General features: G+C 70.8%; 76 protein-coding genes, 6 pseudogenes and 1 riboswitch. Of the genes and pseudogenes, 33 read left to right on the top strand and 49 right to left on the bottom strand.

The features are described 5' to 3' along the window. Positions 1–48 precede the first annotated feature (48 nt). A complete protein-coding gene (locus tag ACFU95_RS19690; RefSeq protein WP_383828907.1) occupies positions 49–4,503 on the bottom strand; it encodes a trypsin-like peptidase domain-containing protein in 4,455 nt (1,484 codons plus the stop codon). 202 nt (positions 4,504–4,705) lie between these two features. Then, positions 4,706–4,849: riboswitch (cobalamin riboswitch) on the top strand. Between the two features lie 98 nt (positions 4,850–4,947). Here ACFU95_RS19690 and ACFU95_RS19685 point away from each other — a divergent pair. The 8 genes and pseudogenes from ACFU95_RS19685 to cobC all read left to right on the top strand — a co-directional run bounded on the left by ACFU95_RS19685 (position 4,948) and on the right by cobC (position 13,960). Continuing rightward, positions 4,948–5,889 carry a cobalamin biosynthesis protein gene (locus ACFU95_RS19685; protein WP_383828905.1) on the top strand — a complete coding sequence of 314 codons (942 nt, stop codon included), beginning with the start codon at positions 4,948–4,950 and terminating at the stop codon, positions 5,887–5,889. Beyond that, complete coding sequence (locus tag ACFU95_RS19680) at positions 5,886–7,421, top strand: cobyric acid synthase (RefSeq protein WP_383828903.1); 1,536 nt, start codon at positions 5,886–5,888, stop codon at positions 7,419–7,421. The genes ACFU95_RS19685 and ACFU95_RS19680 overlap by 4 nt, the downstream gene beginning before the upstream one ends. After that, positions 7,418–9,469, top strand: a complete 2,052-nt coding sequence (locus tag ACFU95_RS19675) for a putative cobaltochelatase (RefSeq protein WP_383828901.1) — start codon at positions 7,418–7,420, stop codon at positions 9,467–9,469. The genes ACFU95_RS19680 and ACFU95_RS19675 overlap by 4 nt, the downstream gene beginning before the upstream one ends. Further along, a complete protein-coding gene (gene cobO / locus ACFU95_RS19670) occupies positions 9,469–10,077 on the top strand; it encodes a cob(I)yrinic acid a,c-diamide adenosyltransferase (RefSeq protein ID WP_383828899.1) in 609 nt (202 codons plus the stop codon). Before ACFU95_RS19675 ends, cobO begins: the two co-directional genes overlap by 1 nt. Beyond that, complete coding sequence (locus tag ACFU95_RS19665) at positions 10,071–11,561, top strand: cobyrinate a,c-diamide synthase (RefSeq protein WP_383828897.1); 1,491 nt, start codon at positions 10,071–10,073, stop codon at positions 11,559–11,561. Before cobO ends, ACFU95_RS19665 begins: the two co-directional genes overlap by 7 nt. A gap of 11 nt (positions 11,562–11,572) precedes the next feature. Beyond that, positions 11,573–11,965, top strand: a pseudogene (locus ACFU95_RS19660) (cobalamin biosynthesis protein); the annotation flags it as partial. Between the two features lie 68 nt (positions 11,966–12,033). After that, complete coding sequence (locus ACFU95_RS19655; RefSeq protein ID WP_383828895.1) at positions 12,034–12,909, top strand: sirohydrochlorin chelatase; 876 nt, start codon at positions 12,034–12,036, stop codon at positions 12,907–12,909. Continuing rightward, positions 12,899–13,960, top strand: coding sequence for an Rv2231c family pyridoxal phosphate-dependent protein CobC (cobC, locus tag ACFU95_RS19650; protein WP_383828893.1), 1,062 nt, complete (start codon positions 12,899–12,901; stop codon positions 13,958–13,960). Before ACFU95_RS19655 ends, cobC begins: the two co-directional genes overlap by 11 nt. Here cobC and ACFU95_RS19645 read toward each other — a convergent pair. From ACFU95_RS19645 to ACFU95_RS19600, 10 genes are all read right to left on the bottom strand, one after another. After that, the gene (locus ACFU95_RS19645) at positions 13,908–15,818 is read right to left on the bottom strand and encodes a DUF2264 domain-containing protein (RefSeq protein ID WP_383828891.1); all 1,911 of its coding nucleotides are present in this window, start codon (positions 15,816–15,818) and stop codon (positions 13,908–13,910) included. The genes cobC and ACFU95_RS19645 overlap by 53 nt on opposite strands. Positions 15,819–15,939: 121 nt before the next feature. Beyond that, entirely contained in the window at positions 15,940–17,007 is a 1,068-nt protein-coding gene (locus tag ACFU95_RS19640; RefSeq protein ID WP_383828889.1) for a LacI family DNA-binding transcriptional regulator, read from the bottom strand. Positions 17,008–17,039: 32 nt separating this feature from the next. Further along, positions 17,040–18,689: an extracellular solute-binding protein gene (locus tag ACFU95_RS19635; protein WP_383828887.1), complete on the bottom strand. Its 1,650-nt coding sequence runs from the start codon at positions 18,687–18,689 to the stop codon at positions 17,040–17,042. A 39-nt stretch (positions 18,690–18,728) separates the two neighbouring features. Further along, complete coding sequence (locus tag ACFU95_RS19630) at positions 18,729–19,589, bottom strand: carbohydrate ABC transporter permease (protein ID WP_383829043.1); 861 nt, start codon at positions 19,587–19,589, stop codon at positions 18,729–18,731. Positions 19,590–19,624: 35 nt separating this feature from the next. Then, positions 19,625–20,479 (bottom strand): ABC transporter permease, encoded by an 855-nt coding sequence (locus ACFU95_RS19625; protein ID WP_383829041.1) that lies wholly within the window; start codon positions 20,477–20,479, stop codon positions 19,625–19,627. 194 nt (positions 20,480–20,673) lie between these two features. After that, positions 20,674–21,606: an SCO1860 family LAETG-anchored protein gene (locus tag ACFU95_RS19620; protein ID WP_383828885.1), complete on the bottom strand. Its 933-nt coding sequence runs from the start codon at positions 21,604–21,606 to the stop codon at positions 20,674–20,676. Between the two features lie 259 nt (positions 21,607–21,865). Then, entirely contained in the window at positions 21,866–22,957 is a 1,092-nt protein-coding gene (locus ACFU95_RS19615; protein WP_383828883.1) for an amidohydrolase family protein, read from the bottom strand. Positions 22,958–22,991: 34 nt separating this feature from the next. Then, complete coding sequence (locus ACFU95_RS19610; RefSeq protein ID WP_383828881.1) at positions 22,992–23,801, bottom strand: amino acid ABC transporter ATP-binding protein; 810 nt, start codon at positions 23,799–23,801, stop codon at positions 22,992–22,994. Next, entirely contained in the window at positions 23,798–24,631 is an 834-nt protein-coding gene (locus ACFU95_RS19605; RefSeq protein WP_383828879.1) for an amino acid ABC transporter permease, read from the bottom strand. The genes ACFU95_RS19610 and ACFU95_RS19605 overlap by 4 nt, the downstream gene beginning before the upstream one ends. Then, positions 24,628–25,479 carry a transporter substrate-binding domain-containing protein gene (locus ACFU95_RS19600; protein ID WP_383828877.1) on the bottom strand — a complete coding sequence of 284 codons (852 nt, stop codon included), beginning with the start codon at positions 25,477–25,479 and terminating at the stop codon, positions 24,628–24,630. The genes ACFU95_RS19605 and ACFU95_RS19600 overlap by 4 nt, the downstream gene beginning before the upstream one ends. Positions 25,480–25,662: 183 nt before the next feature. On the opposite strand from ACFU95_RS19600, the gene ACFU95_RS19595 reads away from it, so the two are divergent. Continuing rightward, complete coding sequence (locus tag ACFU95_RS19595; RefSeq protein WP_383828875.1) at positions 25,663–26,772, top strand: pyridoxal-phosphate-dependent aminotransferase family protein; 1,110 nt, start codon at positions 25,663–25,665, stop codon at positions 26,770–26,772. Between the two features lie 3 nt (positions 26,773–26,775). Here ACFU95_RS19595 and ACFU95_RS19590 read toward each other — a convergent pair whose 3' ends face one another. Both ACFU95_RS19590 and ACFU95_RS19585 read right to left on the bottom strand, forming a co-directional pair. Continuing rightward, a complete protein-coding gene (locus ACFU95_RS19590; protein WP_383828873.1) occupies positions 26,776–29,799 on the bottom strand; it encodes a hypothetical protein in 3,024 nt (1,007 codons plus the stop codon). 47 nt (positions 29,800–29,846) lie between these two features. Beyond that, positions 29,847–30,323 (bottom strand): hypothetical protein, encoded by a 477-nt coding sequence (locus ACFU95_RS19585; RefSeq protein ID WP_383828871.1) that lies wholly within the window; start codon positions 30,321–30,323, stop codon positions 29,847–29,849. Between the two features lie 107 nt (positions 30,324–30,430). On the opposite strand from ACFU95_RS19585, the gene ACFU95_RS19580 reads away from it, so the two are divergent. From ACFU95_RS19580 to thpD, 5 genes are all read left to right on the top strand, one after another. Further along, positions 30,431–30,964: a DinB family protein gene (locus ACFU95_RS19580; RefSeq protein ID WP_383828869.1), complete on the top strand. Its 534-nt coding sequence runs from the start codon at positions 30,431–30,433 to the stop codon at positions 30,962–30,964. Between the two features lie 307 nt (positions 30,965–31,271). Beyond that, positions 31,272–31,778 (top strand): diaminobutyrate acetyltransferase, encoded by a 507-nt coding sequence (ectA, locus tag ACFU95_RS19575; protein WP_383828867.1) that lies wholly within the window; start codon positions 31,272–31,274, stop codon positions 31,776–31,778. Between the two features lie 31 nt (positions 31,779–31,809). Next, positions 31,810–33,081 carry a diaminobutyrate--2-oxoglutarate transaminase gene (gene ectB / locus ACFU95_RS19570; RefSeq protein ID WP_383828865.1) on the top strand — a complete coding sequence of 424 codons (1,272 nt, stop codon included), beginning with the start codon at positions 31,810–31,812 and terminating at the stop codon, positions 33,079–33,081. 28 nt (positions 33,082–33,109) lie between these two features. Next, positions 33,110–33,514, top strand: coding sequence for an ectoine synthase (locus ACFU95_RS19565; protein ID WP_383828863.1), 405 nt, complete (start codon positions 33,110–33,112; stop codon positions 33,512–33,514). Between the two features lie 7 nt (positions 33,515–33,521). Further along, positions 33,522–34,424, top strand: a complete 903-nt coding sequence (thpD, locus tag ACFU95_RS19560; protein ID WP_383828861.1) for an ectoine hydroxylase — start codon at positions 33,522–33,524, stop codon at positions 34,422–34,424. A gap of 184 nt (positions 34,425–34,608) precedes the next feature. On the opposite strand, the gene ACFU95_RS19555 is transcribed toward thpD, so the two are convergent. From ACFU95_RS19555 to ACFU95_RS19540, 4 genes are all read right to left on the bottom strand, one after another. Beyond that, positions 34,609–35,661, bottom strand: a complete 1,053-nt coding sequence (locus ACFU95_RS19555) for an aminotransferase class V-fold PLP-dependent enzyme (RefSeq protein WP_383828859.1) — start codon at positions 35,659–35,661, stop codon at positions 34,609–34,611. A 99-nt stretch (positions 35,662–35,760) separates the two neighbouring features. Continuing rightward, a complete protein-coding gene (locus ACFU95_RS19550) occupies positions 35,761–36,477 on the bottom strand; it encodes a DsbA family oxidoreductase (protein WP_383828857.1) in 717 nt (238 codons plus the stop codon). A 64-nt stretch (positions 36,478–36,541) separates the two neighbouring features. Further along, on the bottom strand, positions 36,542–37,054 hold the full coding sequence (locus tag ACFU95_RS19545; protein WP_383828855.1) for a GNAT family N-acetyltransferase: 513 nt from the start codon (positions 37,052–37,054) through the stop codon (positions 36,542–36,544). Continuing rightward, positions 37,051–38,046 carry a GlxA family transcriptional regulator gene (locus tag ACFU95_RS19540; RefSeq protein ID WP_383828853.1) on the bottom strand — a complete coding sequence of 332 codons (996 nt, stop codon included), beginning with the start codon at positions 38,044–38,046 and terminating at the stop codon, positions 37,051–37,053. The genes ACFU95_RS19545 and ACFU95_RS19540 overlap by 4 nt, the downstream gene beginning before the upstream one ends. A gap of 71 nt (positions 38,047–38,117) precedes the next feature. On the opposite strand from ACFU95_RS19540, the gene ACFU95_RS19535 reads away from it, so the two are divergent. Further along, on the top strand, positions 38,118–39,506 hold the full coding sequence (locus ACFU95_RS19535) for an MFS transporter (protein ID WP_383828851.1): 1,389 nt from the start codon (positions 38,118–38,120) through the stop codon (positions 39,504–39,506). On the opposite strand, the gene ACFU95_RS19530 is transcribed toward ACFU95_RS19535, so the two are convergent. Continuing rightward, on the bottom strand, positions 39,466–40,074 hold the full coding sequence (locus ACFU95_RS19530; RefSeq protein ID WP_383828849.1) for a DUF1349 domain-containing protein: 609 nt from the start codon (positions 40,072–40,074) through the stop codon (positions 39,466–39,468). The two genes, ACFU95_RS19535 and ACFU95_RS19530, sit on opposite strands and share 41 nt — an antisense overlap. A gap of 143 nt (positions 40,075–40,217) precedes the next feature. Further along, positions 40,218–41,747 (bottom strand): aldehyde dehydrogenase (NADP(+)), encoded by a 1,530-nt coding sequence (locus tag ACFU95_RS19525; protein WP_383828847.1) that lies wholly within the window; start codon positions 41,745–41,747, stop codon positions 40,218–40,220. A 131-nt stretch (positions 41,748–41,878) separates the two neighbouring features. Between ACFU95_RS19525 and ACFU95_RS19520 the strand changes: the two genes are divergently transcribed. The 6 genes from ACFU95_RS19520 (at position 41,879) to ACFU95_RS19495 (ending at position 47,670) form a co-directional block, all read left to right on the top strand. Further along, entirely contained in the window at positions 41,879–42,652 is a 774-nt protein-coding gene (locus ACFU95_RS19520; protein ID WP_383828845.1) for an IclR family transcriptional regulator, read from the top strand. Positions 42,653–42,692: 40 nt separating this feature from the next. Then, complete coding sequence (locus ACFU95_RS19515; protein ID WP_383828843.1) at positions 42,693–43,163, top strand: GNAT family N-acetyltransferase; 471 nt, start codon at positions 42,693–42,695, stop codon at positions 43,161–43,163. Positions 43,164–43,243: 80 nt separating this feature from the next. Continuing rightward, positions 43,244–44,245 (top strand): hypothetical protein, encoded by a 1,002-nt coding sequence (locus ACFU95_RS19510; RefSeq protein ID WP_383828841.1) that lies wholly within the window; start codon positions 43,244–43,246, stop codon positions 44,243–44,245. Beyond that, the gene (locus ACFU95_RS19505; protein WP_383828839.1) at positions 44,242–45,510 is read left to right on the top strand and encodes a sensor histidine kinase; all 1,269 of its coding nucleotides are present in this window, start codon (positions 44,242–44,244) and stop codon (positions 45,508–45,510) included. The genes ACFU95_RS19510 and ACFU95_RS19505 overlap by 4 nt, the downstream gene beginning before the upstream one ends. Further along, on the top strand, positions 45,507–46,169 hold the full coding sequence (locus ACFU95_RS19500) for a response regulator (RefSeq protein WP_383828837.1): 663 nt from the start codon (positions 45,507–45,509) through the stop codon (positions 46,167–46,169). Before ACFU95_RS19505 ends, ACFU95_RS19500 begins: the two co-directional genes overlap by 4 nt. 55 nt (positions 46,170–46,224) lie before the next feature. After that, a complete protein-coding gene (locus ACFU95_RS19495; protein ID WP_383828835.1) occupies positions 46,225–47,670 on the top strand; it encodes a peptidoglycan D,D-transpeptidase FtsI family protein in 1,446 nt (481 codons plus the stop codon). A 12-nt stretch (positions 47,671–47,682) separates the two neighbouring features. Here the strand turns inward: ACFU95_RS19495 and ACFU95_RS19490 are convergent, their stop codons facing one another. Beyond that, positions 47,683–49,134 carry an NCS2 family permease gene (locus ACFU95_RS19490; RefSeq protein WP_383828833.1) on the bottom strand — a complete coding sequence of 484 codons (1,452 nt, stop codon included), beginning with the start codon at positions 49,132–49,134 and terminating at the stop codon, positions 47,683–47,685. A 259-nt stretch (positions 49,135–49,393) separates the two neighbouring features. On the opposite strand from ACFU95_RS19490, the gene ACFU95_RS19485 reads away from it, so the two are divergent. The 3 genes and pseudogenes from ACFU95_RS19485 (at position 49,394) to ACFU95_RS19475 (ending at position 51,738) form a co-directional block, all read left to right on the top strand. Further along, entirely contained in the window at positions 49,394–49,963 is a 570-nt protein-coding gene (locus ACFU95_RS19485) for a SigE family RNA polymerase sigma factor (RefSeq protein ID WP_383828831.1), read from the top strand. Next, positions 49,960–50,817, top strand: coding sequence for an anti-sigma factor (locus ACFU95_RS19480; protein WP_383828829.1), 858 nt, complete (start codon positions 49,960–49,962; stop codon positions 50,815–50,817). The genes ACFU95_RS19485 and ACFU95_RS19480 overlap by 4 nt, the downstream gene beginning before the upstream one ends. Positions 50,818–50,903: 86 nt before the next feature. Then, positions 50,904–51,738, top strand: a pseudogene (locus ACFU95_RS19475) (pectate lyase). A 100-nt stretch (positions 51,739–51,838) separates the two neighbouring features. Here ACFU95_RS19475 and ACFU95_RS19470 read toward each other — a convergent pair. Beyond that, the gene (locus ACFU95_RS19470) at positions 51,839–52,993 is read right to left on the bottom strand and encodes a right-handed parallel beta-helix repeat-containing protein (RefSeq protein WP_383828827.1); all 1,155 of its coding nucleotides are present in this window, start codon (positions 52,991–52,993) and stop codon (positions 51,839–51,841) included. 242 nt (positions 52,994–53,235) lie between these two features. Between ACFU95_RS19470 and ACFU95_RS19465 the strand changes: the two genes are divergently transcribed. Beyond that, positions 53,236–55,443, top strand: a complete 2,208-nt coding sequence (locus ACFU95_RS19465; RefSeq protein WP_383828825.1) for a family 43 glycosylhydrolase — start codon at positions 53,236–53,238, stop codon at positions 55,441–55,443. Between the two features lie 3 nt (positions 55,444–55,446). On the opposite strand, the gene ACFU95_RS19460 is transcribed toward ACFU95_RS19465, so the two are convergent. The 22 genes and pseudogenes from ACFU95_RS19460 to ACFU95_RS19355 form a co-directional block, all read right to left on the bottom strand. Further along, a complete protein-coding gene (locus ACFU95_RS19460; RefSeq protein ID WP_383828823.1) occupies positions 55,447–56,244 on the bottom strand; it encodes an HAD family acid phosphatase in 798 nt (265 codons plus the stop codon). Between the two features lie 99 nt (positions 56,245–56,343). Further along, positions 56,344–57,456, bottom strand: coding sequence for a pectate lyase (locus ACFU95_RS19455; RefSeq protein ID WP_383828821.1), 1,113 nt, complete (start codon positions 57,454–57,456; stop codon positions 56,344–56,346). A gap of 49 nt (positions 57,457–57,505) precedes the next feature. Further along, entirely contained in the window at positions 57,506–58,663 is a 1,158-nt protein-coding gene (locus tag ACFU95_RS19450; protein ID WP_383828819.1) for a dienelactone hydrolase family protein, read from the bottom strand. After that, positions 58,650–59,903, bottom strand: coding sequence for a polysaccharide lyase family 1 protein (locus ACFU95_RS19445; RefSeq protein ID WP_383828817.1), 1,254 nt, complete (start codon positions 59,901–59,903; stop codon positions 58,650–58,652). Before ACFU95_RS19445 ends, ACFU95_RS19450 begins: the two co-directional genes overlap by 14 nt. Beyond that, positions 59,896–60,921 (bottom strand): pectinesterase family protein, encoded by a 1,026-nt coding sequence (locus tag ACFU95_RS19440; RefSeq protein ID WP_383828815.1) that lies wholly within the window; start codon positions 60,919–60,921, stop codon positions 59,896–59,898. Before ACFU95_RS19440 ends, ACFU95_RS19445 begins: the two co-directional genes overlap by 8 nt. 1 nt (position 60,922) lies before the next feature. Beyond that, the gene (locus tag ACFU95_RS19435) at positions 60,923–62,053 is read right to left on the bottom strand and encodes a pectinesterase family protein (protein WP_383828813.1); all 1,131 of its coding nucleotides are present in this window, start codon (positions 62,051–62,053) and stop codon (positions 60,923–60,925) included. Between the two features lie 102 nt (positions 62,054–62,155). Then, on the bottom strand, positions 62,156–63,469 hold the full coding sequence (locus ACFU95_RS19430; RefSeq protein ID WP_383828811.1) for a polysaccharide lyase family 1 protein: 1,314 nt from the start codon (positions 63,467–63,469) through the stop codon (positions 62,156–62,158). 33 nt (positions 63,470–63,502) lie between these two features. Then, positions 63,503–64,297 carry a rhamnogalacturonan acetylesterase gene (locus tag ACFU95_RS19425; protein ID WP_383828809.1) on the bottom strand — a complete coding sequence of 265 codons (795 nt, stop codon included), beginning with the start codon at positions 64,295–64,297 and terminating at the stop codon, positions 63,503–63,505. 133 nt (positions 64,298–64,430) lie between these two features. Then, positions 64,431–65,783: an ABC transporter substrate-binding protein gene (locus ACFU95_RS19420; RefSeq protein ID WP_383828807.1), complete on the bottom strand. Its 1,353-nt coding sequence runs from the start codon at positions 65,781–65,783 to the stop codon at positions 64,431–64,433. A 65-nt stretch (positions 65,784–65,848) separates the two neighbouring features. Continuing rightward, positions 65,849–67,703, bottom strand: a pseudogene (locus ACFU95_RS19415) (pectinesterase family protein). 94 nt (positions 67,704–67,797) lie between these two features. Further along, positions 67,798–69,306: a family 43 glycosylhydrolase gene (locus ACFU95_RS19410; RefSeq protein ID WP_383828805.1), complete on the bottom strand. Its 1,509-nt coding sequence runs from the start codon at positions 69,304–69,306 to the stop codon at positions 67,798–67,800. Beyond that, positions 69,303–70,148 (bottom strand): PmoA family protein, encoded by an 846-nt coding sequence (locus ACFU95_RS19405; RefSeq protein WP_383828803.1) that lies wholly within the window; start codon positions 70,146–70,148, stop codon positions 69,303–69,305. The genes ACFU95_RS19410 and ACFU95_RS19405 overlap by 4 nt, the downstream gene beginning before the upstream one ends. After that, a complete protein-coding gene (locus ACFU95_RS19400) occupies positions 70,148–71,305 on the bottom strand; it encodes a Gfo/Idh/MocA family protein (protein ID WP_383828801.1) in 1,158 nt (385 codons plus the stop codon). Before ACFU95_RS19400 ends, ACFU95_RS19405 begins: the two co-directional genes overlap by 1 nt. Next, complete coding sequence (locus ACFU95_RS19395; protein ID WP_383829039.1) at positions 71,302–72,576, bottom strand: polysaccharide lyase family 1 protein; 1,275 nt, start codon at positions 72,574–72,576, stop codon at positions 71,302–71,304. Before ACFU95_RS19395 ends, ACFU95_RS19400 begins: the two co-directional genes overlap by 4 nt. Positions 72,577–72,593: 17 nt before the next feature. Continuing rightward, positions 72,594–73,490 carry a carbohydrate ABC transporter permease gene (locus tag ACFU95_RS19390; RefSeq protein WP_383828799.1) on the bottom strand — a complete coding sequence of 299 codons (897 nt, stop codon included), beginning with the start codon at positions 73,488–73,490 and terminating at the stop codon, positions 72,594–72,596. Further along, on the bottom strand, positions 73,487–74,422 hold the full coding sequence (locus ACFU95_RS19385) for a carbohydrate ABC transporter permease (protein WP_383828797.1): 936 nt from the start codon (positions 74,420–74,422) through the stop codon (positions 73,487–73,489). The genes ACFU95_RS19390 and ACFU95_RS19385 overlap by 4 nt, the downstream gene beginning before the upstream one ends. A 203-nt stretch (positions 74,423–74,625) precedes the next feature. After that, a complete protein-coding gene (gene araD, locus ACFU95_RS19380) occupies positions 74,626–76,371 on the bottom strand; it encodes an L-arabinonate dehydratase (RefSeq protein WP_383828795.1) in 1,746 nt (581 codons plus the stop codon). Continuing rightward, entirely contained in the window at positions 76,368–77,279 is a 912-nt protein-coding gene (locus ACFU95_RS19375; protein ID WP_383828793.1) for a dihydrodipicolinate synthase family protein, read from the bottom strand. The genes araD and ACFU95_RS19375 overlap by 4 nt, the downstream gene beginning before the upstream one ends. Then, entirely contained in the window at positions 77,276–77,944 is a 669-nt protein-coding gene (locus ACFU95_RS19370; protein ID WP_383828791.1) for a GntR family transcriptional regulator, read from the bottom strand. Before ACFU95_RS19370 ends, ACFU95_RS19375 begins: the two co-directional genes overlap by 4 nt. 148 nt (positions 77,945–78,092) lie before the next feature. Then, a complete protein-coding gene (locus ACFU95_RS19365; protein ID WP_383828789.1) occupies positions 78,093–78,857 on the bottom strand; it encodes an MBL fold metallo-hydrolase in 765 nt (254 codons plus the stop codon). A gap of 41 nt (positions 78,858–78,898) precedes the next feature. Beyond that, positions 78,899–79,483, bottom strand: a complete 585-nt coding sequence (locus tag ACFU95_RS19360; protein WP_383828787.1) for a TIGR03086 family metal-binding protein — start codon at positions 79,481–79,483, stop codon at positions 78,899–78,901. Positions 79,484–79,699: 216 nt separating this feature from the next. Then, positions 79,700–79,858: a hypothetical protein gene (locus ACFU95_RS19355; protein ID WP_383828785.1), complete on the bottom strand. Its 159-nt coding sequence runs from the start codon at positions 79,856–79,858 to the stop codon at positions 79,700–79,702. A gap of 257 nt (positions 79,859–80,115) precedes the next feature. Between ACFU95_RS19355 and ACFU95_RS19350 the strand changes: the two genes are divergently transcribed. Continuing rightward, on the top strand, positions 80,116–81,354 hold the full coding sequence (locus ACFU95_RS19350) for an MFS transporter (RefSeq protein ID WP_383828783.1): 1,239 nt from the start codon (positions 80,116–80,118) through the stop codon (positions 81,352–81,354). Here ACFU95_RS19350 and ACFU95_RS19345 read toward each other — a convergent pair. Both ACFU95_RS19345 and ACFU95_RS19340 read right to left on the bottom strand, forming a co-directional pair. Continuing rightward, on the bottom strand, positions 81,291–82,454 hold the full coding sequence (locus ACFU95_RS19345; RefSeq protein ID WP_383828781.1) for a hypothetical protein: 1,164 nt from the start codon (positions 82,452–82,454) through the stop codon (positions 81,291–81,293). The two genes, ACFU95_RS19350 and ACFU95_RS19345, sit on opposite strands and share 64 nt — an antisense overlap. Further along, positions 82,451–83,404 (bottom strand): 5-dehydro-4-deoxyglucarate dehydratase, encoded by a 954-nt coding sequence (locus ACFU95_RS19340; RefSeq protein ID WP_383828779.1) that lies wholly within the window; start codon positions 83,402–83,404, stop codon positions 82,451–82,453. The genes ACFU95_RS19345 and ACFU95_RS19340 overlap by 4 nt, the downstream gene beginning before the upstream one ends. A gap of 166 nt (positions 83,405–83,570) precedes the next feature. On the opposite strand from ACFU95_RS19340, the gene ACFU95_RS19335 reads away from it, so the two are divergent. The 6 genes from ACFU95_RS19335 (at position 83,571) to ACFU95_RS19310 (ending at position 89,651) form a co-directional block, all read left to right on the top strand. Continuing rightward, positions 83,571–84,380, top strand: coding sequence for an NAD-dependent epimerase/dehydratase family protein (locus ACFU95_RS19335; RefSeq protein WP_383828777.1), 810 nt, complete (start codon positions 83,571–83,573; stop codon positions 84,378–84,380). A 261-nt stretch (positions 84,381–84,641) separates the two neighbouring features. Beyond that, positions 84,642–85,412 (top strand): DeoR/GlpR family DNA-binding transcription regulator, encoded by a 771-nt coding sequence (locus tag ACFU95_RS19330; RefSeq protein WP_383828775.1) that lies wholly within the window; start codon positions 84,642–84,644, stop codon positions 85,410–85,412. A gap of 96 nt (positions 85,413–85,508) precedes the next feature. Beyond that, on the top strand, positions 85,509–86,879 hold the full coding sequence (locus ACFU95_RS19325) for an ABC transporter substrate-binding protein (RefSeq protein WP_383828773.1): 1,371 nt from the start codon (positions 85,509–85,511) through the stop codon (positions 86,877–86,879). Next, complete coding sequence (locus tag ACFU95_RS19320) at positions 86,876–87,814, top strand: carbohydrate ABC transporter permease (RefSeq protein WP_383828771.1); 939 nt, start codon at positions 86,876–86,878, stop codon at positions 87,812–87,814. The genes ACFU95_RS19325 and ACFU95_RS19320 overlap by 4 nt, the downstream gene beginning before the upstream one ends. Beyond that, complete coding sequence (locus tag ACFU95_RS19315) at positions 87,811–88,665, top strand: carbohydrate ABC transporter permease (RefSeq protein WP_383828769.1); 855 nt, start codon at positions 87,811–87,813, stop codon at positions 88,663–88,665. Before ACFU95_RS19320 ends, ACFU95_RS19315 begins: the two co-directional genes overlap by 4 nt. Continuing rightward, positions 88,662–89,651 carry a zinc-dependent alcohol dehydrogenase family protein gene (locus ACFU95_RS19310; RefSeq protein ID WP_383828766.1) on the top strand — a complete coding sequence of 330 codons (990 nt, stop codon included), beginning with the start codon at positions 88,662–88,664 and terminating at the stop codon, positions 89,649–89,651. Before ACFU95_RS19315 ends, ACFU95_RS19310 begins: the two co-directional genes overlap by 4 nt. Positions 89,652–89,765: 114 nt before the next feature. Here ACFU95_RS19310 and ACFU95_RS19305 read toward each other — a convergent pair. Then, positions 89,766–89,993: pseudogene (locus ACFU95_RS19305) on the bottom strand (protein kinase); the annotation flags it as partial. Between the two features lie 121 nt (positions 89,994–90,114). On the opposite strand from ACFU95_RS19305, the pseudogene ACFU95_RS19300 reads away from it, so the two are divergent. After that, positions 90,115–90,584, top strand: a pseudogene (locus ACFU95_RS19300) (NUDIX domain-containing protein). A gap of 325 nt (positions 90,585–90,909) precedes the next feature. Here the strand turns inward: ACFU95_RS19300 and ACFU95_RS19295 are convergent. From ACFU95_RS19295 to ACFU95_RS19285, 3 genes and pseudogenes are all read right to left on the bottom strand, one after another. Then, positions 90,910–91,095 (bottom strand): annotated as a pseudogene (locus tag ACFU95_RS19295) (helix-turn-helix domain-containing protein); the annotation flags it as partial. Positions 91,096–91,846: 751 nt separating this feature from the next. Next, complete coding sequence (locus tag ACFU95_RS19290; RefSeq protein ID WP_383828764.1) at positions 91,847–92,125, bottom strand: hypothetical protein; 279 nt, start codon at positions 92,123–92,125, stop codon at positions 91,847–91,849. Positions 92,126–92,584: 459 nt separating this feature from the next. Continuing rightward, positions 92,585–93,132 (bottom strand): transposase (locus ACFU95_RS19285; RefSeq protein WP_383828762.1); only part of this gene is annotated, 548 nt, incomplete at its 5' end.

The raw sequence follows: 93,132 nt of genomic DNA, 5'->3' as shown, positions 1-93,132 counted from the left end.
GGGCGGGGACGATGTTCCCCGCCCCGCCCGGTCGGCGTTTGCGGGCTGCTACGCGCAAGGTGAGTCCGCCGCTGCTCCGGCGTGGTCGAGGAAGAGACGCTCCTGCGGGGAGTACGGGGCCCAGTGGCGGCACAGTGCTCGGCGCCAGGACTCAGGGTCCAAGGGGATGGTCAGCCTGGAGTTGGCCTGGTGGACGACGAGGCGGTCGGCAGTCAGGTGGAGGTCCTCCGGGGCCGCGGTGAAGGGAAGCGTGACATAGGGCTCGTCCCCGTCCCCGGGTCGCCACAGCACGAGGCCGCTGTTGGCTCCGTCGCCGGTCAGCAGGGTTCCGTCATCCGCCAAAGCCGCCGCCCACACACGTTCGTCCGCCACTACGGCCGGTCCCACGCGCTCGCCGGTCTCCATGTCCCACCGCTGGATGGTCCCGACGTCCAGTTTGGTGGCGAGTGTCCGTCCCCGCGGGCCGAACACAAGGATCATCCCGTACGCGGCCGCCACCGTGATGCCGGTGTTCCCGCGCACCCGACCGGTGTCGATGTCCCAGACGGCGACTTCGCCGCCGCCATGGCCGATGGCCACTTCGTCACGCTTTCCAGGACGGACCGCGATCCCCGTGCACGGGTCGCGGAGAGCGTCGCACGGATAGTCGCCGAGAACCGTATCCTCGTCCGACGCCACGTCATACCGGATCAGTCGCTCGGACGTCTGGACGACGACCTCGCTGCCCCGGAGTGGAGCGACGTCGACCAGGTCGGGAAAGGACCGGACCCGCACCTTCCGCGGACTGCCCGGTTCACGGACCGAGACCTCGTCCGCGTCGCGCAACACCAGATTGCTGCCGTCCGTGGTGAAGAACCCATCGGACAGGCCCTCCTCGAACTCCTCCGCCGTCACCACTTCCGCTCGGTGCTCCTCGCCCCGGCGGGCCACCATCAGTCTCACCGTCTTCCCGACGGTGACGTAATGGTCCTTCGCCTGCGCGCGGTACTCACCTCCCGGGCTTCTCATGTACGTGTCTCCGTCTTCGACGGAGTAGGGCCCCAGTGCGGGCAGCGGCATGCTGCGCTGCTCCTGCGTCCGCACCACCAGCAGGTCCGCTCCGGCGGCCACCAGGATGCGAGGTGCGGTCCCGCCCTCCTCGCCGGGGAGGACACCGACGGGCATCAGTTCCTCCCGAGCACCGGACGAGGGGACCCCCGGCACGCGGTACCGCTTGCCGGTCCCGATGTCGACCACCTCGAACTGGCTCGTCCGGGTCGTGGCCCGCTCCACCACATAGCGCCCGGTGAGGTCCGGGCCTTCCGCCCCGACGGCCAGGATCCGCCGTCCCGCGGCTCGGCGGGATCCCGTCAGCCGAATCGGCTTATGCCAACCGTGACCCCGGTCCACCAGGACGCCGGCCCCCCGATGGGACAGCCACGCGGCGTCCGCGACCGGGCGCGGGTTCCCGCCGGTCACCAGGTTCTGCACCCGAGCTTCCCTCTTGTCCTCGTACCCACTGAGAAAGACCACGTCCCGGCCCTCCGCGACCAGCGCGGCGTCGGTCACGCGTGAACCGCTCGGCAGCCCCTTCTGCGACGCCTTCTCCTCCGTGCCCGTACGGCTCTGCCAGACCTGGACGTGAGAGCTGCGCGCCGTCCCCGAGTCGGCGGCCCTGTCAGCGACCACGCGGAGCACCAGCCGCCCGCTGTCCGAGAAGTCGAGTGCCACTGTGTCCGGCATGTGCTGGGTCCCCAGCGCCGGCCGCGGACCGGCCCACAGGTGCTTGTGGGTGCGTACGTCGTAGCAGTGGACCGTCCCGTCGGCGGTCACGATGGCCAGCAGCGCACCGTCATCGCTGAACTCGGCGTGCTTCGGAGCTCCTCCGCCGGTCAGCCCCGGCACCCGCCACGAGCTCGCCCGCCCGTCACCGAGCCCCGTCCACACCTGGGCGTGCGCGGCACCGTCCCGACCGACAGACGTGGTCACGACCGTGGAACCGTCCGGCGTCATGTCGATGCTCCCGATGGGCTCGGCCCCCTGCCCCTTGTGCACGGAGATCACCGACATGCCGCCGAGGTACGCCTGAAGCAGTGCCTGCCGTGCCTCCTTGCCCGGATGGGTGTGCCACGCGGCCAAGGAGAGCCGTGCCGCCATGCCCGGCTCGGTCGCCGCCAACCGGAGCGCGTCCTCCACCAGCCGCCGGGACACCATCGTCCGTACGCGTTCTTCCAGGGCCCGCTCTCCGCGCCACATCTGCACCGCCAGATATCCCGCCAGCAGCGCCAGCACGACCACCACCGCCGTCGCCAGCCGCCAGCGCCTCAGCGCACGTTGCTGATGCCGTCGGCTCGACTCCATGTAGTCGCGCTCCGGCTGAGTGATCTCCTCGCGGTGATCCGGATCCGCAAGCCGCTCCAGCGACGTGGCCAGCATCGTCCCCCGCAGCAGCGCCCCCGGCTCCCCTCCCGTCTCCCTCCAGTGCCCCATCGCCTGCAGCAGCCGCTCCTGCCAGGCCCGGAAGTCCCGGGACGCCGTCAGCCACGTCTCCAGGCGGCCCCAGGCGCGGACCAGTTCCTCGTGGGCCAGGTCGACGATGGGGTCGTCGTCGGGACCGTGGGTGATACGGACGAAGCGGGTGCGGGTGGCCAGGGCCTCCGCGACTTCCCGGAGGTCGGGCGGCAGGGGTGCGAGGCGTACCGGCTTGCGGGTGAAGCCGCCCGCGTCGTCGGGGCGGGCCAGCTGGGTGAAAAGGCGGCGGACCGGGGCCTCTCCGTGCACGGCGATGACGTCGCCCACGCGTTGTTCGGCGTGCGCGGACAGGGCGCCGGCGACTCCGCCCAGAGCCTCGTAGCCGGAGTGGGTGAGTCGTACGCCCTTCTCGTGCGACCAGAGTTCGGTGAGGGCGAACTCCATCAGGGGAAGGTGACCCGGTTCGTCCTCGGCGTCGTCGACGATGCGTACGGCGAGGCCGGTGTCGAGGGTGAGGCCGGGGACACGGGCCGCCGGACCTTCGATGGCACGGAGCAACGCCGATCGCCCCAGCGGCGCGACCACTTGGGCGCAGTCGCTGAGGACGCGGGCGGTGACCGGGTCGGCCAGGTCGTCCAGGCAGGAGGAGCGCAGGGTCGCGAGAACGCGCAACCGGCGCCCCTCCGCCGGTGCCGAGACGAGATCCACCACCAGTGCCAACAGGGCGCGGGCCGTGGCCGTTTCGGCGGCGACCGTCTCCTCCAGCTGGTTGAGGAAGAAGACATGGCCGCGCGGGCCGCAGTGGTCCAGCACTCGCCGCCCGAGTTCGGCGGCGGTCGGACCGTCCGCGGAGTCCAGCAGGTCCGCCAGGGCGAGCGCGGCACGCTCCTGCTCCACGGCGGCCAGCGCGGGGTTGAGGGCCGCCTCGGGCCGGGGCGCGGGCACGGCGGCGGGGTCGGGACCAGGGCGGGGGCCGGGGTCGGGACCCGGCGACATCACCGGTCCGGCGTCGGGACCGGTCGCAGGCGACCCCGACGCAGCGCCACCGGAACCGGCCTCGGGCGATGGCCCCTGTGCGACTGCGGCACCAGACGCCCCCAACGCCCCCGCCGCCCAAGCCGCCCCCGATGCTCCCAACACCCCCACCACCGCCCGAGCCACCGTCAGCGACGCCCGTGTCCCCGGCAGTGGGCGGATCTCCGAGACGGTGAACCCCTCGGCCCGCAGTCGGGGCAGTACCCCGGCCCGTACCAGGGACGTCTTGCCGCTGCCGGACGGACCCACCACCGGGACCACCAAGTGCCGTTCGACCGCGTCGAGGAGCCGACGCGTCTCGTCCTCCCGGCCGAAGAAGTACTCGGCGTCCTTCTCGCGGAACGCGTCGAGACCGCGGTACGGGCAGCGGCGCCGACCGGGCTGGAGGTCGAGGAGCGCGGCGGCCGGGATGAGGTACGACGTCGTCGCCGAGGCGCCGCGGTCGGTCGCGACCGTCATGCCGATGACCGCGCCGGCCTCCTCGTCCCAGACCGGCGCTCCGCTGCATCCGGGGCCGATGCGATGGCCCGTGCCGTCCGTCTCCATCGCGATCCAGCCCTGGCCGACGATGTCGAGCAGCCGTCCGCCGATCCAGGCGCCGTGCTCGGCGGTGGCGGGAAAGCCGAGGACGCGGAAGCGGTGGTGCCAGACGTCGCCCGCGCCCGCCAGCGGGACCGCGCCACCGGGTGCGCCTTCCGGCAGCCGCAGCAAGGCGATGTCGCCGGTGCCGTCCGTTGCCACCGGCCGCCAGCCGGACACCTTCGCCTCGTAGGTCACCGCGCCCGGCAGCAGCGGGAACTCCACCGTCACCGACGGCACCGGCGGCGTCGCCGCTCTCGCGTCGGTGCGCAGCGCGTCCGCGACCACATGGGCGCAGGTGACGACCGTGCCCGGGGCGAGCAGGAAGCCCGTCCCCACGGACCGGCCGTCGACGCCGCGCACCCGGACCACCGCGGTGCCGAGCTCTTCCAGGGAACCGGCACCCTTTCCCCGTAGACCCGTTTCACCAATGTTCATACAGACTCGCCGAGTTTCCTCTATCTCATCATGCTTCGTACGAGATATTGCAGGTGCCGGGCGCCCCTGTCCGCAACCGAGTCGCGGCAAGGCCACCCGGCTCGGGGAATTGGTCCCGAGTCCGCCCCTACAGGTCCGGTGTGGTGCTAGCCATGTGGGGTTCTCCACACTCCCCCGCCGCAGGTCAACGGCAAGTTGACGGCCCTTCCAACCCCGTGGTGGACTTCCGGGGCCAGCTACGGCGGCAGAAGAGGAAGCCGGTGCGAATCCGGCGCGGTCCCGCCACTGTCACCGGGGTAGAAAGCCCCGGGAGCCAGGAACTCTCGCCGCCGGTCTCGTCGAACCAGGGCGTGGACACCCTGAGTGAGGACACAACGCGATGCTCGCCTGCCGATCGACACGCAGTACCAGACCGTCGTCTGACCTCACGGTCGGCTGACTCCGATGCGAGCCGATCGCGTCTTCGCGTACGGCGCCGCCGCCGGGCTTCTCGGTGATCTGCTGCTCGGCGACCCTCGCCGGGGGCATCCGGTCGCCGCGTTCGGGCGCGCCGCCGGTGCCGTGGAAAGAGTGCTGTGGCGCGACGACCGCGCACGGGGTGCGCTGCACACGGCCGTGTGCGCCGGTGGCGCCGTCGCCGTCGGAGCGCTCGCCGCGCGTGCCGTCCGTACCTCTCCCGCCGCGTCTCTCGCCCTGACCGGCGCCGCCACCTGGGCGGTGGTCGGGGGGACTTCGCTCGCCCGGGAGGCCCTCACGATCGGGCGCGCCCTGGAGGCGGGGGACGTCGAGGGCGCGCGGGCGCGCCTGCCGCATCTGTGCGGGCGGGATCCGCAGGCGCTGGACGCGGACGGGATCGCGCGGGCGGTCGTGGAGTCCGTCGCCGAGAACACCTCCGACGCGGTGGTGGGCGCGCTGGTGTGGGGTGCCGTCGGCGGGGTGCCGGGGCTGCTCGGGTTCCGGGCCGTGAACACGCTCGACGCCATGGTGGGCCACAAGTCGCCCAAGTACCGCCGGTACGGGTGGGCTTCGGCACGGCTCGACGACGTGGCGGGGTGGCCGGGGGCCCGGCTGACCGCCGTACTCGCCGCCGTCGCCGGGGGAGATCCGCGCGGGGCGGTACGGGCCTGGCGCGCCGACGCCGGCAAGCACCCCAGCCCCAACGCCGGGCCCGTCGAGGCCTCGTTCGCGGGGGCGCTCGGGGTGCGCCTCGGCGGGACGCTGTCGTACGGCGGGCGGGTGGAGCATCGGCCCGTGCTCAACGGGGCGGGGCGCGCCGTCGCCGTCCAGGACATCGAGAGGGCCGTACGGCTGTCGAGGCGCGTCGGCTGGCTGGCGCTCGGCGTCTGTGCCGCCGCGCGCCGTATCGCGAAGGGACGTACGTCATGACGGGCGGTGGGCTTCTCGTCGCCGGAACCACCTCGGACGCGGGCAAGAGCGTCGTCACCGCCGGGATCTGCCGGTGGCTGGTGCGGCAGGGGGTCAAGGTCGCACCCTTCAAGGCGCAGAACATGTCCCTCAACTCGTTCGTGACGCGCGAGGGCGCCGAGATCGGGCGGGCGCAGGCCATGCAGGCGCAGGCGTGCCGCCTGGAGCCGACCGCGCAGATGAATCCCGTGCTGCTCAAGCCCGGTGGCGAGCGGAGCAGCCAGGTCGTCCTGCTGGGCAGGCCGGTGGGCGAGATGAGTGCACGCGGGTACCACGGGGGGCGGCAGCAGGCGCTGCTCGGGACGGTGCTCGACTGTCTCGCCGAACTGCGGGACACGTACGACGCGGTGATCTGTGAGGGGGCCGGCTCTCCGGCCGAGATCAATCTGCGGCGGACCGACATCGTCAACATGGGCATCGCCCGCAGTGCGCGGCTGCCCGTGCTGGTCGTGGGTGACATCGACCGCGGGGGCGTCTTCGCCTCCTTCTTCGGGACCGTGGCGCTGCTCTCCCCCGAGGACCAGGAGCTCATCGCCGGGTTCCTCGTCAACAAGTTCCGGGGCGACGTGTCGCTGCTCGAACCCGGGCTCGACATGCTCCACGGCCTCACCGGCCGGCACACCTACGGTGTCCTGCCCTTCCGGCACGGGCTCGGCATCGACGAGGAGGACGGGCTGCGGGTCTCGCTGCGCGGCACGGTCCGGGAGTCGGTCGTCGCGCCGCCCGTCGGCGAGGATGTGCTGCGGGTCGCGGTCTGTGCCGTCCCGCTGATGTCCAACTTCACCGACGTGGACGCCCTGGCCGCCGAGCCGGGTGTTGTCGTGCGGTTCGTGGACCGGCCGGAGGAGCTGGCCGACGCGGATCTGGTGGTGCTCCCCGGCACCCGGGGAACCGTGCGCGCGCTGGAGTGGCTGCGGGAACGGGGACTCGCGCAGGCCATCGAGCGCAGGGCCGCCGAGGGGCGGCCGATCCTCGGCATCTGCGGTGGCTTCCAGGTGCTCGGCGAGCACATCGAGGACGAGGTCGAGAGCCGCGCGGGCCAGGTCGACGGGCTCGGGATCCTGCCGGTACGGGTGCGGTTCGCCCGCGAGAAGACCCTGACCCGGCCCGTCGGCGAAGCCCTCGGGGAGCGGGTGGAGGGGTACGAGATCCATCACGGGGTCGCCGAGGTCAGCGGGGGCGACGGGTTCATCTCCGATGACGAAGGACACAGCCTCGACGGGTGCCGGGTCGGGCAGACCTGGGGCACGCACTGGCACGGCTCGCTGGAGTCGGACGGCTTCCGGCGGGCCTTTCTGCGCGAGGTGGCGGCCGCCGCGGGCCGACGCTTCGTACCGGCCCCCGACACATCGTTCGCCGCGCTGCGCGAGGAGCAGCTCGACCGGCTCGGCGACCTGATCGAACAGCACGCGGACACGGACGCGCTCTGGCGGCTCATCGAGTCGGGCGCGCCGCAAGGACTGCCCTTCATTCCACCGGGAGCGCCCGCATGAGCACACCCTTCCCCTTCACGGCCGTTGTCGGCCAGGACGACCTGCGGCTCGCGCTGCTGCTGAACGCCGTGTCACCGGCGGTCGGCGGTGTGCTGGTGCGCGGCGAGAAGGGCACCGCCAAGTCGACGGCGGTACGGGCGCTTTCGGCGCTGCTGCCGCAGGTACCCGTCGTCCCCGGCTGCCGTTTCTCGTGCGACCCGGCGCGGCCGGACGCCGGGTGCCCGGACGGGCCGCACGAGCCGGGAGCGGGGGCCGAGCGCCCGGCCCGCATGGTCGAACTGCCCGTCGGCGCCTCCGAGGACCGGCTGGTGGGCGCGCTGGACATCGAGCGGGCGCTGTCGGAGGGCGTGAAGGCCTTCGAGCCCGGCCTGCTCGCGGACGCGCACCGCGGGATCCTCTACGTCGACGAGGTCAACCTCCTCCACGACCACCTGGTCGACCTGCTCCTCGACGCGGCCGCGATGGGCGCGTCGTACGTCGAGCGGGAGGGTGTCTCCGTACGGCACGCCTCGAAGTTCCTCCTCGTCGGCACCATGAACCCCGAAGAGGGCGAGCTGCGGCCGCAGTTGCTCGACCGGTTCGGGCTGACCGTCGAGGTCGCGGCCTCGCGCGAGCCCGACCAGCGGGTGGAGGTCGTGCGCCGGCGCCTCGCCTACGACGACGACCCGGCCGGCTTCACCGCGCGCTGGGCGGACGACGAGGCCGAGGTACGCGGGCGCATCGCCGCCGCACGGGAGTTGCTGCCGTCGGTGCGGCTCGGTGACGGTGCGCTGCGGCAGATCGCGGCGACCTGCGCGGCCTTCGAGGTGGACGGCATGCGGGCCGACATCGTGATGGCGCGTACGGCGACCGCGCTGGCCGCGTGGGCCGGGCGGACCGACGTACAGGCCGAGGACGTCCGGCAGGCGGCGCTGCTCGCGCTGCCGCACCGCAGGCGGCGCAATCCCTTCGACGCTCCGGGACTCGACGAGGACAAGCTCGACGAGACGCTGGAGGAGTTCGCCGGCGACGACGAGAGTCGGGGCGAGAACGACAACGAGAGCGAGAGCGAGAGCGACGAGGATCCCGATCCGGACGGGCCCGGCGGGGGTGGCGGGCAGCCGCCGTCCGAGCCGGACGGGCCGCAGGGTGGTGACACGGGCACGCAGCCCGAGGCCGGGGAGGGCGGGCAGCCGCAGGCCCCCGGTGCCGGGGAGCAGCAGCCCGTGCGGGCTTCGGAACCCTTCCGCACCAAGGTGCTCAGCGTGCCCGGTCTCGGCGAGGGCGCGGCGGGACGGCGCTCGCGGGCACGGACCGAGCACGGGCGGACGACCGGGGCGCGACGGCCCCGGGGGGCGCTGACCAAGCTGCACCTGGCGGCGACCGTGCACGCGGCGGCACCGCATCAGCGGACCCGGGGACGGTCGGGGCCGGGGCTGGTCGTGCGGCGCGACGATCTGCGGCAGGCGACCCGGGAAGGGCGTGAGGGCAACCTCGTGCTGTTCGTGGTCGACGCCTCGGGGTCGATGGCGGCGCGGCAGCGGATGAGCGCCGTGAAGGGCGCGGTGCTGTCGCTGCTGCTGGACGCGTATCAGCGGCGGGACAAGGTGGGGCTGGTGACGTTCCGCGGGACGACCGCGGAGGTCGCCCTGCCGCCGACCTCGTCGGTGGACGCGGCGGCGGTGCGGCTGGAGTCGCTGCCGACCGGCGGGCGTACGCCGCTCGCGGCGGGTCTGCTGCGGGCGCACGAGGTGCTTCGGGTGGAGCGGCTGCGGGACCCGGCGCGGCGGGCGCTGGTCGTCGTCGTGACCGACGGGCGTGCCACCGGCGGGACGGAGCCGGTCGCCCTGGCCGGGCGGGCCGCGCGGCTGTTCGCGGCCGACGGCGTCGCCTCCGTGGTCGTCGACTGCGAGTCCGGGCATGTGCGGCTGGGCCTCGCCGGGCAGCTCGCGGGTGAGCTGGGCGGTACCGCGGTGACGCTGGACGAGCTCCGGGCGGACTCGATCGCCGGTCTCGTCAGGGAGGTTCAGGGTGGATCGCAGGGTGGATCGAAGAGGAGGGCCGCGTAATGCCGCAGGGGCAGCCGAGTGTGGTGCCGCAGGACGGACTGACGACTCGTCAGCGCCGTAATCGACCGCTGGTGATGGTGCACACCGGGGTGGGCAAGGGCAAGTCCACCGCCGCCTTCGGGATGGCGCTGCGCGCCTGGAACCAGGGGTGGCCGATCGGGGTGTTCCAGTTCGTCAAGTCGGCGAAGTGGAAGGTCGGCGAGGAGAACGCGCTGCGGGTGCTGGGCGCCAGCGGCGAGGGCGGCACCGTCGACTGGCACAAGATGGGGGAGGGCTGGTCGTGGGTGCAGCGTGACCTCCAGGGTGACAACTCCAGCAACGAGGAGAAGGCCCGGGAGGGCTGGGAGCAGGTCAAGCGGGACCTGGCCGCCGAGTCGTACAAGCTGTACGTCCTCGACGAGTTCGCCTATCCCCTGCACTGGGGGTGGATCGACGTCGACGAGGTGCTCGACGTGCTGCGCGACCGGCCCGGAACCCAGCATGTCGTCATCACCGGGCGGAACGCGCCCGACAAGCTCGTCGACTTCGCCGACCTCGTGACCGACATGTCCAAGGTCAAGCACCCCATGGACGCCGGGCAGAAGGGCCAGCGGGGTATCGAGTGGTGACGTCCTCGTCCGTCTTCGTCCCCCGGCTGGTCATCGCCGCGCCCTCCTCGGGCAGCGGCAAGACCACCGTCGCCACGGGGCTGATGGCCGCGCTCGCCGCGCGGGGGCTGGCCGTGTCCCCGCACAAGGTCGGGCCGGACTACATCGACCCCGGGTATCACGCGCTCGCCACCGGGCGGGTGGGGCGCAACCTCGACGCGTACCTGTGCGGGCCGGAGCTGGTCGAGCCGTTGTTCCTGCACGGGGCGCGGGGCTGCGACATCGCGGTCGTCGAGGGCGTCATGGGGATGTTCGACGGGGCCGCCGGGCAGGGGGAGCTGGCGTCCACCGCGCATGTGGCGAAGCTGCTCCGGGCGCCGGTGGTGCTGGTCGTCGACGCGTCGTCGCAGTCGCGGTCCGTGGCGGCGCTGGTGCACGGGTTCGTGTCCTGGGATCCGCAGGTGCGGGTCGGGGGCGTGATCCTGAACAAGGTGGCCTCCGACCGGCACGAGGAGTTGTTGCGGGAGGGGCTGGAGTCGGCCGGGGTGCCGGTGCTGGGGGTGCTGCGGCGGACGGCCGGGGTGGATACGCCGTCGCGGCATCTGGGGCTGGTGCCGGTCGCGGAGCGGCGGGCGGCGGCGGTGGACGCGGTGGCGGCGATGGCCGCGCAGGTGCGGGACGGGTGTGATCTTCAGGCGCTGGTTTCGCTGGCGCGCAGTGCGGGGGCGTTGTCGGGTGCGGCTTGGGATGCGGCTGATGTCTTGGCTTCCTCGCCCCCGCCGCCCCTACCCGTCCCATCCCTGGGGGCTGCGCCCCCAGACCCCCGCCATCGGCCCTTCGGGCCTCGTCCTCAAACGCCGGACAGGCTGGAAGAAGCGGCTGGGGCGAAGCCAGTAGTAGCCGTTGCCGGTGGGCCTGCCTTCACCTTCTCCTACGCCGAGCACACCGAACTTCTCACCGCCGCCGGTGCCGAGGTCGTTCCCTTCGATCCGCTGCGGGACGAGCAACTGCCCGACGGGATCCGGGGGTTGGTGATCGGGGGCGGGTTCCCCGAGGTGTATGCCGCCGAACTGTCGGCCAATGAGCCGCTGCGCAAGGCCATCGGGGAGTTCGCGCTCAGCGGGGCTCCGGTCGCCGCCGAGTGTGCGGGGCTGCTGTATCTGTGCCGGGAGCTGGACGGGCAGCCGATGTGCGGGGTCCTCGACGCCCGTGCCCGTATGTCGGAGCGGCTGACGCTCGGCTACCGGGACGCGGTGGCCGTGAGCGACAGTTCGCTGGCGGTGGCCGGGACGCGGATGCGGGGGCACGAGTTCCACCGGACGGTCGTGGAGCCCGGGGCAGGGGATCTGCCGGCCTGGGGTATGCGGGTGCCGGAGAAGCGGGTCGAGGGGTTCGTGCGGCGAGGGGTGCACGCGAGCTATCTGCACACGCACTGGGCGGCCGAGCCCGGTGTCGCCCGCCGGTTCGTGGAGAGGTGCCGTACCCAGGACGGAGTGGCCCGGTGAGACCGGGCGCGCCCGGATCCCTGGTGGTCGGTGTCGGTGCCTCGAAGGGCGCCTTGGTCGACGAGGTCCTCGCACTGATCGAGGGCACGCTCGCCGACGCCGGCCTCTCCCCCGGCTCCCTCGCCGAAATCGCCACCGTCGACGCCAAGGCCGACGAACCCGGCATCGTCCAGGCCGCCGCGCGTCTCGGTGTCCCCCTCGTCACCTACCCCGCCGACGAGTTGGCCGCCGTCGAGGCCCCGCATCCCTCCGGCGCGTCCCTCGCCGCGCTGGGCACCCCCTCGGTCGCCGAGGCGGCCGCCCTCGTGCGCGGCGGAGAACTCCTCGTACCGAAGCGGAGGTCGCGGCGCGCCGACGGACAGCCGGCGCGGGTGACCTGTGCCGTCGTACGGCGTCCGGGCCGACATGATGTCGGTGCCGCCGTGCGCGGCGCACTGCCGCAGCACCCCGCTCCACCCTCCGAGGAGTCATCGTGACCACTGAGCCGCCCGCCCTGCTCATCGCCGGCCATGGCACCCGGGACGAAGCGGGAGCCGAGGCGTTCCGCGACTTCGTGCGGCAGTTGGGGCGCCGCCACCCCCAGCTGCCCGTCTCGGGCGGCTTCCTCGCGCTCTCCTCCCCGGGCCTGGGCGAGGCCGTCACCGAGCTGTTGGGGCACGGCGTCCGGCGGTTCGCCGCCGTGCCGCTGATGCTGGTGTCCGCCGGGCACGTCAAGGGCGACATCCCGGCCGCGCTGGCCCGCGAGCGGGAGCGGCACCCCGGGATCTCGTACACCTACGGCCGCCCGCTGGGCCCGCATCCGGCGCTGCTGTCCGTGCTGGAGCGACGGCTGGACGAGGCGCTCGGCATCGAGGGGCGCACGCCCGGGGACCGGGCCGAGGTGACCGTGCTGCTGGTCGGACGCGGCTCGACGGACCCGAACGCCAACGCCGAGCTGCACAGGGCGGCGCGGCTGCTGTGGGAGGGGCGCGGCTACGCGGGTGTGGAGACGGCGTTCGTGTCGCTGGCGGCGCCGGACGTGCCCAGCGGCCTCGACCGGTGCGTGCAGCTGGGGGCGCGGCGGATCGTCGTCCTGCCCTACTTCCTGTTCCCGGGCGTCCTGCCGGAGCGGGTGCGGGACCAGACCGAGGGCTGGGCGGCGGCGCACCCGGAGACCGAGGTGCGGTCGGCGGGCGTCATCGGTCCGGTGCCGGAGCTGCTGGATCTGGTGATGCAGCGGTACGAGGAGGCGGTCAGGGGCGACCACGACGGTCACGACCGGCACCGCCATGACCAGCAGTGCCATGACCAGCACGGACAGCACGATCAGCGACTCCGGCACCAGGAAAACCACTCCCATGCACTCTGAAGCACACGACCTTCGCCACCACGGCGACGCCGAGGTCCGTGACGACGGTTCGGCGCTGGTCGACCTCGCCGTGAACGTCCGCGCGGACACACCGCCCACCTGGCTGCGGGAGCGGATCGCCGCGTCGCTGGGCTCCCTCGCGGCCTACCCGGACGGGCGGGCCGCGCGGGCGGCGGTGGCGGCGCGCCACGGGCTGCCGGCGGAGCGGGTGCTGCTGACGGCGGGGGCGGCGGAGGCGTTCGTTCTGCTGGCGCGGGCGCTGAAGGTGCTCCGGCCGGTCGTCGTGCACCCGCAGTTCACGGAGCCGGAGGCGGCGCTGCGGGACGCGGGCCTCGGTGTCGACCGGGTGCTGCTGCGGGAGGAGGACGGCTTCCGCCTCGATCCGGCTGCCGTCCCCGAGGACGCCGACCTGGTGGTCGTCGGCAATCCCACCAACCCGACCTCGGTGCTGCACCCGGCCGCCTCCCTCGCCGAACTCGCCCGTCCCGGGCGGACGTTGGTGGTGGACGAGGCGTTCATGGACGCGGTGCCGGGTGAGCGGGAGGCGTTGGCGGGGCGGACGGACGTGCCCGGTCTGGTGGTGCTCCGCAGCCTGACCAAGACATGGGGGCTGGCCGGGCTGCGGATCGGTTACGTCCTGGCCGCGCCGGAGACCATAGCCGAGTTGGAGTGCGCCCAGCCCCTGTGGCCCGTCTCCACGCCCGCGCTCGCCGCCGCCGAGGCCTGTGTGGCGCCGCCGGCCCTGGCGGAGGCGGCTCACGCGGCCCACCGCATCGCCGCCGACCGGGCCCACCTCGTCGCCGGACTGGGCGAGTTCGCCTCGTCCGGACTCAGGGTCGTCGGGCCCGCCGAGGGTTCCTTCGTCCTCGTACGGCTGCCGAGGGCGGCCGCCGTACGACACCATCTGCGCGATCTCGGGTTCGCGGTGCGGCGCGGGGACACCTTCCCCGGGCTGGGCGAGGAGTGGCTGCGGCTGGCGGTGCGGGACCGGGGGACGGTCAACCGGTTCCTGCGGGCGCTGGACCAGGCGATGGCTCTGGCGCGTCGCTGAGCCCGGCCGGTACCCGCTCCAGGGTGCCGTCCGGGAAGCGGACCTCCACGGTGCCGTCGGCGGCGACGGTCGCGCCCGCTCCCGTGAGTGACGTGAGCGGGTCGGCGCTCAGCACGACCAGCGTGACCAACAGCGGTGGCGCTTGCGGGAGTTGGAGCACCGGGGTCGCCGAGTGGTGGCCCACGGCATTCCTGCCGACGGCACGCACGACCGACGCCTCGGCGTCGTCCCAGCCGTGGAGGCCGACGAGCGCGCTGGTCAGTCCGTCCGCGCGGCGGGCCACCGCCCGGGCCGGGCCGGTGTGCGCGTCCGGGGCCGCCGCGTCGTCGGCCACGGCCCAGCCGCCCTCCCGTACCGGCGTGCCGGCGGGTACGTCGAGGCGGTGCACCCGCGCTTCCCACGCGCCGTGCACCAGGCTGACGGTTTCGATCCGGCCCTCCTGCCAGGACCCGGCCCGCCCGCCCGCGGCGCCCAGGGGATGGATGCGCCCACGCCGGGAGGGGGTGCCGTCGGAGGACAGCAACGCGAGCTGGTTGTCGGGGCCGGGGGTGTCCGGGGCGGTTGCGCTGGAGTAGGCGAGCCGGGCGTAGTGGGGGCTGTCGTCGTCCTTCGCGGGCGGGGGCGGGAGGCGGTCGCTGCCGTGGTTGACCAGCCGGACGATGCCGTCGGCCGTGGTGGAGTGCAGCAGCCAGCCCGGGGCGGGCAGGGCCAGGCCGATGTCCTCCGTGTCCACGGGGGCGGGCTCCTCCGGTGCCGTCCAGACGGGGTGGTCGGCGGGCAGGAGCAGCCCCAGGAAGGCCTTGCTCGCCCAGTACGGGGAGGCGGGGCCCGAGTAGCGCTGGGTGACGGGGAGGAAGGGCTGGTACCAGCCGAGGGTGAGCAGGCCGCGCTCGTCGGGCGCGCCCCGCTCGGCGAAGTGCCTCAGCGCGCCGGAGGCGAGGCGGCGGGTGCGGCCCGGCGGCAGCGGGCTGGCGTCGGCGAGGGCGCCCGCCCACAGCGGGGCGGTGACCGCGAAGCGGTAGGTGAGGGAGCGGCCCTGGTGGACGGGGGCGCCGTCGGAGCCGAAGAAGTGCTGGTGGACGGGGAGGAACTCGCGCAGCCGGGCACGGTGGCGGGCCACGGTGGCCGGGGCCGCCCGCGACCCCGCGATCCGCGCCCACAGCACCGGATACAGGTGCAGCGCCCAGGCGTTGTAGTAGTCGAACTTCCGCCCGTCACCGTCGGTGTACCAGCCCCCGCCCCGGTACCAGTCGTCCAGGCGGGCCAGCCCGGCGTCGATCTCGGCCCGGCTGTGCGGGGCGCCGACGGAGGCGAGGAACTCCTCGGTGATGACCTGGAACAGGCGCCAGTTGGAGTCGTTGACGTCCGCGCCGACGAAGGCGCCGAGCCAGGCGCACACCCGCTGCCGTACGCCGTCGTCGAGGTGGTCCCACAGCCAGGGGCGGGACTCGTGCAGCGCGATGGCGACGGAGGCGGCCTCGACCATCGGCTGGGCGCGGTCGGTGATGGGCGGCCAGTGTTCGGGGTGGTGCGGGTCGGTGCCGGCGGCCAGTCCGGTGGCGTACCGCTCGATGAGCGCGGGTCCGACCCGGCCGCCCGAGCCCGCGATGCGGAAGGCGGCGAGGAGGAAGGAGCGCGCGAAGCCCTCCAGGCCGTCGGACCAGGGGCCGGAGTGGCTGGGCGGGCCGGGCAGGCGGTACTGGGCGAACCCGGGGGTGGCGTACGGCAGCAGTCCGTCGAGGAGCCGGTCGGCGCTCGCCTCCCAGTGGGCGCGGGTCCAGCCGGTGATCGGTGAGAGCGAGGGGTCGGGCTCGGGTAGGTGGGTCGGGTCGGGGAGCGACACATCCGGGGCGCTCATACGGGACCACGTCCTCCTTCTGTCAGTGGGCGGGAGTGACGCGCCCCAAAGGGGCGCGGGACCGTGTCGATATGCGGCTCCGCCGCGTGGGCGCGACCAGCCACGAACCACCCGCAGCCGCCTACGACACCCGAGGGGAGGCGACGCTCCGGCGCACGACGATGTGTGTGCCGAGCACATGGTGATTCCCCGAGGCATGTTCGGCATCGCGCAGAGCGATCCGCACGGCGGCGCGGCCGAGTTCCTCGGCGGGGGTACGAACGGTGGTCAGGGGCGGATTGAAGTCCTCGGCAAGCGGAATGTCGTTGTACCCGACGACCGAGATGTCGTCAGGGACGGCAAGCCCCGCATCGGTGATCGCCCTCAGGGCGCCCGCGGCAACCATGTCGTCCCCGGCCACGACGGCGGTGAACTCCCGTGTCTCCCTGAGCAGTTGGGTCATGGCCCGCAAGCCCGCCGCCCGCCCCAGCCCGCAGTCGACAACCCGCGCGGCCGCCGCGGGCAGCCCGTGCTCGGCGAGCGCGCCCCGGTACCCGGCGACCCGCGCGTCCAGGGCCGTGTTCCCGGGCAGCCCGCCGAGGAAGACGATCCGCCGGTGCCCGGCCGACAGCAGATGCCCGGTGATGGCCCGGGCCCCCGCCTCGTTGTCGAACTCGACGACCAGCGCGGGGGTATCAGGATCCGGAGCAGGCCGGCCGCACAGCACCAGCCGCGCCCCCGACGCGTCCAGCGCCTGCGCGTAGTGGGCCACGCGCGAGCGGTACGCGTCGTCCTCGACGACCCCGCCGACCAGGATCACCAGCCGCGCCCCCTCCTCCCGCATCAGCTGCACGAACTCCATCTCGCGCTGCGGATCCCCGCCGGTCGCGCCGACCACGCACAGCCAGCCCCGGTCGGCGGCCTCCGCCTCCACTCCCTCGGCGACCTGGGCGTAGAAGGGGCTGGTGACCTGGCGGACGACGACGGCGGCCATCTTGCGGCCCCCGCCGACCAGCGCGCGGGCATGCGCGTTGGCGACGTAGTCGAGGTCGCGCGCGGCACGCAGCACGCGGGCCCTGGTCGAGGTGGGCACGGGATGGTTGCCGCTCAGCGCACGGGATGCCGTGGCCACCGACACGCCCGCCCGCTCGGCGACCTCGCGGATCGTCACCCGCCGCCTGGGCCCCGTGTCCCCCATGGTGTTCCCCATCCCCCGCGCCTCCTGTTCCGCCGGCCCGCCGCTCACGCGCCCGCCGCGTGGTCCTTCGCGAACTCCTCGGCCATTCTGTCGCCGCCCCGGGCCCGCCATGTCTTGACCGCCGCGTCCCAGTCCGTGAGCGGCAGCCGCCCCGCGACGATTCCGGTGACGGTGTCGTCGAGGAGGGCCTTGAGGGTGGTGCCCTGGGCGTTCCTGGTGCGCGACTGCAGGCCGAAGGAGGCGTCGCGGACGGCGTGCGGCACGACCTCGCGCTGCCAGGCGTGCAGGGCGCGTACGGCGTCCGGCATGCCCGGCACGAACAGCACCTGGGGGCCTTCGGCGAGGTACTTCAGCGGCAGGTTGGTGTTGTTCTCGACCTCGCCGAGCCTGGTGGGCTCGGGTGAGCCGTCCTTGCCGCGGGTGAAGTGGGTGCCCTCGACGCCGTAGTGGACCAGTTCCCACTCCTTGCTGCCGAAGGGGGCGGCGAGGAAGTCGAGGACGCGGAGCAGCATCTCCACGCGTTCCTTCCCGGCCTTCTTCAGCACGGTGTAGCCGAAGGAGCGGCGGGCCGCGACGATGCCGCCGGGTTCACCGCCGACGCTGTACGGGAGCGCCGCGGCCGGGGTCATCCCGTCCGGTGCCTCCCGGTACTTGGGCAGGTAGGCGCCGAATCCGTCCTGCATGGAGCCGACAGTGCCGTTGTAGTAGAGGGTGGTCAGGTCGATCTGGGAGATGGACGTGGCGTCGGGGTGGTAGCAGCCGTCCTTGCGCAGCCGGGCCTGGTAGGCGATGGACGCCTTGTAGCGTTCGTCGGCGCAGCCCGGCAGGAAGACTCCGTCCTTGGTGACGGCCCAGTTCTGGGGCGCGTTGTGGGCGGCGGAGTGGAAGGCGTTGCCGAACAGGGAGCCGTTGGCGGCGCCGAGCGCGTACGTACGACCGCTGGTGGCCCGCCCCGCCACGGCCGCGAAGTCGTCGGCGGTCCAGCCCTCCTTCATGCCGGCGTCGGTGAACATGCCCTGGTTGAGCCAGAGGGTGGAGCCGGGCAGCGGGCGTTCCAGGGGGATGCCGTAGACGCGGCCGCCGATCCGGCCCATGTCGCGCCAGGCGTGGGTGGGGATGTTCGCGAGGTTGGGGTAGTCGGCGATCGCCTCGCCGGAGAGGAACGGTGTGAGGTCCTGCGCGCGCCGCTGCACGAACTCGGCCTCGCGGGGCAGCACGAACCCGGCGAACAGGTTGATGATGTCGGGCAGGGTGTCGGCGTCGCCCGCCATGACCGTGGCCATCTTCTTCTGGTAGTCGGCCTGGGAGACGATCGTGTACTCGATCTTCACGCCGAGGGCCTTCTCGACGGCTGCCCAGAACCGGTTGGCGGAGGCGGGCTTGGGCGGGGTGCCGAAGGAGACCGACATGACCTTGACGGTGGAGCCGTCGCCCGGGGTGCGGGAGACGGACTTGACGAGGTCGGCGGGGTAGGCGGTGTACCCGGCCTGCACACCGGCCTCGGTGGCGGCGAGGTCGGCCTTGGGACCGCCGGCGGGCCGGTACGCCGGCCAGGGCGCGAGCTTCTTGCCCGCGTTGGAGACGTCGCTGTCGCCGGAGCCGGTGGAGCAGGCGGCCAGCAGACCGGGGGCGGCGACTGCGGCGCCACCGGCGGCGACGGAACGCAGTACGGTACGTCGGGACATGCCGGGCATGGGCGAATCACCTCTCTGCGTACGGTTGTTGATGTTGCGTCAGCTCTTGATGGCGCCGGTGAGCACGCCCTTGGTGAAGTACTTCTGGAGGAACGGGTAGACGAGCAGGATCGGCACGGTGGCGGTCACCAGGACGGCCATCTGCACGGTCTGCGGCGCGGTGACGGTCCCCTCGCCGGTGGTGGCGTCGGTGAGTCCGGAACCCGCGATGACGTAGGTGCGCAGGACCTGCTGGAGGGGCCAGTGGTCGCTCTCCAGATAGAGCGAGGCGTAGAACCAGGAGTTCCAGTAGGCCACCGCGTAGAAGAGTCCCACGACGGCGAGCGCGGCCTTCGACAGCGGCAGTACGACGGAGAGCAGCACCCGCCAGTCCCCCGCCCCGTCGAGGCGGGCGGCCTCGTACAGCTCCTCGGGGATGCCCTGGAAGAAGCCGCGCAGCACGACGAGGTTGAAGACGTTGACGAGGACGGGCAGCACCAGCGAGGCGTAACTGTCCAGCAGGCCCAGCTCCTTGACCAGCAGGAAGCTCGGGATCATGCCGGGCGGGAAGAGGAAGGCGAACAGGACCAGGAGCAGCACGGGGCGGCCGCCGAAGACGCCGGGGCGGGAGAGGGCGTAGGCGAGGGTGACGGTGCAGGCGAGGCTGAGCAGGGTGCCGACGACCGTCACGCCCGCGCTGACGCCGAGGGCGTGGGTGACGATGCCGCCGTCGAGGATGTCGCGGTAGGCGTCGAGGCTGGGCTCGGTCGGCCAGAGCACCCAGCCGCCGTTCGCCACGACCTCGTCGGTGGAGGCGAGCGAGGTCGAGACGATGACGAGGAACGGGACGCAGACCAGGAGGACGACGGCGACGAGGGCGAGGGCCTTGCCGGCCTGCGTCAGGGGCTTCGGTTTCTCCATCCAGCCCGGACGGGCGGGAGCACGGGTTCCGGCACTCACTTGTAGACCCCCTGTTCGCCGAGGCGGTGGGCGACCTTGTTGGCGGCGTAGACGAGGAGCGCGCCGACGACGCCCTTGAACAGGCCCGCGGCGGCCGCGAATCCGTAGTCGCCGCCGACGATGCCCTGGTAGTACACGAAGGTGTCGATGATCTCGGCGGCCTCCGGGCCGACCGCGTCGCGCTGGAGGAGCATCTGCTCGAAGCCGACGGAGAGGATCTCGCCGAGCCGCATGATCAGCAGCAGCACGATCACCGGGCGGATGGCGGGCAGCGTGACGTGCCAGAAGCGCCGCCAGGGCCCGGCGCCGTCGATGGCGGCGGCCTCGTACTGCTGCTCGTCGACCTGCGCGAGGGCGGCGAGGAAGATGATCGTGCCCCAGCCGGCGTCCTTCCAGATGACCTGGGCGACGACGAGCGGGCGGAAGGCGTCGGGGTCGCCGATGATGTCGACGGTGTGCAGCCCCATGCCGTCCAGCGAGGAGTTGAGCAGCCCGGTGTCGCCGAGGACCTGCTGGAAGAGGGCGACGACGATCACCCAGGAGATGAAGTGCGGGAGGTACGCCACCGACTGCACGAAGCGGCGGACCGTGCTCCAGGTGAGGCTGTGCAGGAGCAGGGCGAGGGCGAGCGGCACCGGGAAGTAGAAGACGAGCTGGAGGACGGCGATCCATACGGTGTTGAGGACGGAGTCCCAGAACGCGCCGTCCTCGAACATCCGCCGGAAGTTGCCGAGGCCCACCCAGGGGCTGCCCCAGAGGCCGTCGAAGGGGACGTACTCCTTGAAGGCGATGACGTTGCCGACCAGGGCGCCGTAGTGGAACAGCAGGAAGTAGGCGAGGCCGGGGAGCATGAGCAGGAACAGGGCCTTGCTCTGGAAGCGTTTTCGCCGGACAACTGCCATGGTCTCCCTCATGCCTTGGAGGTCTGGGCGATGAGGAAGTTAAAACGTTTTCACGACCGGGTCAACAGTTCTGACAGAGAACGGGAGTTGGCCCAGGTCGGCTGCTCAAGCCGGCCTGGGCCAAAGGTGAAGGCGCTTGCGGATCAGCCGCGGCCGCGGCGCGCCAGGGCCACCGCTCCCCCGCCCGCGACGAGGAGCGCGAGCGCGCCACCCGCGATGTACGGCGTCATGGAGTTGCCGCCGGTCTCGGCGAGTCCCTCGTCGGAGGCCTCGCCCTGGGGCTTGGCGTCGCCGGCCGAGCCGGTCCCCGAGCCGGTGCTCGGTTCGGCGCTCGGGTCGGCCTCGCGCGCGGGCTCGGCCGGGGTCTCGCAGGTCGCCTTCGCCAGGGTCAGGGTGCCCTCTACCTCCGCCACGTTCAGCTTCAACGGGTTGACGGAGACCTTGAGTTCGAGGGCGGTGGCGGCGGCCGTACGCGAGGTCTGCTCCGTCTTGGAGTAGTCCAGCCGCACGTCACCCACGCCCGGCACCTCGACGTTCGTGGTCCCGCCGGCGGTCAGGGTGACCTTCTTGCCCAGGACGGTGACATCGCCGAGCAGGTTGGACGTGGCGGTCGGCGTCTTCCCGGCCTCGCAGGTCGCCTTGGAGGTGACCTGGCCGACCTCGATGAGCGAGAGCAGCGGCAGACCGGGGAGGTGGACCTTGGCGTGGGCGAGGTTGGTGTACCCCTCGGCCTTGCCGTTCTCGACCGTGGCCTTCGACTGGGCGACCTCGGCGTTCAGCACGCTGAAGGGCTGGCCGCCGTCGACGCCGTTCAACTGGGCCGTCAGGGTCGCCTTCTCGGCGCTCTGCGGCGCCTGGACTTCATTGAGGGAGACCGCGAGCGGGACGTTCACGGTCTTGTTGAGCAGGGAGATGTCGAGCCCGGTGCGGAGCACGACGGCACTCGCGCGACCCTCGTCACCGGTCGCGTGAGCGGTGCCCGCGGCACCCAGGACCGCGGGACCCGCGGCCAGGGCGGTGGCCGTCGCGACGGTGGCGAGTCGGCGTGCGGGCAGGCGGAAGTTCTTGCCGTTCAAGGTGGGGACCCCCAGGGGAGACTTGCTCGGGACCCGGCAAGAATCGCGTACTCAGAGTGAACAGTCAGCAATCCGCCAGGACTTCACTCCTACGTGGGGTTTCCGTGAACTTTTTCGAATCGTGCGGCACGGGTGTTCCATGCTTTCACCGCCGCACCGGCATCTTTCCGATTACGCGGGTTGACGCCCCGGCGCGCGGGACGGCGCGCGCGACGACCCACCGCGGCCTTCCGTCACACTCCGTCGCGTTCCGTCGAGGTCAGCCGACGACCCGCCCGTTCAGCACCACCCGTCGCGGAGCCGCCAGGACCCGTACGTCGGCCCGCGGATCGGTCTCGTACACCACCAGGTCCGCCGCGGCCCCCTCCGCCAGGCCGGGGCGGCCGAGCCAGGACCGCGCCGCCCAGCTCGTCGCGGCGAGGGCCTGGACCGCGGGGATGCCGGCGGTGACCAGTTCCGCGACCTCGGCGGCCACCAGACCGTGCGGCAGGGTGCCGCCCGCGTCGGTGCCGACGAAGACCGGGATGCCGGCGTCGTAGGCGGAGCGGACCGTGTCGTAGCGTCGTTCGTGGAGCCGGCGCATATGGGCCGACCAGCGGGGGAACCGGGACTCGCCGCCGTCGGCCAGCTTCGGGAAGGTCGCGATGTTGACCAGGGTCGGCACGATCGCCACGCCGCGCTCGGCGAACAGCGGGATCAGGTCCTCGGTCAGGCCCGTCGCGTGTTCGATGCAGTCGATGCCCGCCTCGACGAGGTCGCGCAGCGAGTTCTCGGCGAAACAGTGCGCGGTGACCCGGGCGCCGAGCCGGTGGGCCTCCGCGATGCCCGCCTCGACCGCGTCACGTGGCCAGGTGGGCGCCAGGTCCCCGAGATCGCGGTCGATCCAGTCGCCGACCAGCTTGACCCAGCCGTCGCCGCGCCGGGCCTCCTGGGCGACGTAGGCGACGAGGTCCTCCGGTTCGATCTCGTGGGCGTAGCCGCGGATGTAGCGGCGGGTGCGGGCGATGTGCCGGCCGGCCCTGATGATCTTCGGCAGGTCCTCGCGGTCGTCGACCCAGCGCGTGTCGGAGGGCGAGCCGGCGTCACGGATCAGCAGGGTGCCCGCGTCGCGGTCGGTGAGCGCCTGCTTCTCGGCGACGTCGTCGTCGACCGGGCCGTGCGCGCCCAGGCCCACATGGCAGTGCGCGTCGACGAGGCCGGGCAGGGCCCAGCCCTCCACGGTCCGCACGTCCCGGGCGTCGACGGGACGGTCGTAGGAGATCCGGCCGTCGACGACCCACAGCTCGTCCCGGACGTCGTCGGGCCCGACGAGGACCCGGCCCTTCACGTGCAGCACCGCGCGTTCGCTCATGACTGCACCCTAATGAGCGGACCCCGATGACCGGCTAGTCGGCCTTGCCCACCTGGTCGGAGGTCTCCTCCTCGACCTCGGCCATCGCCGGGTCGAGGAGCCGCGACAGGAAGTGGCGGGTGCGTTCGTGCCGCGGGTCGCCGATGACCTGGTCGGGGGCGCCGTCCTCGACGATCACGCCGCCGTCCATGAAGACGACCCGGTCGGCGACCTCGCGTGCGAAGGTCATCTCGTGGGTGACGACCATCATCGTCATGCCCTCGTTCGCGAGCATGCGCATCACGGCCAGGACGTCCCCCACCAGCTCGGGGTCCAGCGCCGACGTCGGCTCGTCGAAGAGCATCACCGAGGGGCCCATGGCGAGCGCGCGGGCGATGGCGACGCGCTGCTGCTGGCCGCCGGAGAGGGAGGCCGGGTAGGCCGTCGCCTTCTCCGCCAGTCCCACCCGCTCCAGGTTCTCGGCGGCGACCTTCGCGGCCGCGCCCTTGTCCCGCCCCAGGACCCGGCGCTGCGGCAGGGTCAGGTTCTCGGTCACGGTGAGGTGCGGGAAGAGGTTGAACTGCTGGAAGACCATGCCGATACGGCGGCGTACGGCGTCGATGTCGACGTCGGGGTCGGTGAGTTCGGCGCCGCCGACGAAGACCTGGCCCTTGGTGGGCTCTTCGAGCAGGTTCACACAGCGCAGCAGGGTGGACTTGCCCGAGCCGGACGGGCCGATGACGCACACGACCTCGCCCTGGCCGATCTCCAGGTCGATGCCGCGCAGCACCTCGTTGTCGCCGAAGGACTTGTGCAGGCCGCGGACTTCGATCTCCGGTCCGGAGCCGGGGGTCTTCTCTGTCACTTCACGGCCTCCTGGGCTTTGGCCTCCATACGGCGTACGACGAAGCCGAGCGGGATGGTCACCAGGAGGTAGCACAGGCCGGCGACCAGGATCGGGGTGGAGTTGGCGGTCTGGCTGGCCAGGTCGCGGCCGAACTTGGACAGCTCGCGCTCCTCCAGTGTCACACCGAGGAACAGCACCAGCGAGGAGTCCTTGAAGAGCAGGACGAGTTCGTTGGTCAGCGGCGGGAGGATGATCCGGAACGCCTGCGGGATGATGATCGAGATCATGGCGCGGGCCGGTGAGAAGCCGAGCGAACGCGCCGCCTCCATCTGGCCCTTGGGCACCGCCTGGATGCCCGCGCGGATCGTCTCCGCCATGTACGCGGCGGCCACCAGGCCGAGCGCCAGGGCCACCTTGCCGTAGGTGCCGCCGGGGATCTCCGTGCCCGGGAAGGCCAGCGGCACCGCGACCCCGATGAAGATGAAGATCAGCAGGGCGGGCAGACCGCGGAAGATCTCGATGTAGACACCGGCGAGCCAGCGGTACGGCCCCACGGACGACAGCCGCATCAGCGCGATCACCATGCCCAGGACCAGTCCGACGACGAAGCCGGACAGGGTGTAGAGCACGGTGTTCTTCAGCGCCAGCGTGATGACGTCCGGGAACATCTGCCGGGCGATGTCCCCTTGCGCGAACTGGTTCGCCAGCCGGTCCCAGTCGGCCGCGACCGCGAAGGCGATCACGGCCGCGACGAAGACGACGTACTGGACGCCGCGCGACAGGCTGCGCTTCTGGCGCCGGGTCAGGCCCTTCTTCCTGGGCTGGAGCGGTACGTCCGTGCCGGTCATGAGGCGGACGGGGACGCGGAGGCCGCGGACTCGTCGTACGGGCCGATCCACTTCTCGTACAGCTTCTTGTACGTGCCGTCGGCCTTGGCGTCGGCGATCGCCTTGTTGATGGCCTCGCGGAGCTTGGTGTTGCCCTTCTTCACCGTGAAGCCGTACTGCTCGCCGGTGTTGATCTGCTCGGCGACCTCGAAGGCGTCGGCGTTGGCCTTGTCCTTCAGCCAGCCCTGGACGACCGGGTAGTCGATGACGACCGCCTGGACCTGGCCGGTGCGCAGACCGTTGATCACGGCGTCGGAGGACTCGAAGGAGACGGGGTCCAGGCCCTTGCTCTTGGCGTAGTCCTCGCCGGTGGTCTGCGCCTGGGCGCCGACCTTCTTGCCCTTGAGGTCCGCGAAGGAGGAGATGCCGCTCTTCTTGTCGACCAGGACGGCCTGGGTGGCCTCGAAGTACGGGTCCGAGAAGTCGACGTTCTTCTTGCGCTCCTCGGTGATGGTCATGCCGGCGGCGGCGAGGTCGCACTGGTCGGCGTTGAGGGACCCGCCGGTCTTGAAGTTCTCGAAGGGCTGGTCGACGATGGCCTGCTTCACGCCCAGGTCGTCCGCGACCAGGTCGATGAGGGAGACGTCGAAGCCCTGCACCTTGCCGTCGATCTCCGACTGGAAGGGCGGGTAGGGCAGGTGGGTGCAGGTGGTGAGCCGGCCCGCCTTGACGACTTCGACACCACCGGCCGCCGTCTTCGTACCGCCGCCGCCGTTGCCGTCGGAGGAGCAGCCGGCCACGAGCACCAGCCCGGCCGTCGCGGTGGTGGCGGCCAGAACGCGGGTCCGGCGCCCGAAGGTCGTCTTCACGGGGAGCCTCCTGTCAGGGAACTGTGGGTTCCGATTATAAGGAGAAGTTTGAGATCCTCAAACCAAACCGATGGTTAAGGGGCCGTTCGACCTAAGAAGTCGGGTGCGGAAAGCGGTGTCAGTGCTCGCGGTTAGTCTCGTCACGTCGATCCCCGGTGCGAAGAGAGCGAAGAGAGCCCCGCCGTGACCCACCCCTTCCTGGACCTGGCCCCGCTGAGCGCCGCCCGGTTCGCCGCCATCGAGGACCGGGTGGCACGGCTGCTCGGCACCGAGCAGGACGTCGTGATCATGCAGGGCGAGGCGCTGCTGCCGCTGGAGGGTGCGATCCGCGGGACGGCCGGGCCCGGCACGGTCGCACTGAACGTGATCACCGGTCCGTACGGGCAGACCTTCGGCGACTGGCTCCGCGACTGCGGCGCGACCGTGATCGATCTGGCGGTGCCCTTCCACACGGCGGTCACCGCGGACCAGATCCGCGAGTCCCTCGCCGAGCACCCGGAGATCGACTTCGTGTCCCTGGTGCACGCGGAGGCGGCCACCGGCAACACCAACCCCGTCGCGGAGATCGGCGAGGTCGTGCGGGCGCACGGGGCGCTGTTCTACCTGGACGCCGTGGCGTCGATCGGGGCCGAGCCGGTACTGCCGGACGCGTGGGGTGTGGACCTGTGCGTCATCGGGGCGCAGAAGGCGATGGGCGGGCCGGCCGGGGTGTCCGCGGTGTCGGTGAGCGAGCGGGCGTGGGCGCGGATGGCTGCGAATCCCAGGGCACCGCGGCGGTCGTATCTGTCGCTGCTGGACTGGAAGGAGCGGTGGGTCGACGGCGGGCGGAAGACGCTGCTGCATGCGCCCGCGCAGCTGGAGATGCTGGCGCTGCAGGCGTGCGTGGAGCGGATCGAGGCGGACGGGCTGGACACCGTGATCTCCCGGCACGCGTCCGCGGCGGCGGCCACGCGGGCGGGCGTGCGGGCTCTGGGCGGCGGCCTGGAGCCGTATGTGCACGAGGCCCGGGAGGCGGCACCGGTCGCCACGACGCTGCGGACTCCGCCGGGCGTGGACGCGTCGTCGGTGGTGGCCAAGGCGCTGAGCGCGGCCCCGGCACTGCCGCTGGCCGCGGGCGGGGGTGCGCTGGCCGGGGAGATGATCCGGGTGAACCACTACGGGCCGGATGCCCGCCGGGACCTGGTGGAGGCGTGCCTCGTCGAACTGGGCGCGGCGCTCGCGGAGTTCGGCGTGACGGTGGATGCGGAGGGGGCACGACAGGCCGTCACCGCGGCTTGGACGGAGCGGCGGTAGGGCTCAGGAACCCGGGCGGGAGGCCAGGTACTCCCTCACCCGGGTGAGGGGCTCGACCGCTGCATCAAGGCCTCTCCGCACGGCTTCGGCCAGCCAGGACTCGGCTTCCGCCAACGCGCCGCGGCCGGCCAACAGGGCGCCCAGGTTGAGGGCCGCCCGCGGGTGCCCGGCCTCCGCCGCCTTGCGGCACCAGAACTCCGTCCGCTCCTCGTCGCCGTGCTCGGCGAGGTAGGACGCGCAGCCGAAGGCGGTCTCCGCGTCGCCCTGCTCCTCGACCCGGCGCCACCAGTACTCGGCCTCCGCGTGGTCGCCGGGCTTGTCGAAGAGCAGCAGACCGAGCACGAAGGCGGCCTCCGGAAGCTCGTCGGCCAGGTCACGGAGTCTTCGCTCCGCTTCGTCGGGTTCTCCGGACTCGATGAGCCAGTCGGCGAGTCGGAGGCTCGCCTCCTGGTGTCCTGCCTCGGCAGCCCTGCGCCACCAGGAGGCCGCCTCCTCGTGGGCGCCGCGTTCGGCGAGCAGGGAGCCGACGTTGTAGGCGGAGGAGGGGATTTCAGGTGCGGCAACGCGCCACCAGCGTTCCGCCTCCTCGTGTTCCCCCTCCGCGTAGTAGTACGTCCCCACGTTGTGCGCGGCGTCGGGACGGCCGGTTTCGGCGGCCCACCGCATGATGGTGCGGGCCACATGCAACCGCCCCGCATGCCGGACCGACTCGACGAATTCGAGGATCTCCTTGCCGCTGTCCTCGTCGTCGCCGAACAGTTCGAGCACGAGCGGCCGGGCCTCGTCCGGGCGCCCTTCGCCGATCAGCAGGTCGATCAGGTTGAGGCGGCCCTTGACGTCGCCCGCCTCCGCGGCCCGGCGCAGTGCGGCCTCGGCTGCGGTGAGATCGCCCTCCCGACGGAGCAGGAGCCCAAGGTTGTTGAACGACTCGGCGCGTCCGGCCTCACCGGCTCGCCGGTGCCAGTCCTTGGCCCCCTCGACATCACCCTTGCCGGACAGCCATTCGGCGAGGTTGAACATGGCCACCTCGTGACCGCCCTCGGCGCCCTTGGCATACCAGGTGGCGCCCTCGGTCCGCTCGCCCCGGGTACTGAGGAGCACGCCGAGCTGGTTGGCCGCCTCCAGGTTTCCCGCCTCGGCGGCCACCCGCCACCATCGCTCGGCCTCGGGGAGATCACCGCGCTCGTCGGCGGCACGGCCCAGAATCTCAGCGGCCGTGTCATGGCCTCGCTCGGCGGCACGGCGCAGCCACATCTCGGCCTGGTCGTCACCGCGAATATGGAGCAGGTGTCCGTACGCGTACATCCCCTCGGCGTCCCCCGCCATGGCCGCCTCCCGCCACCACGGCTCCGCCTCGGCCTCGTCACCACGTGTGTGCAGGAGTACCGCCAGAGTGGCGATCGCCTTGACGTAGCCGTCCTCCGCGGCCCTGCGCAACCATGATTCGGCCCGCTCGTCGTCGGTGCCGCGGAAGTGCATGAAGAGGTTGTAGGACGCGAGTGCGTGTCCGGCCTGTGCCGCTGCCCGCCACCATCGCTCGGCCTCCTCGTCCGCGCCCTGCATCTTCAGGACGGCGCCGAGGTTGACCTGGGCGAGCGAGCTCCCCGCCTCGGCAGCCGCACGCAGCAGCGGTTCGACCTCGTCCGGATCCGTACGCTGGAACAGCTGCGCCGACGTGTAGTTGATGACCGCTTCCTCCTCGCCTGCCTCGGCCAGCGGTCTCCAGGCCGTCTCGGCGATCGCCCACCGTTCACTGAACAACGCCGTTCGAGCGATGAGCGGACGCGTCCGGTCGTCGGCGTACTCCAGTGCCGTGTGCCACACCGAGTCCGGCGGGTCGGGCACAGCCGGATCACGGGCGACCGAGTCGACGAGGTAGTCGAAGGGCCGGTAGGTGCCTTCCCGCTCGCCCTCCATCAGCAGGCTCGCGACGCCGTACCGGACCTGGGAGGCCCAGGCGAGGGCCTCGTCGTAGGACTCCGGGCGCAGGGCTGAGCCGCCGAGGGCCCGCAGGTAGACCTCGTGCACTTCGCGCAGCAGGGCTTCCGGCAGGTCGTCGATCAGGCCGACGTGTGCCAGGTCTACGGCGGCCGCGACGAGTGCGGCGCCTCTGGGGTGGCCGCGCTTGGCGGTGGCCCGCTCCGCCCGGCGCCACTCGCCGAGGAGTTCGGGCCCGGCGGCCAGGTACTCGGCGATGCCGTGGGTGCCGTGCCGCCGGTACGCCTCCTTCAGGCGGCTGTCGTCGATCTGTGCCACCCGGGCCAGCTCCGTACCGCTCCAGCGCCGGCGCACGACGATGGGCTCCACCATGTTGAGCACGCGCAATCCGGTCTCGGCCGCCATGCGGTTGCGGCCGCCCTCGCCGTCGGCGCCGTCGGCGGCTTCCCGCAAGGTGTCGTAGCGCTCGTCCCGCAGGGTCGCCAGCACCACCAGTCGGGTCCTGATCAGCGCCGTCAGCAGGGACGGTTCGAGACCGCCGGGTCCGAGGTAGTGCTCCAGGTCGTCGAGCCACAGGACATGCCGTTCGTAGCCGGGCTCACCGGGCGCCCGGCGCAGCGGTCTCAGATCGGCGCCCCAGGGCGGGGCGAGGAGCAGATGTCCGGGGAGTACGGCCCGTACCGCCTCAAGGGCCGTGCGGCTCTTGCCGGCGGTCGAGTCACCGGTGAGCAGAACGAGCCCGCCGGTCACGGCCACCTCTCTCAGTTCGGCCCGCACCTGGCCGTCCACGTCGCGCAGGACGTACGGCGGCAGCGCCGATCCGTCGCTCTCCCCGGCACGGGCGCGGTGCACACCGAGGCCGAGCAGGTCGGTGTCACCGACCGGCTGCCAGCTGCCGGGGGCCGTCGGCTCCAGCGCGCCGACAGTGTAGTGCTGGTGGATTCCACCGGCGACGTACTGCGCCGCGACCCCGCCCTGGGAGGCCAGGACGCTCAGCTCCGCGGTGGGCCCCGCCGGGGCGGCCGCCCCGGGGCCGCGTCCGGGGCTCGCCCCGTCGTGGCCGGCGGGAAGCGCGAGGGCCCCGGACACGTCGGGGGCGGCGGCGGGCAGGGGTGGGCTCGAAGTGGCCGGTCCGTTCAGCCCTGGGACGGATCCGGCGTGGGAGGGCGTCCGATGTGCGCACCTCCGTGGATGACACCGGCCGCGATGGCACCGTCCTCGGCGTGGATGTCCACATTGCCGCCCACGGCCAGACCGCCCTGCCCGGCCGTGGCCCCGCCCTGCGTGGTCCGTTCGGCCAGCAGGGTGCGCAACTCCTCGGCGGCCCGCTCCCGTTCGTCGTCGTGCAGGCTCTCCAGCAGGTTCTCGATGCGCGTCTGCCAGGCCGCCTCCGCGCGGATACGCAGCCGTTCCGCCTGTTCCGCCGCCGCGGTGCGCAGTTCCTCCGCGGTCCGTTCCAGGCGTTCGAGTTCCGCCTGCTCGCGCTGTCCGTCACCGCGGCCGAACCAGCGGGCCACCGCCTGCCGCAGCCCGGTCCACACATCCGTCCCCGCGGCCTGCACCACGGCGGCCCCACCGGCCGCGGCCAACGCCGTCAACGCCTGCTCCAGCATCCCCGTTCACCCTCCCCGGGATCAGCGATCTCGCCAGCAAGGTAAGGCTCCGGCCGACTCGGGCGCAGTTGTTCCGGAAAAACAACCACATGGGCCAGGGTGGGCCCATGACCTCCGACACGCGCCGGACCCTCCCCGACGGCCGCCCCATCCCCCTCATGACCGGCGACGAGCGCCCCATGCTGGAGAGCTGGCTCGCCTTTCACCGCGCCACGCTGGAGTTGAAGTGTGCGGGGCTGGGTGACGCGGAGTTACGGACCGCTTCCGCCGAGCCGTCGGGGCTGACGCTGCTCGGGCTGGTGCAGCATCTCGCGGAGTGCGAGCGGAACTGGTTCCAGCGGGTGGTCGGGGGGCTGGACGTACCGCCGGTGTACGGGCAGCGGAACGTGAGCGGATATGTCCTCGATGACGCTCGGGGGATCGGCGAGGCGCTGGATGTGTGGCGCCGGGAGATCGCGCGGGGGCGCGAGGTGTGTGCCGGACGGGCGCTGGACGGCGTGGGGCGGATCGGGGACGGGCCGATGGCCGGGGTCGAGGTCAGTCTGCGGTGGGTGCTCATGCACATGATCGAGGAGTACGCACGGCACAACGGTCACGCCGACATTCTGCGAGAGCGCATCGACGGTGTAACCGGAGCATGAATTCAACGTAATTCCCGGAATTCTTTTTCAGGGTAGCTCCCCATGCTCTTCTGCCCGCTTTTCTCAGACCTAAACGCAAAGATTCCGCGAACGCGATCGGGAGCAATTCGCGCAGGAGTCGTGAGAGTTACATGGCTGTGACGCGTTCCACATCACGCCCGTTTCGTACCGGATTATAGGGTTGAAAGCGGGCGTTTTTCGCCCCCATAGCCGGATCTCTCACGCCCGCGTGATAACACACCCGGCGCCCATACGTAACCCCACACGGCCATGCAATTTCAATTTTCCCTCGGTAAATTCAATTCGCATGACTGCCGCACAAGCAGACCTGCAAATCGACCGTCCGGCGGTGGCCGACGGGGCCGCGCTGTGGCGTATTGCCAGAGACTCCAAGGCCCTCGACCTCAACTCGTCGTACAGCTATCTGCTGTGGTGCCGCGACTTCGCCGGCACGTCGGCCGTCGCCCGCGACGAGCGCGGGGAGCCGGTCGGCTTCGTCACCGGATACGTACGGCCGGAGCGCCCGCACGTCCTGCTCGTCTGGCAGGTGGCCGTGGACGACGCCCACCGCGGACGCGGCATCGCCGCCGCGCTGCTCGACGGGCTCGTCGCACGGGTCGCCGACGAGTACGGCGTCACGAACATCGAGACCACCATCACACCCGGCAACATCGCCTCCGAGCGCCTGTTCGACGCCTTCGCCGAGCGGCACAGTGCCGCCCTGGAGCGCGAGGTTCTGTTCCCCACCAGCCTGTTCCCCGACGGGCCGCACGACCCAGAGGTTCTGTACCGCATCGGTCCCCTCTCCCACTGACTTTCCCCCACGCAACGAGGAGCGATTCGTCGTGACCATCACCCAGCCCGACCTCAGCGTCTTCGAGACCCTGGAGTCCGAGGTGCGCAGCTACTGCCGCGGCTGGCCCACCGTCTTCGACCGCGCGCGCGGCAGCCGCATGTACGACGAGGACGGCCACGAGTACCTGGACTTCTTCGCCGGCGCCGGTTCGCTGAACTACGGGCACAACAACCCCGTCCTGAAACGGGCGTTGATCGACTACCTGGAGCGGGACGGCGTCACGCACGGGCTCGACATGTCCACCAGCGCCAAGCGGGCCTTCCTGCAGACCTTCCAGGACCTGGTGCTGCGGCCGCGCGACCTGCCGTACAAGGTCATGTTCCCGGGACCCACGGGTACCAATGCCGTGGAGGCAGCCCTCAAGCTCGCCCGGAAGGTGAAGGGGCGCGAGGCCATCGTCTCGTTCACCAACGCCTTCCACGGGATGTCGCTGGGCTCGCTCGCCGTCACCGGCAACGCCTTCAAGCGGGCCGGGGCGGGGATTCCGCTGGTGCACGGGACTCCGATGCCGTTCGACAACTACTTCGACGGCACGGTCGAGGACTTCCTGTGGTTCGAGCGGCTGCTCGAGGACCAGGGGTCCGGGCTCAACAAGCCCGCCGCCGTGATCGTCGAGACCGTGCAGGGCGAGGGCGGCATCAACGTCGCCCGCCGGGAGTGGCTGCAGGCACTGGCCGAGCTGTGCGAGCGGCAGGACATGCTGCTCATCGTCGACGACATCCAGATGGGGTGCGGACGGACCGGTGCCTTCTTCTCCTTCGAGGAGGCGGGCATCACCCCGGACATCGTCACCGTGTCGAAGTCGATCAGCGGCTACGGGCTGCCCATGTCCCTGTGCCTGTTCAAGCCCGAGCTGGACATCTGGGAGCCGGGCGAGCACAACGGCACCTTCCGCGGCAACAACCCGGCCTTCGTCACGGCCACCGCCGCCCTGGAGGCGTACTGGGCGGACGGGTCCGCGATGGAGAAGCAGACCCGCAAGCGCGGCGAGCGGATCGAGCAGGCGCTCATCTCCATCACGGAGGAGAACCTCGCCGACGTGAAGGAGTACCGCGGGCGCGGGCTCGTGTGGGGCCTGGAGTTCCACGACAAGGAGCGCGCCGGACGCGTCGCGCACCGAGCCTTCGAACTCGGGCTGCTCATCGAGACGTCGGGCCCCGAGAGCGAGGTCGTGAAGCTGCTTCCGGCGCTCACGATCACCCCGGAGGAACTGGACGAGGGACTCAGCGTCCTCGCCCGCTCCGTCCGGGAAACCATCTGAAACACCACCTAGGAGGCATCGCAGCACCGTGATCGTCCGTTCGTTCAAGGACATCGAGGGAACCGACCGCCATGTGAAATCGGCGTCCGGGACCTGGGAGAGCAAGCGCATCGTCCTCGCCAAGGAGAAGGTCGGCTTCTCCCTGCACGAGACGGTCCTGTACGCGGGTACGGAGACGTCGATGTGGTACGCGAACCACATCGAGGCCGTCGTCTGCGTCGAGGGCGAGGCCGAGCTGACCGACCACGAGACCGGGCGGACGCACGCGATCACGCCCGGGACCATGTACCTCCTGGACGGGCACGAGAGGCACACGCTGCGGATCAAGGAGGACTTCCGCTGCCTGTGCGTCTTCAACCCGCCTGTGACCGGCCGGGAGGACCACGACGAGAACGGGGTGTACCCGCTGCTCACCGAGCCCGAGGAGGTGTGAGAAACCCATGACCACCGCCATGACCGGAAACGTCACCGATCTCTACCCCAGCCGAGCCGCCACCGAGGTGTCGACCCCGCGACAGGACCCTGTCGTGTGGGGCTCCCCCGACACCCCCGGTCCGATCGCGACCGGCGACCTCCAGTCCTTCGAGCGCGACGGCTTCCTCGCCATCGACCGGCTCATCACCGAGGACGAGGTCGCGGTCTACGCGCAGGAGCTGGAGCGGCTGGTCACCGACCCGGCGATCCGTGCGGACGAGCGCTCGATCGTCGAGCCGAAGTCCCAGGAGATCCGGTCCGTCTTCGAAGTGCACAAGATCAGTGAGGTGTTCGCCTCTCTGGTGCGCGACGAGCGGGTCGTCGGACGGGCGCGGCAGATCCTCGGCTCGGACGTGTACGTGCACCAGTCGCGGATCAACGTCAAGCCGGGCTTCGGGGCCAGTGGCTTCTACTGGCACTCCGACTTCGAGACCTGGCACGCCGAGGACGGCCTGCCGAACATGCGGACGGTGTCCGTCTCGATCGCGCTGACCGAGAACTACGACACCAACGGCGGGCTCATGATCATGCCGGGCTCGCACCGTACGTTCCTGGGCTGCTCGGGTGCCACGCCCACGGACAACTACAAGAAGTCCCTCCAGATGCAGGACGCGGGCACGCCGTCCGACGAGGCGCTGACCAAGATGGCCTCCGAGTACGGCATCAAGCTCTTCACGGGCAAGGCCGGTTCGGCGACCTGGTTCGACTGCAACTGCATGCACGGCTCCGGCGACAACATCACGCCGTTCCCGCGCAGCAACGTGTTCATCGTGTTCAACAGCGTGGAGAACACGGCCGTCGAGCCCTTCGCGGCTCCGGTACGGCGGCCGGAGTTCATCGGGGCCAGGGACTTCACGCCGGTGAGGTGACCGGGGCACCCTCGAAGCCACGCCGACGACGCGGCCGCTCCAGTACATTGCGTACGGCGGCCGCGTCGCCGCTGCGCTCGGCTCTGGCGGGGGCGCCCAGGAGCTCGGCGGGTTCGGCTCCGTGGCGAGTACGGATACGTCGTGGCTTGTCGCGCCGTTCCCCGCGCCCCTTGGGCTCGGTGGTTCAGGAGGACAGGACGTCCAGCAGACGTTCGACGTCGGCCACCGTGTTGTAGAGGTGGAAGGCCGCGCGCAGGTTGCCCGCGCGGTTGGAGACCTCGATTCCGGCCGCGCTCAACTCGGGCTGGCGGTGGCCGAGTCCAGGCACGGAGACGATCGCCGAGCCGGGCGCGGGGACCGGTTCGTGGCCGAGGGTCGCGAGTCCCGCGCGGAAGCGGTCCGCGAGGCCGAGGTCATGGGCCTGGATGGCGGACACGCCGAGTTCCTCGATCAGCTCCAGGGACGTGCGCAGCCCGGCGTAGGAGAAGAGGCTGGGGCTGATGTCGAAGCGCCGTGCGGAGTGGGCGAGGTCCTGGACGGGGCCGTAGCAGCTGTCCCAGGGGAGTTCCCCGGCGACCCAGCCCGCGAGGAGCGGATCCAGCCCGCCGAAGTCCTCCGGGACGACGCAGAACGCGACGCCGTGCGGGCCGAGCAGCCACTTGAAGCCGACGGCGGCGACGAAGTCGTACGCCTCGGCACCCAGCGGCAGCCATCCGGCCGACTGGGAGGCGTCGACGTAGGTGCGCGCCCCGTGCGCCTGTGCCGCCGCGCGCACGGCGGGCAGGTCGGCGATCCGCCCGTCGGCGGACTGCGCGGCGCTGACCGCGACGAGGGCGGTGTCCGGGCGGACGGACTCGGCGACACGGTCCAGCGGGACGGCGCGCACCTTGAGGTCGCCGCGCATGTGGAAGGGGTTCACGAGGGAGGCGAAGTCGGCCTCCGCGGTGAGGACTTCGGCTCCGGCGGGGAGCGAGGCGGCGATGAGCCCGCCGTACTCGGCGACCGAGGCACCGGTCGCGACCCGCTCGACGGGGACGCCGGCCAGCCGGGCGAAGGAGGCCCGCACGGTCTCCACGTCCTCGTACAGGGGGCCGAGCGGTGTGCCCTCGGCCCGCATCCGCACGGCCCGGTGCAGGGCGGTCACGGTGCGGGCCGGCAGCAGGCCGTTGCTCGCGGTGTTGAGATAGACGTTCTTCGGGGCGAACTCGGCACGGACCAGGCTCTCGAAGGTCTCCATGGCTCCACTCTGAGCCCTCGGCACCTCTCGGTCCATTGCGATTCTTTACGTGGTTTCGCTAAGCAACGCTTATGGATCCGCCCCGACCTGCGGGTTCGCTCAGCGCTGCGGCACCGCGCACCCGTCGGGACCGCACGCCTGCGCGTCGCCCTGGTCGATGAGCGTCAGGGGCGACCGGTCGCCCCACGCCTGCGTCAGCGCCTGCTCGAAGACCTCGGCGGGCTGGGCGCCGGAGACGCCGAACTTGCGGTCCAGGACGAAGAAGGGCACACCGTTGGCACCGAGCTGGGCCGCCTCGCGCTCGTCGGCCCGGACGTCGTCGGCGTAGGCGTCCGGGTCGGCGAGGACCCCCCGGACGACGTCGGCGTCGAGCCCGGCGGCGACGGCCAGCTCCACCAGCCGCTCGTCTCCCTCGGCGAAGACGGACCGCTCCTCGGCGAAGTTCGCCCGGTAGAAGGCCTGGATCAGCGCGTCCTGCCTGCCGTGCTCCTTGGCGAGGTGCAGCAGCCGGTGCATGTCGAAGGTGTTGCCGTGGTCCCGGTCCCGGGTGCGGTACTCAAGTCCCTCGGCGGCGGCCTGCACACCCAGGTTGTCCTCGGCGGCCTGGGCCTGCGCCTCGCTGATGCCGTACTTCTTGGCGATCATGGGGATGACCGGACCGGTCTCGGCCTTGTCACGCCCCGGGTCCAGCTCGAACGAGCGGTGCACCACCTCGACCTGGTCGCGGTGCGGGAAGGCGTCGAGCGCCTTCTCGAAGCGGGCCTTGCCCACGTAGCACCAGGGGCAGGCGATGTCGCTCCAGATCTCGACGCGCATGTCTGTGGCTCTCCAGGTCGTACGGGAAACGGAGACTCCCTCCGCCAGATGCATGAACGTTCAATCAGCGGGTTTCATTCCCGGTGACGCAGAAGCGCAGATCCAGATGGTGGTCACCCTCGGCAGGCGGGTTCTCCGGGTCCGGGACCCAGCCCTGACCGGCGTAGAAGGCCTGCGCGCGACGGTTGTCGACGTGCACGTCGAGCACGGCCGTCCGCTTGCCGTCGGCCTTCCACTCCTCGACGCACGCGGCGTGCAGGGCCGTGCCGACACCGGAGCGCCAGTGGTCGGGGTCGACGTGGAACTGGAACAGCTTGACCGTCTCCGCGGGGGCGCCCTCCGGGGTGCGGAAGGAGGCCAGGCCGATCATGCGGCCGCCCTCGACGACGCACAGCACATGCCCGTCCGCGCGGGCGATGGCGCTGCGCCAGACGGCGAGCCAGTCGGTGCCGTCCTGCGGAATACCAGCGGGGTAGTAGGTCGCCCGGGCGCGCGCGTGCAGCGCGACGGCTGCCTCGGCCTCGGCCGGCAGGACGGTGCGGATCACCCGGCTCGTGGTCACTCGGTCATGGATCACGCAACGGAGGACGTGGCCCCGGCGGCACCGGTTCCGAGCCTGCTGAACTGAGCCCGGTACGCACTGGGCGTCAACCCGGTACGCCGGACCAGATGCCCGCGCAGCGAGTCGGCCGTGCCCAGGCCGCTGGCGTGGGCCACCTGGTCCATGGGCAGGCCGGTGGTCTCCAGCAGTTCCTTGGCGCGCTCGACGCGCTGGTGGAGCAGCCACTGCAACGGGCTCACCCCGCTCTCCGCGTGGAAGCGGCGGGTGAGGGTACGCACGCTGACGCCGGCGTGGCGGGCGAGGTCGGTGAGGGTGAGCGGCTTGTCGAGGTTGCGCATGGCCCAGCCCCGGGTGTCGGCGCAGGCGGTGCCGCGCTCGGGCGGCAGCGGGGTCTGGGTGAACTGGGTCTGCCCGCCGGGCCGTACGGGTGCGACGAGCGCACGCCGGGCGACCTCGTTGGCGACGGCGGCGCCGTAGTCGCCGCGGATGATGTGCAGGCACAGGTCGATACCGGCGGCGTAGCCGGAGGAGGTGACGTAGGGCCCGTCCTGGACGTACAGCACGTCCCCGCAGAGCTGGACGTGCGGGTAGCGGCGGCGCAGCTCGTCGGCGTGCGCCCAGTACGTCGTGGCCCTGCGCCCGTGCAGCAGGCCCGCCTCGGCGAGCTGGAAGGCGCCGGTGCACAGGGAGGCGATCCGCTTGCCCGCGGCGGCGGCCTCGCGGACGGCGGTCACGATCCTCGACTCCGGTTCGAAGGGTTCCCCGGTCCCGGCGACGAGCACCGTGTCCGCCGCGCGCACGGCGTCGAGTCCGTGACGTACGTACAGGTCGAGCCCGCCGCTGGTGGGCACCGGTCCCGGCTCGGCCGCGCAGATGACCACCTCGTAGCCCGGCCGCCCCGCCACCTCGACCTTCCCGAACAGCATCTCCGGGATGGCGAGGTTGAACATCGAGACGGGCGACGGCGCGACGACCACGATGCGGTGCGGGGCGTGGGCAGGGGACATGGCCAGAACCTCCGGGTGCATGGCATTTCGGCCACTACTGTACGACGGCCCGAAACCCCAGCATGGAGGGCATGTCAACGAACCGGACCCTCAAGGGCGACGAACTCGCTCTGCCGAAGGGCGGGTTGGAACCCAAGAGGTCCTCCGCCGCGCTCACCCTCACCGCCGGCCTCCTCGGCTTCGCGCTGGTCTGCCTCGACGCGTCCATCGTGAACGTGGCCCTGCCCGCGATCGGTTCCTCCCTCGGGGGCGGAATGTCGGGCCTGCAATGGGTGGTGGACGCCTACACCCTGGCCTTCGCCGCGCTGATGCTGTCCACCGGCGCGTTCTCGGACCGGGTGGGGGCGAGCCGGGCGTACGCGATCGGCGCCACCGTGTTCACGCTCGCCTCGGCGGCCTGCGGTCTGGCACCGAACCTGCCGGCCCTGATCGGCGCGCGGGTGGTGCAGGGCGTGGCGGCGGCCGTCGTGCTGCCGGCCTCGCTGGCCCTGGTGCGGCAGGCCTACGCGGATCCGGCGCGCAGGGCGCGCGCGGTGGCCATGTGGGCGGCGGGCGGTTCGGCGGCGGTGGCGCTGGGTCCGGTGGCGGGCGGGGTGCTGACCACGGCCTGGGACTGGCGCGGGATCTTCTTCGTCAACCTTCCCATCGGTGCGCTGATCCTCGTGCTGCTGGTCCGCGCCCCGCGCTCGCAACGCCGCCCGGCGCCGCTGGACCTGCCCGGACAGGTGACCGCGGTGGTCACGCTCACGGCGCTGACGTTCGCGGTGATCGAGGGCGGAACGGCGGGCTGGGCGGCGCTGGCGGTGGCCGTGGTGTCGGCGGCCGCGTTCCTGAGGATCGAGGCACGCCGACCGCACCCGGTCGTTCCCCTCGGCCTCTTCCGCGACCGGACCGTCGCGGTGACGGTGGCGGCGGGAGCGGCCGTGAGCGTGGCCTTCTACAGCATGGTGTTCGTCTTCTCGCTCTTCTTCCAGCAGGTGCAGGGCCGTTCCGCGCTCCAGGCCGGGCTGATGTTCCTGCCGATGACCGGCCTGATCGCGGTGACGAACGTGATCGCGGGCAAACTGGCGGGGCGCTACGGCGCCCGGCTGCCCATGGTGGTGGGGCAGGGCCTGGCCGTCGTGGGCCTGCTCGTGATGCTGTACGTCGACGCGGGCACGCCCCCGGTTCTGGTGGCGCTGCTCCTGGTGCCCATGGCCCTGGGCTGCGCGCTGACGGTGCCGCCGCTGACCGCGGCGATGATGGACGCCGTACCCGCCGAACGGGCGGGCCTGGCGGCCGGTGTGCTGAACGCGGCACGGCAGATGGCCGGGGCGCTGGGCATCGCCGTCTTCGGGACGCTGGTCGCCGACGGCTTCGTGACGGGGATGCGTCTGAGCCTGGTGGTCAGCGCGGCGCTGCTCGCGGTGACCGGCCTGCTCAGCTTCCGTCTCGCAGGTCCTTCGGCCAGTCGGGCCTGAACTCGAGGTGGTCGTAGGTCACCACGCAGCCCTCCCCCATCGGCGACTGCGTCATGAAGCCGACGAGGGCCGCGTCCGTCTCCTTCTCCTCCCCCAGCGTGAAGAGCCGGACGAAGGTCCAGCGCTCGCCGTCACGGGAGGCGTGGAAGGCGAAGGCCCGCCCGGTCCGGCTCACCCGCAGCCAGACCGAACTGCCCTCCACGGTGAAGGAGTTGGCGTCGTCGGAGTGTCCCCGGGTGACCACCGTGCAGACGGTGGGCACGTCCGGCGAGTACTCCAGGCAGAGCTTGGCCCAGGCCCGCTCCCCGACATGGACGTAGAGCACCCCGGCGTCGAAGGCGGCGGCGAACCCGACGGTGACCCGCGTGATCAGCTGGAAGTCGCCCTCGGGCGCACCGAGAAGCCGCGGCGCGTCGGAGGCCGGGTCGAGGCCCTCGCCAGTGGGCGGCACGAAACGGTCCTGGCGGGGGCCCGCCCATCCGGAGAGGATGCCGTCCTCGTAGACCCAGTGCCCGTCGGGGCCGTAGGTGCGGAGCGGGAAGGGCAGTTCGGGGAGTTCGACGTCCATCGCCTCAGTGTCTCAGGTGCAGTGCGCCGGCCCAGGGGCGCGGGCCGTATCGATATGCGGCTCCGCCGCGTGGGCGCGGCCAGCCATACACGATTGGCACCCCGCGACGCACCCGCACCCCTGTGGCGAATCCCGCGAACCGGTTACCGCTCCAACTGTCCGTTGAACCGCCGAGGCAGCCCCAGCGGATTCCCGTCCCGCAACTCCGGCGGCAGCAGCGCCTCAGGTGCCCCCTGGTACGCGACCGGCCGCATCCACCGTTCGATCGCCGTACCGCCCACCGACGTGGACGTCGAGGTCGTAGCCGGGTACGGACCGCCGTGATGCTGGGCCGCCGCCACGGCAACCCCCGTCGGCCACCCGTTCACCAGCACACGCCCGGCGAGCGGCGTCAGCTCGGCGAGGATCTCCGCGCCGCGGCCCTCGCCCGCCGTCTCCTCGGCGGAGAGGTGGACCGTGGCGGTGAGGTTGCCGGGCAGCCGGGACAGCACGGCCTGGGCCTGCGCGTCGTCGTCGTAGCGGACCACGACGGTCACCGGCCCGAAGCACTCCTCCAGGAGCAGGTCGTACGCCCCCTCGCTCGCGAGCTTCTCGGCGGCGACCGTGAGGAAGCCCGCGCTCACGGTGTGCTCGCCTCCGGCGCCCGGCGTCACCGGGGTCTCCACGTCGGGGAGCCCGGCACGCTCGGCGACCCCGGCGACGAAGTTGTCCCGCATGCGGTGGTCGAGCAGGACACCGGCGTCGGTGTCGCTGACGGCGTCCGTCAGCGACTTGACCAGGCCGTCGCCCGCGGCGCCGGACGGCACCAGCACCAGGCCCGGCTTCACACAGAACTGCCCGACGCCCAGCGTCATCGAGCCGGCCAGCCCGGCGCCGATGGCCTCGGCGCGCTCGGCGGCGGCGGCCTCGGTGATCACGACGGGGTTCAGGGAGCCCAGCTCGCCGTGGAACGGGATCGGCACCGGCCGCGCGGCCGCCGCGTCGAAGAGGGCGCGGCCGCCCCGGATCGAGCCGGTGAAGCCGGCGGCGGTGACCAGCGGGTGCCTGATCAGCTCGACGCCCGCCTCGAAGCCGTGGACGAGGCCGATGACACCCTCGGGGATGCCGTGCTCGGCGGCGGCCCGCCGCAGGACGGACGCGACCAGCTCGGACAGGGCCGGGTGGTCGGGGTGGGCCTTGACGACGACCGGGCAGCCCGCGCCGAGCGCGCTCGCGGTGTCGCCGCCGGCGACGGAGAAGGCGAAGGGGAAGTTGGACGCCGAGTAGACGGCGACGACACCGAGGGACACCTTGTAGCGGCGCAGATCCGGGATCGGCGGCGTCGCGGTGTCGTCGGGGTGGTTGATCACGACGTCGAGGAAGGCGCCCTCGTCGACGATGTCCGCGAAGGACCGCAGCTGGTAACAGGTGCGGGCGAGTTCGCCGGTGAGGCGGACCGGGCCGAGCGCGGTCTCGGCGTCGGCGGCCTCGACGAGGTGGTCCTTGGCCGCCTGGAGCCGGTCGGCGGCGGTGCGCAGGAAGGCCGCGCGGACCGTGCGGTCGGCGAGGGCGCCGCGCGCTTCGTGCGCGGCGCGGACGGTGGCGTCCACCTCCTGGGCTGTGGCCTCCACCGCAACCTGTTCACGCTGCTTCCCGGTTCGGGGGTCGACACTCCAGACTGGTGCTGCTGCCACCGCGGGTCCCTCCACATGTATTGCCGCAGTACGGGGTCATCCACCAGGGTCGTTCGATATACTGAACGCTGTCTCTGATGATGAATATGCTGTCGGAGACTATTTCCGGTCGGACGAAGGGGTCAAGGGCGATGTCGGCTGGCGAGACGGGCGGCGGGGCGCAGGTCAAGTCCGCGGTACGGACGGTTGAACTGCTGGAATACTTCGCCGGACGCCCCGGCATGCACTCGCTCGCGTCGGTCCAGGAGGCCGTCGGATACCCCAAGTCCAGTCTCTACATGCTGCTGCGCACGCTCGTCGAGCTGGGCTGGGTGGAGACGGACGCGACGGGCACGCGGTACGGCATCGGCGTGCGGGCGCTGCTGGTCGGCACGTCGTACATCGACGGCGACGAGGTGGTCGCGGCGGCCCGCCCGACGCTGGACCGCCTGTCGGACGACACGACGGAGACGATCCACCTGGCCCGGCTGGACGGCACGAACGTCGTCTACCTGGCCACCCGCCAGTCCCAGCACTACCTGCGTCCCTTCACCCGGGTCGGCCGCCGCCTCCCGGCGCACTCGACCTCCCTCGGCAAGGCGCTGCTGAGCACCTACTCGGACGAACAGGTCCGCAAGCTGCTCCCGGAGACGCTCCCCGCGCTCACGGAGAACACCCTCACCGACCGCGAGCGGCTCATCGAGGAACTGCACCAGATCCGGGAACAGGGCTTCGCCGTGGACCGCGAGGAGAACACGCTGGGGCTGCGCTGCTTCGGCGTCGCGATCCCGTACCGCACCCCGGCCCGGGACGCGATCAGCTGCTCGGTGCCGGTGGCCCGGCTGACGCCCGCGCACGAGCAGCTGGTGAAGGACGCGCTGTTCGACGCGCGGGACAGGCTGACGCTGGCCACTCGACGGCTCTGACTCCCCCGTACGCTCCGCTTCCCTCGTAGGCTCTGACTCCATGGATGTGGAACTCCGCGAGGTGCACGACAGCGACCTGCCGGTCTTCTACCGGCAGTTGAACGACCCGGAGGCCCTGCGCATGGCGGCCTTCACCCCCAAGGACCCCACGGACCGGGACGCCTTCGACGCGCACTGGCAACGGATCCGGACCTCGCCGGACGTCCTGCGCACGATCCTGGCCGACGGTGACGTGGTGGGCAGCACGGCCGTCTACGGGGAGCCTGGCGAGCGGGAGGTGACCTACTGGGTCGACCGCGCGTACTGGGGGCGCGGTGTCGCCACGGCCGCCCTGCGCGGGCTGCTCGCCGAGGTCCCCGAGCGCCCGCTGTACGCGCGCGCGGCGGCGGACAACGAGGGCTCGCTGCGGGTGTTGCGCAAGTGCGGGTTCCGGGTGACCGCGCAGGCCAGGGGCTTCGCCAACGCGCGGGGCGAGGAGATCGACGAGGTCGTCCTCCACCTGGAGGGCTAAGGGCCTCTCCCCCGTCCGGCGGAGACGGATCATCGCCGTGCAGGAGGTGCCGGCCGGCGCCCTCGCGGGAGCGTGGCCGTATGACGCAGACACTCGCTCCCGCCCTTCAGACCGACCACGCCGCGGGGCCGGGCAGGTCCCGTCGCGCTCTGCGGGCCGTCGCCGTCGTCTCCTGCGTGCCGTACCTCTCGCTCAAGATCGCCTGGATCGCGGGGAGCCGGATCGGCATCCCGGACGGCAGCTCGCTGCTGGAGCACCGGGCGAGCATGGCCGTCGCCAACAGCGTCACCGTGCTCATGGACGCGGCCGTCATCGTGCTCGCGCTGGTGCTGACCCGGCCGTGGGGGCTGCGGGTGCCCGCGTGGCTGCTCGTCCTCCCCGCCTGGGTGGCCACAGGGCTGCTCGCGCCGATCATGGCCGGGTTCCCGCTCCAGGTCGTCGTCGACGCGCTCGGCGGGCCCGCGAACACCACCGCCGCCGACGGTGAACCGTTCCTCGACGCCTGGGTCTTCGGGGTCGTCTACACCGGGTTCATCGTGCAGGGACTCACCCTCGGCGCCCTGCTCGTGCTGTACGCCCGCGACCGCTGGGGCCGGCTGTGGCAGGGGCGGGTCTGGGAGCTTCCGGTCGGCTTCATCGGAGCGGCCCAGCGTGCCGTCGCCGTCGCGGCGGCCGGGTGCGCGCTGCCGCCGCTGACCGCCCACCTGCTGTGGGCGTGCGGCGGCGGCGCCGGGCTGGACGCGACCCACCTCGCCGACCGGACCAGTGGCTTCTACGTCATGGAGGCCCTGTCCGTCGTGTTCCTCGCCCTGGCGGTCACCGGCGCACTCCTCCTCGCCTTCCGGCGCGGCCGGGCCCTGCCCGTCGGGCTGCCCCTCGCTCTCGCCTGGGTCGGCTCGGCGGCCACGGTCTGCTGGGCGTGCTGGCTGTCGCTGGCCCCGCTCACGGACATGGCCGACGGCCCGACACCGGTGCTGAGCCTCACCTACGCTGGCCAGATGATCGTCGGCATCCTCGTCGCCTGCCTCGGCGTCCACTTCCTCGCGGAGCGCTCCGCGAGCCGGAAACGTCGTACGGCGTGAGCGAGTTCAGCCGGTTCCTGTTCGGACGGCGGGCGCGTCGGCGCTGGATCCATCTGATCCTCGGCGGCGCGCTCGCCATGCCGTACGTCTTCGTCGGCCAGCTCGTCGTCGGTCCCGCCACCGACTCGCGGTACGTCTTCAACGACCTGCCCCTGCAACTGCTCTCCTTCGTCGTCGGGCTGCCCCTCGCCGCCCTCACGGCCGCCCTGTTCCCGCTGACCCGGTCCCTGGAGGCGGGGGCCGTGCGGTCGCTGTGCGGGGTCGACGCGGGTCTGCTCGCCCACGGCCCGGCCCGGACGCGGGCCGCGAAGGGGCGGGCGGCGGCCTGGTTCACGCTGCATCTCGGGTTCGGCGGGATCATCTCGGGGATGTCGCTGGCGGTGCCGCCGTTCGCCGGCTTCCTCACCGCGCTGCCGCTGATCGTCTGGCTGGCCGGCGCCGAGGCGATCGAGCTGCCCGCGTCCCTGAACCAGCCCTGGGTGCCGGCGCTGGCGCCGGTCGCGGGCGTGGCGACCCTGCTCGCGCTCGCGGCCTGTGCGGCCGTCTCCGGGGCGCTGCTGGCCCGCTGGGCGCCCGCGTTGCTCGGCCCGACGCCCGAGGACCGGCTCGCGGTGGCCGAGGCGCGCGCCGCCGACCTGGCCGTACGCAACCGGCTCGCGCGCGAGCTGCACGACTCCGTCGGCCACGCGCTCAGCGCGGTCACCCTCCAGGCGAGCGCCGCCCGTCGGGTCCTCGACACCGACCCGGAGTTCGTCCGTGAGGCCCTGGCCGCGATCGAGGACACGACCCGCCGTACGGTCGGCGAACTCGACGCCGTCCTGGGCGTGTTGAGGGACGGCGACGCTCCCGGTACGGCGCCCGCGCCCACCCTCGCCGCCGACCTCGGCTGCCTGCTGCGCCGCACCCGCGCGGCCGGCCTGCGGGTGACCTCCGTCATCGACGCCGACCCCGCAGCCCTGCCGCCCGTCCTCTCCCGCGAGGGCTACCGCATCGTGCAGGAGGGGCTGAGCAACGCCCTCAAGCACGCCGGTGAGCCAACGAGCGTGACCCTGCGGATCGAGGTCGCCGACACGCACCTGGAGATCACCGTCGAGAACCCCTTGGCCGACGCCCCGGCCGACGCCCCGCCCTGCCGGCCCGGCGGCGGCCACGGCCTGCGCGGCATCGCCGACCGGGCGCGGCTGCTGGGCGGGACGACGCGGGCCGGTGCCGCCGGAGGGACGTGGCGGCTGACCGTACGACTGCCCATGAAGGGACCCGCATGACGACCCGCCCGCCGATCCGCGTCGTCCTCGCCGACGACGAGCGCATGGTGCGCAGCGCCCTGCGGGCCATCCTCTCCGTCGAGCCGGACCTGGAGGTGGTCGGCGAGGCGGCCACCGGGGCCGAGGCCGTGTCCGTCGTGCGGGAGCTGCGGCCCGACGTGGTCCTGATGGACGTCCGCATGCCGGAGATCGACGGCATCCGGGCCACCGAGCAGATCCTCGCCACGCTCGACGAGCCGCCCCGCATCGTCGTCGTCACCACCTTCGAGAACGACTCCTACGTGTACGACGCCCTGCGTGCCGGGGCCGCCGGGTTCCTGCTGAAGCGGGCGGACGCCGACGCGCTCGTACAGGCCGTACGGCTGGTCTCGCACACCGACACCCTGCTGTTCCCGTCGGCCGTGCGCACCCTCGCGGCCGAGCACGCGCGCGCGTACCCCGCGCCGCCGGCCTGGGTGGCGAGGCTCACATGCCGTGAGAGCGAGGTGCTGCGGCTGATGGCGCGGGGGCTGACCAACGCGGAGATCGCGCGGCGGATGGAGGTCGGCCCGGCCACCGTGAAGTCGCATGTGGCGGCGGTCCTCGCGAAGACCGGGACCCGGGACCGCACCCAGGCCGTGATCGCCGCGTACGAGGCGGGCTTCATGAACGCGCGATGAGAAAACGGGGCGCAAGGGAACGATTACCCCGATCCCGATCGTCCTTCGGAGTGGGATGAACAAGACGATCAGGCGGGTGTCCGTCTTCACGCTGCTGATGGTTCTCGCTCTGCTGGTCAGGGCGACCTGGGTGCAGTTCTACGAAGGCCAGGCACTCGCGGACGACAAGCAGAACCGGCGGAACTCGATCGCGCTGTACAGCGAGCCGCTCGGCAACATCGTCGTGGGCGGCAAGGCCGTTACCGGCTCGGCGCGGACGAAGAGCGGCGACCTCGCCTACAAGCGGACGTACACGGACGGCGCGTTGTACGCGGCGGTCACCGGCTACAGCTCGCAGGCGTTCGGGGCGACGCAGTTGGAGGGCGTCTACCAGGACCTGCTCGACGGCACGGACATCCGCCTGAAGAGCGTGCTGGACACCGTCACCAACAAGCGGGCCGACCCGGGCAACGTGATCACGACGATCGACCCGGACGTGCAGAAGGCGGCGTACGACGCGCTCGGCGACAACAAGGGCGCCGGCGTCGCGATCGACCCCACCACCGGGAAGATCCTGGCGGTCGCCTCCACCCCGTCGTACGACCCGTCGCGGATCACCACGGGCGACGGGGACGCCTGGAAGCAGTTGACCAAGGACTCCGACAAGCCGATGACGAACCGCGCGCTGCGCCAGCCGCTGCCGCCGGGGTCGACGTTCAAGCTGGTCGTGGCCGCGGCCGCGCTGGAGGACGGCCTGTACTCGTCGGTGGACGAGCGGACGGACAGCCCGAACCCGTACCCGCTGCCGCAGTCGAGCGACAAGCTGGAGAACGAGAACCCGTCCGCCCCCTGCGAGAACGCCTCGATCCGGGTGGCGCTCCAGTACTCGTGCAACAACGTCTTCGGGAGCATGGCCGTCGCCCTGGGTCAGGACAAGGTCCGGGAGATGGCCGAGAAGTTCGGCTTCAACGACAAGGAGCAGGACGTGCCGGTGCGGGCGTACACCAGCGTGTACCCCTCCGACTTGGACGAGGCGTCGACCGCCCTGACCGGCATCGGCCAGTTCGACGTCACCGCCACCCCGCTCCAGATGGCCATGGTGTCGGCCGCCATAGCCAATGGCGGCAAGCTGGTCTCGCCGCACATGGTGTCCCAGATCACCGACGGCGGCGGCGACGTCCTGGAGAACTACGACGACGCCGCCGACACCGAGGAGATCGTCAGCTCCGACACCGCCGAGCAGCTCCAGTCGGCGATGCAGACGGTCGTCGAGAAGGGCACCGGCACGAACGCCCGGATCGCGGGCGCGACGGTCGGCGGCAAGACGGGCACGGCCCAGCACGGCGAGAACAACAGCAAGACGCCGTACGCCTGGTTCACGTCCTACGGAAAGGCCGACGGCAAGGAGGTCGCCGTGGCGGTGATCGTGGAGCAGTCGAACGCGGAGCGTTCGGAGGTCAGCGGTAACGGGCTGGCCGCCCCCGTGGCCAGGAAGATGATGGAGGCGGCACTCAAGGACTGACGGGCCAGGGGCCTACTTGACGCCCAGGACCTGCTCGATCGGGTTGATGGCGAAGTACACCAGGAACAGCACCGAGGTTCCCCACAGCAGCCAGTGGATCTCCTTCGCCTTCCCCAGCACCGTCTTGATCACCACGTAGGCGACGAAGCCCGCCCCGATGCCATTGGTGATCGAGTACGTGAACGGCATGACCGCGATCGTCAGGAACGCCGGGATGGCGATCTCGTACCTGTCCCAGTCGATGTGCTTGACCTGGGTCATCATCAGGAAGCCGACGGCGACGAGGGCGGGCGCCGCCGCCTGCAGCGGGACGATCGTGAGCAGCGGGGTCAGGAACAGGGCGAGCCCGAACAGACCACCGGTGATCAGGTTGGCGAAGCCCGTGCGCGCGCCCTCGCCCACGCCGGCCGCCGACTCGATGTAGGAGGTCGCGGAGGACGACGAGGCCGCACCGCCGGCGGCCGCGGCGACGCCGTCGACCAGCAGCACCCGGCCGATGTTGGGCACCTTGCCCTGCTCGTCGAGGAGACCGGCTTCGGCGCTTATGCCGACGACCGTGCCCATGGTGTCGAAGAAGTCGGACAGGACCAGCGTGAAGATCAGCAGGACGACGGTGATGGCGGTGGTCTCGCCGAACGCGCCGAACAGGCTGAAGTCGCCGATGAGTCCGAAGTCGGGGGTGTCGACCACCTTGTCGGGCCAGGCGGGTGTGGTCAGGCCCCAGGTCTTGATGTCGGCCACGGAGTTGATGATCATCGCGAGCGCCGTCATGGTCACGATGCTGATCAGGATGGCGCCCTTCACCTTGCGGGCGAGCAGGGCGATCGTCAGCAGAACCCCGAGGCAGAAGACGAGGATCGGCCACCCGGTGAGCGTGCCGGTGCCGCCCAGCTGAACCGGCACGGTGGTGTTCGCGGCGTCCGGGACGCGGGTGATGAACCCGGCGTCGACAAAGCCGATGAAGGCGATGAACAGGCCGATACCGACGCTGATCGCCTGCTTGAGCGGTTGCGGGATGGCGTGCATGACGGCCTCGCGCAGACCGGTGAGCACGAGCACGCAGATCAGCAGGCCCTCGAGGACGACCAGGCCCATCGCGTCGTCCCAGGACATCAACGGCGCGATCTGGAAGGCGACCACGGCGTTCAGGCCGAGCCCGGCGGCGAGCGCGAGCGGGAGGTTGCCGCCGACGCCCATGATGATCGTCATGACCGCGGCCACCAGGGCGGTGGCGGTGGTGAGTTGGACGGCGTCGAGCTGGTGACCGAACTTGTCCTTCGCGCTGCCCAGGATGATGGGATTCAGGACAAGGATGTAGGCCATCGTGAAGAACGTGGCGAAGCCGCCGCGTACCTCACGGGCGAAGGTGGAGCCCCGGCCGGAGATCTTGAAGTACCGGTCGACGCTGTTCACGCCTGGTGGCGGGGTGCTCGACCGGTCGGCCACCTTCTGGGTCTCGGACATGACTTGTTGCTCCTTGCTGCCTGACGGGCCGGTGTGCGGATGCTGGCTGGATTGTTCCCGCGTTGAACGCGGTTCAGGTTTTCTCCGTGTTACGGAATCAGTGCTGTTCACGTGCGGCGTACCACACCACGTTCGAAGTCCCGAACGAACAGGGGATTCGATCACTGCTACGCTTCCGGACCTCGCCGGATGATCTCGAAATGATCGCCGGAAACACACACGTCATTCACATGCCACCCTCAGGCAGGAGGAGTCGCCCGTGGGCACAGTCGTCGACGACGCCGCCTCCGTGGAGTTCCACGCCTTCTTCGAGCGCCACTATGCCGAACTCTCCCGCCTGGCCCATCTGCTGACGGGCGAGGCCGATGCCGCCGACGATCTGGCGGCGGACGCGCTGCTCGCGCTGTGGCACCGCTGGGACCGGGTCCGCGCGGCCGACCATCCGGTGGCGTACGCGCGCGGGGTCGTGGCCAACCTGGCCTGCACCAGGATCCGCAGCGCGGTCCGGGAGCGGCGGCGGGTCGCCCTGTTCTGGTCGCAGCGCGAGGAGAAGACCGAGAACCCGGATGTGGCGGGGGTCGTCGACGTCCAGGAGGCGTTGCGTAGACTTCCGTTCCGCAAACGTGCCTGTGTGGTGCTGCGGCATGCGTTCGACCTCTCCGAGAAGGACACCGCGCTCGCCCTGGGCATATCGGTCGGTACGGTGAAGAGCCAGACCTCGAAGGGGATGGCCGAGCTGCAACGGCTGCTCGGGACGCGGGGCGCCCCGCTCAAGGTGCATGCGGCGGCGATGGCCCGCACCGGGGGCGCCGGAGGAAGGAACCGATGATGCGGCGGGACGTGCACGACGAACTGCGCGCCCGGCTGCACGAGGCGGCCGAGGCGCACGAGCCCCACCGCGAAGGGATCCTGGCCCGCATCGAGCGCGGCATGGCCGATCCGTCCGGGCACAACCGCCCCGACCACCGCGCGACCCGTCCGCCCGTGTACGGCTGGGCCCGGGTGGTGACCGCCACGGCCGCGGTCGCCGGTGTGCTCGCGGTCGGCGGATACGCGGTGGCGTCCGCCGTGAAGGAGGACACCCCGCAGCAGACGGTGGCCACTTCGCCGACGCCCACCCCGTCCCCGCACGCCACGAGCCGTCCCCCGGTCCCGCCGGCGGACCCCACCCCTGAGGACACACCGGAGTCCCGCGAGACGACCGGGGCGCCGACACGGCAGCCGACCGCCCCCGCCGCGCCGCCCGCCGCCCGGGGCGAGAAGGACGGCCCGCTGTGGTCGGACGGATCGGTCGACCCGCACAGCAACGACTTCTGGGCGCAGAGCAACCTGACCCTGAAGACGGGTGAGCCGCTCACCGCGCTCACCGTCCGGCTGAAGATCGCGCAGACCGGCGGGGTCACCTCGACCGGCGCCTGGCGCTCGCTGCCCGAGGACGACTTCACCCTCACCGTCGAGGAGAAGGACGGCTTCCTCGTCTACACCTGGGTGCTCAAGGACGGCCGTACGGTTCGCGAGGGCGAGTGGGTCTTCGCGGGGCAGTACGACCATGAGCGCGGCGGGCGGGACGCGCAGGGCGACAGCTATGCGATGACGGGCACGGCGGGCGGCGAACAGCTCTCCGTGGCGGGCGACTTCACGCCGCACGACGACAACGACTCGGCAGCCGACGGGGATTCGTAGGGGGAATCCGCAGGACCGGCAACCCTTTCCTCACGCGTGGCGACCAGAAAACGCAAGGATCCCCCCTCCACGCAAGGAACCGGTCCATGACAGCACAGACCGAACAGCGCGTCCGGCACCGCCGCAAGGTCACCGGACGGCGGGGCGCTGATCGCCGGAATCTCCGCCCTCGGCATCACCGGCGCGGCCCTCGTCACCACCACGTCGTTAGTGTCGTCGGCCAGTGCGGCAGCTTCCTGGCCGACGCCCACGGACAGCAAGCCGGTGTCGAAGACGATCCCGGTGTCGGGCACGTACGACGGCAGGCTCACGAAGTTCTACGGCTCCGGCGACCTGGGCGGCAGCGGCCAGGAGGAAGGCCAGGACCCGATCTTCGAACTGGCCGACGGCGCGGTCCTCAAGAACGTCATCATCGGCACCCCGGCTGCCGACGGCGTCCACTGCAAGGGCTCCTGCACACTCCAGAACGTGTGGTGGCTGGACGTCGGTGAGGACGCCGCGACCTTCAAGGGCAAGTCGTCGTCCGCCGTGTACACGGTGTACGGCGGCGGTGCGAGGAACGCCGCCGACAAGGTGCTCCAGTTCAACGGCGCCGGGAAACTGGTCGTCTCCAAGTTCCAGGTGCAGAACTTCGGCAAGCTGGTGCGCAGTTGCGGCAACTGCTCCACGCAGTACAGGCGCTCGATCATCATCAACGACGTGGACGTCACCGCGCCCGGCAACTCGATCGTCGGCGTCAACTCCAACTACGGCGACACGGCCGCGCTGCGCAAGATCCGTGTCCACGGCGACAGCGGAAAGAAGATCAGGACCTGCACCCGCTTCGAGGGCAACAGCAGCGGCAAGGAGCCGAAGGAGCTCGGCACCGGCCCTGATGGAACCGCTTGCAGGTTCTCGTCATCTGACATCACGTACCAGTGAGCGGAGCCCCAGAGACCTGCTGATCTGAGCCCCCCTCGGTCAGCAGAACAGAACGCCCCGCCGGTGACGACCGGCGGGGCGTTCGCTCGTGTCCCGGGGGTCAGTTCATCGTCGAGCCGATGGTGGTGGAGCCCGTCGTCAGGAAGGTCGTCGCGGGCAGCGAGCCGTCCGCCTCGCGCGCCCCGTACGCCGCGGTGGCGTCCTTCGACCGCAGGGCCGGAGTCGGGACACCGGCGTCCCAGTTGTTCGCCGCGTTCACCGTGGACGACCCCACCTCGGACAGCCCGTTCTTGTTGCCCACAGCGAGGTTTTGGGCCAGTCGCGCCTTGCCGGTCGCGAAGTAGAAGCCGGTCTCGGCGTTGGCGTACGCGGTGTTGCGGTTCAGGGCGATGGCCCCGGTGTTGGAGTTCTCGGTGAAGCCGTGCAGCGTGTTGTCCCAGGCCGCGGCGTTGTTGACGACATGGGCCACCGAGGCGCCCCCGCCGCCGAGCTTGAACCCGTTCCCGTTGCCCTCGAAGGCCGCGTCGCCCCAGCGGTTCCTGCCGTTGCCGAAGGCCCAGGTGTGCTCGATGGTGACCGGCGAGGAGAACTGCCACAGGTCGAGACCGTCATCGGAGTTGTCGAACAGGCGCGCTCCGGTGATCCGGTTCCCCGTCCCGGAGCCGAACTTGACGGCGATCCCGTCGGCGTTCTGCCCGTGCCCGGCCGGGTCGTAGTTGCCGTGACTGTCCAGGTTCCGCACGAGGTTGTCCGTCGTACCGTCGCCGCGCAGCGTGAACCCGGAGTCCTTGTTGTTCGCGGTGACGAGGTTCTCGAAGACACCGCCGACGGAGGACGTGGCGACGAACCCCTGAGCCGGGGAGTTCTGGAAGGTGAGGTTCTGGACGGTCCAGTAGTCGCCGTAGATGCCGGCCAGCCAGGACCCGTCGGGGAGCCTGGACCCGTCGATCCTCACCTTCTCGCCGCCGCACGCCCGCAGGGTGATCCGCGCCGAACCAGTGCCGTTCGCCGTGGACTTGAGGGTCGCCGCCGGGGTGTACGTGCCGCCGCGGACCTGGATCGTCGTACCGGCGGCCGCGTTCCCGACGGCCGACTCCAGCTGGGCCGTGCTGGACACGGTGACCGTCGTCGAGGCCGCCTGGGCGCCGCCTTCGGAGAGGCCGAGGTAGACGCCGCCCGCTCCGGAGGCCACGGCGATCGCCGCGGCGATGGAGAGCGTACGGGTCCTGCGATGACGGCCGGTGCTCAGGCGCACGGCTGGTTCCTTTCCTGGGCCGATGAGGACGAAGCGGGCCGGAGGGGCCGCTCCGGCCCGCTTCTGAGATCCGGTCGCCGCCATGCCCGGGAAGGTTGCCGCGCCCCACCGAAAGCCAGCGAAAGTTTCGTCGGCCCTCATCTCGCACTCACCGATTGACGTGCTGTTTCCCACTGGTGAGACTCCTCAGGCGCACACGACCCAACAGGAACCCCCACACCCCCACACTCCACAGGAGCGGCATGCGCCCACGAATCCTCCTAGTCGCCTGTCTCTCGCTGCTTCTCGCCTTCCTCACCGCCCCGCCCGGTACCGCCGGTACCGCGAACTCCGGAGCACCACCCGTGAAGAACCCCAAGTACGCCGGCTACCTCTTCGCCTACTTCACCGGCGAGGGCACCGCGGACGGCGAGCAGATCCGCTACGCCCTCAGCCGCGGCAACGACGCGCTGCACTGGCGCGAGCTCAACGCCGGGAAGCCGGTCCTCACCTCCACGACCGGCGAGAAGGGGCTGCGCGACCCGTTCGTGATCCGCTCCCCCGAGGGCGACAGGTTCTACATGATCGCCACCGACCTGCGGATGTACCAGAACAGCAGCGGCAGCTGGGACCAGGTCCAGCGGCACGGCAGCAAGTCCATCATGGTCTGGGAGTCCACCGACCTGGTCCACTGGACAGACCAGCGCCTGGTGAAGGTCTCCCCCGACAGCGCGGGCAACACCTGGGCCCCGGAGGCCTACTGGGACGACAGCCTCGGTGAGTTCGTCGTCTTCTGGGCGTCGAAGCTGTACGCCGACGACGACCCCGACCACACCGGATCGACGTACAACAAGATGCTGTACGCGACCACGAAGGACTTCCGCACCTTCAGCGCGCCGAAGGTCTGGGACGACCCGGGCTACTCCGTCATCGACTCCACCGTCGTCAAGCACGACGGCACGTACTACCGGTACACCAAGGACGAGCGCGACCCGTCCTCCAGCTCGCCCTGCTCGAAGTTCATCACCGCCGAGAAGTCGACGACGCTGACCTCGACCAAGTACGACTTCGTGGCCGACTGCGTCGGCAGCGGCGCGATGGAGCGCGGTGAGGGTCCCACGGTGTTCAAGTCGAACACCGAGGAGAAGTGGTACCTGTTCGTCGACGAGTACGGCGGCCGCGGCTACGTCCCCTTCGAGACCACCGACCTCGACTCCGGCAAGTGGACCCCCTCGCAGAACTACCAGCTGCCCGCGAGCCCCCGGCACGGCACGGTGATCCCGGTGACGCAGGCGGAGTACGACCGGCTGCTGGCCGCGTATCCCGCGAACCCCGCGTCGGTCGTGGACGCGACGGCGAAGGACCAGCAGGGGTACGCGATCGTCACGGACAGCGCCGCGAAGGTCGTGCTCCCGATGCGGCCGGGCGCCGACCTCTCCCGCCTCGCCCCGAAGCTGTGGGTCGGCGAGGGCGCCACGGTCAGCCCCCGCTCCGGCACCCGGCGCGACTTCCGCAAGCCGCAGAAGTACACGGTGACCGCCGCGGACGGCACCAGGCGCACCTGGACGGTCGAGGCGGTGCGCACCAGCAGCCCCACGCTGCCCGGCCTCAACGCCGACCCGGACGTGCACTACCTGAACGGCGAGTACTGGATCTACCCGACGACCGACGGCTTCCAGGGCTGGAGCGGGACCCGGTTCAAGGCGTACTCCTCCAAGGACCTGGTCCACTGGAAGGACCACGGCGTCATCCTGGATCTCGGTCCGGACGTCTCCTGGGCCGACAAGTACGCCTGGGCCCCGGCGATCGCCGAGCGCGACGGCAAGTACTACTTCTACTTCTGCGCCGAGCAGCAGATCGGCGTGGCGGTGGCCGACTCCCCGGCGGGCCCGTTCAAGGACGCGCTGGGCAAACCGCTGGTCGCCAAGGGCGGTTCGCTGAAGGGCCAGATGATCGACCCGGCCGTCTTCACGGACGACGACGGGACGTCGTATCTGTACTGGGGCAACGGGCACGGGTACGTGGTCCCGCTGAACGACGACATGGTGTCCTACGACGCCTCGAAGGTACGGGACATCACCCCGGACAACTTCCGCGAGGGCTCCTTCGTGATCAAGCGCAAGGGCACCTACTACTTCATGTGGTCCGAGGACGACACCCGCAGCGAGAACTACCACGTCGCCTACGCCACGGGACCGTCCCCGCTCGGCCCGTGGACCAAGCGGGGCACGATCCTGCAGAAGCGCCCGGAGTACGGGATCCTCGGCACGGGTCACCACTCGGTGGTCAACGCCCCCGGCACCGACGACTGGTACGCCGTCTACCACCGGTTCGCCCTGAACGGCCCCGGGAAGCCGGGCGGTGACGGCATGCACCGCGAGACGACCATCGACCGCATGAGGTTCGCGGCCGACGGCACGATCGAGCCGGTGGTGCCGACGCTGGAGGGGATCAGGCCGGTACGGCGGTGACGCTCAGCCTACGAAGTACGTCGGGTTGGGCAGCTTGTACGTCCGGTCCGCGAAGCCACCGTCGAGGTCGCTGTACTGGTCGCCGAAGTTGGCGATGACCTCGTACCCGAGGTCGTCCTCGATGTGCTGCCGGGTACCGGACTTGTACTGCACGGTCGTGCAGTTCCAGGTGCCCGGCGTGGCGCATTCGGCGAGGTAGGCCGGCGGGTTCGCCTTGTCCTTGAGGAACATGTGACCGGCGTCGAGGTTCACCTCGGCGCCGATCTTCTTCAGGTTCTCGACGGCGGCGGAACGCTGTGCCTCGCTCAGGCCCGAGTTGTAGAAGACCTCGACACCCTTGGACTCGGCGTACCGCACCAGTTCGGGGCTGCCGAAGACGGCCGGGCGGTCGGCCTTGTTCACGTACTCGGCCCAGGTGGTGCCGTCGTACGTGTAGTTGGTCCTCTTCTCGTAGTCGAGGCTGAGCAGCAGCGTGTCGTCGATGTCGAAGACGACGGCCGGCTTCTCGCCCTTGTGCAGCGCCTTGCGGGCCGCCTTGTCGATGTACTTCCGGGCCGCCCTGTCGATACTCGCCAGGTCCTTGGCGTAGGGGCTGTCCTTGGACGCCTGGTACACACCGTTCGCGTCGAGCGTGGTGCCGTAGTAGGTGTCGATGTCCTTGGTCAGCAGCCCGATGTTGTAGGGCTCGTGGGTGCTGTTCGCGGTCGACTGGCCGGCCGTGGCCGCGCCGGTGCCGTACAGGGCGGCACCGGCGACGGCGCAGGCGGCGGTGACGGCCGCGATACGCAGTGGTTTATGCATGCACAGATTTCTACGCGCGTCACACATCAAAGCGCGAGACCCGTTGCCCGATCTTTACCTGCCTCAAGGACGAACGGGCCTCACACTTCCCCGGGCGGATCAGTCCATCGTCGCTCCGATGGTGGTGCTGCCCGTCGTCAGGAACGTCGTCGCGGGCAGGGTCCCGCTCGAACCGCGGGCGTTGTACGTGCTCGACGCGTTGGTGGACCGGAACGCCGGGGTCGATATCCCGGAGTCCCAGTTGTTGCCGGCGGAGACCACCGAGGAGCCCTTGTTCACCTGGCCGCCGCCGTTGCTCACGGCCAGGTTCTTGCCGAGGCGGGCGGCGCCGGTGGCGAAGTAGTAGCCCCACTTGGCGTTGGCGTACGCCGTGGTCCGGTTGATGACGATCGCGCCCTTGTTGCTGTTCTCGGTGAAGCCGTTGCCGGCGTTGTCCCAGGCGGCGGAGTTGTTGATGACGTGGGCCACGGTCTCGCCGTCGCCGCCCAGCTTGTAGCCGTTGCCGTCGCCCGCGAAGGCCGAGTCGGACCAGCGGTTCCTGCCGTTGCCCATGGCCCAGGTGTGCTCGACGGTGACGGGCGAGGAGAAGGACCAGAAGTCCAGACCGTCGTCCGAATTGTTGTAGAGGCGGGCCCCGGTGATGAGGTTGCCGGTGCCGGAGCCGAACTTCACGGCGATGCCGTCGGCGTTCTCACCGTGGTTGGCCGCGTCGTAGTGGCCGTAGGAGTCGATGTTGCGGACGGTGTTGTTGACCGTGCCGTCGCCGGTGAGCGTGAAGCCGGAGTCGCCGCCGTTGATGGTCTTGATGTTGTTCCAGTTGGTGCCGGTGCAGGACTGGCAGACGACCGCGCTGTCCGGGGAGTTCTGGAAGGTGATGTTGGAGACGTTCCAGTAGTCGGCGGTCAGCTTGAGGATCCAGTCGCCGTCGGGGAGGTTCGAGCCGTCGATCTTCACGGTCTCCGAGCCGTACGCGGTGAGCGTGACCGGCGACGACGAGGTGCCGTTGGCGGTGGACTGCAGGGTGGCGGTCGGGTAGCAGGTGCCGCCGCGGACCTGGATGACGGTGCCGGCGGTCGCGTTCTTGAGGGCGTTGGCCAGGTCGGTGGAGTTGCTGACCACCACGGTCGCGGCCTGGGCCTGGGTGGGGAGGACGGCCAGGGAGGCGCCCAGGGTGAGGGCGGCCAGGGAGGCGAGAGCGGTACGACGGGACATGGGGTGCGGATCCTTTCGTCGTACGGTGGGGGGACTCACGGGGGGACGGTCACAGGACGGTGTCGAGCCAGCTGAAGACCTCGTCCTGCATGCGGTCGACGAAGACATGGCCGAGCTCGGGCCAGGTCCTGAGGTGCAACCGCTCCTCGGCGTGGCGGGAGCGCCAGACGGCGCGCAGCTTGTCGTACGCCACGCGGACGCCGCCGGCGGGGAACAGCGGGTCGAGCCCGCCGTCGAAGAAGAGCATCGGCCTGGGTGCGGCGATGCTCGCCACGTCGGGGAAGTCGAGGAACCGGGGAAGCCCCGGGTGGAGCATGTAGTACGACGACTGCCCGCGCAGGGTGTTGTTGCCGGGCACCATCATGTCCTTCAGGCCGGTCATCCAGCAGACGGCGGCGGCCGCCGCGATGTCGTCGGTCAACGCGGCCGTCTGCCAGGCGCGGTAGGCACCCACGGAGAAGCCGAGGGCCGCGACCCGGCGCGCGTCCACGCGGTCGAGGCCCGCCAGGAAGCCGGCGGCACGGGCGTCCTCGCGGGCCATGAGTCCGGCGAGCGAGGAGCCGAGGTTGTAGAAGTTGGAGGCCAGCGCCTGCTGCTGGTCGTAGGCGAGCGGGCCCCGGTCGCCCCAGCCGGGCGCGTCCGCGCACAGGACGACATAGCCACGCCGGGCCAGTTCGTCGCCGACGAACCTGCCGCTGAAGTACGTGTCGGCCCAGGTCCGCGCGGAGGCGAGCCGGGTGTCGTCGTACCAGGGCCGGACGAGCTTCTCCTTGCCGATGTCGAACTTCGCCCCGTGGTCGTGGAGCAGCAGCACGGCGGGGAACGGCCCGGGTCCCCGCGGGGTGAGCAGGGCGGCGCGGACGCGTTCGTGGCGCGTGAGGGAGAGGGTGACCAACTCCCTTGTGCAGACGCCGTCTTGGGGTCCTTCGAGGAATTCCGGGTCGTACGGCGTCCCGTCCTCGCGGTCGACCAGGAGGTGCTCCTCGACCTTGGCGCGGGCCGCGCGCCGCCAGGCCCTGAAGTCGCGCACCGGTGAAGTGCCCCAGGCGAGGGGGAAGTTCAGCTGTGCCTTGAGCGCCGGGTGGAAGTCGGGCAGCGGGCCGTCCACGACCCCGGCCCGCGCGGGACTCACCGCTCCCCCGGCCAGCATGGCCGCGCCTGCGCCCACCACGAACGCCCGTCGCCCGAAGGCGTCATGGCCGCGCATACCGCCTCCCGGTGCCGGCGTGGGTCAGGACGTGGCGCTCGACCGCCGCGGCGGAGGTGAGCGGCCGGTAGTCGTAGACGTCGGCCGGGTCCCAGTCCACGTCGTCGGTCAGTCCGAGGCCGGCGGCCACCGTGTTCAGTCGGGCCGGACGGCCGTTGGCCCAGGAGCCGGTGTCGTGGAAGTGCTCGCCTCCGTAGGGGGCGACGGCGAGGCTGGGGTCGTAGCGGAAGACATTGCGCTCGGAGTGGAGGGCCGACTCGACGCCGACGCCCAGGGCGTAGAGAGGAGTCCGGCCCCGGGACACGTACACGTTGTTGACGACGTGCACCTGTCCGAAGCGGACACGGGGGCCGCGTTGCACGATGTCGGTGAAGAGGTTCCGCAGGAAGGTCACCTTGAGGTGCCCGCGGTCGCGGTCGCCGCGTCCGTCACCCGACCCGATGAGCAGCGCCTTGTCGTGGTCGGTGAACCGGCTGTCGGAGACGGTGATGAAGTCGGAGCCGTCCTCGATGTCCAGCAGCCCGTCGTGGCGCCCGACGCGTTCGCCGTGGAAGCCGGGAGGTGCCGCGCGGTCCGGGAAGCGGCCGTCGGTGAAGGTGCAGTGGTCGATCCAGATGTTCTTGCCGGTGATGACGGTCAGCGCGTCGAAGCGGGCGTTCCAGCTGCCCCGGGTGCCGTCGTCCGGCGACCAGCTGGTGAAGTGGTCGACGGGTGCTTCTAGGTGGAGGTTGCGGACGACGATGTTCGTGCCGGTGTTGACGGTCAGGAAGACCCCGCGGAGGCGGGCGTCGTCGTCGGCGCCGACGAGCGTGGTGTTGCTCGGCACGGTCAGCTGGATCTGCGCCTTCTCCTGGTTGGACCCGGTCTGCCGGAGCTGACGCTGCCGCTTGCAGTAGTCGTGGCGGGTGTCGGACCAGGTGCTGCCGTCCTCGCCGAAGCAGGACATGTACTTCGCGAGGTCGTATCCGGGCGCGTAGTCCTGCTCGCCGAGCAGCGAACCGTCGTCCGCCTCATGGCCGTCGATGTCCCCGACGACCCGGATCACCTTGGGCGCGGTGGGGTCGCCGTCGTTGGCGAGGGCCTCCTTGAGTTCGGCGCGGGTGCGCACCGTCCAGGTCGGGCCGCCCGCCCCGCCGGTGGTGCCGGCGCCCCAGCCGACCGGGGCCCGGTCGGCGGCGGACGCCGGTGCCGGCACCAGCAGCAGAGCCAGCGCTGCGAGTACGGGAGCCGCCCTACGCATGGGGCCGCCAGTCGCCGAGATACGTCCTCTTCGTGTGCGATCCGGCTTCCTCGCAGGCCAGTTGGGGCCGGTTCGCCGGCACGGTGATCGCCGCCCCCGGCCCCGAGTTCCGGAACTCCCGGAACCGCATGGTCTGCCAGGGATGGGTCTCCCGCATGTTGGTGTACGGCGCCGCCGCGTCGATGCCTGGTCCGATCCGGGTGTCCCGCACGACGAGCGAGGGCCACGCGGTCGTCTCGTACGACGGCACCCACGGCCGCGCCAGCTTGTACGCCCCGTCCTCGGCGGCGGAGGTGACGCGGGAGCGGACGGCGAGGATGCCGTACGGGTTGGCGCGGGCGGTGGACGGGGCGAAGACCATGCCCTTGGGGGTGAAGTCCACGTCCCGTGCGAGCGTGTGGAAGTGGCAGTCCTCGAAGACGGCCGTGGCCCGCCCGAAGACGAAGTCGACGTCGCCCTCGATGTAGCAGCGGTGGAAGTACTGCCGGTCGAAGGTGGTGAGCGCGGTGGTCTCGACGAAGAGGGTGTCCTGGTGGGCCAGCAGCCGGACGTTGTCGAAGTGGGTGCGGTCGCCGTAGGTGTAGGACGCCACCGCCTGGGTGCCGGTGATGTCGGGGTGGTCGGCGCGCAGCCAGTCGTTGGCGAGCGTCAGGTCGCGGACCGTGAGGCCGGGGGCCGCCGAGGTGAAGGTGGCGGAGCCCGCGGTGCCGTAGGTGCCCGAGCCGTCGGGCTTCTGGGTGCCGTTGGCGTTGTCGTGGACGATGACGGCGTCACGGGGGTCGCGGGTGGCGCCGCGGATCGTCAACTCGGCTTTCTCGGCCGGGACTTGGACGACCTCGCGATACGTTCCCGGGTGCACGACGATCGTCCGGCCGGGGCCGTCCACGGCGTTGACGGCCGCCTGTACGGAGTCGCCGGGGCGGACGTGCAGCACACGGCGGCCGCTCGCGAAGGCCGGAGTGACGCCTCCCGCGATCAGGCTGCCCGCCGCCCCCGCCAACAGGGTGCGCCTGCGCATGTCAGCACGCCCCCTTCCACGGCTCCCAGTCACCGAGATAGGCCGCGCGGGTGGCGGACCCGGCCTGCTCCCGGGTGAGTTGGGGCCGGTTCTCGGGAACGGTGGCCGCGGCGCCGGGGCCGGTGTTGCGGTATTCGGCGAACCGCTGGTTCTGCCACGGGAAGGCGTCCGACATGTTGGCGTACGGCGCGACCGCGTCGATGCCCGCGCCGAGGTGCGTGTCCCGGACGACGAGCGACGGACGGGCGGTGGTGTCGGAGCTGGGCACCCAGGGCCGGGCCAGCTTGTAGTACGCGTCGGGGGCCTCGCTGCTGACGCGGCTCCTGGTGACCAGGTAGCCGAGCGGGTTGGCGCCCGCGGTGGACGGGGCGAAGACGAAGCCGTACGGGGCGCCGGCCAGGTCGGTGCGGCTCAGGGTGCGGAAGTGGCAGTGCTCGAACACGGAGGTGCCCCGGCCGAAGACGAAGTCGACGTCGCCCTCGACGTAGCAGTGCGAGAAGTACTGGCGGGCGAAGACGGCCAGGGCGGCTGAGTCCGCGTACAGGGTGTCCTGGTGGCCCAGGAAGCGGCAGTGGTGGAAGGCCGAGCGGTCGCCCAGCACCTTGACGGCGACGGCCTGGGTGCCGGATATGCCGGGGTGGTCGGCGCGCAGCCAGTCGTTGGCGAAGGTGATCCAGCGGGCGGTGAAGCCGTCGGGGCGGATCAGGGTGGTGGCCGAGCCGGTGGTGCCGTAGGTGCCGGAGCCGTCGGGCTTGGGGGTGCCGGCGGCGTTGTCGTAGACGATGACGACGTCACGGGGGTCCTCGCTCGCACCGATCCAGGTCAGGTCGGTGGCGGTGGCCGGGGTGGCGACCGTCTCCCGGTAGACGCCCGGGGCCAGGACCAGGGTGTACCCGGCGGTGGTGACCGTGTTCACGGCGGCCTGGACGGTGGTGAAGTCGCCGCCTCCCTGAGCGTCGACGTAGAGCGTGGTCGGGGTCGGGCGGGCGGCCGGGGAACCGAACCGGCCGAAGGGCCGCCGGGCGCCGGCCCGCGCGGGGACGGCCGCGAGGCCGATCGCGGCGCCGGCGCCGAGGCCCGCCGTCAGGAGTCCCCTTCTGGACAGGGGGAGTCGGGGGTGGGGCGAGGACATGCGGGTGCTCCTTGGGGAGTGCGGCTCGTCGGAGAGGTGCCTCGCGTGGGGGTGTGGCGGGCCGGGGCTGCGGGCCCCGGCCCTGCGGGTGGTGCGGCGGGGTCAGTGCAGGCGGCCGGCGCCCGCACAGCGGTTGAGGATCCCCGGCAGCGCCTTGGGGCTGTCGACCTTCGTCCGCAGGGTCGGCTTCCACCCGGCGCCGGACTGGAGGGTCTCCTGCGGGATCTCGGCGTTGTGGACCGCGATGAGGTCCGTCAGCCTGCCGTTGACGTAGTTGTTCTCAGCCGTCAGCGGCGACTCGTTCCACTTCTTGAGGATCTTGCCGACGCTCGCTCCGGCCGGCAGCGAGACGGCGTTGTCGCTGGCGTGGAGCTGCGAGGAGATGCCGACGCCGAAGACGTAGTAGTCGTCCTTCTGCTCCTCGGTCACCACGTAGTGGTTGTTGTAGACGTCGACCTGCCCGAACCGCACGCGCGGCGAGCGCTGGAGGATGCCCTCGAAGCGGTTGTGGTGCATGGTGACCTTGAGCTTGCCGCCGTCGGTGGTGGCGAGACCGTCGCCGTTGCCGATCAGCATGTTCTTGTCGTGGTCCTGGAAGCGGTTCCAGGACACGGTCACGTAGTTGGAGCCGCGCACGATGTCCGTCAGCCCGTCGTGCTGCTGGAAGACCTTGCCGAAGTAGACCGGACGCTCGCTGTCGGGGTAGCGCCCGTCGGTGAACGTGTTGTGGTCGAGCCAGACATGGTCGGTGCCGTAGACGACCACGGCGTCGTACTCGGAGTTCCAGTTGCCGGTCTTGTTGTCGTCGGTCGGGTCCCACTTGGGGAAGCAGTCGAGCGGGGCCTCGATGGTGAGGTTGCGCATGATGACGTTCGAGACGCCCTTGATCTGGAGGCTGCCGCCGAGGATGCCGGAGTTCTCGCCGACGCCGACGATGGTGGTGTTGCTGGGAATGTTGGCCTTGATCTCCGTGTCCTGGTTGGCGGCGGAGGCGACCCGGGCGTCCTCCTGCGGACCGCTGGCGACCTCGTCGTTGCCCCAGACGGCCGGGTCGTAGTCCTTGAGGTACTGCTGGAGGTCGTAGCCGCCGGCGACGAAGGCGTCGCAGCCCTCGGAGACGGCGTCGATCATGCCCTTGACCTTGATGATCTTCGGCGCGTCACCGCCGGCCTTCAGTGCGGCCTTGAACTCGGCCCAGGTGGTGACGGTGTAGACGTGCTCGGCGTCGGCGGCCGACCCACCGGTCGTCCCGGCTCCCTCGGAGCCCCAGCCGTCGTTCGCGCCGAGGACCTGCCGGCCGAGGTCGCGGGGGCCCGCCTGCGCGCTGGTGCCGGTGAGACCGAGAACGAGCGCGGTGCAGCCGATCAGCACAGCGGACTTAGCTGTGACATGCCCATGCCATACATGTGCGTTCATTGTGCGGCTCTCTTTTCTGCGGTTTCGGGGTGGTTACGCGGCGGCCTGCGGCCAGGTGATCCAGGACTCCGGGATCTCGGCGTCGAGCCGGCGCACGTCCCGCGGGCCGAGCACCCGCGTCCGCAGCAGCTCCCGCGCCACGAGACGCGCCACGGCGATCGCGCCCGGCGGATTGAAGTGCGTGTTGTCCTGCTCGGTGGCAGTCCAGTTGAAGTACGTCTTCGTCTCCTCGACCCCGAGCCGCTGCCACAGCGCGAGGGACAGGGCCTGGATGTCGAGCAGCGTGACCCGCTCCTCCCGGGCGAGGGCACGCATCGACGCCGGATAGTCGCCGTGGGTCGGCGCGGCGTTGCCGTCGGCGTCGAACTTCCGCCGCTCGACGGCGGTGGCGAGGACGGGGCGGGCGCCACGGGCACGGGCGCCCTCTATGTACAGCCGCAGATAGTCCTGGTACGTCGTCCAGGGCTCGGTGTACCGGGTGGGGTCGGCGGCCTTCTCGTCGTTGTGCGCGAACTGGATGAGAAGGAGATCGCCGGGCTGGATGGCGGCGAGTACGACATCCAGCCGCCCTTCATCGACGAAGCTCTTGGAACTACGCCCGTTCACGGCGTGATTGGAGACGGGCAGCTGCTTGTGCAGAAAGAAGGGGAGCGCCATGCCCCACCCGGTCTCGGGGGCGGCGTCGGCGTATTTCTGGGCGGCGGTGGAGTCGCCGGCGATGTAGAGAGTGCGGTGGCGCTGCGCTGCTCGGGCGGTACCGGTGGCCGAGAGCGCGAGCGGGGCGGCGGCAAGGGCCGCCACGGTTACCTGTCTACGGGTGAGCGACACGACAGTGCCTTTCAAGCGTGGGGGCGGGCAGCCCCCTGGGGGCGCGGGGCAGTGCTTGATGTGCGGCTGCCGCCGCGTGGGCGCGACCAGCCACGATGAACGCGGCCGGCCACGCGGCAGAGCGACCGAGCTCTCAGCCGTTCCGTTCCGTCCACTCGGCCTGAGCCTCGTTCAGCTGACCGGCCATCGTGTCCAGAAACTCCTTGGCACTCATGTCCCCGTTCAGCACCTTCTGGAAGTTCGGCTCGTTGTCGGCCTTGGAAATGGTGTTCCAGTCAGGCAGGTAGTACGGCAACTGCACAATCGTCGTCGACCCGTCCGTCAACGCGGCGGCGGCCAGCTTCGTGGGCTCCGCCTTGGAGATCCACGCGTCCTTGCCGGCGTCGTTGTTGGACGGCACCTGCCCCGCCGCCTCGTTGAACTTCGAGTTCTCCGCGTGCGACGTGGCGAACTCGATGAACTTCCAGGCGGCCTCCTTGTTCTTGGAACTCTTGAAGATCCCCATCCCGTCAACAGGGTTGGACACCTGGACCCGCTTGCCGGAGGATCCGACCGGCTGCGGAATTCCCCGGAACTTGTCCGTCCCGAGCGCCTTCACATGGTCCTGGTACGACCCCAGGTTGTGGTTCAGCATTCCGATCGTGCCGGAATCCCACTGGGCGACCATCTTGGTGAAGTCGTTGTTGAGGTCGGCGGCCGGAGTGACCTTCTTGTAGAGCGCGGCGTACTTCGCGAGCGCGGCCACGTTCTTCGGGTCGTTGACGGTCGTCTTCTCCCCGCTGGAGTCCCAGAAGGAAGTGATCCCGGACTGCCCGTACATCGCGTCCAGCGCCTGGGCTATGGAACCGGAACCGCCACGGATGGTGTAACCGAACTCGTTCTTCCCGGAGTCGGTCAGCTTCTGCGCGGCCTCGTAGAACTTGTCCCAGGTCGTCGGCTCGTCCAGCCCGGCCTTCTGGAACAGATCGGTGCGGTAGTACAGCACACCGTTGTTCGCGGAGGTGGGAATCGAGTACAGCTTGTCGTCACCGCCGCCGGCGGCCTTCAGCGAGGTGACCATGTCCTCGTTGAGCTTGCCGCTCAGGGACGACTTGGCGAGCCGGTCGTCGAGCGGCTCCAGCGCGTTCTGCGCGCCGAACCCGGCGAGCATCGCCGCGCCGACGCCGCCGACGTCCGGCAGTCCGCCGCCCTGGATGGCGGTGTCCACCTTGGACTGGTAGTCGGTCGACGGGATCCCGACGTACTCGACCTTGATGGCCGGGTTCGCCTTCTCGAAGTCGGCGATGATCTCCTTCCAGATGTCGGTGCGGACACCGCCGTTGTTGTCCCAGAAGACGATCTCTCCCTTGCCGCTGCCCTCGGCGCCGCTGTCTCCGCCACCGCCGCCGCTGCCGTCGTCACCACAGGCGGTGGCGGTCAGGGCGAGGACGGAACCCAGGGCGACGGCCACGGCGGCCCGCCTGCTTCTGCGAATGCTGATCTTCATTGCTCGGCTCTCTTCGTCTGGATCAAGCGCTTCTGGATCGAGTGGGGATATGCGGTTGTGGGGTCTCAGCGGCGCGCGTACGGCGCCCAGCCGTCCGTGCCCCGGAGGTAGTCGGCGACGGTGTGGACCCGCGCGTCGTCGGCACTCATCTGCGGCCGGTCCGCGGTCGGGGCCGCCCCCGGCCCGAGGTTGCGGTACTCCGCGAACCGCGCGTCCTTCCACGAGAACCCGCTCATGTCGGTCCACGGGGAGGACTTGATCGCGGCGGGCAGCCAGGTGGAGCGGTCGGCACCCGTACGACAGCGTTCGACCGCCCGCGAGGCAACACGGAGTAGTCGATCCGGTACAGTTGGCAACACCCGTCAGTGATAGCCAAGTTGACGGACATACCGCCGGGCTGGTGGATGTGGCCTGTGGAGCGAACGTAAGACCGTTGGGCGGCACACCGTCCCTTGCACATACGTGGACGGCAGGTCGCTGTGAAGCAGGAAGCCGAGTCAGCGATGACCGGCGCCTCGTTTCCGGCGAGGTCAGGCCAAGAGGGTGTCCTGGTTGCACCTACCCACTGGCCATGGGGGCGCCTCATCGGGGCGCCCCCATGGCCAGCGTCTGCTCCCTGCTCAGCTCGTACGCGGCCTCGCGGGCGGTGACGTCGTGCGCGGCGATCCGGACCGTCGCGCTCCCCGTCGAACCGCCGTACGCGGCGGGCGTGTCGAAGACGATGACGGTGTCGGACCGGTCCTCGCCGGTCCCCCGCAGCACGAGGTTCGGCTTGCTCGCGGGGATGAACACCTTCTCGCGATACGTCCCCGGAGCCACCGCGATCGTGACCGGCACGGCGTTCTGGTCGGGCACGGCGTCCACGGCGGCCTGCACCGTCGGGTAGTCGGCGGGGACACGCAGGGTCGTGCCGATCCGCGCTTGCGGTCCGGAGAACTTCCTCACCAGCGCCGGTACGGCCGCGGCCGGGTCGAGCCGGTAGTCGTAGAACGCGCGCGGGTCGAAGGCCGTCCCCCAGGCGTCCTGCCGTCCGCTGACGTTCTTCAGGATCGAGCCGCGCTGCACGAGTTCGGCGGTGGCGTCGGCCTGGTAGGGGTGCTGGACACCGTCGTAGTAGCTGTTCTCGATGACCATCCTGGTCTTTCCGCGCGACCAGTTCCCGTACGTCCACGTCGGGTCGCCGTCGGCCACCTGCGCGGAGAGGTAGTTGTTGTAGAGGTGGGCGTAGGCGCAGTTGTCGGCGGAGGGGTTGCGCTGCTTCGTTCCCGTGAACCAGTTGTGGTCGATCGTGATCTCCGTCTGGACGTTGGTGGTCCAGCCGATCCCGAACGCCTTGTTGTGGTGCGTGAACTGGTTGTAGGAGACGGTGATGTACCGGCTGTCCTTGCGGATGTCGAGCAGTCCGTCGCCCATGTGCGTGAAGCGGTTGTGGTCGATCCAGACGTGGTCGACGGTGTCCATCTGGAGGGCGTCGAAGTCGGTGGTCTTGCCGTCCCAGTCGCCCTCGACATAGGAGTCGCGGATCGTCAGGTTGCGGATGATGACGTTGCTCGTGCCGGGGTTGAGGTGCAGTTCGCCGTGGACGATCTCGCCGGTGTCGCCGACGCCGATGAGGGTCTTGTTCGAGGTCACGACGATGTCCGAGCCGAACGGCTGGACGGCGATCGCCCCTGACACCCGGATGACGTACGGCTCTTCGGCCGCCGCGTACTTCACGAGCTGGGCCTGGTCGGTGACGGTCACGACCTTGCCGCCGGCGCCGCCGGTGGTCCCGCCGGCCAGGGAGGCGAAGCCGTGCGGCTGATCGGTCCAGCGGTCGGCGGACGAGACGGCGGGGCCGGCCGGGGCGGGGGTCGCGCCCTGTGCCTCACCGACCGACCCGAGGCACAGGGCGGCCACCAGGCCGAGTACGGCGGCCATGACCCTGCCGTGGCCGGGTCTCGCGTTCCCCGGTGTCGGCAAGCGCTTGCTACGGAGGTGCGTCATTGCGGCTCCCAACAGGCGTGCGGGTGGGTTACAAGGGGGTGATCCGGAACGTCGTGAAGGTCGCGGCGCCGGCGTGTCCCGGGCCGGCGGGCGCGAGGGCGAACAGGCCGAGCAGGGCGCCGACCCAGCGCCAGGGGGTGGCCGCGAAGACGGGGCCGGACGGGTACATGCCCTCCCCCACGTCGTGGAAGAACCGGCAGCGCGCCCCCGCCCCGATCTCGATCCGCAGCCGGACGCGCCCCCGCGGGGCGGGCCGCGCGTGTTCGGCGTCCCGTTCCCGCTCCGCGACCGCCTCCGCGAACCGGTGCACGACGTGCACCTCCCCGTCCGTGCCCCGCTGGAGCCCGATCCAGCTGAACGCGTCCCCGAGCACCGCGAGGCCCGCCCGCGCCCCCGGCTCCTCGCTGTCCAGCCGTAGTTCCACCTCCACCGCGCAGGGCGTGCCCGGCAGTCGCTGGGTGAGGTTGTTCGGCAGTCTGCGCAGGTCGTGGGCGTCGGCCGAGCGGACGCAGGCCAGTTTCAGGCCGTCGCCGGAGTGCTGGGTGGCCCAGCCGTCCCGCGGGGTGGCGGTCCAGGACCACTGGCGGCCGAAGCGTCCGCCGGGGAAGTCGTCGTCGGTGGCGGGCGCGGCGGGCGGCTGCGGCGGCAGGTCGGGCCTGCGGTGTACGGCGACGGGGGCGCCGTCGTCGCCCAGCACCGGCCAGCCGTCGCTGCCCCAGCGCATCGGCTGGAGGTGGACGACCCTGCCGTACGCGCCCCGCTGCTGGAAGTGCAGGAACCAGTCCTCGCCGGAGGGGGTACGTACCCAGCCGCCCTGGTGCGGTCCGTTGACGTCGGTGTCCTGCTGTTCGAGGACGCTCCTCTCCTCGTAGGGCCCGAAGAACTCACGGGAGCGGAAGGCGCCCTGCCAGCCGGTCTCCACTCCTCCGGCGGGCGCGAGAATCCAGAACCAGCCGTCGTGCCGGTAGAGCTTGGGTCCTTCGAGGGTGAACCAGCCGGGGATCCGGTCGCCGTCGACGATCAGCTTGCCCTCGTCGAGGAGTTCGGTGCCGTCGGGGTGCATACGGTGGCCGGTGAGGCGGTTCTTCACGCCCGACCGGGACTTGGCCCAGGCGTGCACGAGGTAGGCCTCGCCGGTCTCGTCGTCCCACAGGGGGCAGGGGTCGATGAGGCCCTTGCCCTGCTTCACCAGGTGGGGGCGAGTCCAGGGGCCGCGGATCTCGGGGGCGTTGACCTGGAAGATGCCCTGGTCGGGGTCGCCCCAGAAGATCCAGAAGCGGTCGTCGTGGTGGCGCAGAGAAGGGGCCCAGACCCCGCAGTCGTGACGCGGGACCGCGAACTCCTCGGCCGGTTCGAGGTGGTCGACGGCGTGGCCGACCAGGGTCCAGTTGACGAGGTCCCGGGAGTGCAGCAGGGGCAGGCCCGGGGCGCGGCCGAAACTGGAGGCGGTGAGGTAGAAGTCGTCGCCGACGCGGACGACGTCCGGGTCGGACCAGTCGGCGTCGAGGACGGGGTTGGTGTACGTCTCGGCGGTCACGGGCTCACCGCCTTGCGGACCAGGGCCGCCACTTCGAGCCGGCTGATCCGGCCGTCGGCGACGACGGTGACGATCCGGCGGACGGCGGTCTCGCCGGGCGGGATCGGCAGCCGTTCCTCGGCGGCGAGGGAGGAGCCGACGCCGGGGTACTCCCCGGCGCGCACGAACCACGGGTCCCGGCGGGTCTGTTCGGTGGCCCCGGCGAAGACCAGGGTCCAGGTGGAGCCCGTGAGCGCCACCCAGGGGGCGCGGGTGCCGTGGATCTCCCACTCGCCCTCGCGGTCGACGGTGAACACGTCCGGCGCCGACTCCTCCTTGCGGGCCCGCCAGAAGAACCCGCCGTACGCGGCGCCGGGGCGCCCGTTGGTGGCGGGGCTGCCGATGGACAGCGGGCCGGAGGTGACGTTGGTCAGGGAGAAGGTGAAGTCCAGCGCCCAGGCGAAGTCGGTGAGTTCGGTGGCCGCGACCGTACGGCGCTCACGCAGCAGCTCGGCGCCGGACGCCACCCAGCGCAGTTCCTCGACGAAGCCGTCGGGGTCGCGCAGTTGGAAGGAGGTGTGCCGCTGGGCGCCGTGGTTGTCCAGTTCGGTCGGGCCCTGGTCGCGGACGTAGGTGCGTCCGCCCCAGAAGTTGGACCCCTCGACGTCGGGAACGGCGACACCGACGCCGAGGTGGTGTATGTGGTCGGCGGGGCTGAGTTCGGTGACCGCCGTGCCGGCCAGGGTGGTGACGGGATGCAGATAGGGGCGTGGGGAGAGCCGGGGCGGCAGTTCGGGCCGGGTGACGTACCGGCCGACGGGGCGGCCCGCGACGCGCAGCACCGCGGTGTCGTGGGGGGTCATCAGGTGCTCACCTCTTTCGTTCTCGCCGGCAGCGCCCAGGCGGCGCCCAGCTCGGAGTAGAGGGCGAGGGTGTCGGCGGCGGCCGCGACCAGGCCGTCGATGCCGGGCACGATCCGGCGCTGCTCGTCGGGGAGCAGGTGCCAGGTCCCGTCCGGCAGCGGGGCCGGGTCCGGGGCGAGTCGAATCGCCTCAACGACCTTCATGAAGGCGCCGGTCGCGTCGGGTGTGACCAGCAGCTCGGCGCCTTCGGTGAGGTGCTCGACGAGGTTCTCCAGGAGGTCCGTGCGGTCGTGGTCGAACTCCTCGGGGCCGTGGCCCGCGCGCTGGAGCAGGACGCGGTCCTGCTTGTACCAGAAGGTGATCCGGCCGTGTTCGCCGTGGACGACGACGTACGGCTCGTCCGGGTCCTCGGCGCACAGGGTCGCGGCGACGACGACCTGGGGGCCGGCCGCGGTGGTGACGCGGACGCAGGAGGTGTCGTCGGACTCGATGTCGTTGGCGCGCAGCAGTTCGGTCTCGATGGCGGTGACGTCCTCGGCGTGCACCGTGCCGCCCAGCGCGAGGGCGGTGGCGACGGCGTGCGCGAGCGGGTTGGTCAGCACTCCGTCGATGACGTCGACGCCGTTCAGGCGCCGCTTGCCCGCCCAGGGCGCCCGCCGGTAGTACGCCTCGGGACGCGCCCAGGCTCCGGCTCCGCCGATTCCGACGATCTCACCGATCGCGCCCTCGGCCATCAGCTCCCGGATCGCGGGCACCGCGCGCGAGCCCAGCGACTGGAAGCCGATCTGGCAGACGACCCCGGCCTCGGCGACCCCGTCGGCCATGCGCCGGAACTCGGCGTACGACGGGGCGGGCGGCTTCTCCAGCAGGAGGTGCACGCCCCGGCGGGCGGCCGTCAGGGCCAGGTCGGTGTGGGTCGGGATGGGCGTGCAGATCACCGCGACACTCGCGCCGGTGGAGTCGAGGAGGGCACCGAAGTCGGCGGACTGCTCGGGCGTTCCCAGGCCGGCCGGAAGCTCGTCCGCGCTCAGCGGGGTCAGCTCGCAGATCCCCGCCAGCCGGACGACGCCCTTGTCCTGGAGCCGGCGGATGTTGTCCAGGTGCCAGCGGCCGTGGCCGCGTGCGCCCGCCAGGACGATGGGTACGGCAGTGCTCATGGGATCCTCCCTGCGCCCGCGCCGCGTGCCACCTCACGGTCGGCCGTGGCGGCGCTGTCGATCTTTGTGTGCAGGGTAGGTGTCCAGCCGACGTCAGCCGTGAGATCACGCTCGCTGCCGGAGTTGTAGGCGTTGTAGATGGCCAGCAGGTCCACCGGATAGCCGTTGAAGAGGGTGCCGGACTGGTGGAAGGCGGTGCCGTTCCAGCTCTTCACCAGGTCGGCGACCTCGATGTGTCCGGGAGTGGTGAAGGCGTTGTTCTCGGCGTGGACGGCGGACTCGGTCGACACGCCCACGGAGTAGCGGTAGTCGTACGCGTCGGCCGGGACGACGTACCGGTTGTTGTAGAGGTGCACCTGCCCGAAGCGGACGCGGGGCGCGCGCTGGACCACGGACTCGAACTCGTTGTGGTGCAGCGTGACCCGCAGCCTGCCCCGGTCCCCGGTCGCGGTGTCACCGTTGCCGATGAGGATCGCCTTGTCGTGGTCGGCGAACCGGCTCCAGGAGACGGTGACCAGGTCGGAGGCGTTGGTGATGTCCAGCAGGCCGTCGTGGCGGAGGTAGTTGCGGCCGAAGTAGGTGGGTTCCCCATGGTCCGGATGCCCCTTGTCGCTCAGGGACACATGGTCGATCCACACATGGGTGGCGCCGCGCAGCCATATGTTGTCGTACGCCGTCTTCCAGTCGCCGAGGCCGCCTGTGTTGGGCTGCCACACAGGGAAGCAGTCGTAGGCGTCGCGCAGTTCCAGGTTGCGGACGATGACGTTGTCCGCGGCCTTGAGCTGGAGGCTCGCGCCCTTCAGCACGGCCTTGTCGCCGAGTCCGACCAGGGTGGTGTTGGAGCCGACGGCCAGCTCGATCCGCTCGGCCTGCCGGGCCGCGGATGCCTGGCGGGCCTCCTCCTGCGGGCCGCTGGGCTTGGCGGAGCCCCAGGTGCGGGGGTCGTAGGCGGCCAGGTACTTCCTGGTGCCGTAGCCGTCGGTGGCGTAGTCGGCGCAGTCCAGGTGGTCGCCGTCGTCGTCGGTGTTGGCGTCGATGGTGCCGGCGATCCTGATGATCTTCGGGGTGGCGCTGCCACCGTCGAGGGCGCGGACCAGCTCACCCCGGTTGCGTACGGTGAAGACGTGGGCGTCGTCGGCGGTGGAACCCCCCGTGGTACCACCGTCGGCCGCCGCCCAGCCGTCGTTCGGGGCGAGGGTGTCGCGGCTGACGTCGCGGCCGTCGTCGGCGTGGGCCGGTACGCAGAACAGACCCAACAGGGCTGCCGCCATGGTGACCTGACGCAGTCTCATCCCTTCACCGCCCCCGCGCTGAAGCCCGTGATCAGCCACTTCTGGATGAAGGCGAAGACGATCACGACGGGTACGGCCGCGATGATGCCGCCCGCGGCGAGCGCGCCCAGGTCGACGCTGTCCGCGCCCATCAGGGTGTTCAGCCCGACCGGGATGGTCTGCTTCTCCTGGTTGTTGAGGAACATCAGGGCGAACAGGAAGTGGTTCCAGGAGTGCACGAAGGCGAAGGAGCCGACGGCGATCAGACCGGGCCGCAGCAACGGCAGGACGACGATCCTGAAGGCCGTCATCCGGTTGCAGCCGTCGACCCAGGCCGCCTCCTCCAGGGTGTACGGCACGTTCTTGATGAAGTTGCTGATCAGGATCATCGACAGCGGTAGCTGGAAGACGGTCTCGGCGATGATGACGCTGCCCAGCGAGTTGATCATCTGGAGCTCGGCGAAGATCTCGAACAGCGGGACCAGGAGCAGCGCGCCCGGTACGAACTGGGAGCACAGCAGGGCGAGCATGAAGGCTCGCTTGATCTTGAAGTTGAAGCGTGCGAGGGCGTAGCCGCCGGCCAGGGCGACCAGGGTCGTCATCAGCAGGGTGACGACACCGACGAGCACGCTGTTCTGGAAGTACGTCCCGAAGCTCCGCTCCGTCCAGACCTTCTCGAAGTGGTCGAAGGTCATCGGCCAGGGCACGAGCGAGGTCGAGCCGGCCGGGCGCAGCGAGAACAGCAGGATCCAGTAGAAGGGGATCAGGGTGAAGACCAGGTAGATCGACAGCGGGAGGTAGATCTGCCAGCGGGGAACCTCGTCCCAGGAAACGTTCTTCTTCGCCGGACGCGGCGGTTCGGGGGCGGCGCGCACAGGCGCGGGCGCGGCCTTGGTGGCTTCCTTCACGCTCACTTGTCCTCACCTCCGAACTTGCTCAGGCGCAGATAGACCATCGAGCAGAAGAGCAGGATCACGAACGCGACCGTGGTCAGGGCGGACGCGTAGCCGAAGTTGTGCGCGTCGACGCTGGTGTTGGCGATGTAGAGGGGCAGGGTCGTGGTGACTCCCGCGGGGCCGCCGCCGGTCAGCGTGTAGAGCAGGTCGACGTTGTTGAACTCCCACACCGCGCGCAGCAGCGTGGACAGGACGATCGCGTCCTTCAGATGGGGCAGCGTGATGTGCCAGAACTGCTTGATCCGGCTTGCCCCGTCGACCTCGGCGGCCTCGTACAGGTCCTTCGACACGGACTGGAGGTCGGCGAGGATGAGGATCGCGAAGAACGGCACGCCGCGCCACAGGTCGGCGACGACCGCCGCCGAGAACACCGTGGAGGTGTCCGACAGCCAGCTGGTGCCGTAGGAGCCGATGCCCACATCCGCGAGGTAACGGGTGATGCCCGTCTGGGAGTTGTAGAGCAGCACCCAGATCGCCGAGGTCAGCACGCCGGAGACGGCCCATGGGGAGAAGACGAGCGCTCGGCCCAGCGCACGCCCCGCGAACGTCTGGTTGACGATCAGCGCGAGCGCGAGCCCGAACAGCAGCTGGAGTCCGACCTCGACGAACACCCACTGGGCGCTGAAGACCAGCGTGTCCCAGAACAGCGGGTCCTCGGTGAAGGCGTGGACGAAGTTGTCGAGGCCCGCGAAGCCGTTCCGCCATGGTTTGGTGGGGTTGTAGTCCTGGAGGCTGTAGTAGAAGACGCTGATCACCGGATAGGCGATGAAACCCAGCATGAGCAGGGCCGCCGGGGCGATCAGCAGATACGGGAGCCTGCGCGGCGTGGCGGAGGCACGGCGTCGCCGGGGTGGCGCGGGCGGTTTCGCCACGGCTGCGGCTTGGGCCATGACTGGTCTCCGTTCTTGGTACGTCGTGCGTGCGGCTTGCTTTCGTGGTGCAGGAAGCGCTTTCTCGATGGGTGGAGGTCGCCCGGATCGCGATACGGGGTGCCTCGCGTGGTTGTGTGGCGGCTGCGGGTGCGCTTGTGCTTGTCGCGCCCACGTGGCAGAGCCGCATATTGATACAGCCCCGCGTCCCTGGGTGGGACCGGTCAACCGGCGTACGGATCTGAGACCTTGCCCGGCCGTGCCAGGAACTCGAAGTCGCAGCCGGTGTTCGCCTGAGTGATCTGGTCGTTGTAGAGCGCGCCGTAGCCGCGCTCGTAGCGGACGGGCGGTGGGGTCCACTCGGCCCTGCGGCGCTCCAACTCCTCGTCGTCCACGTCGAGTTGGAGGACCCGAGCCTCGACGTCCAGGGTGATCGAGTCCCCCGTCCGCACCAGGGCCAGCGGGCCGCCGATGTACGACTCGGGTGCCACGTGCAGCACACACGCGCCGTAACTCGTACCGCTCATCCGGGCGTCGGAGATCCGCACCATGTCCCGTACGCCCTGCTTCAGCAGATGGTCGGGGATCGGCAGCATGCCGTACTCGGGCATGCCCGGACCGCCCTTGGGGCCGGCGTTGCGCAGCACCAGCACACTATCGGCGGTGACGTTCAGCGACGGGTCGTCGATGGTCCGCTGCATCGTCTTGTAGTCGTCGAAGACGACCGCGGAACCGGTGTGCTTGAGCAGGTGCCGCTCGGCCGAGATGTGCTTGATGACGGCGCCGTCCGGGCAGAGGTTCCCGCGCAGCACGGCCACCCCGCCCTCACCGGCGACCGGGTTGTCGCGGGTGCGGATGACGTCGTCGTTGTGCACGACGGCGCCCTGGAGCTGCTCCCGCAGGGTGCCGCCCACGGTCGGCCGGTCCAGGTGGAGCAGGTCGGTGATCCGCGAGAGGAAGGCGGGCAGGCCGCCGGCGAAGTGGAAGTCCTCCATGAGGTACGTCTGTCCGCCGGGCCGCACGTTGGCCAGTACCGGGACCGTGCGGGCGATGCGGTCGAAGTCGTCGAGGGTGAGCGGCACTCGGGAGCGTCCCGCCATCGCGATCAGATGGATCACCGCGTTGGTGGAGCCGCCGAGCCCGAGCACCGTGGTGACGGCGTCCTCGAAGGCCTCGCGGGTGAGGATCTCGGACGGCTTGAGCCCGGTCCACGCGAGCTCGACGGCCCGGCGCCCGGAGGCGGCGGCCATCCGCTCGTGCCCGGAGTCGACGGCCGGTATCGAGGAGGCGCCCGGCAGCGTCATGCCCAGTGCCTCCGCCGCCGCGGTCATCGTGGACGCGGTCCCCATGGTCATGCAGTGGCCCGGCGAACGCGCCAAACCGCCCTGGAGTTCCCGGAGTTCGCAGTCCGTCAGGTTGCCCGCGCGGTGCTCGTCCCAGTACTTCCACATGTCGGTGCCGGACCCGAGGGTCTCACCGCGCCAGTGCCCCGGCAGCATCGGCCCCGCGGGCACGAAGATCGACGGTACGTCGGCCGAGACCGCGCCCATGAGCAGCGCCGGCGTCGACTTGTCGCAGCCCCCGAGCAGCACCGCCGCGTCGATCGGGTACGACCGCAGCAGCTCCTCCGTCTCCATCGCGAGCAGGTTGCGGTAGAGCATCGGGGTCGGCTTCTGGTACGTCTCCGAGAGCGTGGAGACCGGGAACTCGAGCGGGAAGCCCCCGGCCTGCCACACCCCCCGCTTGACCGCCTCTGCACGCTCGCGCAGATGGACGTGGCAGGGGTTGATGTCGGACCAGGTGTTGAGGACGGCGATCACCGGGCGGCCCCGGTACTCCTCCGCCTCGTAGCCCAGCTGGCGCATGCGGGCGTTGTGCGACCAGGTGCGCAGCTGGCCCTCGGTGCCGTACCACTGATGGCTTCTGAGCTCTTCGGGGCGCTTCCTGCCGGTGCTCCTCGCGTCGGTCATATGGACCACCCGGCGGCGAGGGCGGCGACCTCGGCGCGCTCGTCCTCGGGCAGGTGCCGGCTCGGCGGACGGACGTCGCGGCGGCACAGGCCGAGGGAGGCGAGGGCCTCCTTGACGACGGTGACGTTGTTGGCGGAGCCGTTCGCGGCGCGCAGCTCCTCGAAGCGGCGGATCTGCTCCCAGACCTTCATGGCGGCCGGGAAGTCACCGGATCGAAGCGCTTCGATCATGTTCAGCGAAACGGAGGGAGCGACGTTCACGAGTCCCGAGGTGAAGCCGGTGGCGCCCGCGGAGAAGTACGAGGGGGCGTAGGGCTCGGCGAGCCCGGCGACCCAGACGAAGCGCTCCAGCCCCGCGTCGCGGGCGAAGGCGGCGAACCTGGCGGCGTCCGGGACGGCGTACTTCACGCCGATGACGTTCGGGCAGTCGTCGGCGAGTTCGGCCAGGCGCGCGCCGCCGAGCCGGTCGTTGCGGATGTACGGGACGACGCCGAGTTCGGGCACGGCCGCGGCGATGGCGCGGTGGTAGTCGACCCAGCCGCTCTGGGAGACGTACGGGTGGACGGGCTGGTGCACCATCACCATCTGGGCGCCGAGATCGCGGGCGTGCCGGGCGGTGGCGATGGCGGTGGGCACGTCGTGGCCGACGCCGACGAGGACGGCGGCGTCGCGGTCACGGGACTCGTCGACGGTCAACTCGGTGACGAGACGGCGCTCCTCGGGGGTGAGGGCGTAGAACTCGCCGGTGTTGCCGTTGGGGGTGAGGGTGGTGATGCCCCCGTCGAGCAGCCGGCGCAGCAGGGCCCGGTGGGCGTCCTGGTCGACGCTGCCGTCCTCGGCGAACGGGGTCACCGGGATCGCCACCACGTCGGCCAGGGCCGTCCGCTGGGTCTCGAACGTCGTGGTCATGCCGGACCGTCCTCTCCCTGGGCCTCGACCTCCGCGTCGGGGAAGGCCCGTTGCACGAACGACGCGATGTGGGCGTGCAGGGCGCGCGCGGCGCCGTCCGCGTCGCCCTCCAGCGCGAGCCGCAGGATCTCCCGGTGCTCGCCGGCCTCCCGTTCCCAGGAGGGCGAGGCGGCCCAGGCGACCGCCGAGACGAGGGCGGCCTGGTCGCGGACCTCGTCGAGCATCCGGCCGAGCAGCGGATTGCCGCACGGCAGGTAGAGGGCACGGTGGAACTCCCGGTTGGCCAGCGAGCGTTCCGCGGTGTCGCCGGCCGCGTCGGCGCGGGTCAGGGCGTCACGGGCGGCGGCGAGGGAGGCACCTCGCTTCACGGCCCGCTTGAGCGCCTCAGGTTCGAGGAGGAGCCGCACGTCGTAGACCTCGCGCGCCATGTCCGCGTCCACCATGCGCACCGTGACGCCCTTGTACTGGCTCATCACGACCAGCCCGGTCCCGGCCAGCGTCTTGAGCGCCTCGCGGACCGGGGTCTTCGACACCCCGAACTGCGCGGCGAGCTCGGTCTCGACCAGGGCCTGACCGGGCGTCAACTGCCCGGTGAGGATGCGGCGTTTGATCTCCTCCAGCACGAACTGCGTGCGCGAGGGGATCGGCGTGGGCACAGAGGTCATGCGCGCCTCTCGGATCTTCGCGGGATGACTCTCGCGTATGGGATCTCACGTATCGCGTCTCATATATGACGTACGAAGTACGACGCGATGAAGGTAAGAGGGGCCGCATGTTTCGTCAATGCTTCTTACAAAGGAAGTCGAGGTTGCTTCAGAGAACCAGCACGTGACCTTCGCGCGCGGCGAGAGTGGGCCCGCCGAAGGCCGCGGCGGCGCGTACGGTCGCCGCCTGAGGGGTGAGCGTGGGCCCGACGTGCGTGACGGCGAGCTGCCGCGCACCTGCCCGACGGGCGGCGGTTCCGGCGTCCTCGGGTGTCAGGTGGACCTGTTCGCCATCGCGATGCGCGTCGATGTCGGCCTCGCACAGGAACAGGTCGGCGTCGCGGGCGAGTTCGGTGAGGGCGGGGCAGGGCCCGCTGTCCCCGGAGTACGCGAGAACGCGCCCGCCGCTCTCCACCCGCAGCCCGTAGGCCTCGACGTCGTGCACGACTGCCCGCGAGGTGAGCAGCAGGTCTCCGTGGCGGGCGCAGTGGCCGTCGTGGAGCGGCCGGAAGTCGAAGACGCCGCTCAGGAAGGAAGTGTCCGCGCGCCCGAGGAAACCGGCGAGACGTTGCGGGCAGTCGCCCGGCGCATAGACCGGAATGGGCGCGTCTGGAGTGAGCCCGCCATAGGCCAGGCCGTAGAAGGCAGCGAGCAGGTCGGCGTTGTGATCGGCGTGCAGATGGGAGATCCAGACCGCGGAGAGCTCCGCCGGATTCGTATGCCGCCGCAACTCCGCGAAAGTCCCGGTCCCGGCGTCCACCCACACCTCGGCCCCTCCTGAGCGCACCAGATAGCCGGAGCAGGGGCGGCCGGGCCCGGGGTGCGGGGAGGCGGTGCCGAGGACGGTGACCGTGAGGGCGCGGGTGCGGGACATGCGGGGAGCGTACGACCCGCCTCCGGCGGGGGTCGCGGGAATTACGGCGTCCAGCCGGGGTCCCGTCCGCTCAGCCCGACCGCCCGGTCGAGCAGCGGGGCGTCGGCGGCGACCGGCACCACGGGGCCGAAGATCTCGTCCCGGCCGGGCTCGCCGACGGCGGCGAGGAGGAAGTCGTGCGACGCCCGCAACGCGGCGGGGTCGGGGGCGTACTCCTGGCCGGTGGCACGGGCCAGGTCCCAGCCGTGGATCACCAGCTCGTCCACGGCCACGGCGACCGCCACCGGGGCCGGCAGGTCCAGGCCGCCCGCCCGGGTCATGCCGGTCCGGGCGCCGGGGTCGCGCCACGCCTCGGCCAGTTCGTCGAGCACCTTGGGCAGCTCCTCGCGCCAGCCCGGCCCGATGTCCGGTACGGCGGCCCCGGGGCTGGTGTCGGTGGTGACGCCGAGGTCCTTGCGGGCGGCGTCACGGAAGGCGACGGTCAGTCCGAGCAGGTGCCCCAGCAGGTTGCGCACCGCCAGGTCCGGGCAGGGCGTGGACGCCGACAGCTGGTCGTCGGTGACTCCGTCGGCGAGGCGGGCGATGACGTGCGTCTGCGGTCCGAGGTCGGGGGTCGTGTCGGTCATGGGCCGGCTCCTCACAGGTCTGTTCCTGAAGGGTGGACCGACCGCGACGCCGAAACTCATCGACGGAGCCGACCGCCCCTGCCGGCGGGGGCGAATTCCCTCGGCGTCTTCCCGCCCGCGAAGCACCACGGCGCGATCACGGGGCACAGCCTCGCGGGATGCCGAAACGGCCCGTCGGACAACCCGACGGACCGTGACCGCACTCCCGGTCGGATGTCAGCCGACCGGCTCCGCCGCAATGGCGTCCGACGTCTGCGCGATCGGCGGCTCTTCGGACTCCACACCCTCTTCCCGCTGCTTCTTCAGCGCGAGTTCCCTCGCCGTCTTTTCCGAGAACAGCCTCATCTCGGCCTCGGTCCGGAGATCGAACACCATTGCCTCCTTCAAGCATGGTCGAGCCGCGGCTCCCTTGACCACCGCGAGCGCCTCTTTGCCTGAACATTACCTTGCGGGCCACCCCCGAGTCACGATCAAATTACGGTCGCACACAGGGAATTGGCGCACTGTTCACCTCGCCCGCACGCCCCCGCACGCTTCCCGAGCCCCCTGTGCCCGGCCAGGGACGAGGAGCGGGGGAAGTAAGGCACTTCCCCCATCCGCACGCCCCCGCCTTAGACCCACGATGGCGTGGCATGACGACCTCCCCTGCGTGGGCCCTCCCCCGCGTCCTGCGCGACCGCAACGCCGCCCTCTACCTCGCCGGAGTCGTGGTCTCCGGCTTCGGCACCTCGGCGTTGTGGCTCGTGTCCGGCGTATGGGTCAAGGACCTCACCGGCTCCGACGGCCTGGCGGCGCTGTGCATGCTCGCCATGTGGGCGCCCACCCTGGCCGGCCCGCTCCTCGGCACGCTCGCCGACCGCACCCGCCGCAAACCCCTGCTGATCGGCGCGAACCTCCTCCTGGCCGCCCTCCTGCTCACCCTTTTCACCGTCGACTCCCCGGACCGCCTCTGGCTCCTCTTCGCGGTCCTGTTCGTCTACGGCGCCGCGGGCGTGGTCCACGACGCCGCCGAGTCCGCGCTCGTCGCCTCCGCCGTCCCCGCGCCCCTGCTCGGCGACTTCAACGGGCTGCGGATGACGGCCTCCGAGGGCATGAAACTCCTCGCCCCGCTGGCCGGTGCCGGCGTCTACGCGGCGTACGGCGGCGCGAGCGTCGCCCTGCTCGACTCGGTGACGTTCGTGCTCGCGACCGGCCTGTACGCCTGCCTCCGCGTCCGCGAGAGCAGGCCCGAGCAGCCGAAGGGCGGCTGGCGGGCGCAGACCGCCGAGGGGGCCCGCTTCCTCTGGACGCACCCCGGGCTGCGCCCCCTCGTCCTGGCCGGCGGCACCACCATGCTCTGCGCCGGCCTCAACGGCGCGATGCTCTACGCCGTCATCGACGGCCTCGGGCACGCCCCCGCGTACGCCGGTGTGCTGTACGCCGTCCAGGGCGCCGGGTCGGTGGTGATCGGGCTGCTCTCCGGTCCGGCGCTGCGCCGGCTCGGCGAGCGCCGTTTCGCCGCGTACGGCATCGCCCTGACGGCCGTCGCCGCGGGCCTGCGGGCGATCCCGTCCGACGCCGTGGCCCTGGCGTGCGGCGCGGCGAGCGGCGTGGGGCTGCCCTGTGTGCTGATCGCCGCGCTCACCGCCGTGCAGCGCGAGACGCCGGACGCCCTGCTCGGCCGTACCGCGGCCACGGCCAACACGCTCGTCTTCACGCCGAACGTCATCGGGCTGGCGGCGGGAGCGGCACTGGTCGAACTGCTCGACCTGCGGCTCGTGCTGCCCGTCCTGGGTCTGGTGTGGCTGCTGACGGCCCTACCGCTGCTTCAGAGCGCGGCGAGCCCCTCTCGTACGGCCACCAGGTCGCCGTCGGACGCCAACCCCGCGTGATAGAGCCGGATCTCGGTGGCGCCCAGCTCACGCGCGCGTGCCGCGTCCGATGCCAGCGTGCCCGGGCTGCCGCCCATCCCGGAGACCACGCCGAGGTTGGCGGCGATGACCGCGTCCTTTCGGCCCTGCTCGGCGAAGGGGGTCAGCAGGCCGGGGCCGCCCGCGCAGGGCACGACCACGCCGTCCGCGACGGAGAGGATGTGCTCGGGGTCGACGCCCGGGTTGGCGCCGACGTGGTACGTCACCGGGTCGGCGTGCAGCAGGATCTGGAAGCCGTCGGGGGCCGCCGCGCGGACCGCCCGGACCGCCGTCTCCTGGAGCGTGCGGGCCGTTTCGTCGCGCCACGCGCGCGTGGCGGCCGCGTTCGACTCGCCGAGCAGCTTCTCGACCCCGGCCCAGCCCTCGTCGGCGACCGTGCCCTGCCACAGCGGTTCGAGGGCGGCGCGCACGGCGGCCGCCAGCTCGTCGGCGTCCAGGCCCTGGGCGCCGTAGCCCTGCTCGCACGTCGGGCAGAAGCAGAGCGCCATCAGGTACATTCCGGCGTCGCCGAGCGGCACCCCGGCGGTCTTGTCGTGCGCGTGCAGGTGCTGCAACCCGTACCAGCCGAGGGACTCCAGCTCGGTGCCGCCCGCCCCGGGGCGTACGGCGGCCTCGGCGGCCAGGTCGACGAGGTACGCGCGCGTGGCGGGCTGGGCGATGCAGGGGGCCCAGGAGTAGCGGTCACCGTAGGCGTTGACGACGGAGGTGTCCGGGTGGTCGGCGCCCAGGCGGGAGTTGTGGGCGAGGACCACCCAGGTGTGCACCTCCAGGCCCGCGTCCGCGAGCGCGGCGGCCGCCTCGCCGAAGGCGTCGCCGGGCGCCCAGTCACCGGCCGGGTAGGGGCGCAGCGTACGGCCCCGCCACCGGTCGTCCGTCGGGTACAGCACGGCCGCGTGCTCGGCGGTGACGATGCGCCGGCGCGGGTGGCGGGGGGTGAGGGCGCGGGTGGAGTGGTAGGCGGCGGCGAGCGTCACCTGTCGCACGCCCAGGGCGGCGATCCTCCCGGGGGCTTCCGGGTCCCCGTTGACGTCCCACGGGTAGACGAATGTCGACGCCTTCACTTGGTGTCCTCCGCTTCTTTCTCCAGCAGCGCGAATCCGCGCTCGATCACCTCGGCGAGCTGCTTCACATGATCCTCGCCCGGCTCGTGCAGCGGCGGCCGGACCTCCCCCACGTCCAGGCCGCGCATCCGTACGCCGGCCTTGACGAGGGCGACGGCGTATCCGCGGCCCCGGGCGCGCAGCTCGACGAAGGGGCGGTAGAAGCCGTCCAGGAGACGGTTCACCGTGGTGTCGTCGCCCGCCTCCAGCGCCCCGTAGAAGGCGAGGGCGATCTCCGGGGCGAAGCAGAACACGGCGGAGGAGTAGAGCGTCACGCCGATCGCCCGGTAGGCGAGCTGGGTCTGCTCGGCGGTCGGCAGGCCGTTGAAGTAGAGGAACTCGCCGGGTGCCTCGGTGCGTACGGCGCTGACGATCCGCTGCATGAGGTCCAGGTCGCCGAGGCCGTCCTTGAGGCCGATGACGCCGTTGGTGCGGGCGAGTTCGACGACGGTGGCCGGGGTGAACACGGCGTTGTCGCGCTGGTAGACGATGACGGGGAGCGCGCTCGCCGCGGCGACCTCCCGGTAGTGCCGCAGCAGCCCCTCCTGCCCGGCGACGACGAGATACGGCGGCATGGCGAGCAGTCCGTCCGCGCCGGCCGTCTCGGCGAGCCTCGCGTAGCGCACGGCGAGGGCGGTGCCGTATCCGGTGCCCGCGACCACCGGCACGCGTCCGGCCGCCGCCTCGACGGCCGCCCGCACGCATGCCTCGTACTCCTCGGGGGTGAGTGCGTGGAACTCCCCGGTGCCGCAGCACGCGAACACCGCGGCGGCCCCGGCCTCGACGCCCCGGCGCACATGGGTGCGGTAGGTGTCCAGGTCGACCGAGCCGTCGGGGCCGTAGGCGGTGACGGGGAAGAACAGCGGCCCGCCGGGGATGCTGAGGCGTGCGGCGAGGGGGGCTGGCGTCACGGGCTCTCCCTGGGACGAGAACGGGCGAGTGCAGGATTCTGATCAGAGTTTATGTTTATGAACGACGCCCACACCACCCTTGACGAAAGAGGGTGGTGATCCTTAACTAGTCCATGAATGTGAATACCGTGCACGCATGAGGCCGATGATTCAAGGAGAACCGAGGATGCCAGCGCCCCGCACCGTTCTGCTCACCGGCGCCGCCGGCGGCCTCGGCACCCTGATGCGTGACCTGCTCCCGGCGTACGGCTACGAGCTGCGGCTGCTCGATCTGCGCCCGATCGAGGGCGAGCCGGACGCGATCGTCGCCGACCTCGGCGACCGGGAGGCGCTGCGCGAGGCCGTGCGGGGCGTCGACGCGATCATCCACCTCGCGGGCATCTCCCTGGAAGCCCCGTTCGAGAAGATCCTGCGCGCCAACATCGAGGGCACCTACAACCTGTACGAGGCCGCCCGCGAGGAGGGTGTCGGACGGATCGTCTTCGCCTCCTCCAACCACGCGGTGGGCTTCACGCCCCGCCCGCAGGGCGACGACCCCCTGATCCCCATCGACACCCCGCGCCGCCCGGACACCTTCTACGGCCTGTCCAAGTCCTTCGGCGAGGACCTCGCGCAGCTCTACTGGGACAAGCACGGCCTGGAGACGGTGTCCGTGCGCATCGGCTCGTGCTTCCCCGAGCCGACCAGCGTGCGCATGCTCTCGGTGTGGATGAGCCCCGCCGACGGCGCCCGCCTCTTCGACGCGGCCCTCACCGCCGAGAACGTCGGGCACACCGTCGTCCACGGCTCCTCGGCGAACACCCGCCTGTGGTGGGACCTGACCACCGCCCGCTCCCTCGGCTACGCGCCGCAGGACGACTCCGAGCCGTATGCCGGGAAGCTCATCGCCGAGCAGGGCGAGCTCGACCCGGAGAACATCGGCCACGCCTACCTGGGCGGCCACTTCGTCAGCGACCCGCCGATCTGGCCGTACTGACCGGAAAAAGTCGTCACACGAGGCGGGCGGGCACCGAACGGGCCCGCCCGCCGTCGCATTCGGGCGCCGCGGGCGCCCGATCTCACGCGCCTCCTTCACAACCATGCAGGTCCGAGACGGGCATGCCGCACGGTGAACGGGCACACACGGGCAGCATCGGGCCTGCAACAGAGCTGGTCAGTGCCGGACACCCGCTGTAGAACTTCCCCCATGGGTCCCACCGGGCCCGAACGGGCAGCGAAGCGGAAGGCGGGTGTCGGCATGAGCACGAGAACGGCGGAAGAACGCCAGCGCGAGATCGTGCTGACCGCACGGCGCGAGGGCTCGGTCGATGTCACCGCGCTCGCCACCGAGCTGGGCGTGGCCAAGGAGACCGTACGGCGGGATCTGCGCGTCCTGGAGGACCACGGGCTGCTCCGCCGTACCCATGGCGGCGCCTACCCCGTGGAGAGCGCCGGCTTCGAGACGACGCTCGCCTTCCGCGCCACCAGCCATGTTCCCGAGAAGCGCCGGATCGCGGCCGCCGCGGCCGAGCTGCTCGGGGACGCCGAGACCGTCTTCGTCGACGAGGGCTTCACCCCGCAGCTCATCGCCGAGTCCCTGCCCACCGACCGGCCGCTGACCGTGGTCACCGCGTCCCTGCCGGTCGCGGGCGCCCTCGCCGAGTCCGAGCACGTCTGCGTGCTGCTGCTCGGCGGCCGGGTGCGGCGCGGCACCCTCGCCACCGTGGACCACTGGACGACGAAGATGCTGGCCGGCTTCGTCATCGACCTGGCGTTCATCGGCGCCAACGGCATCTCCCGGGAACACGGCCTGACCACCCCGGACCCGGCCGTCAGCGAGGTCAAGACACAGGCGGTCCGGGCCTCGCGCCGCACGGTCTTCGCCGGCGTGCACACCAAGTTCGGAGCGGTCAGCTTCTGCCGGTTCGCCGACATCGGCGCACTGGAGACGATCGTGACGAGCACCCTGCTCCCCGCGGCCGAGGCCCACCGCTACTCGCTTCAGGGCCCCCAGGTCATCCGCGTCTGAAAAGCAGCCCCACCCCCTCTACGGGCACCCGCACGCCCGCACATATCCCTTATCAACCCAATATTCCTGATCTCCCCTATCGTCCAGGAGCGATCCATGCGAACCCAGAGCCGACGACGGCCACCGCGAGCCACGCTCGCCATGGCCGCCGCAGGGACGCTGCTCGCCCCGCTGCTCTCCGGCTGCTGGGTCGGAGCCGGCGGGTCGGGGTCGGGCGGCGACTCGATCAACGTCCTCATGGTCAACAACCCCCAGATGACCGAGTTGCAGAAACTCGCCTCCCGCTTCACCGAAGAGACCGGCATCAAGGTCAACTTCACCGTCCTGCCCGAGAACGACGTCCGCGACAAGATCAGCCAGGACTTCGCCAACCAGGCCGGCCAGTACGACGTGGCGACCCTCTCCAACTACGAGATACCGATCTACGCCCGCAACGGCTGGCTGCACGAGATGAACTCCTACGTCGCCAAGGACCCGGCCTACGACGAGCAGGACGTCCTCAAGCCGATGCGCCAGTCCCTCACCGGCGACGACGGCAAGCTCTACGGCCAGCCCTTCTACGGCGAGTCGTCCTTCCTGATGTACCGCAAGGACGTGTTCGAGAAGGAGGGCCTGACGATGCCCGCGCACCCCACCTGGCAGCAGGTGGCGGACCTCGCCGCGAAGACCGACGGCGCCGAGCCTGGCATGAAGGGCATCTGTCTGCGCGGACTGCCGGGCTGGGGCGAGGTCATGGCCCCGCTCACCACCGTCGTGAACACCTACGGCGGCACCTGGTTCGACAAGAACTGGAAGGCCCGGCTCGACTCCCCCGAGTGGGAGAAGGCGACGAAGTTCTATGTCGACCTGGTGCGCGAGCACGGTGAGTCGGGAGCGGCCCAGTCCGGCTTCGCCGAGTGCCTGAACAACATGACGCAGGGCAAGGTCGCCATGTGGTACGACGCCACCTCCGCGGCCGGATCCCTGGAGTCGGCGAACTCCCCCGTCAAGGGCAAGGTCGGATACGCGCCGGCCCCCGTCGAGAAGACGGAATCCTCCGGCTGGCTCTACACCTGGGCCTGGGGCATCCAGCAGGCGTCCCGGAACCCCGACAAGGCATGGAAGTTCGTGTCCTGGGCGTCGAGCAAGCAGTACGAGCAGCTGGTCGGCGACGAGATCGGCTGGTCCAACGTCCCGGCCGGCAAGCGCGCTTCCACCTACGCCAACCCGGCGTACCGCGAGGAGGCGGCCGCCTTCCAGGAGATGACGAAGGAGGCCATCGAGGGCGCCCGCCCGACCGACCCCGGCGTCCAGCCGCGCCCCGCGCCCGGCATCCAGTTCGTCGGCATCCCCGAGTTCACCGACCTCGGTACCAAGGTCTCCCAGGAGATCAGCGCGGCCATCGCCGGACGCCAGTCCGTCGACTCGGCCCTGAAGAAGTCCCAGCAGCTCGCCGAGAAGATCTCCGAGGAGTACGAGGGGCGATGACAGCGACGACCACGGCCCCGGTGGCCACCACTCCCGTGCGAACGACACGCCCGCCCTCCGCCCGGCTGCGCGCCTGGGCGACCCGGGCCCCCTTGCTCCCCGCCCTCATCTTCATGATCGCGGTGACCCAGCTGCCGTTCGTGGCCACGCTGGTGATCTCGTTCTTCGACTGGAACTCCCTCTACCCGGACGCCCGCCACTTCACCGGCGTCGACAACTACCGGGAAGTCCTGACCGACGCGGACCTGCGCCACTCGGTGTGGACGACCGTGCTCCTGACGGTCGCGGTGGTCCTGGCCAGCCTGGTCCTGGGCCTGGTCCTGGCACTGCTCCTGGACCGGAGGTTCAAGGGCCGGGGTGTGGTCCGCACCCTCCTGATCGCCCCGTTCCTGGTGGTCCCGGTGGCGGCGGCCCTGCTCTGGAAACATGTGCTCTACAACCCTGAATACGGCCTGTTCAATGGGTTGCTGCACTATGTGGGCGGCCCACAGCCCGACTGGATCTCCAACACCCCGCTGCTGGCGGTCGAGGCCTCCCTGGTCTGGCAGTGGACGCCGTTCATGATGCTGATCCTGCTGGCCGGCCTGCAGAGCCGCGACCACGAGCAGATCGAGGCTGCACGGGTCGACGGCGCGAGCGACTGGCAGATCTTCCGCCACCTCACCCTCCCGCACCTGCGCCGCTACCTCGAACTGGGCGCACTCCTGGGCTCGATCTACATAGTCCAGAACTTCGACGCGGTCTTCACGATCACATCCGGCGGTCTGGGCACCGCCAACCTCCCCTACACCGTCTACCAGAGCTTCTACCAGGCCCATGAGAACGGCCTCGCCTCGGCCGCGGGCGTCCTGGTGGTCATCGGCTCGATCATCATCGCGACCTTCGCGCTGCGCGTGGTGTCGTCCCTGTTCCGCGAGGAGGCGTCACGCGCATGAGCGCAGTAGCCGTACGACTTCGTACTCGCAGCCGCCGCAAGGGAGTCGGGCTCGGCCTGATGGCCTGGCTGCTCGGGATCCTGTTCTTCCTGCCGATCGCGTGGATGGCCCTGACGTCCTTCCACTCCGAGGAGGACGCGGCGACAAACCCGCCGTCCTTCGCCGCATCACTGACGCTGGACGGCTACCGCGAGTTCTTCGGCGCGGGCGGCGGGGCGAGCCCCTGGCCGGCGCTGGTCAACTCGACGGTGGCGTCGGTGGCCTCGACCCTGTTCGTCCTGGTCCTGGCCCTCCCGGCGGCGTACGCGTTGTCGATCCGCCCGGTGAAGAAGTGGACGGACGTCCTGTTCTTCTTCCTGTCCACGAAGATGCTGCCGGCAGTGGCGGGCCTCCTGCCCCTGTACCTGTTCGCGAAGAACACGGACATGCTCGACAACATCTGGCTGCTGGTCATCCTCTACACCTCCATGAACCTGCCGATCGCGGTGTGGATGATGCAGTCCTTCCTGGCCGAGATCCCGGTGGCGATCATCGAGGCGGCAAGGGTGGACGGAGCGAGGCTACCGACGATCCTGACCCGCGTCGTAGCCCCCATAGCCCTCCCGGGCATCGCCGCGACGGCCCTCATCTGCTTCATCTTCAGCTGGAACGAGCTGCTGTTCGCCCGAGTACTGACCGGCGTGGTCGCGGAGACCGCCCCCGTCTTCCTGACCGGCTTCATCACCAGCCAGGGCCTGTTCCTGGCGAAGGTGTGCGCCGCGTCGCTCGTCATCTCCCTGCCGGTGCTCGCCGCGGGGTTCGCCGCCCAGGACAAGCTGGTCCAGGGCCTGTCATTGGGAGCCGTGAAATGAAGGCCGCCGTCATCGAGTCCGTCGGCAAGGCAGTCGTCGCCGAGGTCCCCGACCCGACGCCGGGCCCGCGGGAGGTGGTGGTCGAGGTCGCGGCCTGCGGCCTGTGCGGAACCGATCTGCACATCCTCCAGGGCGAGTTCGCGCCCAAGCTGCCGATCGTGCCCGGGCACGAGTTCGCGGGCGAGGTGGTCGGGGTCGGCACCCAGGTCACGGAGCTGTCGGTGGGCGACAGGGTCGCGGTCGACCCGTCGTTGTACTGCTACGAGTGCCGCTACTGCCGTACCGGCCACAACAACCTCTGCGAACGCTGGGCGGCGATCGGCGTGACGACGGCCGGAGGCGCCGCGCAGTACGCGGTGGCCCCCGTGGCCAACTGCGTGAAGCTCCCCGAGCACGTCCGCACCCAGGACGCCGCACTGGTCGAGCCGTTGTCCTGCGCGGTACGCGGCTACGACGTCCTCCGGTCCCGCCTCGGTGCCCACGTCCTGATCTACGGCTCCGGCACGATGGGCCTGATGATGCTGGAGCTGGCCAAGCGGACGGGGGCCGCCAGCGTGGACGTCGTGGACGTGAACCCCGCCCGCCTGGAGACGGCACACAGGCTCGGCGTCTCGGCCTCCGCCGCGAGCCCGGACGAACTGGACCGCCCCCAGGGCTGGGACCTGGTCGTCGACGCCACGGGCAACGCGGCGGCGATCCAGGACGGCCTGGACCGGGTGGCCAAGGCGGGCACGTTCCTCCAGTTCGGGGTCGCGGACTACTCGACCCGCGTCACGATCGACCCGTACCGCATCTACAACCAGGAGATCACCATCACCGGCTCGATGGCGGTCCTGCACAGCTTCGAGCGCGCGGCGGAGCTCTTCGCGAACGGCGTCCTCGACCCGGAGATCTTCATCAGCGACCGGATCCCACTGGAGCGCTACCCGGAGGCACTGGGGCAGTTCGCGTCGGGGGTGGGCCGCAAGATCGTGGTGGTGCCGTAGGGGGTTCTCGCCCCCGCCGCCCCTACCCTTCACGCCCTTGAAAGGGCTCCGCTCCTTCAATCCCGCCCCCGGTTCAGCCACGCTGGAAACGCTGGATGAACCGGGGCTCCGGGATCAGCGCAAGGCAGCACCCACCTCATAGATGGTGGGTCGGTCCTCGGGAGCATGGCTGAGCATCGCGTCCATCAGATCGCCTGGCTCGCCAGGCGCCTTCACCGGCCGCCGCCGACCGTTCGCCACGGCCTCCCTCTGCACAGAACGCGGAGCATCGTCCGGATACTCGACCGCCCGCCAGCCCGTGGCTGAGATCAGCAGGGAAGCGCCGAGTGCATAGATGTCGGCCAGGGCTCCCGTGTGGCATCTTCGGCGCAACGGAGAGGGCTGCGGGCTGCATATTCGACACCTACGCCAGCAGCTTCGACTCGGTGTAGGAGACCGCGACACCGGTAAGAGAAGAGTGGCCATGGCACGGACCGAGTACTACGACGACCCGGCGGCACCTGAGCCGAACAGTTTGGTGGTCGCCGCGTCTGCCGTGGTTACCGACGACGAAGGGCGCATCCTCCTTCAGCGCCGACGGGACAACGATCTCTGGGCGCTCCCTGGCGGCGGCATGGAGATGACCGACTCACTCCCCGGGACGGCCGTCCGCGAATGAAAGAGGAAACGGGCCTGAAGGTAGAGATCACAGGGCTCGTGGGCACGTACACCGACCCTCGCCACGTCATCGCCTACTCGGACGGCGAGGTACGCAGACAGTTCAACGTCTGCTTCAACGCCCTCGTGGTCGGCGGCCGACTCGCGATCTCGGACGAGTCCACGGAGCTGCGGTTCGTCCAGCCGGAGGAGATCGACCAACTGCCGATGCACCACACGCAGCGGCTCCGGATCCGTCATTTCCTGGAGCACCGTGAACGGCCCCATCTCGGCTGACTCTTAGGTGCCGGTAACCCTGATGCCAATGATCCCAAGCCCCCAGCTTGGGAAGCTCGGATCCTTTTGCGGGCGGTTGTTGGGCTGACGTGCGGCCAAGCAGCTGTGTGCTCTGACGGGCTGGCTTGCTGCTCCCCGTCGCCCTTCGTGGTTCCCCATACGACCTGGCACGGATCTGACAGAAAGGCGCCTTGCTCCCGCAGCGGATATGACCTAGACACTCACATCCTTGCAAGTCAACGGCACCTTTCTGCTATCGGGGCGTCAGATCACCCAATCCCGCTGAATACCCAGGGCTAAGGTATTGTTTCCTTTGCGGGTGCATACGGCGTGGGCTCGTGTGCGGGCGGGAGGAGAGGTCGCACACCCCGACCTCGCCGAGTTGCCGGTAGCGGTCGGCCCATCACTGGGCGGTGGTCGGCGAGACCTGGAAGCGCTCGACGGCCCACCGAAGGGGGCAGCCGTCCTCGACGATACAGCGAGCCAGACGCAGGCGGCCGGTCTCGATCATGGGTGCATTGCGATGGGGAACGAGGGCCTGGCTGGTGCTCGATGGAGGTGTCGCTATCTGCACCGAGCCAGAAGACAGGCCCTCACCCATCAAGATCCGTCAGCGGAGAACTGCATCACCTGTCAACAATTGCTTCCGACGACCGTACACGTACCACAGTCGTCCCAGTCCCAGGGGGCCCAAGTGCAGGACTGAGGTGACGTGGTGCCGCCCATGCCTGCTGCAGCCGCCGGACCAGCGCCGGCAACGACAGTTGCCGTGAGAGCCGCCACTACCAGGGCGGCCGCTCGTGATATTTTGACCCAATTGCGAGGCATGATCTCCCGTTTCGTCAACGAGTGAATCAGACGGCATGGCGAATGCAATGTCTGATGCGAATATCATCCGGCATTTTCGAACGCGCTCGCCGAATAGATGTAGTCCTGCGATAGAGACCATAATTTCAGGAACCTTGAGCGGCAAGCGATTTGAGGTTCCCTTGAGGAAGGCCGGCCGACTAAACGCGGGATTCTTCGCATTCCCTCTGGTTTATCATCGATTCTTCAGAGACCGTGAGTGCATGACCAGGTCGCTGGTTCGCCCTGTTTGTTCCGCGTGATCGCGGGCGGGGCCTTCGCGTGTCGCTGCGGCTGCGCCGGGGTTCCACGGCTCCCGGAGTGTGCTGGTCCTGCTCCTTCCTGGTCTTCGTCGGGTCTGGCGGCCGGTCGTCAGGTGATGGCCGGGAGTGCGGTGAGTTCGGCTGCTGGTGCTGTCAGGCGTCGCCGTCGGTGGCCCCTTCGAGCAGGTCCATGGCGTGGTTGTGGAAGCGGCGTTCGGCATCGCGGCACGGGGAGTTGAAGAAGGCTCGCTGTGCTTCGGCAAGGTCGCAGTTCAGCAGGCCCATGGTCACGAACACGGCTTCTACTCCGTGACACCCGTTGTCCTTGAGGAACTGCTGGAGTGCGGCCGTGTCGCCGGTTGCCTCCCAGACGGGCCGGGCGGTTTCCTGCATGGCGCCGATGCGCGCTGATCGTTCTGCGTCGAAGCTCACTGGACCCGCCCTTCTGGTTTGGCCCGCAGGCTATCGCCGGGTGGACGGGGTACGCAGGCCCGTTTGAGCAGCCTGGGCGATGGGCGGATGGAGGGTGAAGGCTCTGCCGTCGCGTAGGAGGGCCTATAGGACATCGAGACGTAGAGGCGATCGGATCGCAGATCTCAATCAGCAGCCAGGGCGTCTCGAAGAGCGTGGCTGCCACTCCATCGGAGCCACCGGGGGCAAGCGACTTCAGAGCCACACCCCACTCTTCCGGACCGCCAAACAACTTACGGAAGTTCAATGGCGCTCTAGCCTCGATCTTTCGTGACGGTCCGCCGACGGAGTCGGTGGGCCGTTTCGCTTTCTGTGGCTGGTGGTGGGCAGGCTGAGGAGCCGTGTGTCGTCTCGGATGGACGCCGGGTTCCACTGCTCCGGTCTGTGCTGGCTCCCTCGTAGGAGCGGGAGGGTTGCTGGTCAGCCGGGGTTCGGCAGGAGTGCAAGCCGTTCGAGGGCGCCTGTGACCTCACCGTTCCAGGGCCAGTGGCGGGCGAGGCGGAGGATGCGGCGCCGGCCGGTGGTGACGAGCTGGGCGGCTGCGGAGAACAGGCGGAACCGCAGACGGCGGGGCTCCCAGAGACGGGCCTGGCCGGTCAGGGCGAGCATGGGCATCCAGGCCAGCAGGTCAAGCGCGATCTGGACGATCTCCAGCCAGACCTTGTTCTGCGCGGTGTGGTGCAGGGGCAGGTTGCGTAGGCCGGTGGACCGGGCAGCCCGGATCCGGTCCTCGGCGCGGGCCCGCAGCCGGTGCCGGAGCTCGAGCTCGGCGATGGGACGGTCCGGGGTGTCGGTCGCGAAGCACGTGATCCGCATGCCGTCCGCGTCGGTGATCCTCAACTGGGCCCCGGGATGCGGCCGTTCCTTGCGGACGATCAGCCGCATCCCCTTCGGCCAGCCGTCCAGCAGGCTGCCGGTGAGCTCGGCGACCCAGGCCCCGTCACGGACCGTGCCGTTGGCCTCGACGG

The sequence above is a fragment of the Streptomyces sp. NPDC057623 genome (assembly GCF_042800355.1).
Lineage (GTDB): Bacteria > Actinomycetota > Actinomycetes > Streptomycetales > Streptomycetaceae > Streptomyces.
Note: the sequence above shows the minus strand (reverse complement) of the source record. Positions and strands in the feature narration are given on the sequence as shown.

Bases quoted from the DNA above. Each gene is read 5' to 3' on its own strand.
- ACFU95_RS19690 (WP_383828907.1), bottom strand. From the start codon at position 4,503: ATGAACATTGGTGAAACGGGTCTACGGGGAAAGGGTGCCGGTTCCCTG.
- ACFU95_RS19685 (WP_383828905.1), top strand. From the start codon at position 4,948: ATGCGAGCCGATCGCGTCTTCGCGTACGGCGCCGCCGCCGGGCTTCTC.
- ACFU95_RS19680 (WP_383828903.1), top strand. From the start codon at position 5,886: ATGACGGGCGGTGGGCTTCTCGTCGCCGGAACCACCTCGGACGCGGGC.
- ACFU95_RS19675 (WP_383828901.1), top strand. From the start codon at position 7,418: ATGAGCACACCCTTCCCCTTCACGGCCGTTGTCGGCCAGGACGACCTG.
- cobO (WP_383828899.1), top strand. From the start codon at position 9,469: ATGCCGCAGGGGCAGCCGAGTGTGGTGCCGCAGGACGGACTGACGACT.
- cobC (WP_383828893.1), top strand. From the start codon at position 12,899: ATGCACTCTGAAGCACACGACCTTCGCCACCACGGCGACGCCGAGGTC.
- ACFU95_RS19645 (WP_383828891.1), bottom strand. From the start codon at position 15,818: ATGAGCGCCCCGGATGTGTCGCTCCCCGACCCGACCCACCTACCCGAG.
- ACFU95_RS19640 (WP_383828889.1), bottom strand. From the start codon at position 17,007: ATGGGGAACACCATGGGGGACACGGGGCCCAGGCGGCGGGTGACGATC.
- ACFU95_RS19635 (WP_383828887.1), bottom strand. From the start codon at position 18,689: ATGCCCGGCATGTCCCGACGTACCGTACTGCGTTCCGTCGCCGCCGGT.
- ACFU95_RS19630 (WP_383829043.1), bottom strand. From the start codon at position 19,589: ATGGAGAAACCGAAGCCCCTGACGCAGGCCGGCAAGGCCCTCGCCCTC.
- ACFU95_RS19625 (WP_383829041.1), bottom strand. From the start codon at position 20,479: ATGCTCCCCGGCCTCGCCTACTTCCTGCTGTTCCACTACGGCGCCCTG.
- ACFU95_RS19615 (WP_383828883.1), bottom strand. From the start codon at position 22,957: ATGAGCGAACGCGCGGTGCTGCACGTGAAGGGCCGGGTCCTCGTCGGG.
- ACFU95_RS19605 (WP_383828879.1), bottom strand. From the start codon at position 24,631: ATGACCGGCACGGACGTACCGCTCCAGCCCAGGAAGAAGGGCCTGACC.
- ACFU95_RS19585 (WP_383828871.1), bottom strand. From the start codon at position 30,323: ATGCTGGAGCAGGCGTTGACGGCGTTGGCCGCGGCCGGTGGGGCCGCC.
- ACFU95_RS19580 (WP_383828869.1), top strand. From the start codon at position 30,431: ATGACCTCCGACACGCGCCGGACCCTCCCCGACGGCCGCCCCATCCCC.
- ectA (WP_383828867.1), top strand. From the start codon at position 31,272: ATGACTGCCGCACAAGCAGACCTGCAAATCGACCGTCCGGCGGTGGCC.
- thpD (WP_383828861.1), top strand. From the start codon at position 33,522: ATGACCACCGCCATGACCGGAAACGTCACCGATCTCTACCCCAGCCGA.
- ACFU95_RS19555 (WP_383828859.1), bottom strand. From the start codon at position 35,661: ATGGAGACCTTCGAGAGCCTGGTCCGTGCCGAGTTCGCCCCGAAGAAC.
- ACFU95_RS19550 (WP_383828857.1), bottom strand. From the start codon at position 36,477: ATGCGCGTCGAGATCTGGAGCGACATCGCCTGCCCCTGGTGCTACGTG.
- ACFU95_RS19540 (WP_383828853.1), bottom strand. From the start codon at position 38,046: ATGTCCCCTGCCCACGCCCCGCACCGCATCGTGGTCGTCGCGCCGTCG.
- ACFU95_RS19535 (WP_383828851.1), top strand. From the start codon at position 38,118: ATGTCAACGAACCGGACCCTCAAGGGCGACGAACTCGCTCTGCCGAAG.
- ACFU95_RS19530 (WP_383828849.1), bottom strand. From the start codon at position 40,074: ATGGACGTCGAACTCCCCGAACTGCCCTTCCCGCTCCGCACCTACGGC.
- ACFU95_RS19520 (WP_383828845.1), top strand. From the start codon at position 41,879: ATGTCGGCTGGCGAGACGGGCGGCGGGGCGCAGGTCAAGTCCGCGGTA.
- ACFU95_RS19515 (WP_383828843.1), top strand. From the start codon at position 42,693: ATGGATGTGGAACTCCGCGAGGTGCACGACAGCGACCTGCCGGTCTTC.
- ACFU95_RS19510 (WP_383828841.1), top strand. From the start codon at position 43,244: ATGACGCAGACACTCGCTCCCGCCCTTCAGACCGACCACGCCGCGGGG.
- ACFU95_RS19500 (WP_383828837.1), top strand. From the start codon at position 45,507: ATGACGACCCGCCCGCCGATCCGCGTCGTCCTCGCCGACGACGAGCGC.
- ACFU95_RS19495 (WP_383828835.1), top strand. From the start codon at position 46,225: ATGAACAAGACGATCAGGCGGGTGTCCGTCTTCACGCTGCTGATGGTT.
- ACFU95_RS19490 (WP_383828833.1), bottom strand. From the start codon at position 49,134: ATGTCCGAGACCCAGAAGGTGGCCGACCGGTCGAGCACCCCGCCACCA.
- ACFU95_RS19480 (WP_383828829.1), top strand. From the start codon at position 49,960: ATGATGCGGCGGGACGTGCACGACGAACTGCGCGCCCGGCTGCACGAG.
- ACFU95_RS19465 (WP_383828825.1), top strand. From the start codon at position 53,236: ATGCGCCCACGAATCCTCCTAGTCGCCTGTCTCTCGCTGCTTCTCGCC.
- ACFU95_RS19460 (WP_383828823.1), bottom strand. From the start codon at position 56,244: ATGCATAAACCACTGCGTATCGCGGCCGTCACCGCCGCCTGCGCCGTC.
- ACFU95_RS19455 (WP_383828821.1), bottom strand. From the start codon at position 57,456: ATGTCCCGTCGTACCGCTCTCGCCTCCCTGGCCGCCCTCACCCTGGGC.
- ACFU95_RS19450 (WP_383828819.1), bottom strand. From the start codon at position 58,663: ATGCGCGGCCATGACGCCTTCGGGCGACGGGCGTTCGTGGTGGGCGCA.
- ACFU95_RS19445 (WP_383828817.1), bottom strand. From the start codon at position 59,903: ATGCGTAGGGCGGCTCCCGTACTCGCAGCGCTGGCTCTGCTGCTGGTG.
- ACFU95_RS19440 (WP_383828815.1), bottom strand. From the start codon at position 60,921: ATGCGCAGGCGCACCCTGTTGGCGGGGGCGGCGGGCAGCCTGATCGCG.
- ACFU95_RS19435 (WP_383828813.1), bottom strand. From the start codon at position 62,053: ATGTCCTCGCCCCACCCCCGACTCCCCCTGTCCAGAAGGGGACTCCTG.
- ACFU95_RS19430 (WP_383828811.1), bottom strand. From the start codon at position 63,469: ATGAACGCACATGTATGGCATGGGCATGTCACAGCTAAGTCCGCTGTG.
- ACFU95_RS19420 (WP_383828807.1), bottom strand. From the start codon at position 65,783: ATGAAGATCAGCATTCGCAGAAGCAGGCGGGCCGCCGTGGCCGTCGCC.
- ACFU95_RS19405 (WP_383828803.1), bottom strand. From the start codon at position 70,148: ATGACCCCCCACGACACCGCGGTGCTGCGCGTCGCGGGCCGCCCCGTC.
- ACFU95_RS19400 (WP_383828801.1), bottom strand. From the start codon at position 71,305: ATGAGCACTGCCGTACCCATCGTCCTGGCGGGCGCACGCGGCCACGGC.
- ACFU95_RS19395 (WP_383829039.1), bottom strand. From the start codon at position 72,576: ATGGCGGCAGCCCTGTTGGGTCTGTTCTGCGTACCGGCCCACGCCGAC.
- ACFU95_RS19385 (WP_383828797.1), bottom strand. From the start codon at position 74,422: ATGGCCCAAGCCGCAGCCGTGGCGAAACCGCCCGCGCCACCCCGGCGA.
- araD (WP_383828795.1), bottom strand. From the start codon at position 76,371: ATGACCGACGCGAGGAGCACCGGCAGGAAGCGCCCCGAAGAGCTCAGA.
- ACFU95_RS19375 (WP_383828793.1), bottom strand. From the start codon at position 77,279: ATGACCACGACGTTCGAGACCCAGCGGACGGCCCTGGCCGACGTGGTG.
- ACFU95_RS19370 (WP_383828791.1), bottom strand. From the start codon at position 77,944: ATGACCTCTGTGCCCACGCCGATCCCCTCGCGCACGCAGTTCGTGCTG.
- ACFU95_RS19365 (WP_383828789.1), bottom strand. From the start codon at position 78,857: ATGTCCCGCACCCGCGCCCTCACGGTCACCGTCCTCGGCACCGCCTCC.
- ACFU95_RS19360 (WP_383828787.1), bottom strand. From the start codon at position 79,483: ATGACCGACACGACCCCCGACCTCGGACCGCAGACGCACGTCATCGCC.
- ACFU95_RS19355 (WP_383828785.1), bottom strand. From the start codon at position 79,858: ATGGTGTTCGATCTCCGGACCGAGGCCGAGATGAGGCTGTTCTCGGAA.
- ACFU95_RS19350 (WP_383828783.1), top strand. From the start codon at position 80,116: ATGACGACCTCCCCTGCGTGGGCCCTCCCCCGCGTCCTGCGCGACCGC.
- ACFU95_RS19335 (WP_383828777.1), top strand. From the start codon at position 83,571: ATGCCAGCGCCCCGCACCGTTCTGCTCACCGGCGCCGCCGGCGGCCTC.
- ACFU95_RS19330 (WP_383828775.1), top strand. From the start codon at position 84,642: ATGAGCACGAGAACGGCGGAAGAACGCCAGCGCGAGATCGTGCTGACC.
- ACFU95_RS19325 (WP_383828773.1), top strand. From the start codon at position 85,509: ATGCGAACCCAGAGCCGACGACGGCCACCGCGAGCCACGCTCGCCATG.
- ACFU95_RS19320 (WP_383828771.1), top strand. From the start codon at position 86,876: ATGACAGCGACGACCACGGCCCCGGTGGCCACCACTCCCGTGCGAACG.
- ACFU95_RS19315 (WP_383828769.1), top strand. From the start codon at position 87,811: ATGAGCGCAGTAGCCGTACGACTTCGTACTCGCAGCCGCCGCAAGGGA.
- ACFU95_RS19310 (WP_383828766.1), top strand. From the start codon at position 88,662: ATGAAGGCCGCCGTCATCGAGTCCGTCGGCAAGGCAGTCGTCGCCGAG.